This window comes from Kitasatospora sp. NPDC036993 (genome assembly GCF_055607525.1).
The window spans coordinates 386374-498326 of record NZ_JBVJRP010000004.1 but is presented as its reverse complement, the minus strand read 5'-3'; the positions used below and the strand labels follow the sequence as shown (position 1 = coordinate 498326).

Genomic DNA, 111953 nt, shown 5'->3' with positions numbered 1-111953 from the left:
GCCGGAGAGCACCCAGGCCCCCGACGGGCGCCCGTCCCCTGGCGTCGGCCATGGGCCGACAGCCCCGACCGGCGCTGCCGGCGACGGCGGCCCACCCCGTCGGCCCCCGGCCGCGCAGCAGACGGACGACGGGCAGCCTCAGGCCGCCGGGCCCGTGGAGCCCATCGCCGCCGAGCCCGACCGCACCCGGGAGACCGGACAGCACGACGCCGCCACACCCCCGCCCACACCCCCGGCCCTGCCCGTCGGCCCCGGGCAGGCGGCGCTGGCCGCCGTCGCGCCCTCGGGCGCGGACGACGACCTCGACGCGGAACCCCCGTTCCCCCCGGTGATCGGTTTCGAGGAGCTCTACGAGTCGGCCCACACCCGGCTGGTCCAGCAGGTCTTCCTGCTGACCGCCTGCCGGCACCGGGCCGTGCACTGCGTACGGCGGGCGTTCGGGGACGCCCGGCGGAGCTGGGGCGCGGTGGCCCGCTCGGGGAGCCCGGAGGGGTGGGTCCGGGTCAGGGCCTGCGAGCTGGCGCTGTCGCCGTGGCACCGGGGCGGCCCCCGGCGGGCGCACGCGTGGCGGCTGCCGCACCGGCGGATCAAGGTGCGGCCCGCCGACGAGTCCCAGGCCGTGCTGCCGGACCACGACCGGCTGACCGACCGGGACCGGGCGCTGCTGAAGGCGCTCAAGCGGCTGTCCAGGCCGCAGCGCCGGGCGCTGGTGCTGCACGACGGACTCGGCCTGCCGGCCGTGGCGGTCGCGGTGGAGGTGGAGTCCACCCTGGCGGCGGCCGAGGGCCGGGTGTGGGCCGCCCGGGCGGCGCTGGCCCGGTGGGTGCCCGAGCTGGTCGGTGCCGACCCGGCGGCGCCGGGCTTCGCGGACGGGCTGAGCGGACTGCTGCACCGGGCGGCGGTGCGCGGGTGCCCGGAGCCGTACCGGACGCCGGTGCCGGTGCTGTGGGCCAGGCACCGGCTGTGGGCGGCAGGCCGGACGGGCGCGGCGGCGCTGCTGACGGTGGCGGTGGGCGGGGCGACGCTGGCGACCCTGGCGGGGGTGCGCCCGGCGGAGCTGTTCCGGCCGCCGGCCCCGCCGGCGCCCGCGCCGTGCCTGTCCGCCGGAGCGGAGGCGGAGGAACCCGGCGTGCCGCTGCGGCCCGGCCGGGAGCCGAACGGCATCACCAGCATCTGGTGCAGCCCGGCGCCCGGGCTGGAGGCCGTCCTGATGGAGCCGCAGCCGCAGGCGGCCGCGCGCTGGGAGCTGCCGGCGGCGGCCCGGGGTGCCGCTCCCCCGCCGCAGGGCCCGGTGGCCTGTCCGCTGTGGTCGCCGCTGCCCTGCACGACGGGGCCGAAGGGCCGCTGAGCCGGAACGACGAGCGCCCCCGCCCGGGAAGGGCGGGGGCGCTCGTCACGCGCGGGGCGGGATCAGGCCTGGGCGGCGATGATCTCGCGGGCCAGGCGGGCGGTCTCGGACGGCGTCTTGCCGACCTTGACACCGGCGGCCTCGAGGGCCTCCTTCTTCGCCTGGGCGGTGCCCGAGGAGCCCGAGACGATGGCGCCGGCGTGGCCCATGGTCTTGCCCTCGGGAGCGGTGAAGCCCGCGACGTAGCCGACGACCGGCTTGGTCACGTTCGCCTTGATGAAGTCCGCGGCACGCTCCTCGGCGTCGCCACCGATCTCACCGATCATGACGATGAGCTCGGTCTCCGGGTCCTCCTGGAAGGCCTTGAGCGCGTCGATGTGGGTGGTGCCGATGACCGGGTCGCCACCGATGCCGACGGCCGAGGTGAAGCCGATGTCCCGCAGCTCGTACATGAGCTGGTAGGTCAGGGTGCCGGACTTCGAGACCAGGCCGATCTTGCCGGAGGTGGTGATGTCGGCCGGGATGATGCCGGCGTTCGACTGCCCGGGGCTGATCAGGCCGGGGCAGTTCGGGCCGATGATGCGGGTCTTGTTGCCCTTGGCACCGGCGTGCGCCCAGAAGGCGGCGGTGTCGTGCACCGGGACGCCCTCGGTGATGACGACCGCGAGGCCGATCTCGGCGTCGACGGCCTCGACGACGGCGTCCTTGGTGAACTTCGGCGGCACGAAGATGACGGTGACGTCGGCACCGGTCTTCTCGATGGCCTCGGCGACGGTGCCGAAGACGGGCACCTCGGTGCCGTCGACGTCTACCGTGGTGCCGGCCTTGCGCGGGTTGACACCGCCGACGATCTGGGTGCCGGAGGCGAGCATGCGGCGAGTGTGCTTCATGCCCTCGGAGCCGGTCATGCCCTGGACGATGACCTTGCTGTCCTTGGTAAGGAAGATAGCCATGGTTGTGAAGTCCCCTTCCTTACTTGTTGGCCAGCTCGGCGGCGCGGTCAGCGGCGCCGTCCATGGTGTCCACACGCTGGACCAGCGGGTGGTTCGCGTCGTCGAGGATCTTGCGACCCAGCTCCGCGTTGTTGCCGTCCAGGCGGACGACCAGCGGCTTGGTGACGTTCTCGCCCTTGCTCGCAAGGAGCTCCAGGGCCTGCACGATGCCGTTGGCGACCGCGTCGCACGCGGTGATGCCGCCGAAGACGTTGACGAAGACCGACTTGACGTCGGGGTCGCCCAGGATGATCTCCAGGCCGTTCGCCATGACCTCGGCGGAGGCGCCGCCGCCGATGTCGAGGAAGTTGGCGGGCTTGACGCCGCCGTGGTTCTCACCGGCGTAGGCGACCACGTCGAGGGTGCTCATGACGAGGCCCGCGCCGTTGCCGATGATGCCGACCTGGCCGTCGAGCTTGACGTAGTTCAGGCCCTTGGCCTTGGCGGCGGCCTCCAGCGGGTTGGCCGCGGCCTTGTCCTCCAGGGCCTCGTGCTCGGGCTGGCGGAACTCGGCGTTCTCGTCCAGCGAGACCTTGCCGTCGAGCGCGATGATCTTGCCGTCACCGGACTTGATCAGCGGGTTGACCTCGACGAGGAGGGCGTCCTCCTTGATGAAGACGGTCCACAGCTTCTGCAGGACGTCGGCGACCTGGTCGGCGATCTCGGCCGGGAACTTCGCCGCGGCGACGATCTCGGCGGCCTTCTCCGGGGTGCAGCCCTCGTTGGCGTCGACCGGGATCTTGGCGAGCGCCTCGGGGTTCTGCTCGGCGACGACCTCGATCTCCACGCCGCCCTCGACGCTGGCCATGGCCAGGAAGGTGCGGTTGGTACGGTCCAGCAGGAACGAGACGTAGTACTCGTCCTTGATGTCCGCGGTCTGGGCCAGCATCACCTTGTGAACGGTGTGGCCCTTGATGTCCATACCGAGGATCGCCTCGGCCTTGGCGACGGCGTCGGCCGGGTCGGCGGCGAGCTTGACGCCACCGGCCTTGCCGCGGCCGCCGACCTTCACCTGAGCCTTGACGACGGCGCGTCCGCCGAAGCGCTCGGCGATGGCGCGAGCCGCTTCGGGGGTCTCGATGACATCACCGTCAAGCACGGGCACACCGTGCTTGGCGAAGAGGTCCCTCGCCTGGTACTCGAACAGGTCCACGTGTGTTCGTCCTTGTTCGTGGTCGCGGATTGTGTCTCTACGAGCGTGCCACGGCAGGATCTTCGCTGCGGGTCGTCGGGGCGGTGCGGGTACGCAGAGGTACGGCCTTGCGGCCCACACAGCCACGGGCGCTCACGTCAATCAACACGCGCGTCACGTCCGTCTGGCAGGTTATCCCCGTGGGACGGGACCATTCCGCCCGGGGCCTGCCCGTCTTGGGTGAGAACCGTCACAGAAGGCCAGGAAGGACCGGGTGGACGCCCGGTCCGCCGATCCGGCCGATTAGCGCATCCGGGTGAACCCTCAAGCTCCCCCGCCGGCCCCCTCGATCAGACTCCGCGGGATCGGGCGCTTCTCGATCGCCGCCGCCATGATCTCGGGGAAGGCGTCCGGGGTGCAGGCGAAGGCGGGCGCGCCGAGCGAGGCGAGGGCGGCGGCGTGCGCGTGGTCGTACGCCGGGGCCCCCTCGTCGGAGAGCGCGAGCAGCGCGATGAACTGGACGCCGGCCGCCTTCATCGCGGCGACCCGCTTGAGCATGCCGTCCCTGATGCCGCCCTCGTACAGGTCGCTGATCAGCACCACGACGGTCTCGGAGGGCCGGGTGATCTTCGACTGGCAGTAGGCGAGCGCGCGGTTGATGTCGGTGCCGCCGCCGAGCTGGGTGGCGAACAGGACGTCGACCGGATCGGTGAGCTGTTCGGTGAGGTCGACCACCGAGGTGTCGAAGACGACCAGCCGGGTGTCCAGGGTGCGCATCGAGGAGAGCACCGCGCCGAAGACCGCCGAGTGCACGACCGAGGGCGCCATCGAGCCCGACTGGTCCACGCAGAGGATGACGTCCTTCTTCACGGCGTGCTGGGCGCGGGCGTAGCCGACCAGCCGCTCGGGGACGACGGTGCCGTGCTCGGGCAGGTAGTTCCTCAGGTTGGCCCGGATGGTGCGGTCCCAGTCGATGTCGCGGTGGCGCGGCCGGTTCACCTTGGCGCTGCGGTCGAGGGCGCCGCCGAGGGTGGCCCGGGTGCGGTCGGCGAGCCGGCGCTCCAGGTCGGCGACCACCTTGCCGACCACCGCCCTGGCGGTCTCCCTGGTGGTCTCGGGCAGCGCGTGCTTGAGCGAGAGCAGGGTGCCGACCAGGTGCACGTCCGGCTCGACGGCCTCCAGCATCTCCGGCTCCAGCAGCAGCCGGTCCAGGCCGAGCCTGGTGATCGCGTCCTGCTGCATCAGCTGGACGACGGTGGACGGGAAGTACTCGCGGATGTCGCCCAGCCAGCGGGCCACCTGCGGGGCCGAGCCGCCCAGCCCGGCACTGCGGCGGCCGCCGCGGGCCGTCCTGGCGCCCTCCTCGGGGGCGCCGCGGTAGAGCGCGGCGAGGGCGCCGTCCATCGCGGCGTCGCGGCCGTGCAGGGTGCGGCCGGTGCCGTCGGCCTCGCCGCCGAGCACCAGCCGCCAGCGGCGCAGCCGTTCGTCGGTCGTGGGCGCTGCCATCTCGTCCTCCTCCTTCAGCGGGTCCTGCGGTGGGGCAGGTGATCGGTACGGCGGGTGCCGGCGGTACGGCGGGTGTCAGGTGTCGCGGCCGGCGGCCTGCCGGGGGATCTTCGGGCGGATGCCGAGCAGCAGGGCCACCACCGGGACGGCGGCGTCGGCGCGGGCCCGGTCCAGCTCGCGGGCCGCCGCAGGGGCCGCCGGGGGCTCGCCGAGCGGGCCGGCCGCGACCCGGCCGCCGACGGTGCTGCGCACCCCGGCCTCCAGCCCGGCGAAGGTACGGCGCAGCAGCGGCAGGACGTCGGTGAAGACCTCGCCGCTCACCCCGGTCAGCCACTCGTCCAGCAGGGCGAGCAGCCGGGGGTCGTGCAGCAGCAGGGCGCCGCCGCCGGTGAGGAAGCCCTCGACCCAACCGGCCGCGTCCGCGGGGGCGTTGGCGACCGAGAGCACCAGCCGGAGCCGCCGGCCGGCCTCCTCGGAGTCGAGCCGTCCGTCGTCCAGCAGCAGCCGTACGGCCCGGCCGCGCAGCAGTCCGGGGGCGCCGGTGGCCGGTCCGCCGGCCGGCTCGCGGCGGGCCAGCGAGCGCAGGGCGGCGGCCCAGCGGTCGGCCAGACCGGTCAGACCGTCGGGGTCATCGGGACCCCCCGGGCCCTTGGGGTCCGAGGGCCCCGGCCCGGTGGCGGCGGTGCCGCCGGTGTCGGAGGCCAGCAGGCCGATCGCGCCGTGCACCTCGTCGAGACGGCCGCGCATCGCCGCCGCGCTCTCCGCGTCCAGGCCGACGCAGGCGGGCGGCAGCCCGACGCAGATCCGCTCGGCCAGGCCCGAGGCCGCCCCGGCGAGCGCGCCGTGGTCGGTGCCGCGCACGTCGCCGTAGCGCAGCGCGCGGACCAGGGCGGGCAGCGCGCCCGCGAGGTGGGCCACGTCCGTGTCCAGGGCCGCGCAGTCGGCGAGCACCCGCATCACGGCGGGCAGCGCGCCGGACAGCCCGGCCAGCAGGCAGGTCTCCACCAAGCCGGTCAGCTCGGCCAGTTCCCCGGCGGCGCGGGCGGTGCCGACGGCCTTGTTGACCGCCGCCTCCTCGACCGTGGTGCCCCACTGGGCGGCCTCGGCGATCCGGACCGCGAACTCGGGCTGCCAGCACAGCCGCCAGCTCTCCCGGAACGTCCCGGTCGAGTTCACCGAGGAGCGCGCGGGCACCCCCCAGTCCACGCCCAGCAGCCGCAGCCGGTGCAGCAGCCGGGAGCGGGCCGCGTCGGTCTCCTTGCGCAGGTCGAGGCCGACGTCCTTCGGCGCGGCCTCGGGCTTGAGCCGCAGCGAGCGCTGCAGCCGGGTCAGGTCGCGCTGGAGCGGCACCGCGGGGGCGGCGTCGGGGACCTCGCCGAGCGCGTCGCCGACCACCAGGCGGTCCCTGACCAGCTCCAGGGCGACGTCCGAACCCTCGCAGAGCACCGCGCGGACGGCGTCCAGGGTCTCGGTCAGCCCGGCGAGCGGGCGGCCGCGCAGCACGGCCAGGGTCCCGGCCAGCCGGACCGCCTCGATCACGTGCGCGGAGGAGACCGGGTGGTCCTCGGCGCGCAGCAGGCCGGCGGCCCGGGTGAGCCAGCGCGGCACCGGGTCGCCGTCGGTGGTGAACAGGTGGTGGTACCAGCCGGGCGACCGCACGCCCGCGCCGTAGCCGGTGGCCTGGGAGAGCCGGCGGTGCGTCCACGGCACCCAGGTGATGTCCGTCCTGGTCTTCTTCGGCAGCTCGGCGAGCAGCGCCCGGTCGTGGGCGGCGGTGGGCATCCGTTCCAGCGCGGGGACGTGGAAGGCCCCGCAGACCACGGCGATCCTGCGGTGCCCGGCCCGGCGGGCGGCGCGGATCTGCTGACGCATGTACGCCTCGCGCCGGAGGTCCCGGCGGGACTCGGCGAGGCCCTCGGCGCGCAGGGCGCCCATCGCCTCGGCGACGGCGGCGAACGGCGCCAGCGCGTCGGCGCCGGGCGCGCGGTGCTCGACCACGTCCTCCCACCAGCGCTCCGGGTCGTCGTGCCCGGCCGCCTCGGCGAGCAGCGCCAGCGGGTCGGCGGGCAACTCGGCGTCGGCATCGGCATCGGCGGCGGCGCCATCGGCGTCCTCCGGGGCCGGCGCGAAGCCGTACCCGGCGGGCAGGTCGATGAAGCGGACCGGCAGGTCGAGCTCCACGGCGTACCGGATCGCCACCCACTCCGGGGAGAACTCGGCGTACGGCCAGAAGGCGGCCTTCGCCGGGTCGTCCACCGCGTGGGCGAGCAGCGCCACCGGCGGGACCAGGTCCTTCCCTGCGGCCAGGTGCACGATGCCGTCGGCCTCCGGCGGGCCCTCGATCAGCACCGCGTCGGGCCGCCACTGCGCCAGCGCGGCGGCCACCGCCCTGGCCGAGCCGGGGCCGTGGTGGCGGATGCCCAGCAGGGCGACCTCGGCCTCGGTCATACCGCCACCTCGCGGGCGGCGCGGTAGAAGTCCTTCCAGCCGTCGCGCTCGCGCACCACCCCTTCGACGTACTCGCGCCAGACCGCCCGGTCCGCCACCGGGTCGCGGACGACGGCGCCGAGGATGCCGGCCGCAACGTCCCCGGCGCGCAGCACGCCGTCGCCGAAGTGGGTGGCCAGGGCCATCCCGTTGGTCACCACCGAGATCGCCTCGGCGGTGGACAGGGTGCCGCTCGGGGTCTTGACCTTCGTCCGGCCGTCCACCGTGATCCCGGCCCGCAGCTCGCGGAAGACGGTCACCACCCGCCTGATCTCCTCGGCGCCGCCGGGCAGTTCGGGCAGTTCCAGGGAGCGGCCGAGCTGGCCGACCCGGCGGGTGACGATGTCGACCTCCTCGTCCAGCGAGCCCGGCAGCGGCAGCACCACGGTGTTGAAGCGGCGGCGCAGCGCGCTGGACAGCTCGTTGACGCCGCGGTCGCGGTCGTTGGCGGTGGCGATCACGTTGAAGCCGCGCACCGCCTGCGTCTCGGATCCCAACTCCGGTATCGGGAGCGTCTTCTCGGACAGGATGGTGATCAGACTGTCCTGCACGTCGGCCGGGATGCGGGTGAGTTCCTCGACCCGGGCGATCTTGCCGTCGGCCATCGCCCGCATCAGCGGCGAGGGCACCAGCGCGTCCGGGCCGGGGCCGCGGGTGAGCAGCCGGGCGTAGTTCCAGCCGTACCGGACGGCCTCCTCCGGGGTGCCGGCGGTGCCCTGCACCAGCATCGTGGAGTCGCCGCTGATCGCCGCGGCCAGGTGCTCGGACACCCAGGTCTTCGCGGTGCCCGGCACGCCGAGCAGCAGCAGCGCGCGGTCCGTCGCCAGGGTCGTCACAGCGACCTCGACGACCCGGCGCGGGCCGACGTACTTGGGGGTGATCCGGGTGCCGTCGGGCAGTTCGCCGCCGAGCAGGTACGTCGCCACGGCCCACGGCGAGAGCTTCCAGCGCTCGGGACGCGGACGGTCGTCCTGCCCGGCCAGCGCGGCCAGTTCACCGGCGAAGGCGTCCTCGGCGTGCTGCCGCAGAACGTCGGTCATCTCGGGCTCCTTCGGGTCGGCCGCCGGGCACACGGGTGCCCCGGGCGGCAGGGTGATCGGGGGGAGCCAGGTCGGCGTCCCGGCCTGTGGGAACCACCCTGCACCGGGCCACTGACATCGGCCGCCGGCCCGGCGCGGGGCTCCGGACGGGCCGTCAGCCACTGTCAGTGGCCCCGCCTACGGTCGGTCGCATGGAGGAACGCTGGAGCACCGAACACGTCCTGTCCCTGGCCCCTGACGCCCCCTCGCAGAAGGCCGCGGGCAAGCTCTCCTCGCCCGCGCCGTGGTCCGGCACCGGCACCGACGGCGACGCGGTCTGGGGCGAGTGCAAGGGCAGCGGCCGCACGCCGTACCGCACCGCGATCGAACTCGCCACGCCCGCCTACCAGTGCAACTGCCCCAGCCGGAAGTTCCCGTGCAAGCACGCGCTCGGGCTCCTCCTGCTGTGGAGCGGCTCCCCGGAGGCCGTCGCGGCCGGCGAGCCCGCCGAGTGGGCGGCCGAGTGGCTCGCGTCCCGCCGCAAGCGCGCCGAGGAGGGTGCGAAGGGCGCCAGGAAGCCGGTCGATCCGGAGGCCGCCCGGCGCCGGGCCGAGAAGCGCGCCGCCAACGTCGCGGCCGGGGCCGCGGAGCTGCGGCTGCGGCTGGCCGACCGGGTGCGGCACGGCCTGGCCGACCAGTCCACCGCCGGGCCCTGGGGGGAGGTCGCCGCCCGGATGGTCGACGCCCAGGCCCCCGGCCTGGCCACCCGGGTCCGCGAACTGGACGCGCTGCCGCAGGAGCGGCTGCTGGAGGAGTACGCGATGCTGCACCTGCTCGCCACCGCCGCCACCCGGACGGACGAGCTGCCGGCCGGGCTGGCCGCCACCGTCCGCACCCGGGTCGGCTACCCCGCGGACACCAGCCGGACGGACCCCACCGTCCGCGACCGCTGGCTGGTGCTCGGCACCAGGACGGCGCCGATGGAAGGGGGCACCGACGAGCGGCTCACCACCCGCCGGATCTGGCTGCGCGGCGCCAAGACCGGCCGCCTGGCCCTGCTGCTCTCCTTCGGCCACCAGGGCCAGGCGCCCGCCCTCGCCCTGCCGACCGGCCGGGTGGTGGAGGCCGGCCTCGCCTACTTCCCCGGCGCCCACCCGCTCCGCGCCGAGCTCGGGGAACGCTACGGCGCCCCCGAGCCCGGCCCCGCCGACCCGCCCGCCGGCCTCACCGTCGCCGAGGCGGTGGCCGGCTACGGCACCGCCGTCGCCGACGACCCGTGGCTGGAGAGCCGGCCGACCGTCCTCGCCGACGTCGTCCCGGTCCGCACCCCGGACGGCTGGTACCTGACGGACGGCCACCACACCGTGCCGGTCCACGCCTCGGCCGTCCCGGAGACGGCGCTGTGGCGGCTGGCCGCGGTCTCCACCGGCCACCCGCTGACGGTCTTCGGCGAGTACGGCCACCAGGGCTTCACCCCGGTCACGGCCTGGGCCGCCGGCCGGCGCCCGGTCGGCCTCACCAACGCTTAGGAGGACCCGGCATGACGACCACCCAGGACCCGTGGGAGACCCTGCGCACCAGCGCCCTGCTCGGCACCGAGCGCCGCCCGCTCCCGGCCACCGCCCTGCCGCTCGCCGACGCCGTGGACCGGGGTGACCCGGCCACCGCCCTGCTGGAGCTGGCCGCCCTGGCCACCGTCCGCCGCCGGGCCGGGGCACTGCCCGTACCGGCCACCGATCCGCCGGGACCGCCCGCGGCCGAGGACGCCCGCCCCGAACTACCCGAACCGGCCGCCCGCCGGCTGGCCGTCCTGCTCTCGGGCCGGTCCGGCAGCGGCGGCGGCGCCCAGGCCAACCTCGCCGAGCTGCTCCCGCAGTGGCTCGGCACCGCCAGGGCCCTGGGCCTGCGCCCGCCCGCCGCGCTGATACCCGGCCTGCTCGACGCCGCCCGGGCCCGCGGCGAACTGCGCGCCGACGCCGTGGCGCTGGCCGGTCCGCCCGGCCGCTGGCTGGCCGAGCAGAACCCCGACTGGCGGTTCGTGCTGCGCACCGCCGACCAGGACGCGGTCCGGCGTGAGGACGACCCGGCCGACCACCAGGTGTGGCACGAGGGCCTGTTCGCCGAGCGGGTCACCCATCTCACGCTGCTGCGCCGCCACGACCCCGCCGCGGGGCTGGAGTTGCTGCGCGGCACCTGGTCCACCGAGCGCGCCGAGGACCGCCTGCTCTTCCTGGACGCCCTCCAGGACGGCCTCTCCCCCGCCGACGAACCGTTCCTGGAGGCCGCCCTCGGCGACCGCAGCAAGAACGTCCGGGCCACCGCCGCCGAGCTGCTCTCCACCCTGCCCGGCTCGGCGCTGGCCGGCCGGATGGCCGAGCGGGCGCGGGCCGCCGTCCGGCTCGCCTGCGCCGGCACGCACCTGCTGGTCACCCCGCCCGCCGAGTGCGACCCGCGGATGCAGCGCGACGGGATCGCGCCCAAGTCGCCCACCGGGCGCGGCGAACGGGCCTGGTGGTTCGGCGAGGTGGTGGCCGCCGCACCGCTCCGGGTCTGGTCGGAGAGCACCGGGCTGACGCCCGGGCAGCTGCTCGCCCTGCGGGTCGGCGACAGCATCGACGAGACCAGCAGCAGCTGGGCCGACGACCTGCGGGAGGCCTGGGCACGGGCCGCCGTCCGCCAGCAGGACGCCGGCTGGGCCCGGGCACTGCTCGGCCCGGCGCCCACCGGACGCGGTGCGCGGGCCCGCGCGCCGCGCACCACCGGCGCCCCGGCCAAGCTGCTGGCCGTCCTCCCGCCGCGGGAACGGGCCGTCTGGACGGCCGCGTTCATCGAGGCGCACGGGCTGGGCGAGGCCTTCCAGCTGCTCGGCGCCTGCGCCACCCCGTGGACGCCGCCGCTGTCCACCGCCGTGGTCACCGCCCTGGCCGGGGCCGCCGCCTCCGGGGCGTACCCGTGGAGCCACAGCGGGGTGCTCGGGATGACGGAGCGCGCGCTCGCCCCGGAGACGGCCGCCGCGGTGGAACGGCTGGCCGCCGAGGCCGCCCCCGACTCCGCCTGGTCCGAGACCTTCGCCCGGCTGGCCGGCACCCTGCGCTTCCGGGCGGCGATGCTCGCGGAGCTGACGGGCTGAGCCCGGGGCCCGGAGCCGGGGTACGGCGGAGCGCCCGGGCACGACGGAGCGGGCCGGCCCCCGAGGGGACCGGCCCGCCCGGCGCGTCCGTCCTCAGCCGGCGGCGCGCAGGTTCGCCTCGACCCAGGCGACCACGTCCCTGGTCGGCGTGCCCGGGGTGAAGATGTCGGCGACGCCCATCGCCTTGAGCTCGGCGATGTCCTCGTCCGGGATGATCCCCCCGCAGAAGACCTTGATGTCCTCCGCGTCGCGTTCCTTCAGCAGCTCCAGCACCCGCGCGCACAGCGTCATGTGGGCGCCGGAGAGGATCGACAGCCCGATGCCGTCCGCGTCCTCCTGGATCGCGGTGTCGACGACCTGCTCGGGCGTCTGGTGCAGTCCGGTGTAGATGACCTCCATACCGGCGTCGCGCAGGGCGCGCGCGATGACCTTGGCACCACGGTCGTGACCGTCGAGCCCCGGCTTGGCGACCACCACACGGATCGGCCCCGACACACTCATGACTGCCTCCTGGACCTCGTCGTCCACCCTCCGACCGGACCTCGTGGGCCGCCGGCGCGGTTAACGGTCGATAACCAACCTGAGGGGAGGTTAGCGCCACCCGGCGCGGTTGGCCGTGCCACCCCCGAAGAGGAGGGCAAAGTCACAGCTCCGGCCCTTGCTACCAGCGGGTATACCCGTCCTTCCCGCAACCTCCGCACAGACCCCCCGGCCGACCCCTTGACATCCGGGGGGTTTTCCGGGGCGCCGGCCTTGGAGCTACAGTCACGGCTGTTTTCCCTCGTCCGACGACGTCCGAGGCCCACCGAGGAGGCAGCCCCCGATGGCTCCCGAAGCAGCCGCCCGTCCGACCCGCGCGGAGCTGCGCCTCGCCGCCCGCGAACAGTCCCGCGCCCAGCGCCGCGGCGCCGCCAGGGCGGCCACCCGGACGGCGCTGCTGCGGGTGGCGCTGCCGTCGGTGGCCGCGCTCGGGGTGGCGGCCGCGGCGGCGATCACGGTGCAGGGGGAGGCGGACCAGCAGCGCGCCCAGGCCGCCGGGCCGGTGCGGCCGCAGGTCGCGGCGGACGAGGCCCCGGGCGACCCGGCCGCGAAGGCGGCCGCCGCACAGGCGCTCGCGACCGGCGACCAGCCGGCGGCCTCGCGCGGCGACGCCCGGCAGCCGCTGGCCGGCACCCAGCCCACCGAGGCCCCCACCGCGCAGCCCACCCCCGAACCGGCGCCCGAGCCGGTCAGGCCCGCGGTGGTCATGCCGGTCGCCCAGCACGGCCTCGGCGAACTGTTCGGCGAGGCCGGCACCCACTGGGCCAACCGGCACACCGGCATCGACTTCCCGGTGGACGGCGGCTCCGAGGTCCGCGCCGTGACCGACGGCACCGTCCGCACCCAGTGGAACGCGTTCTACGGCTACATGACGATCCTCAAGATGCCCGACGGCACCGAGGCCTGGTACTGCCACCTGCGGGCGTACAAGGTGCGCAAGGGCCCGGTGAAGCAGGGCGACGTGATCGCCTTCGTCGGCAGCAGCGGCAACAGCACCGGTCCGCACCTGCACTTCGAGATCCGGCCGCAGGGCAGCGGGCCGGTCGACCCGCTGCCCTGGTTCCTCTCGAACGGACTGGACCCTCGCTGAGGTCCTACAGCTTCTCCACCGGCGCGTAGCGCAGCAGCAGCTGCTTGCGCCCCTCGGTGCCGAAGTCGACGGTGGCCTGCGCCCGGTCGCCGAAGCCCGTGACGCCGACCACCATACCCAGCCCGAAGCTGTCGTGGGTGACCCGGTCGCCGACCGCGAGCGAGACGGCGTCGCGCTCCACGACGGGCTTGCCGGCGCGCCGCGCGGACTGCCCCCAGCCCGCCTTCGGCGCGGCCGAGGACGACGGGGAAGTCCGCGGACTCCCGCCCCCGGACGAGGACTTGCCCCAGGACGAGCCCGAGGAGTAACCGCGCTGGACCGGCGCCTGGGCAGCCCCGGTGCGCTTCCACTCCACCAGCGTCTCCGGGATCTCCTCCAGGAACCGCGAGGCCGGGTTGTAGGCCGGCTGCCCCCAGGCGCTGCGCAGCACCGAGCGGGTCAGGTAGAGCCGCTCGCGCGCCCGGGTGAGCCCGACGTACGCGAGGCGGCGCTCCTCCTCCAGCTCCTTGACCTGGTTGAGCGCCCGCATGTGCGGGAAGATCCCGTCCTCCATGCCGGTCAGGAAGACCACCGGGAACTCCAGGCCCTTGGCGGTGTGCAGGGTCATCATCGTGATGACGCCCTGGCCCTCCTCGGCCTCGTCCGGACTTCCTCCTTCTGTCCCGTACTGCTTCGCGTCCGGGCCTCGCTTTTCTGTCCCGTACTGCTTCGCGTCCGGGCCTCGCTTTTCTGTCCCGTACTGCTTCGCGTCCGGGATCTGGTCCGAGTCGGCGACCAGCGCGACCCGCTCCAGGAAGTCGGCCAGCGAGCCGACCGGCGGCGTGCCCTCCTCCCCGGCGTCCGGCCGCTCGCCCGGGTCCTGCTCGTACTCCAGTGCGACGGAGGCCAGCTCCTGGAGGTTCTCCACCCGGGTCTCGTCCTGCGGGTCGGTGGAGGCCTGGAGCTCGGCCAGGTAGCCGGTCTCCTCCAGGACGGCCTCCAGCACCGCCGCCGGGCCGGCGCCCGACTCGACCACCTGGCGCAGCCCGGCCATCAGGGTGTTGAACTTCTTCACCGCGTTGGCCGAGCGCGCGGCCATCCCGTACGCCTCGTCGACCCGCACCAGCGCCTGGGCGAAGGAGATCCGCTCCCGCGCGGCCAGCGCGTCGACCATCGCCTCGGCCCGCTCACCGATGCCGCGCTTGGGCACGTTGAGGATCCGGCGCAGCGGCACGGTGTCCTCCGGGTTGGAGAGCACCCGCAGGTACGCCAGGACGTCCCTGACCTCCTTGCGCTCGTAGAAGCGCACCCCGCCGACCACCTTGTACGGCAGGCCGACCCGGATGAACACCTCCTCGAACACCCGGGACTGGGCGTTGGTCCGGTAGAAGATCGCGACGTCGCCGGGCTTGGTCTCGCCCCGGTCGGTGAGCCGGTCGATCTCGTCGGCGATGAACTGGGCCTCGCCGTGCTCGTCGTCCGCGACGTAGCCGACGACCTTCTCGCCGTGGTCCCCGGCCGTCCAGAGCTTCTTCTCGCGGCGGTTGGCGTTGCGCTCGATGACGGCGTTGGCGGCGCTCAGGATGGTCTGGGTGGAGCGGTAGTTCTGCTCCAGCAGGATCGTGGTCGCGTTCGGGTAGTCCTCCTCGAACTGGAGGATGTTGCGGATCGTCGCGCCGCGGAAGGCGTAGATCGACTGGTCCGCGTCACCGACCACGCACAGCTCGGCCGGCGGCACCTCGGCGAGCTGCCCGGCGGCCGGGTTCACGAAGTCGCCGTCCGCGGTGCGCTTCGGCGCGGCCCCGACCGACCCCCCGCTCAGCTCCCGGACCAGCGTGTACTGGGCGTGGTTGGTGTCCTGGTACTCGTCGACCAGGATGTGCCGGAACCGGCGCCGGTAGTGCTCGGCGACGTCGGGGAAGGCCTGGAGCAGGTTCACCGTCGTCATGATGATGTCGTCGAAGTCCAGCGCGTTGGCCTCGCGCAGCCGCCGCTGGTAGAGCGCGTACGCCTCGGCGAGCTTCTTCTCCGTCGGGTTGGCGGCCTGGTCGGCGAAGGTCTCCTCGTCGATCAGCTCGTTCTTGAGGTTGCTGACCTTCGCCGTGAAGGACTTCGGCGGGAACTGCTTCGGGTCCAGGTCGAGGTCGCGGCAGACCAGCGACATCAGCCGCTGCGAGTCGGACGAGTCGTAGATCGAGAAGCTGGAGGTGAAGCCCAGCTGCTTGGACTCGCGGCGCAGGATGCGCACGCAGGCGCTGTGGAAGGTGGAGACCCACATCGCCCGGGCGCGCGGGCCGACCAGCGCCTCGACGCGCTCGCGCATCTCGCCGGCGGCCTTGTTGGTGAAGGTGATCGCCAGGATCTCGCCCGGCTGCACGCCGCGGGCGCCCAGCAGGTAGGCGATCCGGTGGGTCAGCACCCGGGTCTTGCCCGAGCCGGCGCCGGCCACGATCAGCAGCGGCGAGCCCGCGTGCAGCACCGCCTCGCGCTGCGGGTCGTTCATCCCCTCCAGCAGCTGCGCCGGATCCACCGCCGTCCGCGCGGCACCGTTGCGGTACCAGGCGTCCCGCTCGGTCTCGGCGGCGTGGTCGGTCCGGAACAGCCCCTCCGGGATGGACTCCTCGTACGCGTCGTACGGGACGTCGTCCTCGTACGGCGGAGGCTCCTCCTCGGCGGGTGCGGCGGGCTGCTTCGACCCGGCGGCGGGTGCCTCGAAGCCGGGGAGCGGAAGGTCGTCAAAGAGGCTACTCATGGCACATCGAGTCTATGGCCACCCGCCGACAACCCCGCCCGCCCCGGAGGAACCGGGGCGGGCGGCCTCGACGGCGTGCGGCCGGCGGGGGCGGGTCAGACCAGGCGGCGCGCGGTGGCCCAGCGGGTCAGCTCGTGGCGGTTGCTCAGCTGGAGCTTGCGCAGGACGGCGGAGACGTGGCTCTCGACCGTCTTCACCGAGATGAAGAGCTGCTTGGCGATCTCCTTGTACGCGTAGCCGCGGGCGATCAGCCGCAGCACCTCGCGCTCGCGCTGGGTGAGCCGGTCCAGGTCCTCGTCCACCGGCGGGGTGTCGGTGGCGGCGAAGGCGTCCAGCACGAAGCCGGCCAGCCGGGGCGAGAACACCGCGTCGCCGTCGGCGATCCGGAAGACCGCGTTCACCAGGTCGGTGCCGGTGATGGTCTTGGTGACGTAGCCGCGCGCGCCGCCGCGGATGACGCCGATGACGTCCTCGGCGGCGTCCGACACCGACAGCGCCAGGAACTTCACCCCTCCCTGCTCGCCCATCACGCCGACCGACCGGCGCAGCACCTCGACGCCGCCGCCGCCCGGCAGGTGGACGTCGAGCAGCACCACGTCGGGCCTGGTCTCGGCGACCACGCGGACCGCCGAGTCCACGTCGTCGGCCTCGCCGACCACGTCGATGCCGGTCACCTCGGTACGGCCGATCTCCGCCCTGACCCCCGTCCGGAACATCCGGTGGTCGTCCACCAGCACGACCCGGGCGGTCCTCCCCCAGCCTCCGGCCGGGGGGACCGCCGTCGGCGTTTCCTCAGTCATCCGCTCTCTCCATCTCCAGCTCGACCTCGGTACCGCCGCCCGCCGCGGGCCGCACCCGAGCGGTGCCGCCGTTGCGCTTCATCCGGCCGATGATCGACTCCCGTACGCCCATCCGGTCCTCGGGCACCGTGTCGGGGTCGAAGCCGGGGCCGTGGTCACGGATGAACACCGACACCGTCCTCCCCTCCACCTCGGCGTAGACCTGGACCGGTCCCCCGCCACCGTACTTGGCCGCGTTGACGGTCGCCTCCCTCGCGGCCTGCATCTGTGCCGCGATCCTCTCGTCCATCGGGCAGTCGCCGACGATCACCACCTCGACCGGGACGCCGTGCCGGTCCTCGACCTCGGCGACGGCGGCCCGCAGGCTCTCCGCCATGGTGTCCGGCGCGGCCTCGGCGGCGGCCTCCGGGCGGTACAGCCACAGCCGCAGCTCGCGCTCCTGCGAGCGGGCCAGCCGCAGCACCTCCTTGGGGTCCTCGGCCCGGCGCTGGATCAGGGTCAGGGTGTGCAGCACGGAGTCGTGGATGTGCGCGGCGATCTCGGCCCGTTCCTGGGCCCGGATGCGGGCGGTGCGCTCGGCCCCGAGGTCCTGCCACAGCCGCAGCCCGTACGGGCCGAGCAGCACCAGCACGCCGGCCAGCACCGCGATCGAGGCCTCGATCACCGAGCCGAGCGGGGAGCCGCCCTGCATGGCGAGCAGCGCGATGGTGCCGGCCACCGCGAGCAGCACGCCCGCGCCGACCCGGGTGTAGGCGCCGCGCCGCTTCTCGCCCTCCTCGATGCCGAACCAGCGCTGCCAGCGCGAGTCGTCGGCCTGCCGCCAGACCAGCGCCACGCCGACGCCGATCGCCAGCAGCGGCCAGGTGTACGGCTTGGCGGTCTGCCAGCCGAGCACGTTGAGCAGGGCGATCAGGCCGATCACCGTCATCACCAGCGCGGCGAGCTGGCCCAGGCCGCCCTGCCCGCCCTTGTCCGCCTGCCCGTCCTCCTCGCCCTCGACGGGGGCGGTCACCGGCTCGCCCTGGAGGGTGTGCTGGAGCAGCCGGCGCATCCGGCCGAGCCAGCCGCCGACCGCCGGGACCTTGTTCAGCAGGCCGCCCTGCACCCCGGACGAGGCCGGCACGAACGTCCCGTTGAGGTACACCCACTGGGCGCCGCCGCGCTGCGAGGGCTCGCCGATGCCGATCGGCACCACGAACCAGAACGCCGCGTACAGCAGCGCGCCGATCCCCTGCGCGAAGAACAGCACGACGAAGGCGATCCGCACCCACCGCACCGGCAGTCCCAGGTGCACCGCCAGGCCGTTCGCGACGCCGCCCAGCATCCGGCCCTGCGGGCTGCGGTAGAGCCGCCGGTACGGCGGCTTCCCGTCGTCGGACGCGTTCGGGTCGGCGCCGGCCGACGACGCGGCGTCGGGGGCGATGGGTCGGGGATCGGTACCGGGGGCTGCCACGCCACCGATGGTTCCACGCGGGCACCCGCGGGCGCATCAGGGTGTGTCCCCATCCCGTATCAGGGACAAGTCAGGGTACGGACAGGGGTCCACCCGGTTGGGCCGGACCGGCCCCTGCCGGAAGGATGGTGTCCATGACCGAGGACCCCCGCATCGAGGAGGCCGGGGCCGCCGCCCCGCCGGAACCGGACCGCCCGCCGCTGACCAGGGCCGAGCACCGCCGTGTGGTGGCCGGCGTCTGCGGCGGCCTCGGCCGTCACCTGGACATCGACCCGGTGGTCTTCCGGGTCGTCACGGTGGTGCTGTGCCTCTCCGGCGGCCTCGGCCTGTTCCTGTACGGCCTGGCCTGGCTGATCGTCCCCACCGACGACGACGCCAAGGGCCGCGGCGGGCGCACCGAGCTCCAGCGGGTGCTCACCGGGCGGGTGGACGGCCAGTCCATCGGCGCGGTGCTGCTGACCGTGATCGGCACCGGGGTGTTCTTCTCCTCGATGGGCGACGGCGACCAGATGTTCCCGCTGCTGCTGCTCGCCGCCCTGGTCTTCCTGGCGGTGCGCTACGACCCGGAACGCCGCCGCGGACGGGGGCGCGAGCGCCGCCACTGCGGCCCGTACGACCGCCACTTCCCGGAGACCGGGGGCGGCGGGGCCACCGGCGACACCACGGGCACCGGGGCCTACCGCTGGCCGCGGCCCGAGCAGAACGAGCAGGACGAGCAGGCCGACGCCGGGCCCACCGCCGACCGGACGGCGGGGAAGGCCCCCGCCGACGGCCCGGCCCCCGGCGGCTACCTGTGGGACCCGCGGCACCCCGAGCGCAACCCGTACGGCGCCACCTCGGCCACCCCGACCCCGCCGTTCGGCACCCCGGTGCCGCCGGCCGGCGGCCCGGCCCAGCCCTGGTGGCAGCGCGCCGACCTGCCGGCGGGCGACCCGCTGCGCAAGGAGCACGCCAAGCGCCGCCCCGAGCCCGCCGTCGTCCGGCACCCCAAGGAGCGTTCGCCGCTCGGCTTCTTCGGCTTCCTGCTGGCGGTCGGTGCGGCCGCCGCGGTCTGGGCCGTCTCGTCCGGGCGCCACGGCAGTACCACGGTGCTGAGCGCGACGGTGCTGGCCACCGCGCTGCTGGTGGTGGGCCTGACGCTGGTGGTCGGCGCGAAGTTCGGCCGGGCCCGCAGGCTGGCGATGACCGGTCTGGTGCTCACCCTGGCGCTGGCCTTCGTCGGCCACTCGCCGGACTCCATGCGCAACGCCGTCGGCGATCGCGACTGGACCGTCACCACGGCGGCCGAGCTGCACGACCGGTACAACCTGGGTGCGGGGCAGCTCCGGCTGGACCTGTCCGGACTCGACCCGGCCGGCGAGACCCTCGCCACCAAGGCCGACCTCGGCGCCGGCGACATGACCGTCACCCTGCCGGACGACGTGACGGTGAACCTGGTGGCCCGGGTCGGCCTCGGCAACGTCACCGTTCCGGGTGACCGCAGCAACAGCACCGGGCGGCACAGCTACCTGATCAGCCCTGCCAACGGGCAGCCGGCCAAGGGCACGCTCAATCTCGAACTCGGAATCGGGCTCGGCAACATCAAGGTGGTCCAGCAGTGAGGAAGCACCGGCTCGACCTGTTCTCGCTGATCGCGGGCGCGCTGTTCACCGTGATCGCGGTGCTGTACCTGGTCGCGGCGCTCAACGACCAGTCGGTGAACGGGCGGATCGTCATCCCGGTCACCTTCATCGTGCTCGGCGTCGGCGGCCTGGCCGGCGCGGTCGCGGCGGTGGCCCGGCGCGGCCGCCCCGACCGCGAGGACTGACCCCGAGGACTGACCGCGCGGGCCGGCCGTCCGAACCGACCGCTCGGCCCCCGGCCGTACCCCTGGGTCCTCAGCTCTGCTGCGGGCCCAGGGTCAGCTGGTCCCCGTCCTTGGTCACGGCGTACCTGGGCAGCGGCTTGACCGCGGGCCCGTTGACCACCGCACCGGTCTCGGCGTCGAACCTGGAGCCGTGGCAGGGGCAGTACAGCCGGCCGTTCTTCGGCGCGTCCACCGCGCAGCCGGAGTGGGTGCACACCGCGGAGAAGGCGCAGTACTGGCCGGACTTGGGCTGCACGATGTAGACGGCGTCCCCGGTGGCCGGGTCCTTGACCTGGGCCGAGCCGCCGACCGGCACGCTCGCGGCGGGCACCGCGGGGGCCGGCGCCGGGGCGGCCGAGACCGGAGCCGCCGACTGCTTGGGCGCGGCCTCCTCGTCCCTGCCGAAGGTGCGGGTCAGCGAGCCGGTGAGCAGCCCGGCCCCGCCGATCGCGACGGCCGCGATCCCGCCGTCCACCAGCGCCCGGCGCTTGACGTGGTCCTCGCCCAGCCCGCGCGCCCGGTCCCGCCCGGCCCGGCGGGCCAGGTAGCCGTCCACCGACAGGTACGGCGTGCCGGCCAGCAGCAGCGGGGTCCAGGCCATCAGGTAGGCCAGGTCGTTGCCGAGGTAGTACGGCGAGACGCTCCAGCTGACGGTCAGCCAGAGGCTGAGGTTGAGCAGCGCGCCGCCGAGCGCGGCGACCCGGCCCCAGAGGCCGAGCAGGGTACCGAGGCCCACCGCCAGCTCGCCGAAGGCGACGGCGAGCGCGAACAGGGTCGGGTGGTCGAGGGCGGGGCCGAGCAGGAAGGAGATCGGGCTGCCGCCCGCCTTGGCGGCCTGGGTCTGCGAGACGAAGGAGGCCGGGTCGCCCGCCCCGGCCAGGAAGTGCGCGTCGGAGAGCTTGTCGAGCGCGGCGTAGACGAAGGTGACACCGAGGAAGAGCCGCAGGGGCAGCAGCGCGTACCTCGACGCGAGCGCCCGCCACCGCGCCGCCCGGCCGGTCGCTCCCCCGCCGGCCGGCACCGGGTTGCTGGCCTCCGACATCGCTCACACCTTCCCTCGCCGCCTGCCACTCCCTGACAGGTCCGGTCCGCATTCTGCCCGCTCCTGCGCGCTTTCGGTGGGAGGTCCCACCCGGGGAGCGGCGCCCGTACGGCGAAACGGCCGCGCCGTCGCTCCCTTCAGTACGGGAACGACGGCGCGGCCGTTCAGGCATCGGCCTCAGGACGAAGAAGGGCCCCGGCGGCCGGCGGGAGTGGTCACTCCCACTCGATGGTGCCCGGCGGCTTGCTGGTGACGTCGACGACGACGCGGTTCACGTCGCGGACCTCGTTGGTGATCCGGGTGGAGATCTTCGCCAGCACGTCGTACGGCAGGCGCGACCAGTCGGCGGTCATGGCGTCCTCGGACGAGACCGGGCGCAGCACGATCGGGTGACCGTAGGTGCGGCCGTCGCCCTGCACGCCCACGCTGCGGACGTCGGCGAGCAGCACGACCGGGCACTGCCAGATCTCGCGGTCCAGACCGGCCGCGGTCAGCTCCTCGCGGGCGATCGCGTCGGCGTCGCGGAGCAGGTCCAGACGCTCCTTGGTGACCTCGCCGACGATCCGGATGCCCAGACCCGGGCCCGGGAACGGCTGGCGCTGGACGATCTCCTCCGGCAGGCCCAGCTCCTGGCCGACCATCCGGACCTCGTCCTTGAACAGCTTGCGCAGCGGCTCGACCAGCTGGAACTGGAGGTCCTCGGGCAGGCCGCCGACGTTGTGGTGGGACTTGATGTTGGCGGTGCCCTCGCCGCCGCCGGACTCCACCACGTCCGGGTACAGGGTGCCCTGGACCAGGAAGTCGACCGACTCGCCCTGCTCGCCGGCCTCGGCGACGATCTCGGCCTGGGCCTGCTCGAAGACCCGGATGAACTCCCGGCCGATGATCTTGCGCTTCTCCTCGGGGTCGCTGACCCCCTTCAGCGCGTTCAGGAAGCGCTCGGAGGCGTCGACGACCTTCAGCTGGACGCCGGTGGCGGCCACGAAGTCCTTCTCGACCTGCTCGGTCTCGCCCTTGCGCATCAGGCCGTGGTCGACGTAGACGCAGGTCAGACGGTCGCCGATGGCCTTGTTGACCAGGGCGGCCGCGACCGCGGAGTCCACGCCGCCGGACAGGCCGCAGATCGCGCGCTTGTTGCCGACCTGCGCGCGGATCAGGGCGATCTGCTCGTCGACCACGCTGCCGGTGGTCCAGGTCGGGGAGATGCCGGCGCCGCGGTAGAGGAAGTGCTCCAGGACCTGCTGGCCGTGGTCGGAGTGCAGCACCTCGGGGTGGTACTGGACGCCGTAGAGCCGGGCCTCGTCGTTCTCGAAGGCCGCGACCGGGACCAGGTCGGTGGAGGCGGTGACGGCGAAGCCCTCCGGGGCGGCGGAGCAGGCGTCACCGTGCGACATCCACACCGAGTGCTGCGCCGGAACGCCCTCGAACAAGGTGGAGCCGGCGCGGGAGACGCTCAGCGGGGTGCGGCCGTACTCGCGGGCGCCGTTGTTGTCGACGGTGCCGCCGAGGCTCTTGGCCATCAGCTGGAAGCCGTAGCACATGCCGAAGACCGGGACACCGGCCTCGAAGATCGCGCGGTCGATCTGCGGCGCGCCCTCTTCGTAGACCGACGACGGGCCGCCGGAGAGGATGATCGCCTTGGGGTTCTTGGCGAGCATCTCGGCGACCGGCATGCTGCTCGGCACGATCTCGCTGTAGACCCGCGCCTCACGCACCCGACGGGCGATGAGCTGGGCGTACTGGGCACCGAAGTCGACCACCAGGACGGGGTCGTTGTCCGGCGCGGACTGGACGGGAATTGCAGAGGACACGGACGGCCTTCCGGCAGCGGTATCGAGGTGTCGCACACGGCCGTCTCCCCGTCGGGGGGCTGCGGCGGCGGACGGTGTGGGGTGTCTGGACACCGATTCTACCGGGCTGTCCGGTTTCACTCGTCTGCCCGTCCGGTGGACCGTGACCGGGCGGGGCGGCGGTTCGTTGCTCCTGACGAACGTACGGCCGCGGCGCGTCCGCCAGACGCGCCGCCCGCCCCCGCGGGGGCACCGCCGTACGGATGCAGGACCACGCGTGGAGTTCCATCCCAGTCCACCGGCGCACGTGGTGCCGCCGCCCGGCCCGCCGGGCGCGGCTCCGTGGGACCGTGCGCGGGTGCCGCGGCCGGCCAGCAGGGGACAGCGACCCCGGCCGCGACTGGGCCGAGAGGTGGGACGGCCGGGATCCGGGGACGCCCGGGACCGGCCGTCGCACCCCCGGTCCGATCCGGCGCACGCCCAGGCGCACTCCCCGCCGCCTCGCACCGCTACGCGCGTCTCCGTGCGCCGCAACCATCCAGGCCGCTACACACCGTGATCATCGACGACGGTCCTGACAGGAAATGCTCTGCGTCGAACTGTGCCGAACCGGTTGCAGAGCGAGCCCTTCGTCCAGCACGATGCTCGTTGTAAGCGGTTCTCCCGGCGCCTCACGGCTCACCGAGGAGGCCGCGACGGCGTTCTCCGCAGCCGCGCCGCAGGGCCGTGGCAGCGGTTTACAGTTCACGCTCCGTGAGCGATGGAACCGGCGCAGACCTGCGCGCCGAACCCCCGCGCACGAGCGTGCGCGCCCCGCGCGGCCGGCCACCCACGCCGGAGCCGCACGGCGCGCCCCGAAGCCGACCGACACGACGGCGCCCCTCCCCCGGCGCCGTCACCCAGCACCGGCGCGGCCCTGACGCCGAGTGCTGAACGACAAAGGGCCCCGTTCCCCCGCGGGGCCCTTTGCCCGTTTCCGGACCGTCCTGCTTCAGCCGTTCTGCTTCAGCTGTCCTGCTTCAGCCGTCCTGCTCCGGCCCTGCCTTCGCCGGACCGGCCTGCCCCGGCTCAGGGGTGCTCGCGCCAGACGCTCGGATCGACCGGCTCCTCGGCCGGAGGCGGCACCGCACCGGACACCGGCGTCCGGCCGGCCGGGGCGGGCGGCACCTCGTGCGAGGCGAGCACCTCGCTCACCCCGCCGCCGGTGGCGAACGGCGCGTCCTGCGCCGCCATGGCCTGCGCCGGAGCACCCTGCGCCGGGACACCGTGCGCCGGCGTCGCGTACGGCACCTCCGGCGGCACCGCCGGGTACGGCACGGAGCCCCGCGACGGGGCGAACGGGGACTCGGCGTACGGGACGGCGCCGCTCGGCGCTCCCGCGCCCCGGCCCCGGACGGCCGCCAGCAGCGGCGGCACCAGCAGCACGCCGGCCAGCGCCCAGAGCGCGTTGGCCACCAGCACGCTCAGGAACACCAGCCCGGACGACTCCTCCTGGGAGAGCTCCGTCCGCGCGGAGCCGACCCAGCCCGTGGTGGACGTGGTCCGCGTCACCAGCGTGCCCGCGAAGGTCATCAGCAGGGTGAGCGCCCCCGCCTGCACGGCCGCCAGGCGCAGCCGGTCGACGGTGTCCAGGCGCCGGCGGAACGCCGCCCAGCCGAGCAGGCCCGCCGCGAGGAGTGCGAGCAGGCCGGCCCACCGCCAGTCCGCGGTCTGGTCCTGGAGGTCGAAGAAGGAGAACTCCGTCTCGGTGTCGCCGTCCTGCCAGGAGTCCCCGGCGGCTTCGCCGTCCTCGAACAGTCCGGACTGCGAGCGGAAGGTCGCCCCCGAGCCGAAGCCGAGCAGGGTGAGACCGAGGTTGGGCAGGAAGGCCAGCGAGATGCCGGTCCGCGCCCCGCTCTCGCCGTTCACCGCGACGAGGACGAAGGCCGCCACCGAGGACAGGCCCACCGTGACGGCCATCGCCTGACCGGCGGTCAGCGCGGCCACCGCCCAGCCGCGCACCGCGCGGTTGCGCCAGGCGGCCCAGCGCAGCGCGTCGGTGCCGTAGACGACGAAGGCCAGCAGGCCGGCCAGCACCGCGGTCCAGGCGACCGCCTCCGGCCAGCCGGAGCCCGCGGTGATCAGCGGCCCGCCGGGCTTCCCGCTGCCCGGGTCGACGAAGGTCAGCCCGCCGGTACGGCCCGAGGGGTGCCACCGGGTACCGGCGAACAGTCCGATCAGCGCGGTCACCGCCGCGAGGACCAGGGCGGTGCGCAGCGCCTCCCCGGCGGCCCGGCCCCGGCCGAGCTGGCCCTCCAGCGCCTTGCGCCGGCGCAGCCCGGCCCGCAGGCCGAGCCAGAGCGCCAGGCACCACAGGGCGGTGACGGTCATCGGCAGCACCCGGTACGCGACCTCCATCCGGCCGGCCCCGTCCCGGGCCATCGGGCTCTGGAGGCCGAGCCGGAACGGTGCGCCGAGCGCGTTCAGGGCCATCGACAGCGACGCGCCGAAGCGCTCGCCGAAGCCTGCCGCCGACGGGAACCAGTACTCGTACCGGTAGTCGCCCGGGATCGCCGCGATCAGCGCCGCGGCCAGCAGCACGAGGGTCGGCGCGACGGCCGCCCTGACCGCCGGGCGCCAGTCCGCCCCGGTCAGCAGGCGCCGGAGCGCCGGCTCCTGGTCGGACGGCTGCCCGGCGCCGCAGCTGCCCAGGGCGGGCGGGGCGACCGCGGATCCGCCGGGACCGTACTCCGGCGCACCCCCTGGCGGCGGACCGGACGGCGGCCCGTACCCGGACGGCGGGCCGTACCCGGGCGGCGGGACGGACGGAGCCGCACCCGGCGGAGGCGGCGGGACGGCGGGCGGGGCCTGCGGCGGCGCGGGAGGCGCGAACGGCCGGCCGCAGGAACCGCAGGCGGCCGCCCCCTCCCCCGAAGTCGCCCCGCACGATGCGCAGTTGGCCATGGACCGCGTTCCCCCCGCTCGACGAGCCCCTGGGTGCCCCCGGGAGCCCGTTTATCCCATCGGATCCGAACGGATGTCAACCGGTCGCAGGGGCAGGCGGATCGGCCGGGACGGGGGCGTCAGCCGCCCTTCTTCGGGACCTCGGGGACGGGCAGCAACGGCAGCCGCAGCGCGCCGAACGCGCCCTCGGGCACGGCCGGCCGCACCGGTGCCACGGCCGCGACCCGCCGGTACTCCCCGCCCTGGTCCGGCCGCGGGTCCGCCTCGCCCTTGTTGGGCCACATCGACATGGCGCGCTCGGCCTGCGCGGTGATGGTGAGCGAGGGGTTGACGCCCAGGTTGGCGGAGACGGCCGAACCGTCCACCACGCTGATCCCGGGGTACCCGTAGAGCCGGTGGTACGGGTCCACCACGCCGGTCTCCGCGGCGTCGCCGATCGGGCAGCCGCCGAGGAAGTGCGCCGTCATCGGGATGTCGAAGATCTCGCCGACGGTGCTGCCGGCGAAGCCGTTGATCTCGTCGGCCAGGGCCTGGGCGCCCTTCTCGGCGGCCGGGATCCAGGTCGGGTTGGGGGCGCCGTGGCCCTGGGAGGAGGTCAGCCGCGCCTTGCCCAGCGGCCCCTTCTTCAGCGAGACGGTGATCGAGTTGTCCAGCGACTGCATCACCAGGCCGATGATCGTCTTCTCGGACCAGCGGTGCTGGTTCATCGAGCGGACGAAGTTCACCGGGTGGAGCGCCGAGTTGCCCAGGTAGCGCAGCCAGCGCGGCGTCTTCCCGCCGCCCCTGACCTGGGCGATGGACAGCGCGCCCATCGCGTTGGAGCCCTTGCCGTAGCGGACCGGCTCGATGTGGGTGCTGGCGTCCGGGTGGATCGAGGAGGTGATCGCCACGCCCTTGGTGAAGTCCGCCCGGGTGCCGTAGCGCCGGTCGGTGGTCTGCGCGCCCACCAGGGCCTCGGAGTTGGTGCGGGTCAGCTCGCCCAGCCGGTCGGAGATCCGGGGCAGGTGGCCGGCGTCGCGCATCCGGTGCAGCAGCGACTGGGTGCCGTAGGTGCCGGCCGCGACGATCACCCGGGCCGCGGTGATGGTCCGCGCGCCCGCCTTCACCGGGTCGGTCCTCGAACGCGAGTCGGTGCGGCGCACGTCCACCGCGAAGCCCCGGTTCCCGTCGGCGCCGTCGCCGCCGATCTCCCGGATCCGGGCCACCGTGGTGAGCGGGTGGATCTCCGCGCCGCCCCGCTCGGCCAGGTGGAGGTAGTTCTCGGTGAGCATGTTCTTGGCGCCGTGTCGGCAGCCGGTCATGCACTCGCCGCACTCCACGCAGGCCCTGCGGGCCGGGCCCGCCCCGCCGAAGTACGGGTCGGCGACCTCGCCGCCGGGCGCCGCCCCGGCACCGCCTCCCCCGGGCTCCGTCCCGGAGCTGCCCCCGGCGTCCCCGCCGTCGCCGAAGAAGACCCCGACCGGCGCCATGTGGAAGGTGTCGCCGACACCCATCCGCTCGGCGGCCGCCTTGAGGTGGACGTCGGAGGGGGTCAGGGTCGGGTTGAGCCGGACCCCGAGCATCCGCTGCGCCTGGTCGTAGAAGGGCGACAACTCCTGCTGCCAGTCGGTGATGTGGCGCCACTGGCGGTCCTCGAAGAACGCCTTCGGCGGCACGTACAGGGTGTTGGCGTAGTTCAGCGAACCGCCGCCGACCCCGGCGCCGGCCAGGATCAGCACGTTGGCCAGCAGGTGGATGCGCTGGATGCCGTACAGCCCGAACTGCGGTGCCCACAGGTAGTTCTGGAGGTCCCAGGAGTTCCTGGGCAGTTCGTCCCGGTCGAAGCGCCGACCGGCCTCCAGGACGGCGACCCGGTAGCCCTTCTCGGTCAGCCGCAGGGCCGCGACCGAACCGCCGAAGCCGGACCCGACCACCACCACGTCGTAGTCGAACTCCGCCGCACCGCCGGACTGCACCATCTGCCACTGCTCCTTCGCCGGGTGAACCTGCCTGTGGGTGCCGCGGTCCGGGCCCCGCCGGAGCGCGGGGCCCGCGTGCCGCCGGGGCCTGGCCGGGGACCTGCCCGGCCGGCGGCCTACTTGAAGCGCAGCGCCTTGAGCGCCCGCAGCCCGCCGGTCATCACGGCGGCGAACTGCTTGTCGTCCAGGCCGAACGAGGGCGCGATCGGCAGCAGCCGCTGGGTCGCGATGGTCTGCGCCTCGGTGAAGCGCAGGATGCCCTCGGCGCCGTGCCGGCGGCCGAGCCCGGAGTCGCCCATGCCGCCCATCGGGGAGCCGACCGAGCCGTACGCGGCCGCGTAGGCCTCGTTGACGTTGACCGTGCCGGTGCGCAGCCGGGCCGCGACCGTCCGACCGCGCCGCAGGTCCCTGGTCCAGACGCTGGAGTTCAGGCCGTACGGCGTGGAGTTGGCGGCGGCCACCGCCTCGTCCTCGGTGTCGAAGCGGTAGAGGGAGACGACCGGGCCGAAGGTCTCCTCGGCGCAGACCGCCATGTCCGGGGTGACGCCGTCGAGGATGGTCGGCTCGAAGAAGAACGGGCCGAGGTCCGGCCTGGCGCGCCCGCCGGCCACCACGGTGGCGCCCGCCTTGACCGCCTCCTCCACGTGCCGGGTGGTGGTCTCCAGCTGGCGGACGGAGACCAGCGAGCCCATGTCCGCGCCGTACGCGAGGCCGCCGCCGAGGCGCAGTGCCCGGGTGCGGGCGGCGAAGCGCTCCAGGAACTCGTCGGCCACCGAGCGGTGCACCAGCAGCCGCTCGATCGAGATGCACAGCTGCCCGGCGGAGGAGAAGCAGGCCCGGACGGCGCCCGCGGCGGCCGCGTCGAGGTCCGCGTCGGCGAGCACCAGCATGGCGTTCTTGCCGCCGAGTTCGAGCGAGGCGCCGACCAGCCGGGCGGCGGCGCGCTGGGCGACGTCGCGGCCGGTGCGGGTGGAGCCGGTGAACGAGACGTAGTCGGCCCGCTCGACCACGGCGGGGCCGATCACCGGGCCGTCGCCGATCACGATCTGCCACAGGTCGGCCGGCAGTCCGGCCTCGACCAGCAGCCCGCGGGCCCACAGCGCGGTCAGCGCGGTCTGGGTGTCGGGCTTGTTGACCACCGCGTTGCCGGCCACGAAGGCGGGCAGGGCGTCGCCGACGGACAGCTCCAACGGGTAGTTCCACGGCGAGATGTGGCCGATCACGCCCTTGGGGCGGCGGGCCTCGACCGCGTGGGTGAGCACCGGCAGCGCGCCGCCGCGCCGCTTGTCCCTGAGGTACCCGTGCGCGGCCCGCCCGTAGTGCCGGGCGGCCATGGCGACGGCCAGCACCTCCTCGAAGGCGTGCGGCCTGGCCTTGCCGGTCTCCGCCTGGATGAGGTCCAGCACCTCGTCCTGCCGCTTGAGCAGCAGGTCGTGGAAGCGCAGCAGGACGGCGGCGCGGCGGCGCACCGGCAGCGCGGCCCAGGCCGCCTGGGCGCGGCGGGCCAGCTGGAAGGCGACCTCGACGTCGGCCGGGGTGGACCGCGGCAGGCTGGCCAGCCGTTCCCCGGTCAGCGGGGCGACGGTCTCCACCAGGTCGGGTTCGCCGGTGGCGGTGACGCCGGCGGCCAGCCTGGTGACCAGGGCCGGCGGGACGGCCGCCGCGACGGTCCTGCCGCCGCCGGGGGCCGCCGGGTTGCCGGCGCCGGGGTGTTCGGTGGCCACTGCGTCTGCTGTGAGGTCCGACATACGGCGCAGCCTAGGCGCTCGACGGCCGGTCCGGTACCCGTCGGTAACAAGAATCTGCCGCAGTCGGGCGAAAGCGGACGCCTTCGCCCGCCACCGGTCAGCGGGTCGGGCTGAAGTTGTTCAGCACCGCGTAGAAGCGCTGCTCGGCCTCGTTCCACTCGCTGCCCCGCTCCGGGCTGGACGAGTAGATGGCGTAGCTGGTGCCGTCCTGGCCGATGAACTCGGTCTCGATCGCGCGCCGGCGGCCGCCCTCCTTGGCCGCGTAGCTGAACTCCCAGACCGCCGCCTCCTGGCCCTTCACCGCCGTGCCGGCCATCCGGTGCTGCTTGTAGTCCCTGAGCGACTTGGAGACGCTGGTCTCCATCTGCCGCATGTGCTCCAGCGGCTTGACCGACTGCCCGACGGTCACGGCGAACTGGAGGTAGTGCACCTTGGCGTCGGGGCTGTAGAAGATCTGGTTGTCACCCGAGCTGATCCGCTGCCAGGACGGGGTCCCGTTCGGCAGCGGGAAGCGGAATCCGGCCGGGTCGTCGACCCAGTGGTAGCCGCTGGGCGCCGCCAGTGCGGGGCCGGCGTCGCTGGTGGGCTCCGGCCCGGTGGACTCGGCGGGCGCGGTCGGCGTCGGGTCGTCGTTGCCGCCACCGCCCAGCACGTTCCGGGTGGTGAGGAAGGTGCCCGCGGCGGCCAGCAGGCCGACGGCCACCGCGATGCCGACGATCTTCAGCAGGTTGCGGCGTCTCGCCGGTCCGCGCACGGGTGTGTGGGAGTGCGGCACCGGCGCGACGGGCCCGGTGTGCGCCCGGGCGGCTGCCTGCGCGCCCCCGTCCGTGTCCGGTCCTGCGGGGACGGCGGGGCTGACGGGGACGGCGGGAACCGCGGGGCCGGCCGGCCCGGAGGCCTTCGGCTCGGTCGGCTCCTCGGAGCCCTCGACCGGCTCCGCCACGCCCTCCGAACCCTCGCTGCGGTCCACCACCGGCACCGACTGGGTGGGCACCCGACCCGCCGCGACCGACTTGAGGCCCATGGTGTGCCCGGCCTGCACCTCGGCCAGCATCCTGGACGCCTCGTCCGCGGTGGGCCGCTCGGCCGGGTCCTTGGCCATCAGCGCGGACAGCACGGGCCCCAGCGGACCGGCCCGCCGCGACTCCGGCAGCGGTTCGTCGACCACCGCGGCGAGCGTGCTGATCGGCGAGTCCCGGCGGAACGGCGACTGGCCCTCGACCGCCGCGTACAGCGTCGCCCCGAGGCCCCACAGGTCGGAGGCCGGCCCGGGCCGCTCGCCCTGGGCGCGCTCCGGCGCCAGGTAGTCCGGCGAGCCGACCAGGTCGCCCGGCCGGGTCAGCTCGGTCGAGCCCTCGTACTTCGCGATGCCGAAGTCCAGCAGCACCACCCGGCCGGTGCCGCGCTCCAGCAGCACGTTGGCCGGCTTCACGTCCCGGTGCAGCACGCCCAGCTGGTGGCCGCGGTGCAGCGCGGCCAGCACCTGGCTGCCGACCTCGGCGGCGGCGCGCGGCTGCAGGGTGCCGTCCTGGCTGATCACGTCGGCCAGCGAGCGGCCGTCGACCAGTTCCATCACGATCCACGGCCGGCCGTCCTGCTCCAGCACGTCGTGCACGGTGATCACGCCGGGGTGCTTGATCCGCGCGGCCGCGCTGGCCTCGCGCTTCATCCGGGTGTGCAGGATCTGGAGGTCCTCCTCCGGCAGGTGGTTGACGGTCAGCTCCTTGACCGCGACCTCGCGGTCGAGCATCCGGTCCCAGGCCCGCCAGACGGTACCCATGCCGCCCCGGCCGAGCCGCTCGCCGAGCTCGTACCGCCCGGCCAGCAACCGCTCCGCCTCGGCCGCCTCCGGCCCGTCCTGCACGCCCATCTGCGCCCGCTCCCCCACACGTTCCGCCTGCCGTCACCGCCGACGGAGGGCCTGGTGCAGACCACTGTTCGAACAAATCCCACGCACACATTAAGCGCACCTCGCCGCCCCCGGTAACCACGCCCGCCCGCTGGACCCGAAGGCCGGAATCCAGGCGGACCGTCAGCCCGCGAACAGCACCACGGCGGCGATTCCGAGCACCAGCAGCACGAACACCCCGCCCACCAACAGCGGGCCCAGCAGGGCGGGGGGTATCCGCGGCGGTTTCGCCCCGTTTCCCGCCCCCGGATCCCCGGTGCTGCCGCCCTTCCGGGCACTCCTCCCGACCCTGGAGCCCCTCGCCTTCCCGCCCCGCGTGCGCGGCACCAGCGGCGCCTCCGGCTTCAGCACCGGAACCCCGCCCGTCCGACGCTGCGCCGCCCGCTCCTCGTCGACCGGCTCCGGCGCCCCCGCCAGCAGCTCCGCCAGCTCCCCGCGCGCCGCCTCCGCCGTCGGCCGCAGCGCCGGATCGGGCTGCACCAGCCCCTCCACCAGCGGTCCGAGCGCCCCGCACACCACCGAGGGCTCGCGCCGCCCGTCCCGTACGGCCGTCACCAGCTCCGGCACGCTCCGCTCCGGGTACGGCGAGCGGCCGGCGACCAGCCGCTGCACCAGCACCCCGAGCGCCCAGCAGTCGCCGGCCGGGCCGCCGTCCAACGGCCAGCGCTCCGCCACCGGGCCGACCAGGGTGGCCCGCACCTCGTAGCGGCGCCGCCCGCCGGGCCCGCCGAGCTCCTCGGACAGTGCCTCCTCGGCCACCCCGGCGAGCAGCCCGCCGAGCATCGCCGCGCCGTCCTCGCACACCAGCACCGACTCCGCTGTCAGGTTGCCGTGGGTCAGCCCGGCGGCGTGCAGCGCCCGCAGCGCGCCGGCCAGATCCGCCGCCAGCTCGGCCGCCCGGTACGGCGCCAGCGGCCCGGCGGCGAGCAGCTCGGCCACCGTGACCCCGGCCGGCCGCTCCTCCACCGTCCACAGCAGCTCGTCCTCGACGAACGCCCCGACCCCGCGCAACAGCCGCGGGTGCGCGACCGGCGCGGCCGAACCGACCGCCGCCACCCGCCGCACCAGCCGGTCCGCCTGCGCCGCGGACGCCTCCTCCGGGTCCTGAGCGGCCGTCAGCACCCCCGGCAGCTCCAGGGCGCGCAGCAGCACCGACTCACCGGTCCGATCGTCCACCGCGTGGGCGCACAGCGGTCCGGGACGGTCCGTCAGCCGGTACCGTCCCGCCAGCAGTTCCCCGGGGCCGCCTCGCATGCCAGTTCCTCTCACTCACCGAGCAGCCTACTGAGCGGCTCCTTTAGGCTCGGCCCCATGGACTGGACCGATCTGATCGACACCGCCTTCGAGGCCGCGGGAAACAGCGGCAAAGCCAAGGCCGAGGCCGTACGCGCCGTCGAGGCGACCGTGATCGACGGCGAGAAGCCGGTCGCCTCCACTGCCGGTCGCCACCCCGACCACTTCCGCAAGGGAGTGCTCGTGCTGACCACCCACCGGCTGCTCTTCCTGAAGGACGGGAAGCCGCCGGTACCGGTTCCGCTCGCCGCCGTCAGCGACGTCTCCGTGACCCGCACCAAGCTCAACGGCGAAGTGCTCCTGGTGGTGGCGATGACCGGCTCGCACCGTTTCGAGGACGTGGTCAAGGCCGACTTCTTCGCCGAGCAGCTCCGGGCGGCCGCCCGGGCCGCCAGGAACGCCCCGAAGGCCGTGGCCGCCGCCGAACCCGGCACCGGTGAACAGCTCATCGCCCAGCTGGAGCGGCTGGCCGCCCTGCGCGCCTCCGGCGCGCTCACCGAGGACGAGTTCACCCGCGCCAAGCAGCGCCTGATCGGCTGACCTCAGGGCGCGGGCTGGAAACTGTCGAAGACGACGTCCCGGACCGGGGCCTGCGCGGCCCACTCGGAGTCCGGGACTATCCAGTAGATCGAGTACCCGTACTTGGCCGGCGTCCCGGTCACGAAGCCGCGGTTGAGCGAGTGCGTCTTGGGCGTGCCGTTGGTCCACTCCCAGTCCGCGGCGTTGCTCCACTGCCGGTAGCTGATCGCCGACAGGTTCAGCCGCTGGTAGTTGGTGACCTGCCCGCGGACGTTCGGCTCGGACTCCTGCCAGTCCGCGACCGCGCTCGCACCCGGCGAGGCGGTCCACTCGATCCGCAGCTGACTGCCGTCCGCCGCGTTCTTGAAGATCCGCCGGTTGGCGTCCGACCCGGTCGGCTGAAGACCGTCCGGAAGCACCACCGAGAAGCCGCTCGGGTCCTTGTACTCGTGGTACCCGGCCGGCACCGACCCGCCCGGCGTGGGCTGCGCCGGGGGCTCCACGGGGGCCGCCGGCGCGGAGGCGGACTGCGCGGGCGCGTCCGGCGCCGCGGCCGGATCGGTCGTCCGGACGGGCTCGGGCGCCGGCGCGGGGGCGGGCCCGCTGGACGGAGCCGCCGCACTCCCGCTCGGCACCGGATCCGTGTCGGCCGCCACCGGAGCGGTGGCCCCCGCACTCTGCGAGGCCGCGCCGTTCGAGCCCCCGTCCCCGTCACCGACCGCCTGGAGCAACGCGACCACTCCCGCGATCAGCAGCAGCACCACGATCACGGTCGCGATCGCCAGCCGCCGCCGTCCGGTGCGCGGGTCGGCCCCGGCCGCCTGGGTCGCGCCCATCGTCCACTCACTGGTCACCGGCCGGATCGGCTCCGGCCCCGCCGCGGCGGGCTCGGCCTCGGCGGGCTCCGCCACCGGCTCCGCGTCCTTGGCCCGGCTCCCCACCCGGACCGTCCCCAGCAACCCGCCCACGGTCCGCTTGCGGCCGTCCCCGGGCTTCTCCCCCACCGGCTCCGAAGCCTCCGCCGGCTTCCCCGCCTCCGCCGACTTCCCCGACCCCTCCGACTTCTCCGCCGACGTCTCCACCGGCACCGCGTGCTCGGTGGTCGACTCGGCCCGCGCGGTCGCCTCCGCGACCACCCGCTTGAGCATCGACCGGGTCTGCGAGGCGTCCAGCCGCTCGGCCGGGTCCTTCGCCAGCAGCCCCTCGATCACCGGCCCCAGCGACCCCGCGTTCGCCGGTGTGGCCAGGTCCTCGGTCATCACCGCGGTCAGCGTGGCCAGCGCCGAGCCCCGGTCGTACGGCGGCCGGCCCTCGACCATCGCGTACAGCGTGCCGCCCAGCGACCACAGGTCGGCCGGCGGCCCCGGCTTCTGCCCGCGCGCCCGCTCCGGCGAGATGTACGAGGGCGCGCCGACCAGCATCCCGGTGGAGGTGACGGAGGCGTCGCCCTCCACACTGGCGATGCCGAAGTCGGTCAGCACCACCCGCCCGTCCTCGCCGATCAGCACGTTGGACGGCTTGACGTCCCGGTGCAGGATGCCCAGCGCGTGCGCCGCGCTGAGCACGCCCAGCACGTCCAGCGCGATCTCCGCCGCCCGGGCGGGCGCCAGCGGCCCGTCCTCCCGCACCACGTCGGCCAGCGAGCGGGACTCGACCAGCTCCATGACGATCCACGGCCGGTCGTCCTCGTCGACCACGTCGAAGACCGTCACCGCCGAGCTGTGCCGGATCCGCGCCGTCGCCTTCGCCTCGCGCAGCGTCCGGGTGATCAGCCGGTGCTTCTCCTCCTCGTCGACGCTGGCGTTCATCCGCAGTTCCTTGACCGCGACGGTCCGGCCCAGCATCTCGTCCTCGGCGCGCCACACGGTGCCCATGCCGCCACGCCCGAGCACGCCGTTCAGGCGGTAGCGGCCGGCCAGGAGGCGGCCGGTGGAACCCTTCGCCTGGGTCATACGGAACGTTCCCCCATGTGCTGCCGGCGGTCGTGGTGACGGCGCATCGGCCCGACCTGGGTCCCGAACGCCCAAGCCTCCATCATCCCCTGTCCCGAGGGTCCGCGACCACCCGGCCCCCGCCCCAACCTGGGACGAACCGGAACGGGTGCGGCGCTCCGTGCCCGTTCTGTGATCGAAAACTCGCCAAGATCTGTCCGGGCCACTGCTACCGTTCGGCAGCTCATCGTCTTTCCGGGGGGATTCGACGCCCATGACCGCACCCGCCCCGGGCGCTGACGGCCCATCGACCAGGCCGCACACCGCCCGGCACTACTCGGTCGCACCACCCCCGGTCTTCCCCGAAGGCTACGTCGCCCCCGGCATGCCAGGCGCCCCGGTCCCCGGCTTCGAACCCGCCGAACCCACCCCCCGGACCACCCCCCGCCGCCGCACCGCCCTGGCCGTGGCCCTCGCCCTCCTCGCCATGCTGCTCGGCGGCCTGGCCTACGGAAGCGCCCCCCTGCGCGCCGCCGACAGCCTCGGCTGGCTGGCCATCGCCCCCGCCGGCCTGGTCGCCCTCCCCCTGGGCCTCCTCGGCGGCCAGAGCCGCTTACTCCCCCCACTCGGCGCCCTCCTCGCAGCCGGCGCCCTCCTCCTCGGCCAGCTGACCGAACACCTCCGCCTGGTCCACGCCGACGGCCCCGGCCCCCGCGGTCTCCTCCATGACACCCTCACCACCTGGCGCACCGACCTCCGCCCCCTCGACGCCGCCTTCTACACCATCGCCCTCATCGGCGGCTTCCTCCTCACCCGCCGCACCGCCAACCGAAGTTGACCCCACAGCCCCCCAGCGCCCCTCCCCCTGCCCCAGCCCCTGCCCCCACCACCCTTCCCCTTTGCCCCAGCCCACCTCCCTGTCCCACCCACCTCCCTGTCCCACCCACCTCCCTGTCCCACCCACCTACCTGTCCCACCCACCTACCTGTCCCACCCACCCGCCCACCTGTCCCCACCCACCCACCCGCCCTTCCCCCTCCCGGCGAGAGGGACGCGCCGCGGGCGGGGGCGGCGCAGGGGGTGGCCCGGAGAGGGGCGTGACGGGTGATTTTCAGACTGCCACCGCTGTCCGGCGTCGCACCCACGAGCAGGGCAGTCCGAAAATCACCCAGCCCCCGGAGCGGCCACCCCCGGAGCCGACCCCGCCACCCCACCCTCCCGAAAGCCCCCCGACAACCACAGAAACCCCGAGGGCCCCCACCGTTCCCGGCAGGGGCCCTCGTCAACACTCACCTCAGCGGTGATCAAGCGCCGGATTCACCGTCACCTCGACCCGCTGGAACTCCTTGAGCTCCGTGTACCCCGTGGTGGCCATCGCCCGCCGAAGCGCCCCGAACAGGTTCATCGTCCCGTCCGGCGTGTACGAGGGCCCGGTCAGGATCTCCTCGGTGGTGCCGACCGTCCCGAGGTCCACCCGCTTGCCCCGCGGCAGCTCCTCGTGGACGGCCTCCATCCCCCAGTGGAACCCCTTGCCCGGCGCATCCGTCGCCCGGGCCAGCGCGGCGCCGATCATCACCGCGTCCGCCCCACAGGCGACCGCCTTCGGGATGTCGCCGCTGTAGCCGACGCCACCGTCCGCGATCACGTGCACGTAGCGCCCACCGGACTCGTCCATGTAGTCGCGACGGGCGGCCGCCACGTCGGCCACGGCCGTGGCCATCGGCACCTGGATGCCCAGCACGTTGCGGGTGGTGTGGGCCGCGCCCCCACCGAACCCGACCAGCACCCCGGCGGCGCCGGTCCGCATCAGGTGCAGCGCCGCGGTGTACGTGGCACAGCCGCCGACGATCACCGGAACGTCCAGCTCGTAGATGAACTGCTTGAGGTTGAGCGGCTCGGCGGCACTGGAGACGTGCTCGGCCGAGACGGTGGTGCCACGGATGACGAAGACGTCGACCCCGGCGTCCACCACGGCCTTGGAGAACTCGGCGGTGCGCTGCGGCGAGAGCGCGGCGGCGGTGACCACACCGGAGTCGCGGACCTCCTGGATCCGCTGCTTGATCAGCTCGGCGCGGATCGGCGCGGCGTAGATCTCCTGGAGCCGGCGGGTCGCGGTGGACGGGTCGGTGATCGCGGCGATCTCGTCCAGCAGCGGCTGCGGGTCCTCGTAGCGGGTCCACAGGCCTTCGAGGTTCAGCACGCCCAGACCGCCGAGGCGGCCGATCTTGATGGCCTGCTCCGGCGAGACCACGCTGTCCATGGGGGCCGCCAGGAACGGCAGCTCGAAGCGGTAGGCGTCGATCTGCCAGGCGATCGAGACCTCCTTCGGGTCCCGGGTACGACGGCTGGGGACGACGGCGATGTCGTCGAAGGCGTACGCCCGGCGGCCGCGCTTGCCACGCCCGATCTCGATCTCGGTCACTTCGAGCCCTTCTGCTGTGTTGCTCATGCCCGCCGGGTCACCCCGGCCGCACCCCAGTATCCCGTACTGCCGCTGGTCCCGCCCCGACGGCCCGTACCCGGCCCCGACGGCCGGGCCCGTACCCGCGGAGGGTCCGGACACGCGAGGAGGGCCCGCGTCGGCGGGCCCTCCGGCGTTCAGCGGATCAGCGGGTCGAGTAGTTCGGCGCCTCGACGGTCATCTGGATGTCATGCGGGTGGCTCTCCTTGAGCCCCGCCGAGGTGATCCGGACGAAGCGGCCCTTGCTCTCCATCTCGGCGACGGTGGCGGCGCCGACGTAGCCCATGGTCTGGCGCAGGCCGCCGACCAGCTGGTGCAGCACGGCCGACAGCGGGCCGCGGTAGGGCACCTGGCCCTCGATGCCCTCGGGGACGAGCTTGTCGTCCGAGGCCACCTCGGCCTGGAAGTAGCGGTCCTTGGAGTACGAGCGGCCCTGGCCGCGGGACTGCATGGCGCCCAGCGAGCCCATGCCGCGGTAGGACTTGAACTGCTTGCCGTTGATGAACATCAGCTCACCCGGCGACTCCTCGCAGCCGGCCAGCAGCGAGCCGAGCATCACGGTGTCGGCACCGGCGGCCAGCGCCTTGCCGATGTCGCCCGAGTACTGGAGGCCACCGTCGCCGATGACCGGCACGCCGGCCGCCTGGCAGGCCACCGCGGCCTCGTAGATGGCGGTGATCTGCGGCACGCCGATGCCGGCGACCACGCGGGTGGTGCAGATGGAGCCGGGGCCGACGCCGACCTTGACGCCGTCCACGCCGGCGTCGATCAGCGCCTGGGCGCCGTCGCGGGTGGCGACGTTGCCGCCGACCACGTCGACCTTGACGGCCGACCTGATCTTCGCGATCCAGGCCAGCGCGTTGTGGCTGTGGCCGTGCGAGGTGTCCACCACCAGGAAGTCCGCACCGGCCTCGACCAGGGCCTGGGCCCGGTCGAACGCCTCGGCGCTGGCACCGACGGCGGCGCCGACCAGCAGCCGGCCCTCGGAGTCCTTGGCGGCGTTCGGGTACTGCTCGGCCTTGACGAAGTCCTTGACGGTGATCAGGCCCTTGATCCGGCCCTCGTCGTCGACCAGCGGCAGCTTCTCGATCTTGTGGCGGCGCAGCAGGGCCATCGCGTCCACGCCGGAGATGCCGACCCTGCCGGTGATCAGCGGCATCGGGGTCATGATCTCGCGGACCTGGCGGCTGCGGTCCGACTCGAAGGCCATGTCGCGGTTGGTGACGATGCCGAGCAGCTTGCCCGCCTCGTCGGCGATCGGCACGCCGGAGATGCGGAACTTGGCGCACAGCGCGTCGGCCTCGGCCAGGGTGGTCTCCGGGCCGACCGTGATCGGGTCGGTGACCATGCCGGACTCGGAGCGCTTCACCAGGTCGACCTGGTTGGCCTGGTCCTCGACCGACAGGTTGCGGTGCAGCACGCCGACGCCGCCCTGGCGCGCCATCGCGATGGCCATTCGCGACTCGGTGACCTTGTCCATCGCCGCGGAGAGCAGCGGGATGTTGACGCGCACGTTCCGGGAGACCCGCGAGGAGGTGTCCACCTGGTTCGGCAGCACCTCGGAGGCCCCGGGCAGCAGCAGGACGTCGTCGTACGTGAGCCCGAGCATGGCGAACTTCTCGGGTACGCCTGCGGCGTTGTAAGACATTTGGGGGGTACCTTCCGTGGCCGGCCTAATCCGCTCACGCCCTGAGGGTGGGGGCGCATTCATCGCTCACTCGCGCAGACCGCCGAAGCCGGGTGCAATGGGAGGATCCTCCAAGGGGACCCCGCGCGCACCCGTCAAACTTTGGTGACCCGCCCAGGCGCCGATACCCCATGGTACTGGCACCGCGAATGTGTCCTCGTGTGCCCTTGACAACAACCCCACCCCGTGGATCATTCCTCCACAATCGGCGGAAACGGCACGGATCAGGAGGACTCCTCCGCGAGCGCCCGCAGCCGGCTGAGCGCCCGGTGCTGGGCCACCCGGACGGCACCCGGTGACATCCCGAGCACCTCGCCGGTCTCCTCCGCCGACAGCCCCGCGGCCACCCGCAGCAGTACCAGCTCGCGCTGACGGGCCGGCAGGTTGGAGAGCAGCTCCTTCGCCCAGGCCGCGTCGCTGCTCAGCAGCGCCTGCTCCTCGGGGCCGAGCGCCTCGTCCGGCACCTCGGGCAGGTCGTCCTGGGGCACGACCGTCGAGCCGGGCCCGCGCATCGCGGCCCGCTGGAGGTCGGCGATCTTGTGCGCGGCGATCCCGTACACGAAGGCCTCGAACGGACGCCCCTGGTCCTTGTACCTGGGCAGCGCGCAGAGCACCGCGACGCAGACCTCCTGGGCGACGTCGTCCACGTGGTGCCTGGCACCGCCGGGCAGCCGGACCAGCCTGGCGCGGCAGTACCGCTGTGCCAGCGGGTGGACGTAGGCGAGCAGCGCGTCGATCGCCGGGCCCTCGCCGCGCACCGCGGCCGCGACCAGCTCGCCCACCAGCGGCGAGCCGCCCGTGCCGAGCACCGGCGGGCGGCCTGGCCCCGCCTGGCCGGCGGAGTCGCCGGGTTCCGCGTACGACGGATCGTGGCCCGGGCCGGAGGGCTCGGCCTCCACCGGGTCCGCCTGGCCGGGCGCACCGGCGACGTCGTCGCGCATCGGTCCATGGTGCCTGGTCGAGCGGGAAAACGCGGCACCGCGTCCGGAGTTGTGCACCGGAACGTTATGCGCTGCGGCACCGTGCGACGTGCCGCGCACCACCGGCCCCTCCTGCACCGTGCCGCCTCCCGCCCCGTCGCCGTCGGTGGTGGTCCCGTCCGTCGCGCCGTCCGCCGAGTGTCCTGCGGCTGCGTGGTCCGCCGCAGTGCCTGTCCGCTGGTCCCCGAGGTGCTCCACTCCTCCATGGTGCAACCTCGGGACCGTAACGTCACACGCCCGTGCGGCAGCCGCTCCGGGAACCGCCGACGGCACGCCGCACCCGGCGGCGCCGCCGGTGGTCAGCGGACCAGGCCCCAGCGGAAACCCAGCGCCACCGCGTGCGCCCGGTCGGAGGCACCGAGCTTCTTGAACAGCCGCCGGGCGTGGGTCTTGACGGTGTCCTCGGAGAGGAACAGCTCGCGACCGATCTCGGCGTTGCTGCGACCGTGGCTCATGCCCTCCAGCACCTGGATCTCACGCGCCGTCAGCGTCGGCGCCGCACCCATGTCGGGGCTGCGCAGCCGGCGCGGGGCGAGCCGCCAGGTCGGGTCGGCGAGGGCCTGGGTGACGGTGGCCCGCAGCTCGGCGCGCGAGGCGTCCTTGTGCAGGTATCCGCGGGCACCCGCGGCCACCGCGAGCGCGACACCGTCGAGGTCCTCGGCGACGGTGAGCATGATGATCCGCGCGCCCGGGTCGGCGGACAGCAGTCGCCGGACCGTCTCGACCCCGCCGAGGCCGGGCATCCGGACGTCCATCAGAACGAGATCGGAGCGGTCTGCCACCCAACGGCGGAGGACCTCCTCCCCGTTCGTCGCGGTGGTGACCCGGTCCACACCGGGTACGGTCGCGACCGCGCGGCGAAGCGCCTCGCGGGCAAGCGGGGAATCGTCGCAAACGAGAACGGAAGTCATGACCGTCGTCCTCCGCAGCTGATCCGCGTCACGTTGAGCCTCCTGGCTGGTACGAACCTCTCCGACACGGCCGATCGGCGACAGACTCCGTGCTGATCGCCCCAACCTGCCCGCGATCTTTCCCGACGTCCGGCGCCCGCTAACCGCCTCCGCACTTCCAACGACCGTCACTCGAATGAGTTACGGCCTTCGGGGCCATCTCCACCACTGTACGTGGCCAACCCATTACCGATCAGCCGCATCGCGGTGCACACGCCGCACTTTTCCGCAGCTCGCGCGCGGTGGGCGCACGACCCGCACACCGATTCGCCGCGTCGCGCGCCCGGCGGCCACCCGATTGCCACGCCCGCGCCGGGCGGAGCCCTTGCCCACTATGCCCGTTTTTATAGCTTTCGTATGGTCATTGACTGTTGTGCCAGTGTGTGGGTGACTTGTCCATGGAGTTGCCTTAAGTCATATTTCCAGGTGTCCACACCAGTGCATCGAAGCCCCGCCGCACCGCTCGGCAGCAGCCCCGCCGAACGCCCGGCGGACGGCCGACAGCCTCTGAAGGGAATGAGCCATGGCAGATTTCTCCCGCCTCCCCGGTCCCAACGCGGACCTCTGGGACTGGCAGCTCTCCGCAGCCTGCCGTGGCGTGGACAGCTCGCTCTTCTTCCACCCCGAGGGCGAGCGCGGGGCCGCGCGCAGTTCGCGCGAGGCCAGCGCCAAGGAGGTCTGCATGCGCTGCCCGGTGATCGCCGAGTGCGCGGCGCACGCGCTGGCGGTCCGGGAGCCGTACGGCGTCTGGGGCGGGATGACCGAGGACGAGCGCGAGGAGATGCTGGGGCGCTCGCGGCACCGCCTGGTCGAGGTCCCGCTGGCCCCGCCCGCGGTGGCCCAGCACTAGCCCTGTCTTCCGATGCGCCGTGAGGAAACGTTTTTTCGCGGCGCTTCAGCCTGCTCGCTCACGGCGAGTTCCGGACCACCGCGCCCCGGTCACCCACCGTCAGCGGTCGGCGGCCGCCCCCGCCAGCCGCTCCAGCATCAGCGCCACGGCCGGCACCTCGGCCAGGTCCGGCAGGGTCAGCGCGACCACCTGGCGCACCGCGGACGCTCCGGAGGCCGTCCGCACCGGCACCGTCGACACGCCGTCAGGGCGCACCGAGCGGAGCGCCAGCCCGGGCAGCACCGCCACCCCCAGCCCCGCCGCCACCAGGCCGACCACCGCCGGGTAGTCGTCCGTCGCGAAGTCGATCCGGGGCTCGAAGCCCGCCCCGGCGCACAGCTCCACCAGATGCCCCCGGCACTGCGGGCAGCCGGCGATCCACTGCTCCTGCGCCAGCTCGGCCAGCTCCACCGCCCCGCCCCGCCCCGCCAGCGGGTGGCCGGCGGGCAGCAGGCCCACCAGCGGGTCGTCCAGCAGCGGGGTGACCACCAGGTCGGACCAGTCGGTCCCGGCGGTCAGCTGCTGCGCCTCCAGGTTGGCCTCGGCCCTGGCCTCGCGCGGCGTGCCGTGGCCGGGCGCGGGGAGCGCGGCGCCGCCGTCGGCCCTGGGGTAGCGGAAGGCCAGCGCGATCTCGCACTCGCCGCCGCGCAGCATCGCCAGCGACTCCGGCGGCTCCGCCTCGACCAGCGACACGCACACCCCCGGATGGCCGTCCCGCAGCCGGGCGACCGCGGGCGGCACCAGGGTGGAGCTGGCGGTCGGGAAGGAGACCAGCCGCACCCGTCCGGCCCGCAGCCCGGCGATCGCGGCCACCTCCTCCTCGGCGGCGGAGAGCCCGGCCAGGATCCCGGTGGCATGCTTGAGCAGGACCCGGCCCGCCTCGCTGAGCTGCATCCCGCGGCCCGAACGGACCACCAGCGGGGTGTCCACCGACTTCTCCAGGGCCTTCATCTGCTGGCTGATGGCGGGCTGGGTACACCCCAGCTCACGGGCGGCGGCGGAGAAGGAGCCGGTGCGGGCGACGGCACGCAGGACGCGCAGATGGCGGGCCTCGATCATGCCTCAGTTATAAGGCAATCTTTGCATTCTGCAAAATTCTACTGATAGCTGACCGCCGGCACACCGCCCGGGCCGGAGGACCGGGCCGGGCCGGCAACGGCCGGAGGCCCGGCCCGCCTCCCGAGGGGAGCGGACCGGGCCTCCGGTCAGGCGGTGGGGCCTCAGTGCGAGTGGCCGTGCGAGTGGCCGTGGCCGCTGTCGGCCTCCTCTTCCTTCTTCTCCACCACGAGGGTCTCGGTGGTGAGGAGCAGGGAGGCGATCGAGGCGGCGTTCTCCAGGGCGGAACGGGTGACCTTGACCGGGTCGATGACGCCGGCCTTCACCAGGTCGCCGTACTCGCCGGTGGCGGCGTTGTAGCCCTGGCCGATCTCCAGCTCGGAGACCTTGGAGGTGATGACGTAGCCCTCCAGACCGGCGTTCTGGGCGATCCAGCGCAGCGGCTCGTGCAGCGCCTTGCGGACCACGGCGACACCGGTGGCCTCGTCACCCGACAGGCCCAGGCCGTCCTCCAGCACCTTGGCGGCGTGGACCAGGGAGGCGCCGCCACCGGCGACGATGCCCTCCTCGACCGCGGCGCGGGTCGCCGAGATGGCGTCCTCCAGGCGGTGCTTGCGCTCCTTCAGCTCCACCTCGGTGGCGGCGCCGACCTTGATGACGCAGACGCCGCCGGCCAGCTTGGCCAGGCGCTCCTGCAGCTTCTCGCGGTCCCAGTCGGAGTCGGTGGCGGCGATCTCACCCTTGATCTGGGCGACGCGGCCGGCCACGGCCTCGGCGTCACCGGCACCGTCGACGACGGTGGTCTCGTCCTTGGTGATGGTCACGCGGCGGGCGGTGCCCAGCACGTCCAGGCCGACCTGGTCGAGCTTGAGGCCGACCTCCTCGGAGATGACCGTGCCGCCGGTCAGGGTGGCCAGGTCGCCGAGGATCGCCTTGCGGCGGTCGCCGAAGCCCGGGGCCTTGACGGCGACGGCGTTGAAGGTGCCACGGATCTTGTTCACGACCAGGGTCGACAGCGCCTCGCCGTCGACGTCCTCGGCGATGATCAGCAGCGGCTTGGAGGCACCGCCCTGGAGGATCTTCTCCAGCAGCGGCAGCAGCTCCTGGATGGAGGAGATCTTGCCCTGGTTGATCAGGATGTACGGGTCCTCCAGGACCGCCTCCTGCCGCTCCGCGTCGGTGACGAAGTACGGCGACAGGTAGCCCTTGTCGAACTGCATGCCCTCGGTGAAGTCCAGCTCCACGCCGAAGGTGTTCGACTCCTCGACGGTGATGACACCGTCCTTGCCGACCTTGTCGATCGCCTCGGCGATCAGCTCGCCGACCTGGGTGTCCTGCGCGGAGAGGGAGGCGACGGCGGCGACGTCGTCCTTGCCCTCGATCTCGCGGGCGACGGACAGCAGGTGCTCGGAGACGGCGGCGACGGCCTTGTCGATGCCCTTCTTCAGGGCGGCCGGGCCGGCACCGGCGGCGACGTTGCGCAGACCCTCGTTGACCAGGGCCTGGGCCAGCACGGTGGCGGTGGTGGTGCCGTCACCCGCGACGTCGTTGGTCTTGGTGGCGACCTCCTTGACGAGCTGCGCGCCAAGGTTCTCGTACGGGTCGTCCAGCTCGACCTCGCGGGCGATGGTGACACCGTCGTTGGTGATGGTCGGGGCGCCGAACTTCTTGTCGATGACGACGTTGCGGCCCTTGGGGCCGATGGTCACCTTGACGGTGTCGGCCAGCTTGTTGACACCGCGCTCCAGCGAGCGGCGGGCGTCCTCGTCGAACTGCAGGATCTTCGCCATGTTCCCTATTCCCTCGGGGCTGCGGCCGGCCCACCGGCCGCCGAACTACGTGAACCAACAACCACGCCCCGGGCCCCTGTCACTTGGGACACGGATCCGGGGCGGGTCGGAACGACTTACTTCTCGATGCTGCGTTTACTTCTCGATGATGGCGAGAACGTCGCGAGCCGAGAGGACGAGGTACTCCTCGCCCTGGTACTTCACCTCGGTGCCGCCGTACTTCGAGTACAGGACGATGTCACCGACGGCGACGTCGAGCGGCAGACGCTGGCCGTCCTCGAAGCGGCCCGGTCCGACGGCCAGGACGACGCCCTCCTGGGGCTTCTCCTTGGCGGTGTCCGGGATAACCAGGCCGGAGGCCGTGGTGGTCTCGGCGTCGAGCGGCTGGACCACGATGCGGTCCTCGAGCGGCTTGATGGCAACCTTGCTGCTGGTGGTCACGTCCGAGCTCCCCTTCGGAGATTACGGGGTTTTCTAACGGGTAGGGCGATCCTGCGGGCCTGCCGTCGCGGGGGTCAGACACACGTCGTCGCATTAGCACTCTCCCGGTGGGGAGTGCCAAGGACGACCATAGGGCCGGGTTAGCACTCAGTCAACCAGAGTGCCAACGGCGCGCCCTGAGATCCCTGGTTCCGGGATGAGTAGTCGTACTCATGTGCGGCCGGTCCCGGCCCGGACAGACTCCCTGCCATGACTCCGATCCCGGCCCGCATCGGCCCGTCCCGGCTCAAGGACGCGGCCCTCGCCGTACTGTCGCTGCCCCTCCTGGGAGCCGCACTGCCGTTCGTCGCCTTCTTCGTCGTCGCCTCCCTCGGCAACGGCCCCGGCCACGGGGACGACGGGGACGGACTCGGGTGGGCCTTCCTCGGCATCGGGATGCTGGCCGCCCCGGTCGTCGCCCTGGCGGCGGGCCTGGTGGTCGCCTTCCGCAGCCGGCGGTCCGGCTACCGGCTCCTGCCGTTCGCGGCCGCGCTCTCCCCGTTCGCGCTGCCCGTGGTCCTCTCCTCGGGCGTCCTGTGGCGGTGAACCGGCCGCTGCCCGCGAGAATGGCCCCGTGGACACCGAGAACCTCCAGCCCCTGCTGACGCCCGAGGGCCAGGCCCTGCTCGCCGAGCTGCGCGAGTTCACCCCCGAGGAGGAGCTGGCGCTGGCGACCCGGTTGCGCCGGGAGCACCCGGCGGAGCTGGTGTCCGCGGCGTTCGGGCAGGCGCGGCTGCGGCAGCGGGCCCGGGCGAAGTTCGGGGCGGACGCCGACCTGATGTACTTCACGCCCAACGGGGTCGAGCAGTCCACCAGGCGCAGCGTGGCCGAGTGGCGGGCGCAGCGGTTCGCCGGGCTGGGCGTACGGCGGCTGGCGGACCTGTGCTGCGGCATCGGCGGGGACGTGCTGGCGCTGGCCCGGGCGGGCATCGAGGTGCTGGCCGTCGACAAGGACCCGGCGGCCTGCGCGGCCACCGCGGCCAACGCCGCCGCGCTGGGGCTGGCCGAGCTGGTGGAGGTGCGCTGCGCGGACGTCGCCGAGGTGGACGTCACCGGCTACGACGCGGTGTTCACCGACCCGGCCAGGCGCACCTCGCGCGGCCGGGTGTTCGACCCGGAAGCGTACGCCCCGCCGCTCTCCTGGGCGATCGAGGCCGCCCGGCGGACCCCGGTCGGCGCCCTGAAGGTCGCCCCCGGCATCCCGCACGAGGCCGTGCCGCGGGACGCCGAGGCCGAGTGGGTCTCCGACCACGGCGACGTCAAGGAGGCGGTGCTCTGGTTCGGCACCCGGGCCGCGCACCCGCACCGCGCCACCCTGCTGCCGCAGGGCGCCGGCCTGACCGGGGGCGACCTGCCCGACCCGCCGGCCGGCCCGGTCGGGCGCTACCTGTACGAGCCGGACGGCGCGGTGATCCGGGCCCACCTGGTGGCCGAGGTGGCCGGGCAGGTCGGCGGCCGGCTGATCGACCCGAAGATCGCCTACCTGACCTCGGACGAGCTGGTCGCCACCCCGTACGCGCACGCCTTCGAGCTGACCGACGTGCTCCCGTTCGGCATCAAGAAGCTGAAGGCGCTGCTGCGCGAGCGGGCGGTCGGCACGGTGGTGATCAAGAAGCGCGGGATGGCGATCACCCCGGAGGAGCTGCGCCGCCAGCTCAAGCCCTCCGGGCCGAACACCGTCACGGTGATCCTCAGCCGGACCGACCACGGCCCGCTGATGATGCTGGGGCAGCCGGTCTGAGCTACGACGCGGGCGCCTGGATGTAGTCCTCCAGCCGGGCCACCGAGAAGCCCTGCTCCTGGATCCGGGCCAGCAGGTCGCCGAACATCTGGGTCATCGTGGCGCCCTTGAGCTCCTTGGGGCCGCGGAAGTGCGCCAGGATGATGTCGCCGGACTTCAGCTTCTTGTCCCCCGACTGGTACTGCATGTCGTGGATCTGCATCGACTCGCGCCACAGCACCATCGCGCGCGGGCCGCACTGCTGGACCGAGGTGTTGAGCGTCGGGGTGCTGGCGCCGTCGCCGAAGGGCGGCCGGAACAGCAGCGGGGCGGTGCCGTACTGCTGGGTGAGCGCGGACTGCGCGTCGCAGATCTCGGACTTCTGCTTCTCCGCCGGGATCTTGCTCATCACCGGGTGGTCCACGGTGTGGTTCTGGACGTGGTTGCCCAGCGCCTGGAGCGGCTTGAAGTAGCCGTAGTCGTTCTTGACGATGTCCCGGGTCAGGAACATCGAGATCGGCACCTTGAGGTCGGTCAGCATCTCGACGAACTTCGGGTCCTTCTCGGCACCGTCGTCGATGGTGATGAAGACGACCTTGTCGTTCGTCTTCACCTCGCTGAACACCGGTACCGGGCCGGTCCGTTCGAGCTTGACGGGCTTGTCGGCGGGCGGCGCGGGAGCGGGGGCGAGCGGGGTGAGGTTCCACTTGGCCCAGGCCGCCGCGCCGGCGCCGGCCGGGGCGGGGGTGGTCGGGGCGGCGCCGGCCGGCGCGGCCCCGGTGGGCGGGGGCGTGCCCGGCCCGGTCGTGGCAGCCGTGGTGGCCGGGGCGGCGCTGCCACCGCCTCCGCCGTCGCCGCAGGCGGTGGCGAAGGCCAGCAGGGCCAGCGCCCCCACCGCGTACGTCCTGGTCCTGCTCCGCCCGTCCCTGATCACCGCAGCGCGCTCCCGGTTCCCGTCCAGCTCTCTCGGCTATGCACGGTAACGGCTGCCGCCGCGGTTCCCGATCCGGGGTTACTCGACGTGTTCGCTGCTGAAGGACCAGCGGTGCACCGGTCGGCCGAGCAGCTCGGCCGGCGGGTCGGCGACGGGCCGGGGCTCGCCGCTCCACCAGCTGATCAGCAGCACCCGCTCCCCCGCGGCCGTGAGCAGTTCGAGGCGTTCGAGACCGGCCGCTCCGCGCAGCGCGGGCAGCGCCGACTCCCTTGCCCAGGCGGCGAGTTCGGCCCCACGGCCGGCCGCGGCCCGGGCCTCCCACATCGCGGCGACGGTCATCAGGCGCCGCCGCCGAGGGCCTGGTAGGCCTGGCCGTGGACGTCGCCGTGCTCCAGGTGCGCGGCCGGGACGTGGACGTCGGTCACCGGCAGCGAGGAGTCCGCCGACAGGTCGAGCGAGGACGGCGCGCGGTCGCGCCACACCATCTCTGCGCCCAGCGCCGCGACCATCGCGCCGTTGTCGGTGCACAGGCCGGGCCGGGGCACCCGCAGCCGGATGCCGGCCCGGTCGCAGCGCTGCTGGGCCATCTCGCGCAGCCGCGAGTTGGCCGCCACGCCGCCGCCGATCATCAGGTGGTCGACGCCGCTGTCCCGGCACGCCTTGACGGCCTTGCGGGTGAGCACGTCGGTGACCGCCTCCTGGAAGGACGCCGCCACGTCGGCGATCGGCACCTCCTCGCCGGCCCGGCGCTTGGCCTCCACCCAGCGGGCGACGGCGGTCTTCAGGCCGGAGAAGGAGAAGTCGTACGCCGGGTCGTTCCTGCCGCTCAGGCCGCGCGGGAAGGCGATCGCCTTCGGGTCGCCCTCGCGGGCCGTGCGGTCGACGATCGGACCGCCGGGGAAGCCCAGGCCGAGCACCCGTGCGACCTTGTCGAAGGCCTCACCGGCCGCGTCGTCGATGGTCGCGCCGAGCGGGCGGACGTCGCTGGTGATGTCCTCGCTGAGCAGCAGCGAGGAGTGCCCGCCGGAGACCAGCAGGGCCATCGTCGGCGAGGGCAGCCGGCCGTGCTCCAGCTGGTCGACGCAGATGTGCGAGGCGAGGTGGTTGACCCCGTACAGCGGCTTGTCCAGCGCCCAGGCGTACGCCTTGGCGGCGCTGACGCCGACCAGCAGCGCGCCGGCCAGGCCGGGGCCCGCGGTGACGGCGATGCCGTCCAGGTCGCTCGCCTTGACCCCGGCGGTGTCCAGGGCGCGCTGGATGGTCGGGACCATCGCCTCCAGGTGCGCGCGGCTGGCGATCTCGGGGACGACGCCGCCGAAGCGGGCGTGGTCGTTGACGCTGGAGGCGACCGCGTCGGCCAGCAGCGTGGTGCCGCGCACGATGCCGACGCCGGTCTCGTCGCAGGAGGTCTCGATGCCGAGGACGAGCGGTTCGTCAGCCATGGCGGGTGTCCTCAATGTCCTTCGGGTCAGTGCTGTCAGTGCTCGGGTGGTCGAGGCGCATCACCAGCGCGTCGACGTTGGCGGGCTGGTAGTAGCCGCGCCGGATGCCCACCGGTTCGAAGCCGTGGCGCTCGTACAGCCGCTGGGCGCGCGGGTTGTCCACCCGCACCTCCAGCAGCAGCTCGGCGCACTCGCGCCGGGCGGCCTCCCGGATCAGGTCGGTGAGCAGCGCCGTGCCGAGGCCGCCGCCCTGGTGGCGGTCGTCGACGGCGATGGTCTGGACGTCGCCCTCGCCCGCGATCACCATCAGCCCGGCGTAGCCGACGATCGCGCCGTCCGGGGCGGCCGCGACGGTGTAGTGGCGGGTGCCGCCGGGATGGGACTCGGCCAGCTCGGACCAGAACATCCCGGCGGACCAGGCGTCCTCCGGGAAGAGCCGCAGCTCCAGCTCCAGCACCGGGGCGATGTCCCACCAGCGCATCGGGCGCAGGGTGGTGCCGTGGTTCACGCGGGGAGCACCGCCTTGTAGCCCGCCGGGACCTGGGCGTCCGGGCGGCGCAGGTACAGCGGGACGTTCGGCAGCAGCTCGCGCCCGGCGGTCAGCTCGGCGGCGGCGAAGCCGGCCAGGGCGCCGGCCGAGACGTGCTCGGGGCCGTGCGCGCCGGGGAACGCCTCGGGGTAGAGCACCGCGCCGGCGCCGACGGAGCGCTCCCGCGGGGTCAGCTCGGCCGGACGGTCCACGCCGGGGCCCTCGGTGCGGCGGCCCTCGGCATCGTACGAGGCCCAGTAGACCTCCTTGCGGCGCGCGTCGGTGGCCACCGTGAACGGCCGGCCGGCCAGGCCCTCGGCGCGGGCCTGGAAGGCGATCGCGTCCAGGGTGCAGACGCCGTGCACCGGCAGCCCGAGGGCGTGGCCGAGCGCGGCGGCGGTCACCAGGCCGACCCGGAGGCCGGTGTACGGGCCCGGGCCGACGCCGACCGCGATGCCGGTCAGCCGGTGCTTGTCCACACCGGCGGCCCGCAGCACCTGGTCGATCGTGGGCAGCAGCAGTTCGCCGTGGCGCCTGGCGTCGACCTGGTGGGTCTCGGCGAGGACAGCCGTGCCGTCGTGGACGGCGGCGGTGACGGCGGGGGTAGCGGTGTCGAACGCGAGCAGCAGCACGGGGTCAAGGTTAGACCGACGTTGGGCCGACCGGCCGATCGGCAGGGTGTACCACCCGGGAACACACATCCGAGGCGCTGCGACCCGACAGGATGAACCTGGCACGATGGGGCCGTACGTAAAGGGACGGCGGCGGGAGCGGCAACGTGGCGAAGATGGGTCCTGGAGTGGTGGTCACGGGGTTGACCCTGGGGGCCCTGGCGGTGGTGAGCCTGTTGGCCTTCCAGGCGAACGGCGCCCAGGACCGGGCGGGCGGCGCCAAGCCCACCGTGACCACCAGCGCGACCGGCACGGCCACCACCGCGGCGCCGACCGCCTCGGCCACCCCGACCGTCCCGCCGGTGCCGACCACCACGGGCACCGGCCCCCGGGTGGTCTACTCGATCGGCAGCCACTACGTCTGGCTGGTCGACCCGAAGAAGAACCCGCAGGTCGCGGCCGCCTTCCCGGTCACCCCGGGCTCGGTCGAGCCGACTCCGGGCAGCTACGCGGTGTACAGCCGCACCCCGACCACCACCGGGACGGACGGCAAGCAGATCGAGCACGTGGTGCGCTTCGCGCAGCAGAACGGCGTGGTGTTCGGCTTCAGCGCCGCGGTGGACGGCGCGACGCCGACCACCGACCCGAGCGCGAAGACCGGCGGCATCCGCAGCGGCCGCGCCGAGGGGCAGCTGCTCTGGGACTTCGCGCCGAAGGACACCAAGGTGGTCGTGGTCGCCTGATCCGGGACGGCCCTGAACCGCCCGGGTGGTTCCGGGCCCGGAAGAACCGGCCTCACGCGGCCCGGGGCGCCTGCGCCTCGGGCCGTTCGTCGTGCCCGGGCCGCGGTTCGGGCGGGGTGGACACCGCCTCGGCGGCCGCGCGGGCGGCCAGCAGCGCCCGCATCGGCTCTCCCGGAGCGCGGTGGGCGGACTCTCCGGCCCCGGCGGCGCGGACCGGCCGCTGCGGGGCGGGGGTGGTGCTCGACATGGCGCCTCCCTAGTTAGGCAGACCTAACCGCAGCACCCATCCCACCACGCCCGGCGCCCCGCCCGCAACACCTTCCCGACAGCCTGTCGGCAAGATGCCGGCGACCCGGCGCGGCCGCTACCCGAGGTCCGCCAGCGGCACGTCCGCCCAGCGCGGGCCGATGCCGGTCAGCAGCACCCGGCGCGGGTCCTGGTCGTCCCCGTCCGCGGTGTCGCCGATGGCGCGCTCGATCCGGACCTCCAGCCGGTCCTCGGAGAGCCGCTCGACCTTGCCCTCGCCCCACTCGACCACGACCACCGACTCGGGCAGCGAGACGTCCAGGTCGAGGTCCTCCATCTCGTCCAGGTCCCCGCCCAGCCGGTACGCGTCCACGTGCACCAGCGCCGGGCCGCTGACCAGCGAGGGGTGCACCCGGGCGATCACGAAGGTCGGCGAGGTCACCGCCCCGCGGACCTGCAGGCCCTCCCCCAGGCCCCGGGTCAGCGTGGTCTTCCCCGCCCCCAGCTCGCCGGAGAGCAGCACCAGGTCACCCGGCCGCAGCAACGCGGCCAGCTCCCGGCCGAGCCGGCCCATCCGCTCCGGGGTGGGGACGGTGAGAGTGGCGTGCGAGCCCATGCGCGTGTCTTGCCCTTCGGTCCGTACCGGCGCACCGACCACCGGCCGCCACCGCTACCGTGCCACATCGGCGCGCCCCGCTGCGGCGGGCGGGGCCCCACGGAGGCTCAGGCCGGATCGGCCGCCGGGTCGAGGGCGGGGTCAGGGTCCCGGGGCCGTCGGCCCGCCAGGTCGAGGACGGCCGCGGGCAGCGGCGCCGCCCCCGCGAAGCCGGCGGCCCGGCGCAGCAGCCGCGCCAGCTCGTGGTCGACCAGCTCGGGGCGCTCCAGCATCACCAGGTGCCCGGCGCCCTCGGCCAGCACCAGCTCGGCGCCCGGCAGCCGCTCGGCCATCGCCTCGCTGTGCGTCGAGGGCGTCAGCAGGTCCTTCGTCCCGGCCAGTACCAACGCGGGCAGGCCGCGCAGGGCGGCGAGCGCCTCGTACTTCTCGTGCGCGCCGAACACCGGGTAGAACTCGGCGACCACGTCGATCGGGGTCGCGTCCAGCAGCTGCTCGGCGAAGCGCACCACACCGGGGTCGACGTCCCGGCCGCCGAAGGAGAACCTCCGGTAGAAGACGGCGGCCACGTCCGAGCCCAGCCGCCTGGTCGCCTCGACCAGGTCGACCTGGCGGCCCAGCAGCTTCACCACCCCGGGTGCGACCTTCTTGAACAGCTTCGCGCCGGCCCTCGGCAGGCCGAGGCTGACCTCGTTCCAGTCCCCGGCGAGGGTGCCGATCAGCGCGACCCCGGCGACGCGCTCGCGGAACAGCTCCGGGTGCTGGTCGGCCAGCGCCATCACCGTCATGCCGCCCATCGAGTGGCCCACCAGCACCAGCGGCCCGGTCGGGGCGACGACGTCGATCACCGCCTTGAGGTCGCCGCCCAGCTGGTCGATGCCGGCCGGCTCGCCCGCCAGGTAGGAGCGGGAGCGCTCGGAGCGGCCGTGGCTGCGCTGGTCCCAGAAGACCAGCCGCATGCCCTCGCGCAGCGCGGCCCGCTGGAAGTGCCAGCTGTCCTGGTTGAGGCAGTAGCCGTGGCAGAACACCACGGTCAGCGGCCCGGCGCCGTCAACCGCCCGCCCGCCTCCGGGACGAAGACCGTCCGCCCCCGGGCCGGCGCCGTCCGGCTCGTCCCAGCCGGTGCCGTCCAGCTCCACGTACAGCTCGGTGCCGTCCGGTGCGGCCACCCTCCTCGGGCGCCCGCGCAGCGAGCCGAACGGGGCCTTCGCGTCCAGCTCGGCCCGGGCCCGGCGGCGCATCGCCCGGCCGACGGTCAGCCGCTCGATCGCCACGCCCGCGGCCGCTCCGGCCGCCAGCACACCGACGGAGATCCCGATCACACCGGCCCGGCTCACCCCGGAGGCGGCGCCGGCCACCCTGGCCACCGCCGCGACCGGGTTGCCCTCGGCCGGCGCGTCGGTCATGCCGTCGGGCCCTCGGCGTGGCTGCCGCCCAGGTAGCGGCGGGGCACCCGGGCACCGATCCGGGTGATGATCTCGTACGAGATGGTGCCGCAGGCACGGGCCCAGTCCTCGGCGGTGGGCTCGCCGTGCTCGCCGTTGCCGAACAGCAGCACCTCGTCGCCGATCGCCGGGGTGTCGCCGCCCAGGTCCACCACGAACTGGTCCATCGCGACCCGGCCGGCCACCGTGCGCCACTTGCCGTCGATCTGCACCGGGCCGGTACCGCTGGCGTGCCGCGGGATGCCGTCGCCGTAGCCGACCGGGACCAGGCCCAGGGTGGTCTCGCCCGGTGTCGTGTAGTGGTGGCCGTAGCTGACCCCGTGCCCGCCGGGGACGTGCTTGACCAGCGCCAGCCGCGCGGTCAGCGCCATCACCGGGCGCAGCCCGAAGTCGGCCGGCGAACCCACCTCGGGCACCGGCGACAGCCCGTACGCGGCCAGGCCGGTGCGGACCAGGTCGAAGTGCGACTCGGGCAGCAGCAGGGTGGCCGGGGAGTTCGCCAGGTGGCGGACCTCGGGGCGCAGCCCGGCCGCCTCGGCCACGGCCAGCGCGGCCCGGTAGGAGTCCAGCTGGGCCTGGATCGACGGGTGGCCGGGCTCGTCCGCCGCGGCGAAGTGCGACCAGACGCCGACGACCCTCAGCAGCCCCTCGGCCTCGGCCCGGCGGGCGTCCGCCACCAGTCGCGGCCAGTCGTGCGGCTGGCAGCCGTTGCGGCCCAGACCGGTGTCGGCCTTCAGGTGCACCCGGGCCGGGATGCCGGTCTCGCGGACGGCCGGCAGCAGCTCGTCCAGCGCCCACTGCCCGCTGACCGAGACGTCCAGGTCCGCGCGCAGCGCCTCGCGCCACGGCCCGCCCGGCGTCCACAGCCAGCACAGGACGCGGGCCTGCTCCGGGCGGATGCCCGCGGCCCGCAGCGCCAGCGCCTCGTCCGGCGTCGCGCAGCCGAGCCAGCCGACCCCGTTCGCGACCGCCTCCCGGGCGCACTCCACCGCGCCGTGGCCGTAGGCGTTCGCCTTGACCGCGAGCATCACCGCCGCGCTGCCGACGCGCTCGCGCAGGGCCGCGAGGTTGCCGCGCAGGGCGGCGAGATCGATGGTCGCCTCGGCCCGTACGCCTTCGGTGAGGGTGGCCGTGCCGGTCGTGTTCGCAGTTGTCATCAGGGTCAGTCTCCCAGACGTCCCGGAGTCCTCGCCGAACGGCCCGTCGGCGCGGCGGCCCCCCACGACGCGCCGGCCTGCGGCGGACCGCCCGTTCACCCTGTCCAGGACGCCCTGACCGGATGGTCCGGTTCCGTCGGTCACCCCTCGCGGACCGCCCGCCACACCGCCGGCAGCGCCCCGGCCACCGCGAGCGCCGTGGTCGGGGCGCCCGGCCGGCCCGCCGCCTCGCGGCCGGCCAGGCCGTGCAGGTAGGCGGCCGCCGACGCGGCGTCCAGCGGCGCGAGGCCCGCCGCCAGGAGGGAGCCGGCCAACCCGGCCAGGACGTCGCCGCTGCCGGCGGTGGCCAGCCAGGAGGTGCCGGTGGGGTTCACCCGGACGGCCCCGCCCGGATCGGCGACCACCGTGGTGGAGCCCTTCAGCAGCACCGTCGCGCGATAGGCGGCCGCCAGCCGGCGGGCGGTGGCCAGCCGGGCCGCGGCCAGGTCGTCGGCGGCCGGCGGCGGGCCGCCCTCGGCGCCCGCGAGCAGCCGGGCGGCCTCGCCGGTGTGCGGGGTGAGCAGGGTGGGCGCGGTGCGGCCGGCCAGCGCGTCCGGGCCGAGCCGGCCCAGCTCGGTCAGCCCGTCCGCGTCCACCAGCACCGGGACGTCGCTCGCCAGCGCCTCGGTCAGCGACTGCCGTGCCCCCTCGCCACCGCCGGGACCGACCACCCAGGCCTGCACCCGCCCGGCCCCGGCCGGCCCGCCCTCGGTGACCAGCACCTCGGGGAAGCGCCGCACCACCTCCTCGGCCGCCGTGCCCACGTACCGGACGGCGCCCGCGCCGCCGTGCAGTGCCCCGGCCACCGCCAGCAGCGCCGCCCCCGGGTACGTCGCCGAACCGGCCGCCACCCCGACCACGCCGCGGCGGTACTTGTCGCTCTCCGCGCCCGGCTGCGGCAGCAGCGCCGCCACGTCCGCGTGCTGGAGCGCCGTCACCTCCGCCGCGGGCGGTTCGAGACCGATGCCGACCAGCTGTACGGCGCCCGCGTACGAGGCCCCCGGGTCGACCAGCAGTCCGGGCTTGTAGGTGCCGAAGCAGACCGTGACGTCCGCGCGCAGCGCCGCGCCGGGCACCTCGCCGGTGTCGGCGTCCACCCCGCTCGGCAGGTCCACCGCCACCACGGTCCCGGACCGCCCGGCCCGCGCGTACGGCCGGGCCCCGGGGCGCAGCCCGCCCCGGCCGCCGATGCCGACGATGCCGTCCAGCACCAGGTCGGCGCGCGAGAAGTCGGCCAGGCCGACTTCCTGCTCCACCGTCACCCGCCCGCCGGCGGCCCGCAGCGCGGCCAGCCCGCCCGGGTGCGTCTTCTCCGGCGCCAGCAGCACCGCCGTCACCCGCGCCCCGCGCCGGGCCAGGGCGGCCCCGGCGTACAGGGCGTCACCCCCGTTGTCCCCGCTGCCCGCGAGCACCGTCACCCGGCTGCCGTACACCCGCCCCCGACGCCGGGTCAGCAGCCGCGCACAGGTCGCGGCCAGCCCCGCGGCCGCCCGCTGCATCAGTACGCCCTCCGGCAGCCGCGCCATCAACGCGGCCTCGGCGGCCCGGACGGTGTCCACACGGTGTGCATGACGCATGCGGGAGCTCCTTCAGCGGTCGGCTGTCACCGACGCTAGCCCGCGTCTCCGCCCCGCGGGAGCCGGGCCTGCGGCACACTTTCGAGTGACAACCACTTCGATTCCCCGCCGGTGTCGGTCCGTACGCCTACCTTGTGGCTCGGCACGGACCCACAGGAGGGAGAAGGGCCATGGTCGCCATGCCAGCTGTCGAGGGCCCGCTGGGCCGGGGCAACCTCCTCCAGGCGTTCCTGGAGCTGGACACGCCGCCCGGCTACAAGGCAGAGCTCATCGAAGGGGAAATCGTCGTGACACCACCGCCGGACGGAGAGCACGAAGCCGCGTTCTCCCTGCTGGCCAAGCAGTTCTTCCGCAAGGCCGCGACCGACCTCGACCTCTCCGGCAACAAGGGTCTGATCGTGCCGACGGGCCGGTTCATCCCCGACGGCACCGTCAGCCCGGTCGGACACTTCCTGAACGCCGACTCATGGGCGGAAGCCGCCGGCGTCCTGCTGGTCTTCGAAGTCACGTCCACCAATCCGCGCCGAGACCGGGAACAGAAGCGCCGTGGCTACGCCGCCGCCGGTATCCCGTGCTACCTGCTGGTGGACCGCAGCGCCGGTACGGTCACGCTGTTCACCGCCCCCGAGGGCGACGACTACAGCGAGAAGGAGCCGGTCCCGTTCGGCAAGCCGATCGACCTCCCCGCCCCGTTCTCCTTCACGCTCGACACGGCGCCCCTGCGGTAGGTCGCAGCCACCGCAGGGGCGCCGTCGCCGACGAGCGCCGGACTACTCGACGGTGACCGACTTCGCCAGGTTGCGCGGCTGGTCGACCTCGTGGCCCTTGGCCGTGGCCAGCTCGCAGGCGAAGACCTGGAGCGGGACGGTGGCGACCAGCGGCTGGAGCAGCACCGGGGTGGCCGGGATGCGGATCAGGTGGTCCGCGTACGGGACGACGGCCTCGTCGCCCTCCTCCGCGATCACGATCGTGCGGGCGCCGCGGGCCCGGATCTCCTGGATGTTGGAGACGATCTTGTCGTGCAGGATCGACCGCCCGCGCGGCGAGGGCACGACCACCACGACCGGCAGCCCCTCCTCGATCAGCGCGATCGGACCGTGCTTGAGTTCGCCCGCCGCGAAGCCCTCGGCGTGCATGTACGCCAGCTCCTTGAGCTTGAGCGCGCCCTCCAGGGCCACCGGGAAGCCGACGTGGCGGCCGAGGAACAGCACCGAGCGGGCGTCGGCCAGCGAGCGGGCCAGCTCGCGCACCGGCTCCATGGTCTCCAGGACCTGCTCGACCTGCTTCGGCGCGTCGCCGAGCTCCTTGATGACGGCGAAGATCTCGTCGCCCCACTTGGTGCCGCGCACCTGGCCCAGGTACAGGGCGACCAGGTAGCAGGCGACCAGCTGGGTCAGGAACGCCTTGGTGGACGCGACCGCGACCTCGGGACCGGCGTGGGTGTACAGCACCGCGTCCGACTCGCGCGGGATGGTCGAGCCGTTGGTGTTGCAGATCGCCAGCACCTTGGCGCCCTGCTCACGGGCGTGACGCAGGGCCATCAGGGTGTCCATGGTCTCGCCGGACTGCGAGATGGCGATGACCAGCGTGCCCGGGCCCATGATCGGGTCGCGGTAGCGGAACTCGGAGGCGACCTCGACCTCGCAGGGGATGCGGGTCCAGTGCTCGATCGCGTACTTGGCGATCATGCCCGCGTGGAACGCGGTGCCGCAGGCCACGATGACGACCTTGTCGACCGAGCGCAGGTCGGCGTCGGAGATCCGCAGCTCGTCCAGGGTGAGCCGGCCGTCGGTGCCGATCCGGCCGAGCAGGGTGTCGGCGACGGCCTTCGGCTGCTCGGCGATCTCCTTGAGCATGAAGTAGTCGTAGCCGCCCTTCTCGGCGGCGGAGGCGTCCCAGTCGACGTGGTACTCGCGCACGTCGGCCGGGGTGCCGTCGAAGTTCGTGACGGTCACGCCCTCCCGGCGCAGCTCGACCACCTGGTCCTGGCCCAGCTCGATCGCCTCGCGGGTGTGCGCGATGAAGGCGGCGACGTCGGAGGCGAGGAAGTTCTCGCCCTCGCCGCGGCCGACCACCAGCGGCGAGTTGCGGCGCGCGCCCACGACCACGTCCGGCGCGTCGGCGTGCACGGCGACCAGCGTGAAGGCGCCCTCCAGCTGACGGCAGACCACCCGCATGGCCTCGGCGAGGTCGCCCGCGTAGGCCTCGCCCAGCAGGTGGGCGACGACCTCGGTGTCGGTCTCGGACCGGAGGGTGTGGCCGCGCTCGGCGATCTCGGCGCGCAGCTGGGCGAAGTTCTCGATGATGCCGTTGTGCACCACGGCCACCCGCTGCCGGTCGTCCAGGTGGGGGTGGGCGTTGGCGTCCGTCGGGCCGCCGTGGGTGGCCCAGCGGGTGTGGCCGATGCCGGTGGTGCCGCCGGGCAGAGGGGACTCGGCGAGCGACTTCTCCAGGTTGGCGAGCTTGCCGGCCCGCTTGTCGGTGGCCAGACTCCACTGCCCGTCGGAGTCCTGGACCTGCACCGCGACACCGGCCGAGTCGTAACCCCGGTATTCCAGGCGCTGCAGGCCTGCGATTACTACGTCGAGGGCGGCCTGAGCGCCCACGTATCCAACAATTCCGCACATGCGTGCCAGCATAAGGGCGGTTCTGTGGCCGTTTTCCCGCCTCGCGGGAACGCTGCGTGACCGACACCACAACCACCGTGAACGCCGCGACGGCTCACAATGGAGCATGTGCTGACCGAACTCTGTACGCGGGGCGCCGCCACGCCCGGCCCGTCACCGTCTCCCTACGTGGACCTCAGCCGGGCCGAGTGGAGCGCGCTGCGCGAGCGTACGCCGCTGCCGCTGACCGCCGAGGAGGTGGAGCAGTTGCGCGGCCTCGGTACCGCCCTCGACCTGGACGAGGTCCGCGACGTCTACCTGCCCCTGTCCCGGCTGCTGAACCTGTACATCCACGCCACGCACGAGCTGCGCGGCACGCTGGGCACCTTCCTGGACACCCCGGACACCGAGCGCACCCGCACGCCGTTCATCATCGGCGTGGCCGGCTCCGTCGCGGTCGGCAAGTCCACGACCGCCCGCCTGCTCCAGGAGCTGCTCGCCCGCTGGCCGGAGCACCCCCGGGTCGAACTGGTCACCACCGACGGCTTCCTGCTGCCCAACGCCGAGCTGCGCCGCCGCGGTCTGATGGCCCGCAAGGGCTTCCCGGAGTCGTACGACCGCCGGGCGCTGACGCGCTTCGTCGCGGACGTGAAGGCGGGCAAGGAGCGGGTCAGCGCGCCGGTCTACTCGCACCTGGTGTACGACATCGTGCCGGACCGGCGGCTCACCGTGGAGCGACCGGACATCCTGATCGTCGAGGGCCTGAACGTGCTCCAGCCGGCCCTGCCGGGCACCGACGGCCGCACCCGCCTCGCGGTGGCCGACTACTTCGACTTCTCGATCTACGTCGACGCCAGGACCGACGACATCGAGCACTGGTACCTGGACCGCTTCCGCAAGCTGCGGCAGACCGCCTTCCAGGACCCGAGCTCCTACTTCCGCCGCTTCACCGAGGTGCCGGAGGAGGAGGCGATGGAGTACGGCCGGCAGGTCTGGCGCACCATCAACAAGCCCAACCTGCTGGAGAACGTGCTGCCGACCCGCGGCCGGGCCACCCTGATCCTCCAGAAGGGCGCGGACCACAAGGTCCGCCGGGCGCTGCTGCGCAAGCTCTGACCGCACGCCGAAGGGCCCCCGCGTCGCGGGGGCCCTTCGGCGAGTCCGGGGCTCAGCCCAGGTGGGCGCGCACCGCCTCGGCCAGCCGCTGCCCGACCGTCTCGGCCTGCGCCGGGTCGGCGGCCTCGACCATCACCCGGACCAGCGGCTCGGTGCCCGACGGGCGCAGCAGCACCCGGCCGGTGGAGCCCAGCTCGGCCTCGGCCTCGGCGACCGCGGCGGCCAGCTCGGTGCTGGTCCTCACCCGGGACTTGTCGACGCCCTTGACGTTGATCAGCACCTGCGGCAGCCGGGTCATCACGGCGGCCAGGTCGGCCAGCGGCTGCTTGGTGGCGGCCAGCCTGGCGCCCAGCATCAGGCCGGTCAGGGTGCCGTCGCCGGTGGTGGCGTGGTCCAGCAGGATCACGTGGCCGGACTGCTCGCCGCCCAGCGCGAAGCCCCGCTCCTTCATCGCCTCCAGCACGTAGCGGTCGCCGACGGAGGTCTCCACCAGCTCGACGCCCTCGCGCTCCATCGCCAGCTTGAAGCCCAGGTTGGACATCACGGTGGCCACCGCGGTGTTGCCGCGCAGGGTGCCGGCCTCCTTCATGGCGACCGCGAGGATGGCGATGATCTGGTCGCCGTCCACCTCGTTGCCCTCCGCGTCGGCGGCCAGGCAGCGGTCGGCGTCGCCGTCCAGGGCGATGCCCAGGTCGGCCCGGTGCTCCTGCATCGCGACGCGCAGCCGGTCCAGGTGGGTGGAGCCGACGCCGTCGTTGATGTTGAGGCCGGTGGGCTCGGCCCCCAGGGTGTGGACCACCTCGGCGCCGGCCCGGGCGAAGGCCTCGGGGGCGACGTAGGCGGCCGCGCCGTGGGCGCCGTCGATGACCACCCTGATGCCGTCCAGGCGGTTGGGCAGCACGCCGATCAGGTGGGCGACGTACTTGTCGAAGCCCTCGGTGTACTCGCGCACCCGGCCGACGGCCGCGCCGGTCGGGCGGTTCCAGTCCTCGTCGCCGAGCGTGTGCTTGCGGTAGTGGGTCTCGATCGCGTCCTCGATGCGGTCGTCCAGCTTGTGGCCGCCGCGGGCGAGGAACTTGATGCCGTTGTCCGGCATGGCGTTGTGGCTGGCGGACAGCATCACGCCGAAGTCGGCGCCGAGCGCGCCGGTGAGGTAGGCCACGGCCGGGGTGGGCAGGACACCGACCCGCAGGACGTCGACGCCGGCGCTCGCCAGACCGGCGATGACGGCGGCCTCCAGGAACTCGCCCGAGGCGCGCGGGTCACGGCCGACCACCGCGACCGGCCGGTGGCCCTCGAAGGCGCCGGCCTCGCCGAGCACATGGGCCGCCGCGACCGACAGGCCGAGCGCCAGCTCCGCCGTCAGGCCCTCGTTGGCCACCCCGCGCACGCCGTCCGTACCGAAGAGTCGTCCCACTGTCCCGTTCCTCCATCACCACTGCTCGGAACCCAACCGATGATCCCGGCCGCCGCACAGTAGCCGGGGAACACGTCGCCCCGGAGTACACGGGGTACTCCGGGGCGACGGTTTCGCGCAACCAGGGGGTGCGCCGCCAGGGCGGGCCGCACCCCCGGGGAGGCGATTAGCGCTTGCTGTACTGCGGCGCCTTGCGGGCCTTCTTGAGACCGGCCTTCTTGCGCTCGACGGCGCGGGCGTCACGCATCAGGAAGCCGGCCTTCTTCAGGGCGGCGCGGTTGTTGTCCACGTCGGCCTCGTTCAGGGCACGGGCGACGCCGAGGCGCAGCGCGTAGGCCTGGCCGGAGGTGCCACCACCGCTGATGCGGGCGACGACGTCGTAACGGCCGTCCAGCTCGAGGAGCTTGAAGGGCTCGTTCACGGTCTGCTGGTGCACCTTGTTGGGGAAGTAGCCCTCGAGGGTGCGGCCGTTGATCTTCCACTGGCCGGTGCCGGGGACGATGCGCACGCGGGCGATCGCCTCCTTGCGACGGCCGAGGCCGGCGCCGGGGACGGCCTCGCCGAAGCGGCCGGCCAGGGACTCGGAGGTGTAGCTCTCCTCGGAGGTGTACTCGCCCTCGACGGCCTCAACGGCGTCGTCGAACTCGACCTCAAGGGTTTCAGTGGTCTCGGCCACGGTGTTCCTCAGCTCTTTTCAGTGTTGGGGGGCTTGGTGGCCGAATTACTGCGCGACCTGGGTGATCTCGAACGGCACCGGCTGCTGGGCAGCGTGCGGGTGCTGGTCGCCCGAGTAGACCTTCAGCTTGGAGAGCATCTGGCGGCCCAGGCTGTTCTTGGGGATCATGCCCTTGATGGCCTTCTCGACGGCCTTCTCCGGGTTGTTCGCCAGCAGGTCGTCGTAGCGCACCGAGCGCAGACCGCCCGGGAAGCCCGAGTGGCGGTAGGCCAGCTTCTGGGTCTTCTTGTTGCCGGACAGGTGCACCTTGTCGGCGTTGATGATGATGACGAAGTCACCAGTGTCAACGTGCGGCGCGTAGATCGCCTTGTGCTTCCCCCGGAGGAGGTTGGCGGCCTGGGAGGCCAGGCGGCCGAGCACGACGTCGTTCGCGTCGATGACGTGCCACTGACGCTGGACGTCGCCGGGCTTGGGGCTGTACGTACGCACGGTCGTAGCCTTCGCTTTTCAGTGAGTGAGTCCTGACAGGAGCACCGGGACGGAAGATCAGCCTGGCCAACCTTGGACGCAATTCAAGGGGGACCGCTGGTCGACGACCTGATGTCTCCGGCGTACCGACCTCTCACGTGAGATAGAGCGAGCCAATACGCACATCAAGCGTCCAGATTACCGGCACGACCCGGAGCGGTCAAAAATCGCCGGGAACCCCCCGGGTCGTCACTCAGCGTTCGCGCTCCACCCGGGTCACGTCCCAGACCGGTTCGGACGACTCGTACACCCGGCCGTCCGCGCCGAACACCAGGAAACGGTCGAAGGTCTTGGCGAACCAGCGGTCGTGGGTGACGCACAGCACGGTGCCCTCGAAGGCCTCCAGGCCGGTCTGCAGGGCCTCGGCGCTCTCCAGGTCCAGGTTGTCGGTCGGCTCGTCGAGCAACAGGGCCGTCACACCGGAGAGTTCGAGCTTGAGGATCATCAGCCGGGCCTGCTGCCCACCGGACAGCGACTCGAACTTCTGCTCCTCCTGGCGGTCCAGCTCGTACCGGCGCAGTGCGCCCATCGCGGCGCCGCGGCTGAGCGCGTGCTCCTCCTCGACGATCGAACGGACGGTACGGCCGAACAGCTCCGGGTGGGCGTGGGTCTGCCGGAAGTGGCCGGGCACGACCCGGGCGCCCAGCTTCCAGCTGCCGCCGTGCGCGACCGTCTCGTCGCCCGCCAGCAGCCGCAGCAGGTGCGACTTGCCGGCGCCGTTGGCGCCCAGCACCGCGACCCGCTCGCCGTAGAAGACCTCCAGGTCGAAGGGCTGCATCAGGCCGGTGAGCTCCAGCCGCTCCAGGGTGAAGGCGCGCACGCCGGTGCGTCCGCCCTTGAGCCGCATGGAGATGCTCTGCTCGCGCGGGGGCTCCTCCGGCCGCCCGGCCTCCTCGAACTTCTTCAGCCGGGTCTGCGCGGCGGCGTAGCGGGTGGCCAGGGCGTGGCTGACGGCCGCGGCCTGACGCAGGGTGACGACCAGCTTCTTGAGCTTGGCGTGCTCCTCGTCCCAGCGGCGGCCCAGCTCCTCGAAGCGCTCGAACCTGGCCTTGCGGGCCTCGTGGAAGCTGTCGAAGCCGCCGCCGTGCACCCAGACGCTGCTGCCGGCCGCGCCGGTCTCGACGCTGATGATCTTGTCGGCGGTCTTCGAGAGCAGCTCGCGGTCGTGCGAGATGAACAGGACGGTCTTCGGAGTGGCCTTGATCGCCTCCTCCAGCCAGCGCTTGGCCGGGACGTCCAGGTAGTTGTCCGGCTCGTCGAGGAGCAGGACCTCCTCCGGGCCGCGCAGCAGCGCCTCCAGGACGAGCCGCTTCTGTTCGCCGCCGGAGAGGGTGTTCAGGCCGCGCCACTGGGCCTTGTCGAAGGGCGTGCCGAGGGCCGCCATGGTGCAGACGTCCCAGTCGGTCTCGTAGTCGTAGCCGCCGACGTCGGCCCAGTCGGAGAGCGCCTGGGCGTAGGCCATCTGCGTCTTCTCGTCGTCCTGGGCGATCATCGCCAGCTCCGCGGCGTCCACCGCGCGGGCCGCCTTGGCGATCCGCTCGGGGGCAACGGAGACCAGCAGGTCGCGCACCGAGGCGTCGGCCGGCAGCGCGCCCGGGGTGGCCTGCTGGTCCTCGCGGCCGGTGGTGCCGACGAACTGGCGCATCACGCCGAGCCCGCCGCTGATCGTCACCGAGCCGCCGTGCGACTGGAGGTCCCCCGCGATCATCCTCAGCAGGGTGGTCTTGCCGGCCCCGTTCGCGCCGACCAGGGCGACCGCGGCGCCCTCGCCGACCCGGAAGGACGCGTCGTCGAACAACACGCGCCCGTCCGGCAGGTAGTACTCCAGGTGCGAAATCTCGACGTGTCCCATGGGAACGATTGTCCCAAGCGGACGCGCCCGACCAAAACGGATTTAGCCCTCGACTCCGTAATCCCCGGTGGCCACCGGCTGCCCGGGCAGGGTGCGCATCCGGCGGGCCAGCCGGTTGCGCTCGGCCAGCTTGTCGTCCGGCGGGTAGCCGACCTCCTCCAGCGTGAGCCCGTACGGCCTGATCACGTTGACGGCGGAGTTGCGCACCCCGCCGGCCAGCACCTCCCCGGGGAACTCCACCGGCCGGTGCCCGTCGCCGACCAGCAGCATCGCGCCGACCAGCGCCCTGACCATGTTGTGGCAGAACGCGTCGGCCCGGACGGTGGCGACCGCGAGCGAGCCCTCCTGGGCGGCGTACGGGTCCACCGGGACGCGGTCCCAGTGCAGCTCCAGCAGGGTGCGGATGGTGGTCGCGCCCTCGCGCTTCTTGCAGTACGCGGCGAAGTCGTGCTCGCCGAGCAGCAGCTTCGCCGCCGCGTTCATCCGGTCCAGGTCCAGCGGCCGGTCGTGCCAGAGCACGTGGCCGCGCAGCAGCGGGTCCACCCCGCCCTGGTGGTCGGCGACCCGGTACGCGTACCGGCGCCAGATCGCCGAGAAGCGGGCGTCGAAGCCGGCCGGCGCCTCGCCGACCCGGTAGATCCGGACGTCCCCTGGCAGCCGGCCGGCCAGCCGGCGCAGCAGCTTCTCCCGGTGCGCCGCCCACAGCTCGGCGGGCAGGTCGACGTGGGCGACCTGGCCGCGGGCGTGCACCCCGGCGTCGGTGCGGCCGGCCACGGTCAGCGGGAACGCCTCGGAGCTGCGCGTGACGATCTGCAGCGCGGTCTCGATCTCCTCCTGGACCGTCCGGCGGCCGCCCTTCTGGCGGGCCCAGCCGGAGAACTCGGCGCCCTGGTAGGCGAGGTCGAGCCGGACCCGGACGTACCCGTCGGCCGGGCCGTCCTTCACTGGGGGCTGCTCGGCGCAATCGTTGACCACTGCTTCTCTTCTCCCGGACTGCTCTGGTCGGCCAAGGGGACGGGAACGGGCCCGCTCCCCCGGTAGTGGGGAAACGGGCCCGCGAACACCTTGGAGGTGTCAGGCCTGCTCGGCCTCGGCCTCGTCGGCCTTGGGGGCCTCGGCCTTGGCCTCGGCCTCCTTGACGGCACGCTTGGTGGCGCCCTCGGCCTCGCCGACGGCGGTCTGCGCGACGGTCAGCGACTCGACCAGCTCGATCACGGCCATCGGGGCGTTGTCGCCACGACGGGGACCGATCTTGGTGATACGGGTGTAACCACCCGGGCGGTTCTCGTAGCGCGGCGCGATCTCGGTGAAGAGGGTGTGCAGCACGGCGATGTCGGTGATCGTCTTGCGCACCAGGCGACGGTTGTGGATGTCGCCCTTCTTCGCCTTGGTGATCAGCTTCTCCGCCAGCGGGCGCATCCGACGGGCCTTGGCCTCGGTCGTGGTGATGCGGCCGTACTGGAACAGCTCCCGGCACAGACCGGCGAGCAGCAGCGGCTCGTGGTGCGGGCCGCCGCCGAGGCGGGCACCCTTGGTGGGACGCGGCATGGAATTACTCCTCGAATCTCCGACTGCGGCCGTACCAGGTACCACAGCGGGCGTACGGGCACTGTGCCCGCACGACTTTCACGACGACGGAGGCGGTTCCGGAGAACCGCCCCCGCGGTCAAGTCTCTCAGTACTGCTCGGTCTCGGCGAAGTGCGAGTCGTCGAGGTCGTCGGCGCCGAAGGCGTCGGCGGCAGCGGTCGGGTCGAACCCGGGCGGGCTGTCCTTGAGGGCCAGGCCCATGCCGGCCAGCTTCGCCTTGACCTCGTCGATCGACTTCGCACCGAAGTTGCGGATGTCGAGCAGGTCCGCCTCGGAGCGGGCGACGAGCTCACCCACGGTGTGGATGCCCTCGCGCTTGAGGCAGTTGTAGGAGCGGACCGTGAGCTCCAGCTCCTCGATCGGCAGCGCCAGGTCGGCGGCCAGGGCGGCGTCCGTCGGGGACGGGCCCATGTCGATGCCCTCGGCGTCGATGTTCAGCTCGCGGGCGAGGCCGAACAGCTCCACCAGGGTCTTGCCGGCCGAGGCCATGGCGTCGCGCGGACGCATGGCGGGCTTGGTCTCGACGTCGACGATCAGCTTGTCGAAGTCGGTCCGCTGCTCGACACGGGTGGCCTCGACCTTGTAGGTGACCTTCAGCACGGGGCTGTAGATCGAGTCGACCGGGATGCGGCCGATCTCCTGGCCGGAGGCCTTGTTCTGGACGGCGGAGACGTAGCCGCGACCGCGCTCGACGGTCAGCTCCATCTCCAGCTTGCCCTTGCCGTTCAGGGTGGCGAGGACCAGCTCGGGGTTGTGCACCTCGACACCCGCCGGCGGGGCGATGTCGGCGGCGGTCACGACGCCCGGGCCCTGCTTGCGCAGGTACATCACGACCGGCTCGTCGTGCTCCGAGGAGACGACCAGCTGCTTGATGTTGAGGATGAGGTCGGTCACGTCCTCCTTGACGCCCGGCACGGTGGTGAACTCGTGCAGGACGCCGTCGATGCGGATGCTGGTGACAGCGGCACCCGGGATCGACGACAGGAGCGTGCGGCGCAGGGAGTTGCCGAGGGTGTAGCCGAAGCCCGGCTCCAGCGGCTCGATCACGAACCGCGAGCGGAACTCGTCGACGACCTCTTCGGTCAGCGAGGGACGCTGAGCGATAAGCATGGGGAAGAACCCTCCAGTTGTCTTCGGCACCCACTATTTGATGCCGACAGGACCAAGCGTACGGGGTCCCGCAGGCAGCGACGAATCACTGCGTGGGACCCCGTACGAGGTTGAAGCAGAACTGCGTGCCCGAAGGCGCTGCGTCAGACGCGGCGGCGCTTCGGCGGACGGCAGCCGTTGTGCGGGGTGGGGGTGACGTCCTGGATCGAGCCGACCTCCAGGCCGGTGGCCTGGAGCGAACGGATCGCGGTCTCGCGGCCGGAGCCCGGACCCTTCACGAAGACGTCGACCTTGCGCATGCCGTGCTCCTGCGCGCGACGGGCAGCGGCCTCGGCGGCCATCTGCGCGGCGAACGGGGTGGACTTGCGCGAGCCCTTGAAGCCGACGTGGCCGGCGGAGGCCCAGGAGATCACGTTGCCCGCGGGGTCGGTGATCGAAACGATGGTGTTGTTGAACGTGCTCTTGATGTGCGCGTGGCCGTGAGCGACGTTCTTCTTTTCCTTGCGGCGGATCTTCTTCGCGCCGGCAGCCTGACGACCCTTGGGGGGCATAAGTCTGTTCTCCTACTGAGGTGGTCGGTCCGCTGACCCGCGGGCCGGAGGGATGTCCGGTTACGGGACGGACTACTTCTTGCCCGGCTTCTTCTTGCCGGCGATCGCGCGACGCGGGCCCTTGCGGGTACGCGCGTTGGTGTGGGTGCGCTGGCCGCGGACCGGCAGGCCGCGACGGTGACGCAGACCCTCGTAGCAGCCGATCTCGACCTTGCGGCGGATGTCGGCGGCCACCTCACGGCGGAGGTCACCCTCGACCGTGTAGTTGGCGTCGATGTACTGGCCCAGCTTCACGAGGTCTTCCTCGGAGATGTCGCGAACGCGGACATCCGGGTTGACACCGGTCTCGACCAGGGTCTGCTGGGCGCGGGTACGGCCGATGCCGTACACGTAGGTAAGGGCGATCTCGATCCGCTTCTCACGGGGGAGATCAACGCCGGCGAGGCGTGCCATTCAAGGCTCCTGTGCTTTTTCAGAGGTCTTGCGTGCTGCCTACTCCGACACCTCACGGTGAGGGAGCCCCGGCCTCTGACCGGGGGTGGCAGTCCGTTCCCTGTGGGACGGATCGGGCAGCCCGCTTATGACGTTTTCGCGTCGCGCGAAGTACTACGAGAAATGCTGGGGGCGATCAGCCCTGGCGCTGCTTGTGGCGCAGGTTGTCGCAGATCACCATGACCCGGCCGTGACGGCGGATCACCTTGCACTTGTCGCAGATCTTCTTGACGCTCGGCTTGACCTTCATGTTTCAGGTTCTCCGGGTCTAGATCTGACGTTCTTACTTGTAGCGGTAGACGATCCGGCCGCGCGTGAGGTCGTAGGGGCTGAGCTCCACGACGACCCGGTCGTCCGGCAGGATGCGGATGTAGTGCATGCGCATCTTGCCACTGATGTGCGCGAGGACCTTGTGACCGTTCTGCAGCTCGACCTTGAACATCGCGTTCGGAAGAGACTCGATCACGGTGCCCTCGATCTCAATGGCGCCTTGCTTCTTAGCCATGAACTGCGAGATCCACCTTCCGGGACCGGCTACCGTATGCGGAACGCTCGTGCGAACCTGGGTTCACCCCGCCCCCGAGGGGAAGAGGGCGTGCTGAAGCACGCTACGAGTGAGCCGACGGTCCATCCTACGCCAGCGCGTCCGGCGGACCAAAACGGGGCCCCGGAAGGCGGTCGCCGTCACATCTGCTACGTCAGGCCCCGACGGTGGCCGTCAGCGGGTCCACGTGGGCGGTGCAGGCCGCGCAGCGGCGGGCGGCCAGGGGGATCTCGGTCAGGCACTCCGGGCACGGGCGCTTCGGCGTCTTCGGCGCCTTCGGCATGTAGCGCGCGGTCGCCTTGGTGATCGGCAGCACCACGCAGAAGTACAGCACCGCCGCGGTCATCAGGAACGCGATCAGCACGTTGAGGAACTGCCCGTACGGGAAGGTCACCCCCGCGATGTGCGCCTGGTACGAGCTGAAGTCGCCGGCCGCGCCGACCACCACGCCGACCAGCGGGGTGAGGAAGGCGGACACGAAACCGGTCACCACCGCGGTGAACGCGGCCCCGATGACGACACCGACCGCCATGTCGACGACGTTGCCGCGCATCATGAAGTCGCGGAATCCCTTGAGCACGTTCTCTCCTGCTGCTCGTAAAGCCACTACTGACCACTGCCAGCGCATAAAAATAGGACAAAAGCCCTGGAGGTCCAAACCTCCAGGGCTCTGATCCCTTGTCAGCGACGGCAGTTGGGCGCCGCCGGGACTACGCGAGGGGGTCCGGAGCTGCGGTGATGCCCAGCTTGGCCAGTTCCGCCCTGCCACCGTCGAAGGCGGTCAGCACCAGCGGGCCCTGCTCGGTGACGGCCACCGAGTGCTCCCAGTGCGAGGCCCAGGTGCCGTCGTTGGTGACGACCGTCCAGTCGTCCTCCAGCACGGCGGTGTGCGGGGTGCCCAGCGAGACCATCGGCTCGATCGCCAGCACGGTGCCGGGGACCAGCTTCGGGCCCTTGCCGCGGCCGCGCTCGACGTAGTTCAGCACGTGCGGCTCCATGTGCATCGCGGTGCCGATGCCGTGGCCGCCGTAGCCCTCGGTGATGCCCCACTTGCCCTTCGGCGGCAGCGGCTGCCGGCGGATGTAGCCCTCGATCGCCTTCGAGACGTCCACCAGGCGGTTGTTCTTCTTCATCTGGGCGATGCCGGCCCACATCGAGCCCTCGGTGACCCGGCTCAGCATCTCGACCTCGGGGCGGACCTCGCCGACCGCCACGGTGATGGCCGCGTCGCCGTGCCAGCCGTCCAGGATGGCGCCGCAGTCGATCGAGATGACGTCGCCCTCCTGGAGCACCCGCTCGCCCGGGATGCCGTGCACGACCTCGTTGTTCACCGAGGCGCAGATCACACCGGGGAACCAGAGCCCGCCGTGGTCGGCCCGGAAGTTCGAGGTGGCGCCGTGGCCGGTGATGACCTTGTCCGCGATGTCGTTGAGCTCCTGGGTGGTCACCCCGGGGGCGACCGCCTCGCGACAGGCCTTCAGGGCCTCGGCGACGACCAGCCCGGCCGCTCGCATCTTCGCGATCTGCTCGGGGGTCTTGATCTCCACCATCTGGTCACGCCTTCCAAGTCCGGATTACCACTGCTACCACCGTACGACGCCGAAACGGCCGGGCCACCCGCGCTGGGCGGGCGATCCGGCCGTGCCGTCGTACGTTCGCCGAGAGACTCAGCTGTCCTGCTTCAGCGCCTCGATCGAGCGGGCGGTGACCTCGTCCACCTTGCCGAGGGCCGAGATCGTCGCCACCAGGCCCTGCTGGGCGTAGTAGTCGATGATCGGCTCGGTCTCCGTGTGGTAGACCTCCAGGCGCGTCCGCACCTTCTCCTCGGTGTCGTCGGAGCGCTGGTACAGCTCGCCGCCGCACTCGTCGCAGACGCCCTCGGCCTTCGGCGGGTTGTAGTCCACGTGGAAGACGTGGCCCCCGTCGTTGCGGCACAGGCGACGGCCGGCGATCCGGCGGACGACCTCGTCCTCCGGGACCTCCAGGTCCAGCACGCCGTCCAGCTTGATGCCCTGCTCGGCGAGGAACTCGTCCAGCGCCTTGGCCTGCCCCAGGTTGCGGGGGAAGCCGTCGAGCAGGAAGCCGCGGACGGCGTCCTCCTGGAGCATCCGGTCCTTGGCCATCCCGATGGTGACCTCGTCCGGTACCAGGTGTCCCGCGTCCATGTAGCTCTTGGCCTCGAGCCCCAGCGGGGTGCCCTGGCTGATGTTCGCGCGGAACAGGTCACCGGTAGAGATATGGGGGATGGACAGGGTCTTGGCGAGCAGGTGCGCCTGAGTACCCTTCCCGGCCCCGGGAGGACCAACGAGGACGATACGCATCAGCGGAGGAACCCTTCGTAATTGCGCTGCTGGAGCTGGCTCTCGATCTGCTTCACAGTTTCGAGTCCGACGCCGACGACGATGAGCACGCTGGTGCCGCCGAACGGGAAGTTGGTCTGCTGTCCGAAGGCGACCAGGGCGATCATCGGGATCAACGCGATCAGGCCCAGGTAGAGCGAACCCGGCCACGTGATTCGGGTCAGCACGTAGTTCAGGTACTCGGCCGTCGGGCGGCCGGCCCGGATACCCGGGATGAACCCACCATACTTCTTCATGTTGTCGGCAACTTCTTCGGGGTTGAAGGAGATGGCGACGTAGAAGAAGGCGAAGAAGACGATCAGCAGGAAGTAGGTGGCCATGTAGATCGGGTGGTCACCCTTGACGAAGTTCGTCCTGATCCAGGTGGCCCAGCCCGCCTGGCTGTTGGTCAGCTGGACCACCAGTGCCGGGATGTACAGCAGCGACGAGGCGAAGATGACCGGGATGACACCGGCCTGGTTCACCTTGAGCGGGATGTAGGTCGAGGTGCCGCCGAACGCCCGGCGGCCGATCATCCGCTTCGCGTACTGGACCGGGATCCGGCGCTGGGCCTGCTCGACGAAGATGACCAGCATCACGACGATGACGCCGACCGCGACCACGGAGAGGAACTCGACCCAGCCGCCGCCGATGGTGCCGGTGGTCTTGATGTTCCACATGCTGGAGGGGAACTGCGCCGCGATCGAGGTGAAGATCAGCAGCGACATGCCGTTGCCGATGCCGCGGTCGGTGATCAGCTCGCCCAGCCACATGATGACCGTGGTGCCGGCGGTCATGGTGAGCACCATGACCGCGATCCGGAACACGCCGGTGTCCGGCACGATCTGGTTGGCCAGCGGGCAGCCGGCGAACAGCGCGCCGCTGGAGGCCGTCGCCACGATGCCGGTGCCCTGGAGCACGGCGAGCGCGATCGTCAGGTAGCGGGTGTACTGGGTGATCTTCGCCTGGCCGGCCTGTCCCTCCTTCTTCAGCATCTCCAGTCGCGGGATCACGACGGTGAGGAGCTGGAGGATGATGCTCGCCGTGATGTACGGCATGATGCCGAGGGCGAAGATCGTCAGCTGGAGGAGCGCGCCCCCGCTGAACAGGTTGACGAGTCCGAAGAGGCCGCTGTTCTTCGTGTCCTTCACACACTCGTTCACGGCCGTGAAGCTCACGCCCGGCATCGGAATGTGCGAGCCCAGCCGGAACAGCACCATGATGCCCAGCGTGAACAGCAGCTTCTTGCGCAGGTCGGGCGTCTGGAACGCCCGCGCGAACGCACTGAGCACGGTGCCTCCTGCGCCTCCCGCACGTCGTCGGCGGGAGGGTCGGTCCTGAATGGGGAGTTTGCGGTACGGGCTCCCGTACAGACGGCACAGGCGAGCCTACGCGCAGCCTACAAGGGAACTCCACGGACTCTAACAGTGCGCAGCCACTCGGAAGAAGCGCGTACGGCCGCTCCCCCACTCACGGGGTACGGGATGCCCGGGTTTGCCACACAAAAGAACGAGCGCCTTTCGCGGCCGGGGAAACGGAACGGGCCCCGCACCTCCCGAAGGAGGTGCGGGGCCCGTAAGCCGGAGTCAGCGGGCTCAGACGAGCTCGGTGACCGTACCGCCGGCGGCCTTGATCTTCTCGGCGGCCGAACCGGAGACGGCGTCCACCGTCACCTGGAGGGCGACCGAGACCTCGCCGGTGCCGAGCACCTTGACGAGCGAGTTCTTGCGAACCGCGCCCTTGGCGACCAGGTCCTCGACCGTGACGGCGCCACCCTGCGGGTAGAGCTCGGCCAGCTTGTCGAGGTTGACGACCTGGAAGGTGATCTTGAACGGGTTCTTGAAACCCTTCAGCTTCGGCAGGCGCATGTGGAGCGGCATCTGGCCACCCTCGAAGCGCTGCGGAACCTGGTAGCGGGCCTTCGTGCCCTTGGTACCACGACCGGCAGTCTTACCCTTGGAGGCCTCACCACGACCCACACGGATCTTGTCGGTCTTGGCACCCGGGGCGGGACGCAGGTTGTGGATCTTGATCGGGTTCTCGCCCATGATCAGTCCACCTCCTCAACCGTCACCAGGTGACGGACCGTCTGGGCCATCCCGCGGATCTCGGGACGGTCCTCCTTCACCACGACGTCGTGCATGCGCTTGAGACCAAGCGTACGCAGGGTGTCACGGTGGTTCTGCTTGCTGCCGATGTACGACTTGGTCTGCGTGATCTTCAGGCGAGCCATCAGGCGCTCACCCCAGCAGCACGCGCCCGCAGCAGAGCGGCGGGGGCCACGTCCTCCAGCGGCAGGCCACGACGCGCGGCGATCTCCTCGGGGCGCACGAGGCCCTTCAGAGCGGCCACGGTGGCGTGCACGATGTTGATCGCGTTGTCCGAGCCGAGCGACTTCGACAGGATGTCGTGGATGCCGGCGCACTCCAGGACGGCGCGCACCGGACCACCGGCGATAACACCGGTACCGGGGGCGGCGGGCTTCAGCAGCACGACGCCGGCGGCCTTCTCACCCTGGATCGGGTGCGGGATGGTGCCCTGGATACGGGGGACCTTGAAGAAGTTCTTCTTGGCCTCCTCAACACCCTTGGCGATGGCGGCCGGAACCTCCTTCGCCTTCCCGTAACCGACACCCACGGTGCCATCGCCATCGCCCACCACGACCAGCGCGGTGAAGGAGAAACGACGACCACCCTTGACAACCTTGGCGACACGGTTGATCGCGACGACGCGCTCGACGTAAGCGGTCTTCTCGACGACCTGGGCGTTGCCCCGGTCGTCACGCTTACGGTCGCGCCGCTCGCCACCGGTGCCGCCACCGGCGCCGCTACCGCGGCGCTGGGGTCCAGCCATTGGATTTACCTCTCTCGTTTACGTCCGCCGACAGAGTCGACGAGCGGCTTAGAAGTCGAGCCCGGCCTCGCGGGCCGCGTCCGCCAGGGCGGCGATGCGGCCGGCGTACCGGTTGCCCGCGCGGTCGAAGACGACCGACTCGATGCCGGCGGCCTTGGCGCGCTCGGCGACCAGGCTCCCGACCTTCTTGGCCAGCTCGGTCTTGTCGCCCTCGGCGCCCTTGATGGACACGTCGAGGGTGGACGCCGACGCCAGGGTGTGACCCTTGGCGTCGTCGATGACCTGGGCGACCATGTGGCGGTTCGAGCGCGTCACGACGAGACGCGGACGCACCTCGGTGCCGACGACGCGCTTACGAACGCGGATCGCGCGGCGCTTGCGAGCGGCGCTCTTGTAGGCGTTGCCCTTGCCGATCTTGACAGAGACGCTCATCGCTTACTTACCACTCTTTCCGACCTTGCGGCGGATGACCTCGCCCGCGTACTTGACGCCCTTGGCCTTGTACGGGTCGGGCTTGCGCAGCTTGCGGATCTTCGCAGCGACCTCGCCGACCTTCTGCTTGTCGATGCCGTCCACGTGGAACTTGGTGGCCGACTCGACGACGAAGGAGATGCCCTCGGGCGCCTCGACGAGGATCGGGTGGCTGTAGCCCAGCTGGAACTCCATGTCGGAGCCCTTCGCCAGAACTCGGTAGCCGACACCGCTGATCTCCAGCGACTTGCGGTAGCCCGTGGTCACGCCGGTGATCATGTTCGCCACCAGCGTGCGGGTCAGGCCGTGCAGGGCCTTCGACAGACGCTCGTCGTTGGGGCGGGTGACAGCCAGAGTGCCGTCCTCGCCCTTGCCGATCTCGATCGGCGCGGCGACGACGTGGGTGAGGGTGCCCTTCGGGCCCTTCACCGAGACCGCCTGGCCATCGATGGTGACGTCCACGCCAGCGGGGACCTGGATGGGCAGCCGTCCAATGCGCGACATTGCTGTACCTCCGTTTCCCGAATTACCAGACGTAGGCGAGAACTTCTCCGCCTACGCCCTTCTTGGCGGCCTGCTTGTCGGTCAGGAGGCCGGAGGACGTGGAGATGATCGCCACGCCCAGGCCGCCGAGAACCTTCGGCAGGTTGGTGGACTTTGCGTAAACGCGCAGACCCGGCTTGCTGATGCGCTTGATGCCGGCGATGGAGCGCTCACGGTTGGGGCCGAACTTGAGCTCGATGGTCAGCTTCTTGCCGACCTCGCCCTCAGTGGGCTCCTCAACCTTGTAGGAGGAGATGTACCCCTCCTGCTGCAGGATCTGGGCGACGTGCGCCTTGATCTTGCTGGCCGGCATCGCCACGGTGTCGTGGTACGCCGAGTTCGCGTTACGCAGACGCGTGAGCATGTCTGCGATGGGGTCGGTCATGGTCATGATGGCCTCAGGCCTCTCTCGCCGTGGTTTCTCCGCACCAGGTCCCCCTGCCGCACTCTTCCGAGTTCGTCAGGGGCACAAGCACAGGGGACCTACGACGTAGTAAGACTGGGTGCGAGCCCTCTCGAAGGAGGGCCACGGACATCCATGGGGAAGCCGCGGCAGGGGGCCCGACCCCACTACCTTACGGGAATCCGTACGGCAGGCCCAAAACGGGCCGGTGTGGGATCGGGCACCTCTGCGTCGCTGGGTGCCCTAAAGCGCCCTGATTACCAGGAGCTCTTGGTCACGCCGGGCAGCTCGCCGCGGTGCGCCATCTCACGGAGGCAGACACGGCACAGGCCGAACTTGCGGTACACCGAGTGCGGACGGCCGCAGCGCTGGCACCGGGTGTAGGCCCGGACGCCGAACTTCGGCTTGCGCTCGGACTTCGCGATGAGGGACTTCTTCGCCATTGGCTCACGCCTCCTTGAACGGGAAGCCCAGAGCGCGCAGGAGCGCCCGGCCCTCGTCGTCGGTCTGAGCGGTGGTCACGACGGTGATGTCCATACCGCGCTGACGGTCGACCTTGTCCTGGTCGATCTCGTGGAACATGACCTGCTCGGTCAGACCGAAGGTGTAGTTGCCACGGCCGTCGAACTGCTTCGGGGAGAGGCCACGGAAGTCACGGATACGCGGCAGGGCCAGCGACACCAGACGGTCCAGGAACTCCCACATGCGGTCACCACGGAGGGTGACGTGGGTGCCGATCGGCTGGCCCTCGCGCAGCTTGAACTGCGCGATGGACTTGCGAGCCTTGGTCACGGCCGGCTTCTGACCGGTGATCGCGGTCAGGTCGCGGATCGCGCCCTCGATCAGCTTGCTGTCACGGGCGGCCTCGCCGACACCCATGTTGACGACGACCTTGACCAGGCCGGGCGTCAGCATGACGTTCTCGTACGAGAACTGCTCCTGCAGCTGACCCTTGATCTCGGAGTTGTAACGCTCCTTGAGACGGGGGGTCACCTTCTCAACAGTCGTCTCAGACATCAGATGTCCTCACCGGTTCGCTTGGCAACGCGGATCTTGTTGCCCTCGTCATCGAAGCGGTAGCCAACGCGGGTGACGACCTTCTTGCCGTCCTTCTCCACGACCAGCTGGACGTTGGAGACGTGCACCGGGGCCTCGACGGTGACAATGCCACCCTGAGTGCCCGGGCCCGGCTTGGTGTGCTTCTTGACCCGGTTCACACCCTCGACCAGGACCTTGTTCTCGGCGGGCATGGCCAGGATGACCTTGCCCTGCTTGCCGCGGTCCTTGCCGGTGATGACCTGAACCAGGTCACCCTTCTTGATCTTCATGCTGTTCGCCATGGGTTAGAGCACCTCCGGCGCAAGCGAGATGATCTTCATGAACTTCTTGTCACGCAGCTCGCGGCCCACCGGGCCGAAGATGCGGGTACCACGGGGGTCACCATCGGTGTTCTTCAGAACGACCGCGGCGTTCTCGTCGAAGCGGATGTACGAGCCATCCGGACGACGACGCGACTTCACGGTACGGACGACGACGCACTTGACGACGTCACCCTTCTTCACCGAACCGCCGGGGATCGCGTCCTTGACGGTCGCGACGATGACGTCCCCGATACCGGCGTAGCGGCGACCGGAACCACCGAGAACGCGGATGCAAAGGATTTCCTTCGCGCCCGTGTTGTCGGCGACACGCAGTCGCGACTCCTGCTGGATCACAGCTTTCTCCTGATCGTCAACGAGAGCTGACGGGCCGGCCGCTGCTCACACCAGCGCCCACGAGGGGCCTGGTGCACATACGGCCGTACCGCATCAACTTCGTTACTTGGCCTTCTCGAGGATCTCGACGACGCGCCAGCGCTTCGTCGCGGACAGCGGGCGGGTCTCCGCGAGGAGGACCCGGTCGCCGATGCCGCAGGCGTTCGCCTCGTCGTGCGCCTTCAGCTTGTTCGTACGGCGGATGACCTTGCCGTACAGAGCGTGCTTGACGCGGTCCTCGACGGCGACGACGACGGTCTTGTCCATCTTGTCGCTGACGACGAGACCCTCACGGGTCTTGCGGAAACCGCGCGTCTCGTTGGTGTTCTCAGTCATCAGGCGCTCTCCACCGTCTCGATGCCCAGCTCGCGCTCGCGCATCAGGGTGTAGATCCGCGCGATGTCCTTACGGACGAGCTTGAGCCGTCCGTGGTTGTCGAGCTGCCCGGTCGCCGCCTGGAAGCGGAGGTTGAACAGCTCCTCCTTGGCCTCACGGAGCTTGGCAACGAGACCCTCGTTGTCCAGCTCGCGGAGGTCAGCAGCCTTGGTGCCGGCCGACATCAGCTCTCACCTGCCTCGCGCCGGATGATCCGGCACTTCATCGGGAGCTTGTGAGCTGCGCGGGTCAGCGCCTCACGAGCCACCTTCTCGTTGGGGTACGACAGCTCGAACATGACCCGACCCGGGTGCACGTTCGCGATCCACCACTCGGGCGAACCCTTACCGGAACCCATGCGGGTCTCGGCCGGCTTCTTGGTGAGCGGACGGTCCGGGTAGATGTTGATCCAGACCTTGCCGCCACGCTTGATGTGACGGGTGACGGCGATACGAGCGGACTCGATCTGCCGGTTCGTCACGTAGGCCGGGGTGACGGCCTGGATGCCGTACTCGCCGAAGGCGAGCTCGGTGCCACCCTTCGCAGCGCCGCGGCGCTTCGGGTGGTGCTGCTTGCGGTGCTTGACCCGACGGGGGATCAGCATTGGAGTCAGGCCTCCGTTCCGGTGTTCTCGGCAGCCGGCGCCTCGGCGGCCGCGGCCACGGGGGCCTCGGCAGCGGCGGGACGACGGCCACGGCCACCGCGCTCGCCACCACGGCGCTCGCCACCGCGGGCGGGACGACCACCCTCGGGACGGGCCGGGCGGTTGCCCGAGCGGGCAGCGGCGTTCTCAGCGCGGACCTCGGCGATGTTCTTGACGTCGCCCTTGTAGATCCAGACCTTCACGCCGATGCGGCCGAAGGTCGTCTTGGCCTCGAAGAAGCCGTAGTCGACGTTCGCGCGCAGGGTGTGCAGCGGCACACGGCCCTCGCGGTAGAACTCCGAACGGCTCATCTCGGCGCCGCCGAGACGACCGGAGCACTGGACCTTGATGCCCTTGGCGCCGGACTTCATGGTGCCCTGCATCGACTTGCGCATGGCACGGCGGAAGGAGACGCGCGAGGACAGCTGCTCCGCGACGCCCTGAGCCACGAGCTGGGCGTCCAGCTCGGGGTTCTTGACCTCGAGGATGTTCAGCTGGACCTGCTTGCCCGTCAGCTTCTCGAGGTCGCCGCGGATGCGGTCGGCCTCGGTGCCACGGCGACCGATGACGATGCCGGGGCGCGCGGTGTGGATGTCGACGCGGACGCGGTCGCGGGTGCGCTCGATCTCGACCTTGGAGATGCCGGCGCGCTCCATGCCCTTCGTCATCATGCGACGAATGGCAACGTCTTCCTTGACGTAGTCCTTGTACAGCTTGTCGGCGTACCAGCGGGACTTGAAGTCCGTGCTGATGCCGAGGCGGAACCCGTGCGGGTTAACCTTCTGGCCCATTACCGGGTCCCTTCCTTGCTGCTGACGACCACGGTGATGTGGCTGGTCCGCTTGCGGATCCGGTAGGCACGGCCCTGGGCGCGCGGACGGAACCGCTTCAGGGTCGGGCCCTCGTCAACGTACGCCTCGCTGATGACGAGGTCGTCCACGTTGTTGTGGTTGTAGTTGTGCACGGCGTTGGCGATGGCGCTGTCGAGCACCTTGCCGACCGGCACGGTGGCGGCCTGCGGAGCGAAACGCAGGACCGCCTGGGCCTCCGTGGCGTTCAGGCCACGGATGAGGTCCACCACGCGGCGGGCCTTCATGGGCGTGACGCGGATGTACCGCGCCTGGGCCCTGGCTTCCATGGTTGTCCCCTTGCTGGTGTAAGTCATTGAGTCGGTAATCTCGCTGGCGACTAGCGACGCTTCGACTTGCGGTCGTCCTTGACGTGACCGCGGAACGTGCGCGTCGGCGCGAACTCGCCGAGCTTGTGGCCGACCATCGACTCGGTGACGAACACCGGGACGTGCTTACGGCCATCGTGCACCGCGATCGTGTGGCCGAGCATGGCCGGGAAGATCACGGAGCGACGGGACCAGGTCTTGATGACGTTCTGGGTACCCGCCTCGTTCTGCGCGTCCACCTTCTTGAGAAGGTGGCCGTCGATGAAGGGGCCCTTCTTGAGACTGCGCGGCATCTGACCTGCTCCTAGCGCTTCTTGTTGGTCTTGCGGCGGCGCACGATGAGCTTGTCCGACGCCTTGTTCGGGCGACGGGTACGGCCCTCGGGCTTACCCCACGGCGAGACCGGGTGGCGACCACCGGAGGTCTTACCCTCACCACCACCGTGCGGGTGGTCGATCGGGTTCATGGCCACACCACGCACGGTCGGGCGGACGCCCTTCCAGCGCATACGGCCGGCCTTGCCCCAGTTGATGTTCGACTGCTCGGCGTTGCCGACCTCGCCGACGGTCGCGCGGCAGCGCGCGTCGACCAGGCGGATCTCGCCGGAGGGCATGCGCAGGTGCGCCATCTTGCCCTCACGCGCCAGCAGCTGGATGCCGGAGCCGGCCGAGCGGGCCAGCTTGGCACCGCCGCCGGGACGCAGCTCCACCGCGTGGATGGTGGTACCGACCGGGATGTTGCGCAGCGGCAGGTTGTTGCCCGGCTTGATGTCGGCGCCAGCGCCGTTCTCGATCCGGTCACCCTGCGCGATGCCGCGCGGCGCGATGATGTAGCGCTTCTCGCCGTCCGCGTAGTGCAGGAGCGCGATGCGCGCGGTGCGGTTCGGGTCGTACTCGATGTGCGCGACCTTGGCCGGCACGCCGTCCTTGTCGTGACGACGGAAGTCGATCACGCGGTAGGCGCGCTTGTGGCCGCCACCCTGGTGGCGAGCGGTGATCCGACCGGCGTTGTTACGGCCGCCCTTGCTGTGCAGGGGGCGAACCAGCGACTTCTCCGGCGTGGACCGCGTGATCTCTACGAAGTCGGCCACGCTGGAGCCACGACGGCCCGGCGTAGTCGGCTTGTACTTGCGGATGCCCATTTGGCTCTCTCGTCCTCGTCCTTATCGACGATCACGATCTCCGTTAGGAGACCGGACCACCGAAGATGTCGATGCGGTTGCCCTCAGCCAGCGTCACGATGGCGCGCTTGGTGTCCTTGCGCTTGCCAAAGCCCGTCTTGGAGCGCTTGCGCTTGCCCTGACGGTTGAGCGTGTTGACGGACTCGACCTTGACCGAGAAGACCGCCTCGACGGCCTGCTTGATCTGGGTCTTGTTGGCACCGGGCGACACGACGAACGTGTACTTGTTCTCGTCGAGGAGCGAGTAGCTCTTCTCCGAGATGACCGGCTTCACCAGGACGTCACGGGGGTCCGTGAACGTCTTGCTCGTGATCTCCGCAGCCATCAGGCGGCGCTCCCTTCGAGCTCGCCCTCAGCAGCCACGGCCTTGGCGGACGCGGCCGGACCGGCCACGAAACGCTCGAAGGCGGCCTGGGTGAAGACCACATCGTCGGAGACGAGCACGTCGTAGGTGTTCAGCTGACCGGCGTCCAGGATGTGCACGTTCGGCAGGTTGCGAGCGGACTTCAGGCCCAGCTCGTCCTCGCGCTCGACGACCAGGAGGACGTTCTTGCGCTCGGTGATCTTGCCGAAGAGGCCCTTGGCGGCCTTGGTCGACGGCGCCTCGGTCGCGGTCACGTCGGTGATGACGTGGATGCGGTTGTGGCGGGCCCGGTCGGTGAGCGCACCGCGCAGGGCGGCGGCGATCATCTTCTTCGGGGTCCGCTGCGAGTAGTCGCGCGGCACGGGACCGTGCACGACGCCACCGCCGGCGAACTGCGGCGCACGGGTCGAGCCCTGACGGGCGCGGCCGGTGCCCTTCTGGCGGTACGGCTTCTTGCCGCCGCCGCGGACCTCGCCACGAGTCTTGGTCTTGTGGGTGCCCTGACGGGCCGCAGCGAGCTGCGCCACGACGACCTGGTGCATCAGCGGAACGCTGACCTTCGCGTCGAAGATCTCGGCCGGCAGCTCGAGGCTGCCGGTCTTGTCACCCGAGGGCGACAGGATGTCAATGGTGCTCATATCCTTCACAGCCCCTTCGCCGCGGTGCGGACGAGGACGAGGCCACCGTTCGGGCCCGGGATCGCACCCTTGATAAGGAGCAGACCCTTCTCCGCGTCAACCGCGTGCACGGTCAGGTTCTGGGTGGTCACACGCTCGTGACCCATCCGGCCGGCCATCTTCAGGCCCTTGAACACGCGGCCCGGGGTGGCGCAGCCACCGATGGAACCGGGCGAACGGTGCTTGCGCTGCACGCCGTGACCGGCGCCGAGGCCCTTGAAGTTGTGACGCTTCATGACACCGGCGAAGCCCTTGCCCTTGGAGGTGCCGGTCACATCGACCTTGACACCCGCCTCGAACAGCTCGGCGGTGATCTCCTGGCCGAGGGTGTACTCGGACGCGTCCGCGGTACGGAGCTCGACCAGGTGGCGGCGCGGGGTGACACCGGCCTTGGCGAAGTGGCCCGCGAGGGGCTTGTTCACCTTGCGGGGGTCGATCTCGCCGAAGCCGATCTGGACGGCGTCGTAGCCGGCCGCGCTGTCGGCGGTGTGGACCTGGGTCACGACATTGGGCCCAGCCTTGACGACGGTCACCGGGACGACCCGGTTGTTCTCGTCCCAGACCTGGGTCATGCCGAGCTTCTCGCCCAGGATGCCCTTAATCTGCTTAGCCATCTTCGGTGCGCCTCTCAGAGCTTGATCTCGATGTCGACGCCAGCCGGCAGGTCGAGACGCATCAGCGAGTCAACCGTCTTCGGCGTGGGGTCGAGGATGTCGATCAGACGCTTGTGAGTACGCATCTCGAAGTGCTCGCGCGAGTCCTTGTACTTGTGCGGCGAGCGGATGACGCAGTACACGTTCTTCTCAGTGGGCAGCGGCACCGGGCCCGCGACCTGCGCACCAGTACGGATCACCGTCTCGACGATCTTCTTCGCCGAAGAGTCGATGACCTCGTGGTCGTAGGCCTTGAGCCGGATGCGGATCTTCTGTCCCGCCATGGCTACTCAGTAGTCCTTTGTCCTTAGTCACTGCGCGACCACCCTCCGACCCCCGCGCTCGGGCGTGTCGCACTCGCGCTTGCAAAAAACCAACGAATCACTTCGTCGGTTTCGAACTTTCGGGGTGGGGGCGCCGGGTCGAGGCCCCGCTCACGCTTCCCGGAAGATTCCCGTACTTTCGCCCCGCAGCTGCCGTGGCGTAGAACTCACGCTTGACGGCCATCACGGGAACGACGAGTACGTGGGACTCGCTTCCGGTCCTCCCGGCGGGAGGCGCGCAGCATCGGCAACTCAACCGAGCAACTTGGACATACTGCCACAGGGAGCAGCCCGGATGCCAATCGGGGCCGGTGAGGTGCTCCTCACCGGCCCCGATGGGGTGGATCCGCGGATCAGCCCTTGCGCCAGAGGACCCAGCCGTGCGCCCGGCTGTACTTCGCGACGTGCCAGCCGGGCTCCGGCTTCGGCCAGGTGGCCTCCGGCGCGGCGCCCTCGCCGAGCTTCAGCAGCATCGCGGTGGCCGTCTCCGGCGGGGTGTTGCCGCCCTTGACGTTGTCCGTCCAGACCCGGCCCCAGTAGACCTCGTAGGCCAGCGCCATCCGGGCGCCCCAGTCGAAGTCCCAGTCCAGGATCAGGTTGTCGCCCTTGTGCAGGCCGGCCTCCTTCACCAGGCCCACGGCCTCGTACGACCGGGTCCTGGAGTGCGGCTCGGCGACGTTGTCGGTGATCGTGACGGTCGCGTACGCGGCGAAGACCGTCACGCAGCCCACCACCGCGGCGACGATCCGCCGCCCGCCGGCCACCCGCAGCAGCAGACAGGCGGCCAGCACCGCCAGCGCGCCGACGGTCGTGCGGGCCATGTGCAGGTTGTCCCAGGACGAGGCCAGGAACATCGCGTCCGGAACGGTCCACGGGACGGCCCACTCCTTCAGCGCGGAGCCGGCGTACCCGCTGACGGACACCTGGATGATCCCGATCACCACCGCGCCGGCCAGCGCCGCCCACAGCAGCGTGCGGACCCCGGCCCGGAACAGCGCGACCAGGCCCACCAGCAGGAACAGCGGCACCAGCACCGCGCAGTACCGGGCGTACACCCAGTTGTCGACGCGCTCGGTGTCCGCCAGGCCCGCCGCGGAGGCGAGCGCGGTGCCGAACAGCATGGCGGTCATGCAGAACGCGACCACCCGGTCGGCCACCGAGAAGCGGCGGTGGAACAGGGCCACCACGCACAGCACGAAGGCGATCGCCCCGAAGCCGTACGTGGAGGTCATGAAGTACCAGAGCTGCCCGAAGGTCCTGGCGATGATCGTGCCGATGTACTTGCTGTCCTCGAGGTTCTCGAAGACCTTGTTGCCGACGGTGCTCGGCGGCACGTCCTTGAACTGGGCCTCGACGAAGCGCGCCAGCAGCTTCGCGCCCAGGTACGTCACGCCGAGGGCGCCGACGCCGGCCAGCGAGGCGAGCCGCGGCGCCCAGCCGACGGCCAGCACCACGAGCAGGACCAGCGCGGTCAGCGCCACCACCACGCCGCCGCGGTCGTGGGTGGCCATCGTGTAGCCGGCCGCCAGGCCCATCGCCGCCGCGTACAGCGCGCGGCGGCGGGGCGAGCCGGGCGAGAGCCAGCCGTGCATCGCGATCACCCAGACCAGCAGGAGCACCGGGAGCACGGTGTCCGACATGACGAACTGGGAGTAGAAGATCACCGGCGGCACCAGCGCCACGGCGGTGCCCACCAGGTACGCCTGCGGCCGGGACAGGCCCAGCCGGCGCGCCGCGACCACGACGAGCGGGAACACCAGCGCGTTGAGCACCGCGTTGATGCCCATGACCAGGTGGTACGCGGTCGCCGGGTTGTCGGCGATCCGCAGGGCCGGCGAGATCAGCAGCGGGTACCCGCCGGGGATCACCACGCCGACCGGCATCTCGGTGGTCGGCCGGCCGGCCAGCACCCGCGCGATCACCAGGTACGAGTCCTCGTCGGCGTGCACCGACGGGAAGTAGTTGTGGATCGACAGCACCAGGCGGAAGGCCACCTGCGCGCCGTACCCGAGCAGCAGGGCCACCGGCCAGAACCAGCGGTGGGCGGCCAGCTCCCGCAGCCGGGCGGGCACCGCCGGGGCCGGGCTGTCGGGCGCGTTCCCGCCGCCGTCCTCACTCCGGCCTTGCCCGTCGGAGGTGTGGGCAGAGTCGATCAGCGGCTGCACTCGGGACACTTCCCTACTTGTGTGAATTGACGATCTCGTCACGGCCGGCAAGCGGCGGCGTCACGGGCCCGGGCTCGTCCCGTCGGTCCTCGGATCGCACCGGAAGTCTGCCACGCGCCGATCCCGCGCATCCAGCGCGTTCACCCTTCACAGACCACAACGACCGGCTCCGAAACGGCGGTTCACCCTCAGGTGTCACCGCGTCGGAGCCGGTCGTGGGGGTGGCTCAGCCTTCGTGCCGCTGCCCGCCGGTCAGCGCGTGCCGGACCAGGACCTTGGCCCCGCCCCGCTGGCCGCGCTTCAGCGCGCCCGGCAGCATGGTCAGCGCGTGCAGGCGGGAGGCGCTGCGGAACCGGGCCGCGCGGGCGGCCTTCGGCCAGCCGCGGGCGTCCATCCGCTCGGCCACCGCGTTGAAGTACCGTTCCGCCTCGGTGAACCGGGTGCCGGAGAAGGCCTGCACCGAGGACTCGCTGACGGCGTGCCGGCGGTACTGGAAGACGACGGTCGTGTTGTCCACCATCATCTGCTCGCCGCGCTCCAGCAGGTCGACGACCAGGGCCAGGTCCTGGATCACCGAGTACTCGTCACGGAAGCTGACCGCGCGCAGCGCCTCGCCCCGCCAGCAGATCGACGGGAAGTAGAGCCAGTTGCCGCGCAGCACGCTCGCGGCCAGCTCCTCCCCGCCCATCAGCCGCCGGCCCTTGACGGTCGGCGCGTAGATCTTCTCCTTGACGTTGTCCGCCAGGCCGGAGCGGCTGACCTCGCCGGCGCCGTCGATGACCTCGACGCCCGGCTGCACCATGCCCAGGTCCGGGTTGACCCTGACGATCTCCCGGACGGTCTCCAGGTAGTGCGGGTGCAACAGGTCGTCGCAGCCCATGATGACCACGTGGTCGGCCGTGGACAGCTCCACGCACTTCTGGAAGTTCCTGGTGATGCCGAGGTTCTGCTCGTTGCGCAGGTAGCTCACCCGGTCGTCGCCGAGCGAGGCGAACCAGCCGGGGACGTCCGGCTCCTGGCCGTCGTCGATGACGGTCAGCCGGAGGTCCCGGTCGGTCTGCGCGAGGATGCTCCGCACCGCGGCCTGCATCAGTGCCACGTCGCCGTAGTACGGCAGCATGAACTCGAAGGTCGCCACGGGATCAGGCCTTGCTGCGGTCGACCGGAGCCGAGACCGGCAGGTCCAGGTCGAAGCGCTCCTCGTTCAGCCTGGCGCCCTCGTTGATCGCCACGGTGCGCGCCAGGTCGGTGAGCTTCTTCTCCAGGGAGCGGAAGCGCAGGAAGGTGTTCAGGGTCAGGAAGCCCATCGCCAGCACCATCACGTACAGCACCAGGTCGGTGCCCCGGCCGACGCCGAGCTGGTGGGCCAGCCAGGTCACGTCGGTGGGACGCAGCACCGCGTAGATGTTCACCAGCACGAAGACCGAGAACGCGATGCGCTTCCAGGCGCGGGTGTTGGCACGGTCCCAACGCCGGATGAACATGAAGGCGAGAGTGACCGAGCCGAGAATGAGAACCAGCTGGATCCAGAAGAATTTCATCGGCGGCTACGCTCCCGCAGCGAGATGTCGAAGATGATGTTGACGCCGTTGATCAGGGACTGACCCTTGGCGCGTGAGTAGTCGGTGTACAGGATGTCCACCGGGAGCTCGGCGACCCGGAGGTCGGAGCCGGCGAGGAAGCTGACGATCTCCGACGCGTGCGCCATGCCGTTCATGGTGATCCGCAGCCGGCCCGCGGCCTCGCGGGTCAGCACCCGCAGGCCGTTGTGGGAGTCGGTCAGCTTGAGCTTGCGCGCGGTCGGGCTGACGGTCGCCGCGGTACGCAGGACGACCCGCTTGATCCACGGCACCTGCCCGTTCTGCTCGATGAAGCGCGAGCCGAGGACGACGTCCGTGTCGCCCTCCCGGAGCAGCGCCACCATCTTCTCGACGTCCGCGGTCTGGTGCTGACCGTCCGCGTCGAAGGTGGCGAAGTACTTGGCGCCCGGCTGGGCCAGGGCGTAGGCGAGGCCGGTCTGGAGGGCCGCGCCCTGGCCGAGGTTGACCGGGTGGCGCACCAGGTGCGCACCGGTCTCCATGATGTGCTTGGCCGAGTCGTCGCCGCTGCCGTCATCGACCACCACGATGTTCGGGAACGTCTTTCGCGCCCCCTCCACAACGTCGGCGATCACCTGGCCCTCGTTGTAGGCCGGGATCACCAGCCAAACATCGTCGTACTGGGACACGGAGGCTCCATGGATGGGGTCTGGCCCGCGCTCGTGCGCGGTGTCCTGCGGATGGGGGGCGGGCACGGTCATTCGTCGGCCGTCCGGCTGCTCAGCACAGCGACGGCCTCGTCCCCCTGCTGCCGGGCAGGCCCGGCGGAGTTCGTCACCGAACGGGCGAAGCTCAGCCGGAGTGCGGCCAGCATACCGATGACGGTGGCCACCGAACCCGCCACGTAGGCCAGGATCACGCGGGTGGACACCTCGCCCGGCATGAACGTGACCCCCGCCAGCACGGCGCTGCCCACCGCCCAGCAGAGCAGTTGGAGGTTGTGCCGCTTGAATACCATCAGCGCCTGGCCGAGGACCATCGCGAACATGTACGCCACGGTGCCGAGGGACAACCAGAAGAAGTCGAGGCGGCCGAGCACCGGCGCGGCTCCGAAGAGCACCTGGATCAGCCAGGGGCCGAGCAGGGTGGCGGGGATCCCGCCCGCCACGCCGAGCAGGCCCACCACGGCGCCGATCCGGGTGAGCATCCCGGTGAACGCGGCCCGGTCCCCCATCGCGATCGCCTTGGAGAGGCCGCTGAGCAGCGAGGCCTGGAGCGAGCCGAAGACGAACAGCGGCACCCGGGCCAGGACCAGCGCGTTGAGCAGCGCCGCGATCAGCGCGGACTCGGTCGGGGCGAGCAGCTTGGTGCTCATCACCGCGGCGTTGACCACGAGCTGGGACAGCAGGGTGGAGAGGATCAGCAGGCCGAGCCCGGAGTAGAGCTCGGGCCAGGGGACCTTCGGGCCCGGCCTGACCGCGCGCAGCAGCGGCGGCAGCGTGACGATCGTCGCGAGGACCGGCGCGACGGCCAGGATCAGGCTGAACGCGAGCGCGGAGTGCACCCCGGCCACCGCGCAGCCGAAGGCCAGTCCGATCCGCAGGCCACCGTCCAGACCGAGCTGGGTGCCGTACGCGCCGAAGCGGCCGAGGCCGGCCAGGACGCCGCGGGTGAGGTAGCAGACGGCCATGCCGAGGAAGGCGCCGCCGAGCGCCAGCACCAGCGAGCGGTCGCCGTGGAACACCTTGTCGGCGATCGGGCCGGAGGCGGCGCCGAGGACGGCCAGGACCACCGCGAGGATGCCGCCGGTCAGCAGGGTCGCCCGGCGCAGCACCGGGGCGGCGCCGTGGCCGAGCGCCGCGCGCGCCGCGACGATCCGGGTGAGCTCCTGCTCGATCGGGAAGAAGACGCCGATGCCGACGGACATCACGATCGTCCACAGCAGTGAGACGTTCGCCATGTCCTCGACGGACAGGCTGTGGCCCGCCACTCCGAGGTGGATGTAGGAGGCGGCGCCCAGTACGACGGTGCCGCCGGCTACCGCCAGGGTTCCCGGCGGTAGCGCGGCAGCCACCTTCGTCAGTGCTTTCTTCACCGAGGTCTGTCGCTCTCCGTGGTCCGGGCCGTGGCGGCCAGTTCGGCGAAGACGGGCCGGCCCAGGGCCTCGGCCAGCATGGCCCGCCACTCGGGCAGCGGTGCCAGCCCGGCGGCCGCCCAGCGGTCGTGGGCCAGCACGCTGAAGGCGGGCCGGACGGCCGGGCGGACGAAGGCCTCCGAGGTGGTCGGACGGATCCGCTCCGGGTCCAGGCCGCTCAGCGCGTAGGTCTCGCGGGCCAGCCCGCACCAGGTGGTGCGGCCGCTCGCGGTGCCGTGGTAGACCCCGGCCGGGGCCCGCCCGGCGAGCGCGGCCCGGCCGAGCTCGACCAGCCGGCCGGCCAGCGCGTACGACCAGGTCGGCTGGCCGTGCTGGTCGTCCACCACGTCCAGGGTGTCCCGCTGGGCGGCGAGCTTGAGCATGGTGGCCACGAAGTTCGGGCCGTGCTCGCCGTACAGCCAGGCGGTGCGCACGATGTAGCCGGCGTCGGGGAGCAGGTCGGCGACCGCCCGCTCCCCCAGCAGCTTGCCGCGGCCGTACGCGTTCACCGGCGCGGTCGGGGCGTCCTCCGGGCAGGGCTCGGTGGCGTCGCCCGGCAGGACGTAGTCGGTGGAGACGTGCAGCAGCCGCGCGCCGCTCTTGGCGCAGGCCGCGGCCAGGTGGCGCACACCGGTGCCGTTGACGGCGGTGGCGGCGTCCTCCTCGGTCTCCGCGGCGTCGACGTTCGTCCACGCGGCGCAGTTGACCACGATGTCGTGGCCCTCGACGGCGGCCTGGACGGCTGCCGCGTCGGTGATGTCGAGGTCCGCCCGGCGCAGCGCGGTGATCTCGGCGGCCGGGTCGGTGCCGAGCACCGACAGCACGTCCCGCCCGAGCATCCCGGCCGCGCCGGTGACCAGCCAGCGCACCCGGCCGGCGGCGTTCGCAGTCACTTGGCCAGGGCCGCCTTCTGCTTCAGCGGCTCCCACCAGGCGCGGTTCTCGCGGTACCAGGCGATGGTCGCGGCGAGGCCGTCCTCGAAGCGGACCTGCGGCTCGTAGCCGAGCTCCTCGCGGATCTTGCTGATGTCGATCGAGTAGCGGAGGTCGTGGCCCTTGCGGTCCTCGACGTGCTCGACCATCTCCCAGCCGGCGCCGGCGGCCTCCAGCAGCAGGCCGGTCAGCTCCTTGTTGGTCGCCTCGGTGCCGCCGCCGATGTTGTAGACCTCACCCGCGCGGCCGCCGCGCATGACCAGCTCGATGGCCCGGCAGTGGTCCGAGACGTGCAGCCAGTCGCGGACGTTGCCACCGTCGCCGTACAGCGGCACCTTCTTGCCGTCGATCAGGTTGGTGGTGAACAGCGGGATGACCTTCTCCGGGAACTGGTAGTGCCCGTAGTTGTTGGAGCAGCGGGTCACCACGACGTCCATGCCGTGGGTGCGGTGGTAGGCCAGCGCCAGCAGGTCGGAGGAGGCCTTGGAGGCCGAGTACGGGGAGTTGGGCACCAGCGGCCAGGTCTCGGTCCAGGAGCCCTCGCTGATCGAGCCGTACACCTCGTCGGTGGAGATGTGCACGAAGCGGCCGATGCCGTGCTTGCGGGCCGCGTCGAGCAGCACCTGGGTGCCGACGACGTTGGTGAGGACGAAGGGGCCCGCACCGGCGATCGAGCGGTCCACGTGGGACTCGGCGGCGAAGTGCACCACCACGTCGTGGCCCGGCATGACCTGGTCGACGGCGTCCGCGTCGCAGATGTCGCCCTGGACGAAGGTGTAGCCCTGGTGGCCGGCCACCGGGGCCAGGTTCTCCAGGACACCCGAGTAGGTGAGCTTGTCAAAGACCGTGATCCGGGCGTTCTCGTCAGCCCCGAGGAGCTGACGGACGAACTCCGAACCGATGAACCCGGCGCCGCCGGTCACGAGGATGCGCATAATGCGCGTAGTCTACCGCCGCCCGAACGCCCTCCCGCCCCGGCCCCTCCTGCGTTCACCGATCTCGAATAGGGTGCACCCATGCGTGGAATCCTCCTGGCCGGCGGCACCGGCTCGCGGCTGTGGCCCCTGACCCGTGCGGTGTCGAAGCAGCTCCTCCCGGTCTTCGACAAGCCGATGATCTACTACCCCCTCTCGACCCTCGTGATGGCCGGGATAAGCGAAATCCTGATCATCACCACCCCGAACGACCGGGACCAGTTCGAGCGCCTCCTGGGTGACGGCTCCCAGTTCGGTCTGAAGCTCGAGTACGCCGTCCAGGAGAAGCCCGAGGGCATCGCCCAGGCCTTCGTGCTCGGCGCGGACTTCATCGGTGACGAGCCGGTGGCCCTGATCCTCGGCGACAACATCTTCCACGGCACCGGCCTGGGCACCGCGCTCACCGAGCACTCCGACATCAAGGGCGGCCGGGTGTTCGCCTACCCGGTGGCCGACCCGACCGCGTACGGCGTGGTCGAGTTCGACGAGACCGGTCAGGTCATGTCGATCGAGGAGAAGCCGGCCGAGCCCAAGTCCCGCTACGCCGTCCCCGGCCTGTACTTCTACGACAACCGGGTCGTCGAGATCGCCCGCACCCTGAAGCCGAGCGCCCGCGGCGAGCTGGAGATCACCGCCGTCAACGACGCCTACCTGCGCACCGGCGACCTGCACGTGACGATCCTCGACCGCGGCACCGCCTGGCTGGACACCGGCACGTTCGTGTCGATGGTCCAGGCCTCGGAGTTCGTCCGGGTCATCGAGGAGCGCCAGGGCTTCAAGATCGGCTGCATCGAGGAGGCCGTCTGGCGGGCCGGGCTGATCGACGACGCCCAGCTGCGCGAGCTCGCCGAGCCGCTGCTGAAGAGCGGCTACGGCCAGTACCTGGTGGCCCTGCTCGACGAGGCGGCCGCCAAGTGAAGTTCCGTGAGCTCTCCGTCGAGGGCGCCTTCGAGATCACCCCGCAGGTGCACGGCGACGCCCGCGGCCACTTCACCGAGTGGTACCGCTTCGACCGCCTCGCCGAGGTCGTCGGCCACCCGCTGAACCTGGCCCAGGCCAACCTGTCGCTCTCCGCCAAGGACGTCGTCCGCGGCATCCACTTCGCCGACGTCCCGCCCGGCCAGGCCAAGTACGTGGCCTGCACCCGCGGCGCGGTGCTGGACGTCATCGTCGACCTGCGGGTCGGCTCGCCGAACTTCGGCAGGTGGGAGTTCGTCCGGCTGGACGACACCGAGCGCAAGGCCGTCTACATCCCGGAGGGCCTCGGCCACGGCTTCTGCGCCCTCACCGACGACGCCACGCTGACCTACCTCTGCTCGGCGACGTACAACCCGACCGGCGAGCACGGCGTGCACCCGCTGGACCCGGACCTCGGCATCGAGTGGCCGACCGACGCCCCGCAGCTGTCCGCCCGCGACGATGTGGCGCCCACCCTCGCGGAGGCCCTCGCCGGCGGCCTGCTGCCGGACTACCAGGCCTGCAAGGCCTACACGGAGTCGCTGCGGCAGCAGTAGCGGAGCCCGGCCCACGGAGGGGACGCGTGCAGCGGCACGCGTCCCCTCCGTCGTCGTTCCCCGCGTCGCCGCGTCGGCCGCCGTCGCGGCCGCCGTGGCGCCGGACGGGCTCAGTACTTCCGGAACACCCACAGCTTCAGCAGCACGAACCGGGCCACCGTGGCGAGGCCGTTGGCCACCACAAGGCCGGCGACCTCGACGGCCCGCGAGGCGTGCGGCACCACCGCGTCGAGCAGCGCCAGGGCCCCGCTGCTGAGCCCGAGCCCGATCAGGAACGCGACCGCGCCCTGGAGCTGGTGGCGCACCGCGCCGTCCGGGCCCGTGATGCCGAAGGTGAAGCGGCGGTTGGCCGCGGTGTTGGCCACCGCGCTGACCGCCATGGCCACCAGGTTGGCCGTCTGCGGCGAGGTGACCGGCCGCAGCAGTACGTACAGCGCCAGGTAGAAGAGGGTGCTCAGCACCCCGATGACCAGGAAGGACGGCAGCTGCCGGCGGACCGGCCGGGGCGGCGCCTCGGCGGGCCTGTCGCGCTCGTCCCTGGCCGCGGAGAGGATCTCGTTCACGCGCCCGTACCGTACCGGTCCTGCTCCTCGGCCGAGTCGTAGCCCACGAAGTACGCGGGTCGCGCCTGGACCGCCGAGTAGATCCGGCCGACGTACTCGCCCAGCAGGCCGACGCAGACCAGCTGCACGGCGCCGATGAAGAGCATCCCTATGAACAGCGAGGACCAGCCGGGCACGGTGGAGCCGACGGCGTACGAGATCGTCGTGTAGAGCGCCAGCAGGATGCAGACCAGGAAGCTGATCAGCCCGAGCCAGGTGGCCAGCCGCAGCGGGGCGGCGGAGAAGTTGGTGATGCTGTCCAGCGCGAGCCGGACCATCTTGGACAGCGGGTAGTGGGTGCTGCCCGCGACCCGCTCCTCCCGCGTGTAGACCACCTCGCCGCTGGGGAAGCCCAGCCAGGGCACCAGCAGCCGGTAGACCGGCTGGTGCTCGGGCATCGCCTTGAGCGCGTCCACCGCGGCCCGGCTGAGCAGCCGGAAGTCGCCGGCCTGGTTGGGCATCCGCTTGCCGACCAGCCTGCGCATCAGCCGGTAGTAGGCGCCGGCGGTGTGGCGCTTGAAGAAGGTGTCGGTGCCCCGGTCGCCGCGCACGCCGTAGACGATGTCCAGGCCCTGCTCGCGGGCGAGTTCCAGCATCTCGGGGATCTTCTCCGGCGGGTCCTGGAGGTCGGCGTCGATGGAGACGACGTACTCGCCGAAGGCCCGGTGGATGCCGGCGGTGAGGGCGGCCTGGTGGCCCGAGTTGCGGGCGAAGCGGACGACGCGGAACTCCGGCCAGTCCTGGCGGATCTTCTGCATCAGCACCGGGGTCACGTCGGTGCTGCCGTCGTCGACGCCGACCACCTCGTAGGCCACGCCGAGCCCGTCGAGGATCGGCCGGAGCCGTTCGACGGTCAGCGGGAGCGCCTCCTGCTCGTTGTAGATCGGCATCACGACCGACAACAGCGGTGCCGTTGACATGCGTTGGTCCCACTTTCCGCGAAGGCGGGGCTGGTTGGTGGCCCGACCATAACAGTCTGCGATGAGCGGCCGGTGAGAGGAGGCGCGCTCCTGGTGAATGCCCCGTGAGACGCCGAAGGGCCCCGCCCACCGTTGCGGTGCGCGGGGCCCTTCGGACTCGGCCTGTACGAGGCAGGCAGGTCAGAGCACCAATTACTTGATGATCTTGGTGACCTGGCCGGCGCCGACGGTGCGGCCACCCTCACGGATGGCGAACTTCAGGCCCTCCTCCATGGCGATCGGCTGGATCAGCGCGACGGTCATGGCGGTGTTGTCGCCCGGCATGACCATCTCGGTGCCCTCGGGGAGGGTCACGACGCCGGTCACGTCCGTGGTACGGAAGTAGAACTGCGGGCGGTAGTTGTTGAAGAACGGGGTGTGACGGCCACCCTCGTCCTTCGACAGGATGTAGGACTGGGCCTCGAAGTCGGTGTGCGGCGTGACCGAACCCGGCTTGATGATGACCTGGCCGCGCTCGACGTCCTCGCGCTTGATGCCACGGAGCAGCAGACCGACGTTCTCACCGGCCTGGCCCTCGTCGAGCAGCTTGCGGAACATCTCGATGCCGGTGACCGTGGTGGTGGTCTTGGTCTCCTTGATGCCGATGATGTCGACAGTCTCGTTGACCTTGAGGATGCCACGCTCGATACGACCGGTGACGACGGTGCCACGACCGGTGATCGTGAAGACGTCCTCGATCGGCATCAGGAACGGCTGGTCCACGGCGCGGGCCGGGGTCGGGATGCTCTCGTCGACAGCCTTCATCAGGCCGAGGAGCTTCTCGCCCCACTCCTTGTCGCCCTCCAGCGCCTTCAGCGCGGAGACGCGGACGACCGGCAGGTCGTCGCCCGGGAACTCGTACTCGGAGAGGAGCTCACGGACCTCGAGCTCGACGAGCTCCAGGATCTCCTCGTCGTCCACCATGTCGGCCTTGTTCAGGGCGACGACGATGTACGGAACGCCGACCTGGCGGGCCAGGAGGACGTGCTCCTTGGTCTGCGGCATCGGGCCGTCGGTGGCGGCGACCACCAGGATGGCGCCGTCCATCTGGGCGGCACCGGTGATCATGTTCTTGATGTAGTCAGCGTGACCCGGGCAGTCGACGTGCGCGTAGTGACGGTCCTCGGTCTGGTACTCGACGTGCGCGATCGAGATGGTGATACCGCGCTGACGCTCCTCCGGGGCCTTGTCGATCTGGTCGAACGGCGTGAAGGGGTTCAGGTCCGGGTACGCGTCGTGCAGCACCTTGGTGATGGCCGCGGTCAGCGTGGTCTTGCCGTGGTCGATGTGACCGATGGTGCCGATGTTGACGTGGGGCTTCGTCCGCTCGAACTTCGCCTTCGCCACTGAGTCCTCCTGAGGACAGATCCTGTACGCCGTGCTGACGTCAGTTGGTCTTGATCGGGCTGGGTCCGTGGTGCCGGAAGCACCTCGTACCGTCCCGCGGGGTAAGGGGGCCGGAGGCCCCGGGAGAGTCCGTCCGGAATCTCCCGGGTCGCCTCCTAATAGCCTAAGGGGTCGCAATCATCCCGAAATATCGGGACGTCACTCGCCCTTGGACTTGGCGATGATCTCCTCAGCCACGGCCTTGGGGACCTCGGCGTACGAGTCGAACTGCATCGAGTAGCTGGCGCGACCAGAGGTCTTGCTGCGCAGGTCACCGACGTAGCCGAACATCTCGGAGAGGGGCACCAGCGCCGTGACGACGCGGGCACCGTGACGCTCGTCCATGGACCGGATCTGGCCACGGCGAGAGTTGATGTCACCGATCACGTCGCCCATGTAGTCCTCGGGCGTGGTGACCTCGACGGCCATCATCGGCTCGAGGATGACCGGCTTGGCCTTCCTCGCGCCTTCCTTGAAGGCCATCGAACCGGCGATCTTGAACGCGAGCTCGGAGGAGTCGACGTCGTGCGCCTGGCCGTCCAGCAGCTTCACGCGGACACCCTGGAGCGGGTAGCCGGCGAGCACACCGAACTCCATGGCCTCCTGGCAGCCGGCGTCGACCGACGGGATGTACTCCCGCGGGACACGGCCACCGGTGACCTGGTTGACGAACTCGTAGCCCTCGGCCTGCTCGAGCGGCTCGATCGCGATCTGCACCTTGGCGAACTGACCGGAACCACCGGTCTGCTTCTTGTGGGTGTAGTCGATGCGCTCGACGGCCTGACGGATCGTCTCGCGGTACGCGACCTGCGGCTTGCCGACGTTGGCCTCGACCTTGAACTCACGGCGCATGCGGTCGACCAGCACCTCGAGGTGCAGCTCGCCCATGCCCGCGATGATCGTCTGGCCGGTCTCCTCGTCCGTGTTGACCTGGAAGGACGGGTCCTCCTCGGCGAGACGCTGGATGGCGACACCCAGCTTCTCCTGGTCACCCTTGGACTTGGGCTCGATGGCGACGCGGATGACCGGGGCCGGGAAGTCCATGGACTCCAGGATGACCGGGTTCTTCTCGTCGGCCAGCGTCTCACCGGTGGTGGTCTGCTTCAGGCCCATGACGGCGACGATGTCGCCGGCGCCCACCGACTCGATCTCCTCACGCTTGTTCGCGTGCATGCGGTAGATCTTGCCGATGCGCTCCTTCTTGCCCTTCACGGCGTTCAGCACCGAGGTGCCGGACTCCAGGCGACCGGAGTAGATCCGGACGAAGGTGAGCTTGCCCAGGTGCGGGTCGGACATGATCTTGAACGCCAGAGCGGCCAGCGGCTCGTCGTCCGAAGCCTTGCGGGAGATCTTGGTCTCCGGGTCGTTCGGCTTCGTGCCCTCGATGGACTCGATGTCCAGCGGCGACGGCAGGTACTTGACGACGGCGTCGAGCAGGGGCTGAACGCCCTTGTTCTTGAAGGCGGTACCGCAGAAGATCGGAGTGAAGTCCGAGTTCAGGGTGCCCTTGCGGATCGCGTCCTGCAGCAGCTCGACCGGGATCTCCTCGCCCTCGAGGGCGAGCTCCATGACCTCGTCGCTGACGTTCGAGATCGTGTCGATCAGCGCTTCGCGGTACTCGTTCGCCTGGTCCACCAGGTCGGCCGGGATGTCGACGATGTCGTACATCTCGCCCTTGGCGGCCTCGGCGGACCAGACCAGCGCCTTCATGCGGACCAGGTCGACAACGCCCTGGAAGTCCGCCTCGGCACCGATCGGCAGCTGCATCACCAGCGGGGTGGCGCCGAGGCGCTCCACGATGGTGTCGACGCAGAAGAAGAAGTTGGCGCCCGTGCGGTCCAGCTTGTTGATGAAGCAAATGCGCGGGACGCCGTAGCGGTCAGCCTGCCGCCACACGGTCTCGGACTGGGGCTCGACACCGGCGACACCGTCGAACACCGTCACGGCACCGTCGAGGACGCGCAGCGAGCGCTCCACCTCGACGGTGAAGTCGACGTGACCCGGGGTGTCGATGATGTTGATGGTGTGGTCGGCGTCGTCGACCGTCCAGTGACAGGTCGTCGCGGCCGACGTGATCGTGATGCCGCGCTCCTGCTCCTGCTCCATCCAGTCCATGGTGGCAGCGCCATCGTGGACCTCACCGATCTTGTACGAGACACCGGTGTAGAACAGGATCCGCTCGGTGGTGGTGGTCTTGCCCGCGTCGATGTGCGCCATGATCCCGATGTTGCGGACCTTGGCGAGGTCAAGGGAGGTTGCAGCCATGGTGGCTCGTTCTCTCTCTGTCTAGTGACGGGGTAGGGACTACCAGCGGTAGTGCGCGAAGGCCTTGTTGGACTCGGCCATCTTGTGGGTGTCCTCGCGACGCTTCACGGAAGCGCCCAGGCCGTTGCTGGCGTCGAGGATCTCGTTCATCAGGCGCTCGGTCATGGTCTTCTCGCGACGGGCGCGCGAGTAGCCGACCATCCAGCGCAGCGCCAGGGTGCTGGCGCGGCCCGGACGGACCTCGACCGGAACCTGGTAGGTCGCGCCACCGACACGGCGGGACTTGACCTCGAGGGCCGGCTTGACGTTCTCCAGCGCGCGCTTCAGCGTCACGACCGGGTCCGAGCCGGTCTTCTCACGGACGCCCTCGAGGGCGCCGTAGACGATCCGCTCGGCGGTGGAGCGCTTGCCGTGCAGCAGGATCTTGTTGACCAGCTGCGTGACGACCGGGGAGCCGTAAACCGGGTCGATGATGACCGGGCGCTTCGGGGCGGGGCCCTTACGAGGCATTCTTACTTCTCCTTCTTGGCGCCGTAGCGGCTGCGAGCCTGCTTGCGGTTCTTGACACCCTGGGTGTCAAGCGAACCGCGGATGATCTTGTAGCGGACACCAGGAAGGTCCTTCACACGACCACCGCGCACCAGCACGATGGAGTGCTCCTGCAGGTTGTGGCCCTCGCCCGGAATGTAAGCGGTGACCTCGATCCCGCTGGTGAGGCGCACACGGGCGACCTTACGAAGCGCCGAGTTCGGCTTCTTCGGGGTGGTCGTGTACACACGCGTGCAGACCCCACGACGCTGCGGGGAACCCTTCAGCGCGGGAGTCTTGTTCTTCTCGACCTTGTCCTGCCGGCCCTTTCGGACCAGCTGCTGGATCGTAGGCACCGTTTCTCCGTTTTCTGTGTGCCAAGGCTTGGTGGAACTAACCTGCGGTGTCTCCCCCGCACACGGCCCCGTGGTCGACCCACGCGGTCGGGTGTGTTGGGCTTGTTACGACACGGAATCCCATGGCTGATGTACAGCGACGGCGCTCTACGCGCGGGGCGCTGGGAGGCGCTCCGGCTCGGCGCGGCGACCGGTGTGCATGCACGCACAAGGACCCGGGGACACCCCAGGCACAAGGTCAGAGCGTACCTAGCGCATCGGGCGCGGTCAAAACAAATGCAACGCCGCAGGTCGCGGGGCTTGCGCCGGAAGCGGACCGGGAACCGGCCCCGGGGCGGGGCTCTCTACCACAACCGGGCACCCCCCGCACGGCGAAACCCTACGCCTCCGCGTGGGCCCCGGCGAGCCGGGGAGGACCCTCCGCGGCGCCGCCCCCGGCCGTCCCGGACGAGTCCGGCAGCGGGCGCTCCCGGTTGTCCGACGCCGCCACGAACAGCCCCAGCGCCAGCGCGGCCAGCGTGTACACGACCAGCCACACCGCCCAGCCCCCGTACGGGGCCCAGTGGGCCGGGCTGATCAGCAGCGGCCCCTCGGTGCCGACCGTGTTGCGGCGCAGCGCCCACAGGAAGGCCGCGGCGTTGACCAGGGCGAGCGAGAAGCCGAACATCACCAGCAGCCGGCGCCAGGCGAAGCCGCCCCAGGGCATCCGCTCGTGGCAGATCGCGGCGCACATGATCGGCAGTCCGACGGCGAACGGCAGCAGGTACCGGCCCTGCCAGATCATGCCCAGCTGGCTCTGCAGGGCCTGTGCTGTTATCGGTATCACCACGATGCCGATCAGCACGCCGCCGATCGCCAGGGCGTCCCGGAACCGGGCGTAGACCAGGGCGAGCATCGCCAGGGCGATCACCACGCCGCACCAGACCACCAGCGTGGCGGCCGGCGACTGCGCGTCCAGCCACCCGAAGTAACCGACCATCTGCTTGATGTACAGCAGGCCGTTGTCGAAGGTCTTCCTGGCCGCGAGCACCGGGGTGAGGTCGCTCGCGTCGATGACCGAGTTGTCCGGGTGGCTCGACGACCAGGCCAGGGCCCAGCCGGCCGTCGCCAGCGCCAGGACGCCCCAGAGCCAGGTAGCCCGGCGGCGCAGCACGTCGCGCAGCGCGCCCTTGCGGCCCAGCAGCAGCCCGAAGAACAGGGCCCCGCAGAACCAGATCAGGCCGAGCGGCCGGATGCTGATCAGCACCAGCGCACCGAGGCCGAGCCGGGCCAGCCGGCGGTTCAGCAGGTGCGGGTCCGGGCTCATCAGCATCGGCAGGCCGGCGCTCCAGACCAGGATTCCCGCCGCGATCTCCGGACCGCTCGGGTTGACCACGCCGAACATGAACAGCGCCATCGGGGTGGTCGCGGTGACGGTGCCGAGCAGGGTGAAGGACCGCCGCCGCCACTCCGCCGCCGAGACCACCGCGCTCGCCGCCAGGGCGGAGCAGATCAGCGCCGACATCAGGCGCATCAGGTAGAACGCCTTCTCGCCGTGCACCAGCCGGCTGGGCCAGCCCACGGCGAGGTAGTACGCCGGGTGGTAGCGGCCCGCCGCCGTGGTCACCAGGGTCGTCCCGGGGCGCTCCTTGAGCTCCGGGGCGCAGGCCGCCGAGATGCCGGGTTCGAAGACGTAGCAGGCGTTGACGTCCTTGACGTCCTGGTAGATGCGCGGGAGTTCGACGCCGGTCTCGGCGAACTGCCCCTCGATGCCCCCCACCACGTGCGGGACCATGACCTCCCGGCCGTCGATCTGGCCGCGGGCGACGGCCGCCGCCCTGACCAGGTGGGCGTGCTCGTCCGGTGAGGCTCCGGTCGGCGTGGAGATCGACCAGGACGCGCTGAGCGCGAAGAAGATCGCGAACGCGGCGAGCCACAGCCGCCTCGGCGAGGCGACGAGCCGGTCGGCGAGGCTCTTGACGGCGGTGATCATCATCTGGAAAGGACCTTCGGGTCAGCTCGGGCTCAGGGGCGGGAACCGGTCACTTGATCATGGTTTCCCACGTCTGGTCGCCCTTCTGCGAGCACTGCCCGCCGGGCGCGAACTTCGGGCACGTGCCGTCGAGCTTCTGCACGGTGTGCGAAACCCACGGCAGGATGCGGTAGGTGTTCTCCTTCGCCGGCATGTAACGGTCCGCCATCGAGGACGAGACCGTGCCGAGCAGGAAGAGGAGAGCGAACAGCGTACCGACGACGGCGACCCGCGGGCCGGGCAGGCCCGCCCCCGCGCCGTCCCCGGCCTCGGTGGCCTGCCGGCGCCCCATCACCCGGAGCGACACCAGGTGGGCGACCAGGGCGCACAACAGCAGGCCGCAGTAGAGCAGTTGGTTGTTGGTCCGGGTGTAGAGCTGGACCGTCTGGGTCTCGTACATGTGCGAGGCGATGTACATCCGCATCAGCCAGGCGCTCGCGAACATGCAGCAGATGGTGACGACCAGCGGCTTGCGGATGCCCAGCCAGAGGGCGGCACCGAGTGCGACGAACATCACCACGGCGAACAGGTCCATGCCGCCGAACTCGCCGGGGAGGGGCCACTCCCCCACCTTGCCCGGCATGTCCGTGCGCCACATCAGGAAGTACGCCGGGTCGGTCATGTTGTCGAAGCGGAACGAGGAGTCCTTGGTGTCCTGGCCCTCCGTCAGCATCGTCACCAGGTAGCTGCCGCAGACCAGCAGGAAGGCGGCCCCGGTGGCGCCGAGGTAGGCCAGGCCCTTGCGGCGGTCCGCCCGCCAGGGGAAGTACGCCAGGGCCGCGACCAGCACGCCCAGGCCGCTCCACAGGAACCAGCCGGAGTAGGTGAGGAACATCAGGCCCAGCAGGGCGCCGAAGCCGGCCGCCTTCAGCAGCAGCGTCCGCCAGGCGTCCGTCCCGCTCCGGCGCAGGTGCACCACCAGCGCGACCAGCACGGGCACCAGGACGACCAGCACGGTCTGGCTGTACGGCTTGTACGCGTCGATCAGGGCGAAGGCCGGCAGCACGCCGAAGGCGAGCGCGCGGACCGGGCTGAGCAGCATCCGCCAGGAGAGGTAGACCAGCGGGCCGAACGCGGCGGCGCCGAGGATCTGGAGGTCCTTGAAGGCGTACGCGGTGTTGCCGTCGTGGAACCACTCGGCGTAGTAGCCCAGGGTGTAGAGCGGCGCCGGCGGGTAGACCGGCGAGCCCGAGGGCTGGCCGTTCGCCACGGCGTGGGCCCACTCGACGATGCGTCCGCTGTCGCCGTTGAGGCCGAACATCGGCCAGGGCGTGCCGTGCAGGGCGATGACCGCGCCGGCCGCCACGAAGCCGCTGGCCAGGCCGGCCAGGGCGGCGGCGGAGAAGCGGGCCACCAGGCCGAAGTGCCGGCCGGAGCGGAAGCGCAGCGCGAGCACGACCGCGCCGAGCAGCAGGAAGCCGATCACCGCGAACCGCAGCTGCACCGCGGCGAGGCCGCTCACCTGGGCGATCCGGTCCAGCGGGTCCAGCTTGAAACCGCGGGCCAGCAGCGGGAGCACCAGCGCGGCCAGGAAGGCGACCACGGCCTCCCCCGCGAGCAGCACCGGCGCGGACGTCCGGAGCCCGCCACCGGACCGGTCCGCCGATCCCCTGGTCAGGGAACGGCCTCCGGTCCGTGGGATCGTGGAGGCTTCCTGGGCACTGACTGTCAAGGTAGGTCCTCAGCTCGTGGTCGCTCGCTCAGCCCGTCCCGGCCGGTTCCCCAGCGGCTGGTGACGGAACTGCTTCCAGGCGTGCGGCGGCAGCCCCGGGCATCATAGATCCTTCACGTTCCGAAGACCCCATCGACATAGGGGCGGAACGGCGTGGCCACACCGGTGTCCGGACACCGGCGGCGGCCTACCCGGCGATGAAGAAGAGCAGCAGGGTCCAGAACGTGCAGCCCAGGTAGCCGAGGACCAGGCCGAGGACGGCCGCCCAGTCGCCGTCCATGTTGCGGCGCCGGATCTCGCCGCGGGCGATGTGACCGGTGATCACGGCGGGAGCGGAGAGCAGGAACACGCTGCACAGCAGGGAGACCACCGCCAGCGCGCTGGTGGGGCGGGCCTGGGGCGGCGGCGGGACGGCCATGAAGGTGGCCGGGACCGGCGCGGCGACCGTGGGCGGCGCCGTCATCGGCCCGCTGGGCAGATCGGCCACCAGCGCGGCCAGCTGACCGTAGGTCTGCGCCGCGGCCACCGCCTCGTGGCGCTGCTCGTACTCCTGGACGGAGAGCCGGCCCTCCGCGAACGCGGCCTTGAGCACGTCCAGCGTGCGGTCCCGGTCCGCGTGGCCCGCCCGCATCACGGCCTGCGGCATCGCCGCCGGCACGGGCGCCGGCTGCCAGCCGGCCGTCGGCCGCTTGCCCGGCGGATAGCCGGAACCAGGCTCGCCCCATGGTTGTACGGACATCCGCCACCTCCCGGTAGCGCGGCACCCCCGCGCACGTCACTGCTTCCTCATAGTGCAGGACGAACGGTGGATCCGAGTAGTTGCCGAATCGGCCCGGCAGCCGCCGGATCACCGGGGCCGGACGGCGTGCCTCACCCGTTCGGCGGGCGGGCTCAGGGGATGCTCAAGTCGGACGACAGCCTGTTCGAGCAGTGACAGGCTGGGCCTCCACGGACTTTCCGCCACCACCACGAGCAGAGAAGGCACCCATGCAGGCGTCAGTGCCGCCGCCCTCCGGCCTCCCCGGGCCGGGCACCCCGTCCGCCGTCAGCATCCAGGGGCTCTGGAAGCACTTCGGCGCCCAGGCCGCCGTGGCCGGGCTGAGCCTGGAGCTGCCGACCGGCGCGTTCATCGGGCTGGTCGGACCGAACGGCGCGGGCAAGACCACCACGCTGTCGATGGTCACCGGGCTGCTCCGGCCCGACCAGGGGACCGTCCTGGTGCACGGCACCGACGTGTGGGCGGACCCGGTCACGGTCAAGGCCCGGATCGGCATCCTGCCCGAGGGCCTGCGGATGTTCGAGCGGCTCAGCGGGCGCGAGCTGCTCCAGTACACCGGGCGGCTGCGCGGCCTGCCCGGCGCCGAGGTGGACCGGCGGGCCGAGGAACTGCTGACCGTCCTGGACCTCGGCCGGGACGCCGACAAGCTGGTCGCGGACTACTCCACCGGCATGCGCAAGAAGATCGGCCTGGCCGCCGCGCTGCTGCACAACCCCGACGTGCTGTTCCTGGACGAGCCCTTCGAGGGCGTCGACCCGGTCTCCGCCCAGACCATCCGCGGCGTGCTCAAGCGGTACGCGGCGGCCGGTTCCACGGTGGTCTTCTCCAGCCACGTGATGGAGCTGGTCGAGCAGCTCTGCGACTGGGTCGCGGTGGTCAACGCCGGCCGGGTGATCGCCCAGGGCCCGCTGGACTCGGTGCGGGGCGGGCGCAGCCTGCACGAGGCCTTCCTGGCGCTGATCGGCGTGCGCGAGGACGACGGGCAGTCGCTCGGCTGGCTCGGCGGCCGCACCGGGGGCGAGCGGTGACCGCCGACGGCGGCACGCGTACGGCTCCCGTGCCCGACGCCGGCACGGTGGTCCGCGCCCTGGTGGCGCTCAAGCTGCGGCTGCTGCGCAACGGCCTGCGGCGCAGCCCCGGCCGGACCGCCGTCTACGTGATCGGCGGCGTGTTCGGCCTGGCCCTCGCGGGCGGCGTCGCCGTCGCCATGGCCGCGCTGAACGGACGCCACGCGGGCTCCGGGGACGCCGGGGTGATGCTGCTCGGCGTGCTGACCCTGGGCTGGGCCGCGCTGCCGCTGTTCCTGTTCTCCAGCGACGAGAGCGCCGACCCGACCCGGCTGACGATGCTGCCGCTGCGGCCGGGCCCGCTGCTGCGCGGCTCGCTGCTGGCCGCGCTGATCGGACCGGGGCCGCTGATCAGCCTGGTGCTGGTGACCGGCGCGGTGCTGTCCGGCGCGGCCGGCGGCGCCTCGGCCGCGGTCGCGGTGATCGGTGTGCCGCTCGCGGTGCTCTGCCTGGTGACGCTCTCCAGAGCGGTCGCGGCGGGCAACGCCCGGATGCTCTCCAGCCGGCGCGGCAAGGACTTCGCGATCTTCGGCGGGCTGGCCTTCGCGCTGCTGGTCCAGGTCGCCAACGTGGGCTCGCAGAGCGTCTTCGGCCGCCGGGGCGGGCCGATCGACCTCAGCCCGCTGGAGCCGATCGCGGCGGTGCTGCGCTGGATCCCGCCGATCAGCGCGGCGGACGCGTCGCGCACCGCCGGCGAGGGCCGGTACGGCCTGGCCCTGCTCCAGCTCGCCGCGGCGGCCGGGCTGCTGGCGCTGCTGCTGCGCTGGTGGCGGCGGAGCCTCCAGGAGCTGATGGTCACCGCCGACTCCTCGACCCTGGAGGTGGCCCGCGGGGTGCGGGGCTCGCGCGGCTGGGGCTTCCTGCCGGAGGGCAGGACCGGCGCGGTGATGCAGCGCCACCTGCGGTACGCCTGGCGCGAGCCGCGGGCCAAGGCGGCGCTGTTCACCAGCATCGGGATGACGCTGGTGATCTGCGTGCTGTCGATGGTGCAGGGCTGGGCGAGCGTCTACCTGCTGGCGATGACCGGGGTGTTCCTCGGGTTGCAGATGCTCAACCTGTTCGGCATGGACGGCTCGGCGTTCTGGATGGTCGCCGCCACCCTGCGCACCCCGGCCGACGCCAGGGCCGAGCTGCGCGGCCGGGCGTACGCGGTCCTGTCGTACGCGGTCCCGGTGACGGTGGTGCTCGGGCTGGTGCTGGCCGCCGTCACCGGGCGGTGGGGCGAGCTGCCGTCCGCGCTCGGGCTGGCGCTGACGCTGCTCGGCTGCGGGATCGCGCTCGGCTCGCTGTTCAGCGTGCTGGCGCCGTACACCATGCCGGCCGACAGCAATCCGATGCGCAGCGCCGCCCCGGGGCAGGGCGGGCTGATCCTGCTCAACCAGTTCGGCTCGATGGTCGGCGTCACGGTGCTGGCGCTGCCGGTCGGCGGCTACCTGGCCTGGGCGCTGCTCTCGGGCGGGCCGAGCTGGCCGGTGCTGCTGGTCGGCCCGCTGTACGGGGCCCTGGTCGCGGCCCTGGGCGTACGGCTGGCCGCGGGCCTGCTGCTGGAGCGCACGCCGGAGATCCTGGCCAAGGCCATCGAGCGCTGAGCCGAATCGTTTCCTCCTCGGAACACAGCTCGGATCACCGCCCGGATCACCGCTCAGATCACAGCTCAGATCACAGCTCGGACGTCGGCTCGCCAGGCCGTTCCCGACGGCGACTCCGGCATCATGGGCAGGAGGCCGGGCCGTCGAGGAGAGCAGGGAAACACCGTGGGCAAGCGCGCGCGACAGGGCGGGAGCGCCGAACCGCTGCTGGAGCAGGCGGTGCGGTCGGTGCTGACGGCCCCGGAGGACGCACTGGACCTCGCCCTGGACACCGGGGCCTCGCTGCTGGCCGCCTCGGCCGGGCAGTGGCCGACGGTCAGCCGGGCGGTGCTGGCCCACGCGGACACCGCCGTCGGCCGCTGCTGGTCCGCCGGCTGGCGGCCGGCCGACCTGGTCCGGGTGGTGCGGCGCGGCCTGAAGCCCGTCCACCTGGCCCTGGCGGTGGACCTGATCGCCGCCGAGGCCCGCCGCCACCCCGCGGCCGCCCTGGACCGGCGCTGGCAGGAACAGCTGCGCGAGCTGGAGGCCGAGGTCTGGTGGTCCGGCGACGAGGAGTACCTCGGCGCCTTCACCGACCGGCACCGGCTGGACCGCTTCGCGCTCGCCACCGCCGTCCTGGAGCTGCTGCGCACCTGGGGCCGGCTGCCCCCGATCGCCCCGGTCGGGCCCGCCCCCGGGCAGACCGTACGGCCGCAGCACCGGGCGCCGGATTCCGGCGAGCCGCGGATGCTCTCGCGGATCCGGGCGCTGCTGGCCAAGGCCGAGTCCACCGAGTACCCGGAGGAGGCCGAGGCGCTGACCGCCAAGGCCCAGCAGCTGATGACCCAGCACAGCATCGACGACGCGCTGCTGGCCGCGGCCGGCGCCGACCGCGACACCCCGGCGGCGCTGCGGATCGGGGTGGACAACCCGTACGAGGGCCCCAAGACGATGCTGCTGGACGCCGTCGCGGCGGCCAACCGGTGCCGGGTGGTGTGGGCCAAGGAGTACGGCTTCTGCACCGTCGTCGGCTTCGACGGCGACCTGGACGGCGTCGAGCTGCTCTACACCTCGCTGCTGGTGCAGGCCACCCACGCGCTCAACCGGGCGGGCTCCCGCAGGGACTCCCGCAGCAAGGCGTTCCGGCAGTCCTTCCTGGTCGCGTACGCGGCGCGGATCCGCGAGCGGCTGACCGCCGCCACCGAGCGCGCCACCAGCGCCGCGGCGGCCGGGCGGCACCTGCGCGAGGACGGCACCGAGGAGCAGCTGCTGCCCGACGCGCGGCTGCTGCCCGCCCTCGTCGCCCGCTCGGAGGCGGTGGACGAGGAGGTCGGCCGGCTGTTCCCGAAGCTGGTCTCGCAGCGGGTCAGGGTCAGCGACGGCGTGGGCTGGGCGGCCGGACGCGCCGCCGCCGACCGGGCCGCGCTGCACGGGCGGGCCGGGCAGCTCCGCCGGTAGGCCGGGCCCCCGCGGTGCCCGACCCGCCCCGACAAGATCCACCCGGAGCCCGGCGGCGCTCCGACGGACCTGATAGAACGTAGTCCGCCACGAACGAAGGGGGATTCGACGTGACGGAGCCGGCGGCCGAGTCGGGGTACCGGGACCGGGTGCGCGGAGCGCTGCTCGGCGGAGCGATCGGCGATGCGCTGGGCTGGCCGGTGGAGTTCCAGCAGCTCCACCAGATCCGGGACCGGTACGGACCGGAAGGCGTGACCGCGCTGCCGGCCGGGCCCGGCCCGGTGGAGGTCACCGACGACACCCAGATGACGCTGTTCACCGCCGAGGGCCTGATCCGTGGCTTCGTCCGCGGCTGGACGGGCGGCGGCGGCTCGGTGCCGGAGGCCGTCCACGGCGCCTACCGGCGCTGGCTGCGCACCCAGTACCAGGGCGCGCCGGACACCGCGCCGCAGCCCCGCCCGTACGACGGCTGGCTGCTGAGCCGGCCCTTCCTGTACGCGCGGCGGGCGCCGGGCAACGCGTGCCTGAGCGGGGCGTCCGAGCACCCGGTGTTCGAGGCGCCGTCCGCGATCGGGCTGGCCGGGCCGGTCAACCCGGGCTCCAAGGGCTGCGGCACGGTGATGCGCTCGGCGCCGTTCGGACTGGCCAGGCTGGGCACCGAGCAGTCCTTCGGGCTGGCGGTGCAGTGCGCCCAGCTCACCCACGGGCACCCGACCGGCTACCTCGCGGCGGGCGCCTTCGCGGCGCTGGTCGAGCGGCTCGCGGACGGCACCGAGCCGTGGGCGGCGGTCGGCGAGACGGTGGAGCAGATCCGCGAGCTGCCGAGCTCCAAGGAGACCGTCCAGGCGCTGGCCCGGGCGGTGCGGCTGGCCCAGGAGGCCGAGCCGGCGGCGGAGACGGTGGAGCGGGTCGGCCTCGGCTGGACCGCCGAGGAGTGCCTGGCCATCGGGGTGTACTCACTGCTGGCGGCCACCCTGGACCCCGACCCGGTGCGCACCGCGCTGCTGCTGTCGGTGAACCACTCCGGGGACAGCGACTCCACCGGTGCGGTCTGCGGCAACCTGGTCGGGGCCGCGTACGGCGCCGCGGCGCTGCCCGCCGAGTGGGCCGGAGCGGTCGAGGGCCGTACGGAGCTGCGGCAGGTCGCGGACGACCTGCTGGTGCTGTTCGGCAGCCGCGACCCGCTGCACCCGGGGCTCGGCGGGCGCTACCCGGCCTGGTGAACCGCCCGGGCGGCGCGCCCGCGGAGCCTCCGGGGCCCACCGGGCTTGCCGGACCTACCGGGCCTGCGGGTCGGTGACCTGGCCGAGGAACAGCGGCGCCCCGCCCCTGGTGTCCCGGATCAGGAACAGGAACGGCCGGTCGAGGTGCAGCCGGACGGGCTTGTCGGCCTGCGGCGCCGCCGCCGCCTCCATCCCGGCACCGCTGCCGGCCGCCGCGACCGTGCCCTTCTCGTCGACCTCGACGGTGGCCTTCTGCACCACCGTGCCGACGACCAGCGGGTCCTTGGCGATGCCGCCGAAGTCGGCCCCGTCGAAGGCCGCCCGCACGCCGAGCGAGCGCAGCGCCGGGGTCAGCTCCTTCGAGGTGCCGAAGTGGAAGCGCGGCAGCTGGAGGTCGACCGGCCGCTCGGCGAGGGCGCCGAGGATGCGGTCGAGCTGGGGCTGGTCCAGGCCCTTGGCGAAATCGGCGAAGCCGCCCTGCGCGGGGACGATCAGGTCCATCACCAACCCGCCGTCCGCGTAAGGGAGTTCGACGGCCTGCCAGGGCTCGCCGGCGATCCCGCCGGAGCCGTCGGCGTACTTGAAGTCCCCGGTCTGCCCCATCGTGGGGACGGCCGGGGCGGAGCCGTCGAGCTTGTGGAACGGGCGGTCGGCGGTGTGCGAGGGCTTGAAGGCGGAGGCCCACTCGGCCTTGAGGCAGAGCGCGTCGGTGAGCACCAGCCGGGTGTCCCGGGTGATCGCGCCCTCGCCGAACAGGTCCTTGATCCGGCCGTCGGTGGCCTTCTCCACCGTCTCGTTGACGGTCTTGCGGGCCCCGTCCGGGTCCTTGGCGAAGTCGGTCTGGTGCACGCCGGTGTCGAAGGCGGCGGCGAGGGTGGCCAGGTAGTCCGGGGCGACGGACAGTCCCCGCTGGGTCCAGACGTCGTCGCTGCGGCTCAGGGTGAGCTTGCCGGTCGCCGGGACCGGCCGGTTCAGCTCGCCGGTGGCGAGCGCGTACTGCTGCGGGGTGAGCCCGGTGTGCAGGGCCTTGGCGAGTTCCTCGGCGGTGGTGCCGCGGGCGCCGGGCAGCAGCATGGCGAGCAGGGTGGCCAGGCCGGACGGGGAGACCACCAGGTTGCGGTCGGCCGCGTCCGGCTGGGCGGTCAGGGTGTGCAGGAGGTCCAGGCCGAAGGCGTCGGTGGCGGCCGCGGTGGCGGCCACCTGGGCCGGGTCGACCGCCGGCCGGCTCGCGGGCGCGGAGGCCCTGAGCTCCACGGGCGCGGCGGCCCCGGTGCTGCCGCAGCCGGCGAGCAGCGGCGTGGCGAGCGCGGCCGCGAGGAGCAGCGCCGCCGGGCGGCGGAGGGTGCGGCGGGGTCCGGTGCTGCGGTTCGTCATGGCCCTTCGACGTGCCGCCCCGTCGACCGGTTCCACCCGGCCCGCACCCGCCGCCTCCCCGTCAGGCCGCGCTTCCCCGTCAGACCTCGACCAGCAGTTCCCTGAGCCCGCGGATCACGTAGCCCGGGTTCCACTCGGGCTCGCGGACCAGCCGCAGGCCCGGCGCCCGGCGCAGCAGCGTGCCGTAGGACTCGGTGAGCTCCAACCGGGCGAGCGGGGCGCCGAGGCAGAAGTGGATTCCGGCGCCGAAGGTGATGTGCGGGTTGTCGGTGCGGCCGAGGTCGAGGCGGTCCGGGTCGGCGAAGCGCTCGGGGTCGCGGTTGGCGGAGCCGAACAGCAGGGCGATCTCGGCGCCGCGCGGGATGGTGACGCCGCCGACCTCGACGTCCTCCAGCACCCAGCGCTCGAACATCTGCAGCGGGGTGTCCCAGCGCATCAGTTCCTCGACGGCGGTGGGCAGCAGCTCGTCCACCGAGCCGCGCAGCCGGGCGAGTTCGCCGGGGTTGCGGAACAGCGCCCACCAGCCGTTGCCGGTGGTGTTGACGGTCGCCTCGTGGCCGGCGTTGAGCAGCAGCACGCAGGTGGAGATCATCTCCTGCTCGCTGAGCGCGTCGGAGCCCTCCTGGGCCTGGATCAGCGCGCTGATCAGGTCGCCGCCGGGGGCGGTGCGGCGCTCGCGGATCAGGGCGCGCAGGTAGTCGGAGAACTCGACGCTCGCGGTGACGGCCCGGCGGGCGGCCTCCTCGCTCGGGTTGAGCTCGAACATCCCGGTGATGTCGGAGGACCACGGCCGCAGCAGATGCCGGTCGGCCTCCGGCACGCCGAGCATCTCGGCGATCACGGCGACCGGCAGCGGCTCGGCGACGGTGGCGATCAGGTCGCCGCCGCCGGCCGCGCGCAGCTCGTCGACCAGGTCCCCGGCCAGCCGCCGCACGGTGGGGCGCAGGCCCTCGACCATGCGCGGGGTGAAGGCCTTGGAGACCAGCCGGCGGATCCGGGTGTGGTCGGGCGCCTCCAGGTCGAGCAGCCCGTGGTCGTTCAGGGTGTGGAAGGGCTCGTGCGCCGGGTCGGGCTCGGGGCGGCCGAACTCGGCGTGGCTGAAGCGGTGGGTGTAGGTGCGGCCCAGCCGCCGGTCGCGCAGCAGGGCGCTGACGTCCTCGTGGCGCGAGACGAGCCACTGGTTCGTCGGCTCGAAGTACGTCACCGGGGCGTGCTCGCGCAGTTCGGTGTACGCGTCGTACGGGTGGGCCACGAACGCCGCCGACCAGGGGTCGAACGTCACCGTCGTCGTCATCGGTCGATCACTCCAGGCCAGGGAGGGGGGAAGCCGGAAGGATCATCGTACGCACGCGGTACGTCCGGGAATATGACCCTTCCGGCTCCTGATCAGGCCCGCTCCAGGACAAGTCGGCGCACCAGCTCCGGCAGCGCCTGGGAGATCGGCTCGCGGATCACCTCGTCCGCCGCCTCGTCGTACGGCGTCGGCTCGGCGTTCAGGATGATCAGCTTCGCCCCGGTCTTCACCGCGTTGTACGGCAGCGCCGCCACCGGGAACACCTGGAGGCTGGTGCCGACCGCGATGAACAGGTCGCAGGCACGGGAGACCGCGTCGGCCTGCCCGAGCACCTCCGGGTCCAGGTTCTCGCCGAACATCACCGTGCGCGGCTTGAGGATCCCCCCGCAGGCCCGGCAGTCCGGGTCCGGCTCCCCCGCCTCGACCCTCGTCAGCGCCTCCGCCATCGGCCCCACCACCCGGCAGCGCAGACACTGCACCTCCCGCGCGGTGCCGTGCAGTTCGAGCACCTTGCGGGCGGTCAGCCCGGCCGCCTGGTGCAGCCCGTCCACGTTCTGGGTGAGCACCCGCACCGGCAGGCCGGAGCGCTCCAGATCGACCAGCGCGCGGTGCCCGGCGTTCGGCTCGGCCAGCAGCGCGCCGGTCTCCAGCCGCATCCGCCAGGCCCGCCGGCGCACCTCGGGGTCGTCCCGGTACGGCCCGATGGTGACCAGCTCCTGGGCCGACGGGTCCTTCTGCCAGAGGCCCTGCGGGCCGCGGTAGTCGGGGATGCCCGAGTCGGTCGAGATGCCCGCGCCGGTGAGCACGGCGATCAGGGGACGCTTCGCGTTCATACCCCGGACGGTACGGCCGGGAGTCCGCTCCCGGCCACCGAAAATCCGGGTGCGCCCGTCCGGCTCCCGCCGCACACTGGGCCGGTCGCACCGCCGTACCCGAAGGAGCCCCGTGCAGGGAGCAGTCAGCGTCTCACCCGTCCAGGTCCCCGAGCTGCTGCTCGGGCTGGCCACCGTCCGCCCGGGGCGCCCGTCCTGGTGATCACCGACGGCGAGTGCGACGTGCCGCGGGTCCGGCGCGAGCACGCCTTCCTCGTCCCGCGCGGTGCGGTGCTGCCGTTCACCCCGCGCGGGCCGGTCTTCCCGATGAGCTGACGGCCGCCGGCCCGCCCGTCGCCCCGACGCCGAGAACCCTCCCCCGGCCGCGCGCCACCGCCTCCCCCGCCGGAGCGGTTCCCGCCCCTCCCCCGTACGACGGAGCCGACCGGACCCCGGGAACGCCGAAGGGCCCCGAGGCTTGATGCCTCCGGGCCCTTCGTCTTCGTAGCGGGGACAGGATTTGAACCTGCGACCTCTGGGTTATGAGCCCAG

Annotated in this window: 110 protein-coding genes and 1 pseudogene (1 of these 111 running past the window's edge); 20 read left to right on the top strand and 91 right to left on the bottom strand. The window is 72.2% G+C overall.

All coding sequences use genetic code 11. The features are described from left to right. A protein-coding gene (locus ACZ7C5_RS11405; RefSeq protein WP_470322446.1) for a sigma factor-like helix-turn-helix DNA-binding protein crosses the window boundary here: on the top strand, nt 1–1348 show its 3' portion. The gene continues 662 nt to the left of window position 1, outside the view; 1348 of the gene's 2010 nt are visible here — the last part of the coding sequence; the start codon falls outside the window, past its left edge; its stop codon occupies nt 1346–1348. A 62-nt stretch (nt 1349–1410) separates the two neighbouring features. On the opposite strand, the gene sucD is transcribed toward ACZ7C5_RS11405, so the two are convergent. The 5 genes from sucD to ACZ7C5_RS11380 all read right to left on the bottom strand — a co-directional run bounded on the left by sucD (nt 1411) and on the right by ACZ7C5_RS11380 (nt 8505). Then, complete coding sequence (sucD, locus tag ACZ7C5_RS11400; RefSeq protein WP_401091295.1) at nt 1411–2301, bottom strand: succinate--CoA ligase subunit alpha; 891 nt, start codon at nt 2299–2301, stop codon at nt 1411–1413. A 19-nt stretch (nt 2302–2320) separates the two neighbouring features. Continuing rightward, nucleotides 2321–3493 (bottom strand): ADP-forming succinate--CoA ligase subunit beta, encoded by a 1173-nt coding sequence (gene sucC / locus ACZ7C5_RS11395; protein WP_401091293.1) that lies wholly within the window; start codon nt 3491–3493, stop codon nt 2321–2323. 303 nt (nt 3494–3796) lie between these two features. After that, nucleotides 3797–4978, bottom strand: a complete 1182-nt coding sequence (locus ACZ7C5_RS11390) for a VWA domain-containing protein (protein ID WP_401091291.1) — start codon at nt 4976–4978, stop codon at nt 3797–3799. A 75-nt stretch (nt 4979–5053) separates the two neighbouring features. Further along, nucleotides 5054–7426 carry a DUF5682 family protein gene (locus tag ACZ7C5_RS11385; protein WP_470322445.1) on the bottom strand — a complete coding sequence of 791 codons (2373 nt, stop codon included), beginning with the start codon at nt 7424–7426 and terminating at the stop codon, nt 5054–5056. Then, nucleotides 7423–8505 (bottom strand): ATP-binding protein, encoded by a 1083-nt coding sequence (locus tag ACZ7C5_RS11380; protein ID WP_401091287.1) that lies wholly within the window; start codon nt 8503–8505, stop codon nt 7423–7425. Before ACZ7C5_RS11380 ends, ACZ7C5_RS11385 begins: the two co-directional genes overlap by 4 nt. Nucleotides 8506–8696: 191 nt before the next feature. Here ACZ7C5_RS11380 and ACZ7C5_RS11375 point away from each other — a divergent pair, with 191 nt between their 5' ends. Both ACZ7C5_RS11375 and ACZ7C5_RS11370 read left to right on the top strand, forming a co-directional pair. Continuing rightward, a complete protein-coding gene (locus ACZ7C5_RS11375) occupies nt 8697–10013 on the top strand; it encodes an SWIM zinc finger family protein (protein WP_401091285.1) in 1317 nt (438 codons plus the stop codon). A gap of 11 nt (nt 10014–10024) precedes the next feature. Next, nucleotides 10025–11614, top strand: a complete 1590-nt coding sequence (locus ACZ7C5_RS11370; protein WP_470322444.1) for a DUF5691 domain-containing protein — start codon at nt 10025–10027, stop codon at nt 11612–11614. Between the two features lie 93 nt (nt 11615–11707). On the opposite strand, the gene ACZ7C5_RS11365 is transcribed toward ACZ7C5_RS11370, so the two are convergent. Beyond that, on the bottom strand, nt 11708–12115 hold the full coding sequence (locus tag ACZ7C5_RS11365; protein ID WP_350503520.1) for a cobalamin B12-binding domain-containing protein: 408 nt from the start codon (nt 12113–12115) through the stop codon (nt 11708–11710). Between the two features lie 322 nt (nt 12116–12437). Here ACZ7C5_RS11365 and ACZ7C5_RS11360 point away from each other — a divergent pair, with 322 nt between their 5' ends. Beyond that, nucleotides 12438–13244, top strand: a complete 807-nt coding sequence (locus ACZ7C5_RS11360; RefSeq protein ID WP_470322443.1) for a M23 family metallopeptidase — start codon at nt 12438–12440, stop codon at nt 13242–13244. Nucleotides 13245–13248: 4 nt separating this feature from the next. Here ACZ7C5_RS11360 and ACZ7C5_RS11355 read toward each other — a convergent pair whose 3' ends face one another. The 3 genes from ACZ7C5_RS11355 to ACZ7C5_RS11345 form a co-directional block, all read right to left on the bottom strand. Then, nucleotides 13249–15975 carry an ATP-dependent DNA helicase gene (locus ACZ7C5_RS11355; RefSeq protein WP_470322442.1) on the bottom strand — a complete coding sequence of 909 codons (2727 nt, stop codon included), beginning with the start codon at nt 15973–15975 and terminating at the stop codon, nt 13249–13251. Nucleotides 15976–16070: 95 nt separating this feature from the next. Next, on the bottom strand, nt 16071–16775 hold the full coding sequence (locus tag ACZ7C5_RS11350) for a LuxR C-terminal-related transcriptional regulator (protein ID WP_401091277.1): 705 nt from the start codon (nt 16773–16775) through the stop codon (nt 16071–16073). Then, entirely contained in the window at nt 16768–18099 is a 1332-nt protein-coding gene (locus ACZ7C5_RS11345) for a PspC domain-containing protein (RefSeq protein WP_401091465.1), read from the bottom strand. Before ACZ7C5_RS11345 ends, ACZ7C5_RS11350 begins: the two co-directional genes overlap by 8 nt. A 263-nt stretch (nt 18100–18362) precedes the next feature. Here ACZ7C5_RS11345 and ACZ7C5_RS11340 point away from each other — a divergent pair, with 263 nt between their 5' ends. Together ACZ7C5_RS11340 and ACZ7C5_RS11335 are read left to right on the top strand one after the other, a co-directional pair. Next, nucleotides 18363–19829, top strand: a complete 1467-nt coding sequence (locus tag ACZ7C5_RS11340) for a PspC domain-containing protein (RefSeq protein WP_470322441.1) — start codon at nt 18363–18365, stop codon at nt 19827–19829. Beyond that, nucleotides 19826–20035, top strand: coding sequence for a hypothetical protein (locus ACZ7C5_RS11335; RefSeq protein WP_188296863.1), 210 nt, complete (start codon nt 19826–19828; stop codon nt 20033–20035). The genes ACZ7C5_RS11340 and ACZ7C5_RS11335 overlap by 4 nt, the downstream gene beginning before the upstream one ends. A 70-nt stretch (nt 20036–20105) precedes the next feature. Here the strand turns inward: ACZ7C5_RS11335 and ACZ7C5_RS11330 are convergent, their stop codons facing one another. The 8 genes and pseudogenes from ACZ7C5_RS11330 to ACZ7C5_RS11295 form a co-directional block, all read right to left on the bottom strand. Beyond that, complete coding sequence (locus tag ACZ7C5_RS11330; RefSeq protein WP_401091463.1) at nt 20106–20390, bottom strand: QcrA and Rieske domain-containing protein; 285 nt, start codon at nt 20388–20390, stop codon at nt 20106–20108. A gap of 207 nt (nt 20391–20597) precedes the next feature. After that, nucleotides 20598–21116, bottom strand: a pseudogene (locus tag ACZ7C5_RS11325) (DoxX family membrane protein); the annotation flags it as partial. A gap of 215 nt (nt 21117–21331) precedes the next feature. After that, nucleotides 21332–22927 carry a glutamine-hydrolyzing GMP synthase gene (gene guaA / locus ACZ7C5_RS11320; protein WP_188296861.1) on the bottom strand — a complete coding sequence of 532 codons (1596 nt, stop codon included), beginning with the start codon at nt 22925–22927 and terminating at the stop codon, nt 21332–21334. Between the two features lie 1047 nt (nt 22928–23974). Continuing rightward, nucleotides 23975–25849: a hypothetical protein gene (locus ACZ7C5_RS11315; protein WP_470322440.1), complete on the bottom strand. Its 1875-nt coding sequence runs from the start codon at nt 25847–25849 to the stop codon at nt 23975–23977. A 119-nt stretch (nt 25850–25968) separates the two neighbouring features. Continuing rightward, complete coding sequence (locus ACZ7C5_RS11310; RefSeq protein WP_401091271.1) at nt 25969–27807, bottom strand: GMC oxidoreductase; 1839 nt, start codon at nt 27805–27807, stop codon at nt 25969–25971. 116 nt (nt 27808–27923) lie between these two features. Further along, the gene (locus ACZ7C5_RS11305) at nt 27924–29555 is read right to left on the bottom strand and encodes a succinic semialdehyde dehydrogenase (RefSeq protein WP_401091269.1); all 1632 of its coding nucleotides are present in this window, start codon (nt 29553–29555) and stop codon (nt 27924–27926) included. 97 nt (nt 29556–29652) lie between these two features. Beyond that, nucleotides 29653–31425: a serine/threonine-protein kinase gene (locus ACZ7C5_RS11300; protein ID WP_401091267.1), complete on the bottom strand. Its 1773-nt coding sequence runs from the start codon at nt 31423–31425 to the stop codon at nt 29653–29655. A gap of 162 nt (nt 31426–31587) precedes the next feature. Next, the gene (locus ACZ7C5_RS11295; RefSeq protein ID WP_401091265.1) at nt 31588–32718 is read right to left on the bottom strand and encodes a protein kinase domain-containing protein; all 1131 of its coding nucleotides are present in this window, start codon (nt 32716–32718) and stop codon (nt 31588–31590) included. Between the two features lie 57 nt (nt 32719–32775). Here ACZ7C5_RS11295 and ACZ7C5_RS11290 point away from each other — a divergent pair, with 57 nt between their 5' ends. Next, entirely contained in the window at nt 32776–33297 is a 522-nt protein-coding gene (locus ACZ7C5_RS11290; protein ID WP_401091263.1) for an SHOCT domain-containing protein, read from the top strand. Between the two features lie 2 nt (nt 33298–33299). Here the strand turns inward: ACZ7C5_RS11290 and ACZ7C5_RS11285 are convergent, their stop codons facing one another. Next, the gene (locus tag ACZ7C5_RS11285) at nt 33300–35228 is read right to left on the bottom strand and encodes a serine/threonine-protein kinase (RefSeq protein WP_401091262.1); all 1929 of its coding nucleotides are present in this window, start codon (nt 35226–35228) and stop codon (nt 33300–33302) included. 253 nt (nt 35229–35481) lie between these two features. Here ACZ7C5_RS11285 and ACZ7C5_RS11280 point away from each other — a divergent pair, with 253 nt between their 5' ends. Continuing rightward, on the top strand, nt 35482–36045 hold the full coding sequence (locus ACZ7C5_RS11280) for a hypothetical protein (RefSeq protein WP_401091260.1): 564 nt from the start codon (nt 35482–35484) through the stop codon (nt 36043–36045). Between the two features lie 456 nt (nt 36046–36501). Here the strand turns inward: ACZ7C5_RS11280 and ACZ7C5_RS11275 are convergent, their stop codons facing one another. From ACZ7C5_RS11275 to ACZ7C5_RS11260, 4 genes are all read right to left on the bottom strand, one after another. Beyond that, a complete protein-coding gene (locus ACZ7C5_RS11275) occupies nt 36502–37629 on the bottom strand; it encodes a GuaB3 family IMP dehydrogenase-related protein (protein ID WP_401081293.1) in 1128 nt (375 codons plus the stop codon). 184 nt (nt 37630–37813) lie between these two features. After that, a complete protein-coding gene (gene guaB, locus ACZ7C5_RS11270) occupies nt 37814–39316 on the bottom strand; it encodes an IMP dehydrogenase (RefSeq protein WP_188296853.1) in 1503 nt (500 codons plus the stop codon). Nucleotides 39317–39579: 263 nt separating this feature from the next. Then, complete coding sequence (shbA, locus tag ACZ7C5_RS11265; protein ID WP_188296852.1) at nt 39580–40296, bottom strand: RNA polymerase sigma factor ShbA; 717 nt, start codon at nt 40294–40296, stop codon at nt 39580–39582. A gap of 338 nt (nt 40297–40634) precedes the next feature. Continuing rightward, nucleotides 40635–41246 carry a response regulator transcription factor gene (locus tag ACZ7C5_RS11260; RefSeq protein ID WP_014136228.1) on the bottom strand — a complete coding sequence of 204 codons (612 nt, stop codon included), beginning with the start codon at nt 41244–41246 and terminating at the stop codon, nt 40635–40637. Nucleotides 41247–41808: 562 nt separating this feature from the next. Between ACZ7C5_RS11260 and ACZ7C5_RS11255 the strand changes: the two genes are divergently transcribed. Continuing rightward, nucleotides 41809–42135: a WhiB family transcriptional regulator gene (locus ACZ7C5_RS11255; protein ID WP_188296851.1), complete on the top strand. Its 327-nt coding sequence runs from the start codon at nt 41809–41811 to the stop codon at nt 42133–42135. Between the two features lie 99 nt (nt 42136–42234). Here ACZ7C5_RS11255 and ACZ7C5_RS11250 read toward each other — a convergent pair whose 3' ends face one another. From ACZ7C5_RS11250 to groES, 3 genes are all read right to left on the bottom strand, one after another. After that, nucleotides 42235–43233, bottom strand: coding sequence for a LysR family transcriptional regulator (locus ACZ7C5_RS11250; protein ID WP_401079847.1), 999 nt, complete (start codon nt 43231–43233; stop codon nt 42235–42237). Between the two features lie 161 nt (nt 43234–43394). Next, nucleotides 43395–45020 carry a chaperonin GroEL gene (gene groL / locus ACZ7C5_RS11245; RefSeq protein WP_188296849.1) on the bottom strand — a complete coding sequence of 542 codons (1626 nt, stop codon included), beginning with the start codon at nt 45018–45020 and terminating at the stop codon, nt 43395–43397. Nucleotides 45021–45155: 135 nt separating this feature from the next. Beyond that, on the bottom strand, nt 45156–45461 hold the full coding sequence (gene groES, locus ACZ7C5_RS11240) for a co-chaperone GroES (protein WP_014136232.1): 306 nt from the start codon (nt 45459–45461) through the stop codon (nt 45156–45158). A gap of 249 nt (nt 45462–45710) precedes the next feature. On the opposite strand from groES, the gene ACZ7C5_RS11235 reads away from it, so the two are divergent. Beyond that, nucleotides 45711–46046, top strand: a complete 336-nt coding sequence (locus tag ACZ7C5_RS11235) for a hypothetical protein (RefSeq protein ID WP_401079850.1) — start codon at nt 45711–45713, stop codon at nt 46044–46046. Nucleotides 46047–46074: 28 nt separating this feature from the next. After that, nucleotides 46075–47241 (top strand): THUMP-like domain-containing protein, encoded by a 1167-nt coding sequence (locus tag ACZ7C5_RS11230; RefSeq protein WP_470322439.1) that lies wholly within the window; start codon nt 46075–46077, stop codon nt 47239–47241. Nucleotide 47242: 1 nt separating this feature from the next. Here ACZ7C5_RS11230 and ACZ7C5_RS11225 read toward each other — a convergent pair whose 3' ends face one another. The 5 genes from ACZ7C5_RS11225 to tsaB all read right to left on the bottom strand — a co-directional run bounded on the left by ACZ7C5_RS11225 (nt 47243) and on the right by tsaB (nt 50757). Continuing rightward, a complete protein-coding gene (locus tag ACZ7C5_RS11225; RefSeq protein WP_401079854.1) occupies nt 47243–48154 on the bottom strand; it encodes a polysaccharide deacetylase family protein in 912 nt (303 codons plus the stop codon). Between the two features lie 78 nt (nt 48155–48232). Next, nucleotides 48233–48493 carry a hypothetical protein gene (locus ACZ7C5_RS11220; RefSeq protein ID WP_401079856.1) on the bottom strand — a complete coding sequence of 87 codons (261 nt, stop codon included), beginning with the start codon at nt 48491–48493 and terminating at the stop codon, nt 48233–48235. After that, complete coding sequence (gene tsaD / locus ACZ7C5_RS11215; RefSeq protein ID WP_188297724.1) at nt 48493–49596, bottom strand: tRNA (adenosine(37)-N6)-threonylcarbamoyltransferase complex transferase subunit TsaD; 1104 nt, start codon at nt 49594–49596, stop codon at nt 48493–48495. Before tsaD ends, ACZ7C5_RS11220 begins: the two co-directional genes overlap by 1 nt. After that, a complete protein-coding gene (gene rimI / locus ACZ7C5_RS11210; RefSeq protein ID WP_188297727.1) occupies nt 49589–50077 on the bottom strand; it encodes a ribosomal protein S18-alanine N-acetyltransferase in 489 nt (162 codons plus the stop codon). Before rimI ends, tsaD begins: the two co-directional genes overlap by 8 nt. A 23-nt stretch (nt 50078–50100) precedes the next feature. Next, entirely contained in the window at nt 50101–50757 is a 657-nt protein-coding gene (gene tsaB / locus ACZ7C5_RS11205; protein WP_401079859.1) for a tRNA (adenosine(37)-N6)-threonylcarbamoyltransferase complex dimerization subunit type 1 TsaB, read from the bottom strand. Nucleotides 50758–50912: 155 nt separating this feature from the next. Between tsaB and ACZ7C5_RS11200 the strand changes: the two genes are divergently transcribed. After that, on the top strand, nt 50913–51479 hold the full coding sequence (locus ACZ7C5_RS11200) for a hypothetical protein (protein ID WP_401081296.1): 567 nt from the start codon (nt 50913–50915) through the stop codon (nt 51477–51479). A 52-nt stretch (nt 51480–51531) separates the two neighbouring features. Here the strand turns inward: ACZ7C5_RS11200 and ACZ7C5_RS11195 are convergent, their stop codons facing one another. The 5 genes from ACZ7C5_RS11195 to ACZ7C5_RS11175 form a co-directional block, all read right to left on the bottom strand. Further along, entirely contained in the window at nt 51532–51726 is a 195-nt protein-coding gene (locus tag ACZ7C5_RS11195) for a hypothetical protein (protein ID WP_188297722.1), read from the bottom strand. Nucleotides 51727–51843: 117 nt separating this feature from the next. Next, nucleotides 51844–52341, bottom strand: coding sequence for a tRNA (adenosine(37)-N6)-threonylcarbamoyltransferase complex ATPase subunit type 1 TsaE (tsaE, locus tag ACZ7C5_RS11190; RefSeq protein WP_470322438.1), 498 nt, complete (start codon nt 52339–52341; stop codon nt 51844–51846). Between the two features lie 107 nt (nt 52342–52448). After that, nucleotides 52449–53744, bottom strand: coding sequence for an alpha/beta fold hydrolase (locus tag ACZ7C5_RS11185; protein ID WP_401079862.1), 1296 nt, complete (start codon nt 53742–53744; stop codon nt 52449–52451). Next, nucleotides 53741–54940, bottom strand: a complete 1200-nt coding sequence (alr, locus tag ACZ7C5_RS11180; RefSeq protein WP_401079864.1) for an alanine racemase — start codon at nt 54938–54940, stop codon at nt 53741–53743. The genes ACZ7C5_RS11185 and alr overlap by 4 nt, the downstream gene beginning before the upstream one ends. A 140-nt stretch (nt 54941–55080) precedes the next feature. After that, nucleotides 55081–56556 (bottom strand): NAD(P)H-hydrate dehydratase, encoded by a 1476-nt coding sequence (locus ACZ7C5_RS11175; protein WP_401079866.1) that lies wholly within the window; start codon nt 56554–56556, stop codon nt 55081–55083. A gap of 170 nt (nt 56557–56726) precedes the next feature. Between ACZ7C5_RS11175 and ACZ7C5_RS11170 the strand changes: the two genes are divergently transcribed. Beyond that, the gene (locus tag ACZ7C5_RS11170; RefSeq protein WP_401079868.1) at nt 56727–57284 is read left to right on the top strand and encodes a Uma2 family endonuclease; all 558 of its coding nucleotides are present in this window, start codon (nt 56727–56729) and stop codon (nt 57282–57284) included. Between the two features lie 42 nt (nt 57285–57326). Here ACZ7C5_RS11170 and glmS read toward each other — a convergent pair whose 3' ends face one another. Continuing rightward, nucleotides 57327–59183 carry a glutamine--fructose-6-phosphate transaminase (isomerizing) gene (gene glmS / locus ACZ7C5_RS11165; protein WP_188301620.1) on the bottom strand — a complete coding sequence of 619 codons (1857 nt, stop codon included), beginning with the start codon at nt 59181–59183 and terminating at the stop codon, nt 57327–57329. A 99-nt stretch (nt 59184–59282) separates the two neighbouring features. Here glmS and coaA point away from each other — a divergent pair, with 99 nt between their 5' ends. After that, complete coding sequence (gene coaA / locus ACZ7C5_RS11160; protein ID WP_188301621.1) at nt 59283–60278, top strand: type I pantothenate kinase; 996 nt, start codon at nt 59283–59285, stop codon at nt 60276–60278. 52 nt (nt 60279–60330) lie between these two features. Here the strand turns inward: coaA and glmM are convergent, their stop codons facing one another. The 43 genes from glmM to rfbB form a co-directional block, all read right to left on the bottom strand. After that, nucleotides 60331–61695, bottom strand: coding sequence for a phosphoglucosamine mutase (gene glmM, locus ACZ7C5_RS11155; protein WP_401079869.1), 1365 nt, complete (start codon nt 61693–61695; stop codon nt 60331–60333). A gap of 166 nt (nt 61696–61861) precedes the next feature. Continuing rightward, nucleotides 61862–62371: a 30S ribosomal protein S9 gene (gene rpsI / locus ACZ7C5_RS11150; protein WP_188301623.1), complete on the bottom strand. Its 510-nt coding sequence runs from the start codon at nt 62369–62371 to the stop codon at nt 61862–61864. Between the two features lie 45 nt (nt 62372–62416). Next, nucleotides 62417–62860, bottom strand: coding sequence for a 50S ribosomal protein L13 (gene rplM / locus ACZ7C5_RS11145; protein ID WP_063348980.1), 444 nt, complete (start codon nt 62858–62860; stop codon nt 62417–62419). Between the two features lie 232 nt (nt 62861–63092). After that, entirely contained in the window at nt 63093–64751 is a 1659-nt protein-coding gene (locus ACZ7C5_RS11140; RefSeq protein WP_470322437.1) for an ABC-F family ATP-binding cassette domain-containing protein, read from the bottom strand. 42 nt (nt 64752–64793) lie between these two features. After that, entirely contained in the window at nt 64794–65726 is a 933-nt protein-coding gene (truA, locus tag ACZ7C5_RS11135) for a tRNA pseudouridine(38-40) synthase TruA (protein ID WP_401079874.1), read from the bottom strand. Nucleotides 65727–65825: 99 nt separating this feature from the next. Then, nucleotides 65826–66299 (bottom strand): 50S ribosomal protein L17, encoded by a 474-nt coding sequence (gene rplQ, locus ACZ7C5_RS11130; RefSeq protein WP_188301626.1) that lies wholly within the window; start codon nt 66297–66299, stop codon nt 65826–65828. A gap of 127 nt (nt 66300–66426) precedes the next feature. Beyond that, entirely contained in the window at nt 66427–67449 is a 1023-nt protein-coding gene (locus tag ACZ7C5_RS11125; RefSeq protein WP_049649049.1) for a DNA-directed RNA polymerase subunit alpha, read from the bottom strand. A 143-nt stretch (nt 67450–67592) separates the two neighbouring features. Beyond that, nucleotides 67593–68000, bottom strand: a complete 408-nt coding sequence (gene rpsK / locus ACZ7C5_RS11120) for a 30S ribosomal protein S11 (protein ID WP_030232513.1) — start codon at nt 67998–68000, stop codon at nt 67593–67595. Nucleotides 68001–68072: 72 nt separating this feature from the next. Then, nucleotides 68073–68453: a 30S ribosomal protein S13 gene (gene rpsM, locus ACZ7C5_RS11115; RefSeq protein WP_063348977.1), complete on the bottom strand. Its 381-nt coding sequence runs from the start codon at nt 68451–68453 to the stop codon at nt 68073–68075. 175 nt (nt 68454–68628) lie between these two features. Then, on the bottom strand, nt 68629–68742 hold the full coding sequence (gene rpmJ / locus ACZ7C5_RS11110; protein ID WP_003956441.1) for a 50S ribosomal protein L36: 114 nt from the start codon (nt 68740–68742) through the stop codon (nt 68629–68631). A 33-nt stretch (nt 68743–68775) separates the two neighbouring features. After that, a complete protein-coding gene (gene infA, locus ACZ7C5_RS11105; RefSeq protein ID WP_003956442.1) occupies nt 68776–68997 on the bottom strand; it encodes a translation initiation factor IF-1 in 222 nt (73 codons plus the stop codon). 193 nt (nt 68998–69190) lie between these two features. Further along, entirely contained in the window at nt 69191–69616 is a 426-nt protein-coding gene (gene mscL, locus ACZ7C5_RS11100; protein WP_401079877.1) for a large conductance mechanosensitive channel protein MscL, read from the bottom strand. 130 nt (nt 69617–69746) lie between these two features. Beyond that, entirely contained in the window at nt 69747–70586 is an 840-nt protein-coding gene (gene map, locus ACZ7C5_RS11095; RefSeq protein ID WP_188301628.1) for a type I methionyl aminopeptidase, read from the bottom strand. Between the two features lie 117 nt (nt 70587–70703). Beyond that, nucleotides 70704–71357 (bottom strand): adenylate kinase, encoded by a 654-nt coding sequence (locus tag ACZ7C5_RS11090; RefSeq protein WP_188301629.1) that lies wholly within the window; start codon nt 71355–71357, stop codon nt 70704–70706. Beyond that, nucleotides 71357–72667: a preprotein translocase subunit SecY gene (gene secY, locus ACZ7C5_RS11085; RefSeq protein WP_188301630.1), complete on the bottom strand. Its 1311-nt coding sequence runs from the start codon at nt 72665–72667 to the stop codon at nt 71357–71359. The genes ACZ7C5_RS11090 and secY overlap by 1 nt, the downstream gene beginning before the upstream one ends. Nucleotides 72668–72970: 303 nt before the next feature. Continuing rightward, a complete protein-coding gene (gene rplO, locus ACZ7C5_RS11080) occupies nt 72971–73423 on the bottom strand; it encodes a 50S ribosomal protein L15 (RefSeq protein WP_188301631.1) in 453 nt (150 codons plus the stop codon). A gap of 2 nt (nt 73424–73425) precedes the next feature. Next, nucleotides 73426–73608 (bottom strand): 50S ribosomal protein L30, encoded by a 183-nt coding sequence (rpmD, locus tag ACZ7C5_RS11075; RefSeq protein ID WP_188301632.1) that lies wholly within the window; start codon nt 73606–73608, stop codon nt 73426–73428. Next, nucleotides 73608–74228 carry a 30S ribosomal protein S5 gene (gene rpsE, locus ACZ7C5_RS11070; RefSeq protein ID WP_188301633.1) on the bottom strand — a complete coding sequence of 207 codons (621 nt, stop codon included), beginning with the start codon at nt 74226–74228 and terminating at the stop codon, nt 73608–73610. The genes rpmD and rpsE overlap by 1 nt, the downstream gene beginning before the upstream one ends. A 48-nt stretch (nt 74229–74276) precedes the next feature. Next, a complete protein-coding gene (rplR, locus tag ACZ7C5_RS11065) occupies nt 74277–74660 on the bottom strand; it encodes a 50S ribosomal protein L18 (protein WP_030280785.1) in 384 nt (127 codons plus the stop codon). A 3-nt stretch (nt 74661–74663) separates the two neighbouring features. Continuing rightward, nucleotides 74664–75203: a 50S ribosomal protein L6 gene (rplF, locus tag ACZ7C5_RS11060; protein ID WP_401079882.1), complete on the bottom strand. Its 540-nt coding sequence runs from the start codon at nt 75201–75203 to the stop codon at nt 74664–74666. A 22-nt stretch (nt 75204–75225) separates the two neighbouring features. Next, the gene (rpsH, locus tag ACZ7C5_RS11055; RefSeq protein WP_188301635.1) at nt 75226–75633 is read right to left on the bottom strand and encodes a 30S ribosomal protein S8; all 408 of its coding nucleotides are present in this window, start codon (nt 75631–75633) and stop codon (nt 75226–75228) included. A gap of 269 nt (nt 75634–75902) precedes the next feature. Continuing rightward, entirely contained in the window at nt 75903–76088 is a 186-nt protein-coding gene (locus tag ACZ7C5_RS11050; RefSeq protein ID WP_030055830.1) for a type Z 30S ribosomal protein S14, read from the bottom strand. Between the two features lie 4 nt (nt 76089–76092). After that, nucleotides 76093–76662, bottom strand: a complete 570-nt coding sequence (gene rplE, locus ACZ7C5_RS11045; protein ID WP_030393302.1) for a 50S ribosomal protein L5 — start codon at nt 76660–76662, stop codon at nt 76093–76095. After that, nucleotides 76662–76973: a 50S ribosomal protein L24 gene (gene rplX, locus ACZ7C5_RS11040; protein ID WP_188301656.1), complete on the bottom strand. Its 312-nt coding sequence runs from the start codon at nt 76971–76973 to the stop codon at nt 76662–76664. The genes rplE and rplX overlap by 1 nt, the downstream gene beginning before the upstream one ends. A 15-nt stretch (nt 76974–76988) precedes the next feature. Next, entirely contained in the window at nt 76989–77360 is a 372-nt protein-coding gene (rplN, locus tag ACZ7C5_RS11035; protein ID WP_030393301.1) for a 50S ribosomal protein L14, read from the bottom strand. 102 nt (nt 77361–77462) lie between these two features. After that, on the bottom strand, nt 77463–77735 hold the full coding sequence (rpsQ, locus tag ACZ7C5_RS11030; RefSeq protein WP_030055826.1) for a 30S ribosomal protein S17: 273 nt from the start codon (nt 77733–77735) through the stop codon (nt 77463–77465). Next, nucleotides 77735–77959 carry a 50S ribosomal protein L29 gene (rpmC, locus tag ACZ7C5_RS11025; RefSeq protein WP_049649042.1) on the bottom strand — a complete coding sequence of 75 codons (225 nt, stop codon included), beginning with the start codon at nt 77957–77959 and terminating at the stop codon, nt 77735–77737. The genes rpsQ and rpmC overlap by 1 nt, the downstream gene beginning before the upstream one ends. After that, the gene (rplP, locus tag ACZ7C5_RS11020) at nt 77959–78378 is read right to left on the bottom strand and encodes a 50S ribosomal protein L16 (protein ID WP_030055824.1); all 420 of its coding nucleotides are present in this window, start codon (nt 78376–78378) and stop codon (nt 77959–77961) included. The genes rpmC and rplP overlap by 1 nt, the downstream gene beginning before the upstream one ends. Nucleotides 78379–78383: 5 nt before the next feature. Then, the gene (rpsC, locus tag ACZ7C5_RS11015; RefSeq protein ID WP_401079884.1) at nt 78384–79208 is read right to left on the bottom strand and encodes a 30S ribosomal protein S3; all 825 of its coding nucleotides are present in this window, start codon (nt 79206–79208) and stop codon (nt 78384–78386) included. After that, nucleotides 79208–79555 (bottom strand): 50S ribosomal protein L22, encoded by a 348-nt coding sequence (rplV, locus tag ACZ7C5_RS11010; RefSeq protein ID WP_033824229.1) that lies wholly within the window; start codon nt 79553–79555, stop codon nt 79208–79210. The genes rpsC and rplV overlap by 1 nt, the downstream gene beginning before the upstream one ends. A gap of 50 nt (nt 79556–79605) precedes the next feature. After that, nucleotides 79606–79887: a 30S ribosomal protein S19 gene (gene rpsS / locus ACZ7C5_RS11005; protein ID WP_030055821.1), complete on the bottom strand. Its 282-nt coding sequence runs from the start codon at nt 79885–79887 to the stop codon at nt 79606–79608. 11 nt (nt 79888–79898) lie between these two features. Further along, complete coding sequence (rplB, locus tag ACZ7C5_RS11000) at nt 79899–80735, bottom strand: 50S ribosomal protein L2 (protein WP_188301637.1); 837 nt, start codon at nt 80733–80735, stop codon at nt 79899–79901. 43 nt (nt 80736–80778) lie between these two features. Beyond that, a complete protein-coding gene (gene rplW / locus ACZ7C5_RS10995; RefSeq protein WP_063348967.1) occupies nt 80779–81099 on the bottom strand; it encodes a 50S ribosomal protein L23 in 321 nt (106 codons plus the stop codon). Further along, the gene (gene rplD, locus ACZ7C5_RS10990) at nt 81099–81776 is read right to left on the bottom strand and encodes a 50S ribosomal protein L4 (protein WP_401079887.1); all 678 of its coding nucleotides are present in this window, start codon (nt 81774–81776) and stop codon (nt 81099–81101) included. The genes rplW and rplD overlap by 1 nt, the downstream gene beginning before the upstream one ends. A 5-nt stretch (nt 81777–81781) precedes the next feature. After that, nucleotides 81782–82429 carry a 50S ribosomal protein L3 gene (rplC, locus tag ACZ7C5_RS10985; protein ID WP_188301639.1) on the bottom strand — a complete coding sequence of 216 codons (648 nt, stop codon included), beginning with the start codon at nt 82427–82429 and terminating at the stop codon, nt 81782–81784. 14 nt (nt 82430–82443) lie between these two features. Continuing rightward, the gene (gene rpsJ / locus ACZ7C5_RS10980) at nt 82444–82752 is read right to left on the bottom strand and encodes a 30S ribosomal protein S10 (RefSeq protein WP_012785157.1); all 309 of its coding nucleotides are present in this window, start codon (nt 82750–82752) and stop codon (nt 82444–82446) included. A 392-nt stretch (nt 82753–83144) separates the two neighbouring features. After that, a complete protein-coding gene (locus ACZ7C5_RS10975) occupies nt 83145–84965 on the bottom strand; it encodes a hypothetical protein (protein WP_401079890.1) in 1821 nt (606 codons plus the stop codon). Nucleotides 84966–85182: 217 nt separating this feature from the next. Continuing rightward, nucleotides 85183–86094 (bottom strand): glycosyltransferase family 2 protein, encoded by a 912-nt coding sequence (locus tag ACZ7C5_RS10970; protein ID WP_470322436.1) that lies wholly within the window; start codon nt 86092–86094, stop codon nt 85183–85185. Nucleotides 86095–86098: 4 nt separating this feature from the next. Continuing rightward, nucleotides 86099–86497, bottom strand: coding sequence for a DUF2304 domain-containing protein (locus tag ACZ7C5_RS10965; RefSeq protein WP_188301641.1), 399 nt, complete (start codon nt 86495–86497; stop codon nt 86099–86101). Continuing rightward, nucleotides 86494–87183, bottom strand: coding sequence for a glycosyltransferase family 2 protein (locus ACZ7C5_RS10960; protein ID WP_317620517.1), 690 nt, complete (start codon nt 87181–87183; stop codon nt 86494–86496). The genes ACZ7C5_RS10965 and ACZ7C5_RS10960 overlap by 4 nt, the downstream gene beginning before the upstream one ends. 68 nt (nt 87184–87251) lie before the next feature. Beyond that, on the bottom strand, nt 87252–88589 hold the full coding sequence (locus ACZ7C5_RS10955; protein ID WP_401079895.1) for a lipopolysaccharide biosynthesis protein: 1338 nt from the start codon (nt 88587–88589) through the stop codon (nt 87252–87254). Continuing rightward, complete coding sequence (rfbD, locus tag ACZ7C5_RS10950; RefSeq protein ID WP_401079896.1) at nt 88586–89521, bottom strand: dTDP-4-dehydrorhamnose reductase; 936 nt, start codon at nt 89519–89521, stop codon at nt 88586–88588. The genes ACZ7C5_RS10955 and rfbD overlap by 4 nt, the downstream gene beginning before the upstream one ends. Continuing rightward, the gene (rfbB, locus tag ACZ7C5_RS10945) at nt 89518–90495 is read right to left on the bottom strand and encodes a dTDP-glucose 4,6-dehydratase (protein WP_188301644.1); all 978 of its coding nucleotides are present in this window, start codon (nt 90493–90495) and stop codon (nt 89518–89520) included. Before rfbB ends, rfbD begins: the two co-directional genes overlap by 4 nt. An 81-nt stretch (nt 90496–90576) precedes the next feature. On the opposite strand from rfbB, the gene rfbA reads away from it, so the two are divergent. Both rfbA and rfbC read left to right on the top strand, forming a co-directional pair. After that, nucleotides 90577–91452, top strand: a complete 876-nt coding sequence (gene rfbA, locus ACZ7C5_RS10940) for a glucose-1-phosphate thymidylyltransferase RfbA (RefSeq protein WP_401079899.1) — start codon at nt 90577–90579, stop codon at nt 91450–91452. Next, on the top strand, nt 91449–92048 hold the full coding sequence (gene rfbC, locus ACZ7C5_RS10935; RefSeq protein ID WP_401079901.1) for a dTDP-4-dehydrorhamnose 3,5-epimerase: 600 nt from the start codon (nt 91449–91451) through the stop codon (nt 92046–92048). Before rfbA ends, rfbC begins: the two co-directional genes overlap by 4 nt. Before the next feature lie 110 nt (nt 92049–92158). On the opposite strand, the gene ACZ7C5_RS10930 is transcribed toward rfbC, so the two are convergent. The 9 genes from ACZ7C5_RS10930 to ACZ7C5_RS10890 all read right to left on the bottom strand — a co-directional run bounded on the left by ACZ7C5_RS10930 (nt 92159) and on the right by ACZ7C5_RS10890 (nt 102566). Further along, entirely contained in the window at nt 92159–92611 is a 453-nt protein-coding gene (locus tag ACZ7C5_RS10930; protein WP_401079903.1) for a GtrA family protein, read from the bottom strand. Then, on the bottom strand, nt 92608–93570 hold the full coding sequence (locus ACZ7C5_RS10925; RefSeq protein WP_188301647.1) for a glycosyltransferase family 2 protein: 963 nt from the start codon (nt 93568–93570) through the stop codon (nt 92608–92610). Before ACZ7C5_RS10925 ends, ACZ7C5_RS10930 begins: the two co-directional genes overlap by 4 nt. A gap of 192 nt (nt 93571–93762) precedes the next feature. After that, on the bottom strand, nt 93763–94956 hold the full coding sequence (gene tuf / locus ACZ7C5_RS10920; protein ID WP_030055805.1) for an elongation factor Tu: 1194 nt from the start codon (nt 94954–94956) through the stop codon (nt 93763–93765). Between the two features lie 198 nt (nt 94957–95154). Further along, on the bottom strand, nt 95155–97260 hold the full coding sequence (gene fusA, locus ACZ7C5_RS10915) for an elongation factor G (protein ID WP_188301649.1): 2106 nt from the start codon (nt 97258–97260) through the stop codon (nt 95155–95157). 39 nt (nt 97261–97299) lie between these two features. After that, nucleotides 97300–97770, bottom strand: coding sequence for a 30S ribosomal protein S7 (gene rpsG / locus ACZ7C5_RS10910; protein ID WP_030055803.1), 471 nt, complete (start codon nt 97768–97770; stop codon nt 97300–97302). Nucleotides 97771–97772: 2 nt separating this feature from the next. Beyond that, complete coding sequence (rpsL, locus tag ACZ7C5_RS10905) at nt 97773–98144, bottom strand: 30S ribosomal protein S12 (RefSeq protein WP_014144289.1); 372 nt, start codon at nt 98142–98144, stop codon at nt 97773–97775. A 379-nt stretch (nt 98145–98523) separates the two neighbouring features. Then, nucleotides 98524–100119, bottom strand: a complete 1596-nt coding sequence (locus ACZ7C5_RS10900) for a DUF2142 domain-containing protein (RefSeq protein WP_470322435.1) — start codon at nt 100117–100119, stop codon at nt 98524–98526. Between the two features lie 46 nt (nt 100120–100165). Then, entirely contained in the window at nt 100166–101719 is a 1554-nt protein-coding gene (locus tag ACZ7C5_RS10895) for a hypothetical protein (protein ID WP_401079909.1), read from the bottom strand. A 295-nt stretch (nt 101720–102014) separates the two neighbouring features. Then, the gene (locus ACZ7C5_RS10890; protein WP_401079911.1) at nt 102015–102566 is read right to left on the bottom strand and encodes a DUF1707 and DUF4190 domain-containing protein; all 552 of its coding nucleotides are present in this window, start codon (nt 102564–102566) and stop codon (nt 102015–102017) included. A 248-nt stretch (nt 102567–102814) separates the two neighbouring features. On the opposite strand from ACZ7C5_RS10890, the gene ACZ7C5_RS10885 reads away from it, so the two are divergent. The 4 genes from ACZ7C5_RS10885 to ACZ7C5_RS10870 all read left to right on the top strand — a co-directional run bounded on the left by ACZ7C5_RS10885 (nt 102815) and on the right by ACZ7C5_RS10870 (nt 107921). Next, entirely contained in the window at nt 102815–103633 is an 819-nt protein-coding gene (locus ACZ7C5_RS10885; RefSeq protein ID WP_470322434.1) for an ABC transporter ATP-binding protein, read from the top strand. Beyond that, the gene (locus ACZ7C5_RS10880; protein ID WP_401079915.1) at nt 103630–105261 is read left to right on the top strand and encodes a transporter; all 1632 of its coding nucleotides are present in this window, start codon (nt 103630–103632) and stop codon (nt 105259–105261) included. Before ACZ7C5_RS10885 ends, ACZ7C5_RS10880 begins: the two co-directional genes overlap by 4 nt. A 165-nt stretch (nt 105262–105426) precedes the next feature. Beyond that, nucleotides 105427–106698, top strand: a complete 1272-nt coding sequence (locus tag ACZ7C5_RS10875; protein ID WP_401079917.1) for a DUF2786 domain-containing protein — start codon at nt 105427–105429, stop codon at nt 106696–106698. 110 nt (nt 106699–106808) lie between these two features. Continuing rightward, nucleotides 106809–107921 carry an ADP-ribosylglycohydrolase family protein gene (locus ACZ7C5_RS10870; RefSeq protein WP_401079919.1) on the top strand — a complete coding sequence of 371 codons (1113 nt, stop codon included), beginning with the start codon at nt 106809–106811 and terminating at the stop codon, nt 107919–107921. 54 nt (nt 107922–107975) lie between these two features. Here ACZ7C5_RS10870 and ACZ7C5_RS10865 read toward each other — a convergent pair whose 3' ends face one another. The 3 genes from ACZ7C5_RS10865 to ACZ7C5_RS10855 form a co-directional block, all read right to left on the bottom strand. Next, nucleotides 107976–109295 carry a serpin family protein gene (locus tag ACZ7C5_RS10865; protein ID WP_401079921.1) on the bottom strand — a complete coding sequence of 440 codons (1320 nt, stop codon included), beginning with the start codon at nt 109293–109295 and terminating at the stop codon, nt 107976–107978. A 79-nt stretch (nt 109296–109374) separates the two neighbouring features. Further along, complete coding sequence (locus tag ACZ7C5_RS10860) at nt 109375–110589, bottom strand: cytochrome P450 (RefSeq protein WP_401079923.1); 1215 nt, start codon at nt 110587–110589, stop codon at nt 109375–109377. 92 nt (nt 110590–110681) lie between these two features. After that, on the bottom strand, nt 110682–111422 hold the full coding sequence (locus ACZ7C5_RS10855; protein ID WP_401079925.1) for an SIR2 family NAD-dependent protein deacylase: 741 nt from the start codon (nt 111420–111422) through the stop codon (nt 110682–110684). Between the last annotated feature and the right edge of the window lie 531 nt (nt 111423–111953).

Coding starts and splice junctions, on each gene's coding strand:
- tsaE (WP_470322438.1), bottom strand. CDS start 52,341: ATGGGCTCGCACGCCACTCTCACCGTCCCCACCCCGGAGCGGATGGGC.
- rplO (WP_188301631.1), bottom strand. CDS start 73,423: ATGGGCGAGAACCCGATCAAGATCCACAACCTGCGTCCCGCCCCGGGT.
- rpsC (WP_401079884.1), bottom strand. CDS start 79,208: ATGGGCCAGAAGGTTAACCCGCACGGGTTCCGCCTCGGCATCAGCACG.
- rpsQ (WP_030055826.1), bottom strand. CDS start 77,735: ATGACTGAGAACACCAACGAGACGCGCGGTTTCCGCAAGACCCGTGAG.
- rpsK (WP_030232513.1), bottom strand. CDS start 68,000: ATGCCCCCCAAGGGTCGTCAGGCTGCCGGCGCGAAGAAGATCCGCCGC.
- rpsJ (WP_012785157.1), bottom strand. CDS start 82,752: ATGGCGGGACAGAAGATCCGCATCCGGCTCAAGGCCTACGACCACGAG.
- ACZ7C5_RS11125 (WP_049649049.1), bottom strand. CDS start 67,449: ATGCTTATCGCTCAGCGTCCCTCGCTGACCGAAGAGGTCGTCGACGAG.
- rpsM (WP_063348977.1), bottom strand. CDS start 68,453: ATGGCACGCCTCGCCGGCGTTGATCTCCCCCGTGAGAAGCGGATCGAG.
- ACZ7C5_RS11380 (WP_401091287.1), bottom strand. CDS start 8,505: ATGACCGACGTTCTGCGGCAGCACGCCGAGGACGCCTTCGCCGGTGAA.
- rplD (WP_401079887.1), bottom strand. CDS start 81,776: ATGAGCACCATTGACATCCTGTCGCCCTCGGGTGACAAGACCGGCAGC.
- rplX (WP_188301656.1), bottom strand. CDS start 76,973: ATGAAGATCAAGAAGGGTGACCTGGTTCAGGTCATCACCGGCAAGGAC.
- guaB (WP_188296853.1), bottom strand. CDS start 39,316: ATGTCTTACAACGCCGCAGGCGTACCCGAGAAGTTCGCCATGCTCGGG.
- ACZ7C5_RS11390 (WP_401091291.1), bottom strand. CDS start 4,978: ATGGCAGCGCCCACGACCGACGAACGGCTGCGCCGCTGGCGGCTGGTG.
- groL (WP_188296849.1), bottom strand. CDS start 45,020: ATGGCGAAGATCCTGCAGTTCGACGAGGACGCCCGCCGCTCGCTGGAG.
- ACZ7C5_RS11220 (WP_401079856.1), bottom strand. CDS start 48,493: ATGACCGTCGCCGCGATGTGGGAGGCCCGGGCCGCGGCCGGCCGTGGG.
- ACZ7C5_RS11310 (WP_401091271.1), bottom strand. CDS start 27,807: ATGGTGCAGTCCGGCGGTGCGGCGGAGTTCGACTACGACGTGGTGGTG.
- ACZ7C5_RS11300 (WP_401091267.1), bottom strand. CDS start 31,425: ATGGGCGTGCAGGACGGGCCGGAGGCGGCCGAGGCGGAGCGGTTGCTG.
- rplB (WP_188301637.1), bottom strand. CDS start 80,735: ATGGGCATCCGCAAGTACAAGCCGACTACGCCGGGCCGTCGTGGCTCC.
- rplW (WP_063348967.1), bottom strand. CDS start 81,099: ATGGCTGCGGAGATCACGAGCAAGACGTTCACGGACCCCCGTGACGTC.
- ACZ7C5_RS11170 (WP_401079868.1), top strand. CDS start 56,727: ATGGTCGCCATGCCAGCTGTCGAGGGCCCGCTGGGCCGGGGCAACCTC.
- ACZ7C5_RS11365 (WP_350503520.1), bottom strand. CDS start 12,115: ATGAGTGTGTCGGGGCCGATCCGTGTGGTGGTCGCCAAGCCGGGGCTC.
- ACZ7C5_RS11375 (WP_401091285.1), top strand. CDS start 8,697: ATGGAGGAACGCTGGAGCACCGAACACGTCCTGTCCCTGGCCCCTGAC.
- sucD (WP_401091295.1), bottom strand. CDS start 2,301: ATGGCTATCTTCCTTACCAAGGACAGCAAGGTCATCGTCCAGGGCATG.
- alr (WP_401079864.1), bottom strand. CDS start 54,940: ATGACAACTGCGAACACGACCGGCACGGCCACCCTCACCGAAGGCGTA.
- rpsE (WP_188301633.1), bottom strand. CDS start 74,228: ATGGCTGGACCCCAGCGCCGCGGTAGCGGCGCCGGTGGCGGCACCGGT.
- rplQ (WP_188301626.1), bottom strand. CDS start 66,299: ATGCCGCGTCCCACCAAGGGTGCCCGCCTCGGCGGCGGCCCGCACCAC.
- tsaD (WP_188297724.1), bottom strand. CDS start 49,596: ATGGCTGACGAACCGCTCGTCCTCGGCATCGAGACCTCCTGCGACGAG.
- map (WP_188301628.1), bottom strand. CDS start 70,586: ATGGTGGAGATCAAGACCCCCGAGCAGATCGCGAAGATGCGAGCGGCC.
- rplE (WP_030393302.1), bottom strand. CDS start 76,662: ATGTCTGAGACGACTGTTGAGAAGGTGACCCCCCGTCTCAAGGAGCGT.
- rpsG (WP_030055803.1), bottom strand. CDS start 97,770: ATGCCTCGTAAGGGCCCCGCCCCGAAGCGCCCGGTCATCATCGACCCG.
- rpmC (WP_049649042.1), bottom strand. CDS start 77,959: ATGTCGGCCGGCACCAAGGCTGCTGACCTCCGCGAGCTGGACAACGAG.
- ACZ7C5_RS10860 (WP_401079923.1), bottom strand. CDS start 110,589: ATGACGACGACGGTGACGTTCGACCCCTGGTCGGCGGCGTTCGTGGCC.
- rpmJ (WP_003956441.1), bottom strand. CDS start 68,742: ATGAAGGTCAAGCCGAGCGTCAAGAAGATCTGCGACAAGTGCAAGGTG.
- ACZ7C5_RS11295 (WP_401091265.1), bottom strand. CDS start 32,718: ATGCGAGGCGGCCCCGGGGAACTGCTGGCGGGACGGTACCGGCTGACG.
- ACZ7C5_RS11280 (WP_401091260.1), top strand. CDS start 35,482: ATGACCGCACCCGCCCCGGGCGCTGACGGCCCATCGACCAGGCCGCAC.
- coaA (WP_188301621.1), top strand. CDS start 59,283: ATGGAGCATGTGCTGACCGAACTCTGTACGCGGGGCGCCGCCACGCCC.
- ACZ7C5_RS11235 (WP_401079850.1), top strand. CDS start 45,711: ATGACTCCGATCCCGGCCCGCATCGGCCCGTCCCGGCTCAAGGACGCG.
- ACZ7C5_RS11260 (WP_014136228.1), bottom strand. CDS start 41,246: ATGACTTCCGTTCTCGTTTGCGACGATTCCCCGCTTGCCCGCGAGGCG.
- ACZ7C5_RS11340 (WP_470322441.1), top strand. CDS start 18,363: ATGACCGAGGACCCCCGCATCGAGGAGGCCGGGGCCGCCGCCCCGCCG.
- ACZ7C5_RS11315 (WP_470322440.1), bottom strand. CDS start 25,849: ATGGCCAACTGCGCATCGTGCGGGGCGACTTCGGGGGAGGGGGCGGCC.
- ACZ7C5_RS11350 (WP_401091277.1), bottom strand. CDS start 16,775: ATGACTGAGGAAACGCCGACGGCGGTCCCCCCGGCCGGAGGCTGGGGG.
- ACZ7C5_RS10855 (WP_401079925.1), bottom strand. CDS start 111,422: ATGAACGCGAAGCGTCCCCTGATCGCCGTGCTCACCGGCGCGGGCATC.
- ACZ7C5_RS11195 (WP_188297722.1), bottom strand. CDS start 51,726: ATGTCGAGCACCACCCCCGCCCCGCAGCGGCCGGTCCGCGCCGCCGGG.
- ACZ7C5_RS11250 (WP_401079847.1), bottom strand. CDS start 43,233: ATGATCGAGGCCCGCCATCTGCGCGTCCTGCGTGCCGTCGCCCGCACC.
- rplR (WP_030280785.1), bottom strand. CDS start 74,660: ATGAGCGTCTCTGTCAAGATCGGCAAGGGCAACGCCTACAAGAGCGCC.
- ACZ7C5_RS11140 (WP_470322437.1), bottom strand. CDS start 64,751: ATGGGACACGTCGAGATTTCGCACCTGGAGTACTACCTGCCGGACGGG.
- rpmD (WP_188301632.1), bottom strand. CDS start 73,608: ATGGCTCGCCTGAAGATCACGCAGACCAAGTCGTACATCGGCAGCAAG.
- ACZ7C5_RS11290 (WP_401091263.1), top strand. CDS start 32,776: ATGGACTGGACCGATCTGATCGACACCGCCTTCGAGGCCGCGGGAAAC.
- glmS (WP_188301620.1), bottom strand. CDS start 59,183: ATGTGCGGAATTGTTGGATACGTGGGCGCTCAGGCCGCCCTCGACGTA.
- rplF (WP_401079882.1), bottom strand. CDS start 75,203: ATGTCGCGCATTGGACGGCTGCCCATCCAGGTCCCCGCTGGCGTGGAC.
- ACZ7C5_RS11090 (WP_188301629.1), bottom strand. CDS start 71,357: ATGCGTATCGTCCTCGTTGGTCCTCCCGGGGCCGGGAAGGGTACTCAG.
- ACZ7C5_RS11175 (WP_401079866.1), bottom strand. CDS start 56,556: ATGCGTCATGCACACCGTGTGGACACCGTCCGGGCCGCCGAGGCCGCG.
- shbA (WP_188296852.1), bottom strand. CDS start 40,296: ATGCGCGACGACGTCGCCGGTGCGCCCGGCCAGGCGGACCCGGTGGAG.
- ACZ7C5_RS10885 (WP_470322434.1), top strand. CDS start 102,815: ATGCAGGCGTCAGTGCCGCCGCCCTCCGGCCTCCCCGGGCCGGGCACC.
- infA (WP_003956442.1), bottom strand. CDS start 68,997: ATGGCTAAGAAGCAAGGCGCCATTGAGATCGAGGGCACCGTGATCGAG.
- rpsH (WP_188301635.1), bottom strand. CDS start 75,633: ATGACCATGACCGACCCCATCGCAGACATGCTCACGCGTCTGCGTAAC.
- ACZ7C5_RS10890 (WP_401079911.1), bottom strand. CDS start 102,566: ATGTCCGTACAACCATGGGGCGAGCCTGGTTCCGGCTATCCGCCGGGC.
- ACZ7C5_RS11050 (WP_030055830.1), bottom strand. CDS start 76,088: ATGGCGAAGAAGTCCCTCATCGCGAAGTCCGAGCGCAAGCCGAAGTTC.
- ACZ7C5_RS11385 (WP_470322445.1), bottom strand. CDS start 7,426: ATGACCGAGGCCGAGGTCGCCCTGCTGGGCATCCGCCACCACGGCCCC.
- rplP (WP_030055824.1), bottom strand. CDS start 78,378: ATGCTGATCCCCCGTCGGGTCAAGCACCGCAAGCAGCACCACCCGAAG.
- ACZ7C5_RS10925 (WP_188301647.1), bottom strand. CDS start 93,570: ATGTCAACGGCACCGCTGTTGTCGGTCGTGATGCCGATCTACAACGAG.
- rimI (WP_188297727.1), bottom strand. CDS start 50,077: ATGCGCTGGTGGGACATCGCCCCGGTGCTGGAGCTGGAGCTGCGGCTC.
- ACZ7C5_RS11355 (WP_470322442.1), bottom strand. CDS start 15,975: ATGAGTAGCCTCTTTGACGACCTTCCGCTCCCCGGCTTCGAGGCACCC.
- ACZ7C5_RS11360 (WP_470322443.1), top strand. CDS start 12,438: ATGGCTCCCGAAGCAGCCGCCCGTCCGACCCGCGCGGAGCTGCGCCTC.
- ACZ7C5_RS10900 (WP_470322435.1), bottom strand. CDS start 100,119: ATGATGATCACCGCCGTCAAGAGCCTCGCCGACCGGCTCGTCGCCTCG.
- ACZ7C5_RS11370 (WP_470322444.1), top strand. CDS start 10,025: ATGACGACCACCCAGGACCCGTGGGAGACCCTGCGCACCAGCGCCCTG.
- rplV (WP_033824229.1), bottom strand. CDS start 79,555: ATGGAAGCCAGGGCCCAGGCGCGGTACATCCGCGTCACGCCCATGAAG.
- ACZ7C5_RS10965 (WP_188301641.1), bottom strand. CDS start 86,497: ATGAAATTCTTCTGGATCCAGCTGGTTCTCATTCTCGGCTCGGTCACT.
- rplC (WP_188301639.1), bottom strand. CDS start 82,429: ATGGCTAAGCAGATTAAGGGCATCCTGGGCGAGAAGCTCGGCATGACC.
- ACZ7C5_RS11345 (WP_401091465.1), bottom strand. CDS start 18,099: ATGCTGGGCGGCGTCGCGAACGGCCTGGCGGTGCACCTGGGACTGCCG.
- ACZ7C5_RS11200 (WP_401081296.1), top strand. CDS start 50,913: ATGGGTCCTGGAGTGGTGGTCACGGGGTTGACCCTGGGGGCCCTGGCG.
- ACZ7C5_RS11285 (WP_401091262.1), bottom strand. CDS start 35,228: ATGACCCAGGCGAAGGGTTCCACCGGCCGCCTCCTGGCCGGCCGCTAC.
- rfbB (WP_188301644.1), bottom strand. CDS start 90,495: ATGCGCATCCTCGTGACCGGCGGCGCCGGGTTCATCGGTTCGGAGTTC.
- fusA (WP_188301649.1), bottom strand. CDS start 97,260: ATGGCTGCAACCTCCCTTGACCTCGCCAAGGTCCGCAACATCGGGATC.
- ACZ7C5_RS11305 (WP_401091269.1), bottom strand. CDS start 29,555: ATGTCGGACCTCACAGCAGACGCAGTGGCCACCGAACACCCCGGCGCC.
- ACZ7C5_RS11255 (WP_188296851.1), top strand. CDS start 41,809: ATGGCAGATTTCTCCCGCCTCCCCGGTCCCAACGCGGACCTCTGGGAC.
- ACZ7C5_RS10865 (WP_401079921.1), bottom strand. CDS start 109,295: ATGACGAACCGCAGCACCGGACCCCGCCGCACCCTCCGCCGCCCGGCG.
- ACZ7C5_RS11185 (WP_401079862.1), bottom strand. CDS start 53,744: ATGACCGACGCGCCGGCCGAGGGCAACCCGGTCGCGGCGGTGGCCAGG.
- rfbA (WP_401079899.1), top strand. CDS start 90,577: ATGCGTGGAATCCTCCTGGCCGGCGGCACCGGCTCGCGGCTGTGGCCC.
- rpsS (WP_030055821.1), bottom strand. CDS start 79,887: ATGCCGCGCAGTCTCAAGAAGGGCCCCTTCATCGACGGCCACCTTCTC.